The sequence below is a fragment of the Occultella glacieicola genome (assembly GCF_004353825.1).
Classification (GTDB): domain Bacteria; phylum Actinomycetota; class Actinomycetes; order Actinomycetales; family Beutenbergiaceae; genus Occultella; species Occultella glacieicola.
Map to the genome: position 1 here is coordinate 114,259 of NZ_SMNA01000009.1, position 91,393 is coordinate 205,651.

Below are 91,393 nucleotides of genomic sequence, written 5' to 3' on the forward strand. Positions count from 1 at the left end.
CACCAAGCCGAACCCGTTGGTCCTCGTCTACGACATCCTGCACACCCGGGCGTGGGGCGAGGAGGTGCCCCCGGCGGCCGGCATGCCGGTGGTGAGTCGCAGCGAGACCGGTGAGCCCACCGTGACGATCCCGGACACCGCCCCGCCCGCGGATCTGAGCGTCGTCCAGCTCATCCGGGGCGACGGCGCCCAGGTGCGTTCCGGCCTCGCCGTCACCGTGCGGTACACCACGATCGCGTGGAGCACCGGTGAGGTCGTCGAGTCGACCTGGGGCGAGGGGCAGGCACCCACCACCGTGGCCTTCACCGGCCTCATCCAGGGCTGGCAGGAGGGCCTCGTCGACGAGACCGTCGGCTCCCAGGTGATGCTGATCGTGCCGCCCGAGCAGGCGTTCGGTGACGATACCCTCGTCTACGTGATCGACGTGCTGGCCGTGTCCGCCCTGAACGGCACCGACGGGGCGGGCGAATGAGCCTGGCGTTGCGGGTGATCCCGTGCCTGGACGTGAACGCGGGTCGCGTCGTCAAGGGAGTGAACTTCGAGAACCTGCGCGACGCCGGTGACCCGGTCGAACTGGCCCACCGCTACGACGCCGAGGGTGCCGACGAGGTCACGTTCCTGGACGTCAGCGCCTCCACCGAGGGGCGGGCGACCACGCTGGAGATCGTCGCCCGGACCGCCGAGGAGGTGTTCGTCCCGCTCACCGTCGGCGGCGGGGTGCGAAGCACCGACGACGTGGATGCGCTGCTGCGCGCGGGCGCGGACAAGGTGGGGATCAACACCGCCGCGATCGCACGTCCCGAGCTCATCGCCGAGGTCGCGCACCGGTTCGGTTCCCAGGTGCTGGTGCTGTCCGTGGACGCCCGGCGCACGCCCGACGGCGTCAGCACGCCCTCGGGGTACGAGGTCACCACTCACGGGGGTCGCCGGGGCACCGGCATCGACGCCCTCGACTGGGTGAGCCGGGCCCAGGACGCCGGGGTGGGGGAGATCCTGCTGAACTCGATCGACGCCGACGGCACCACCGCCGGGTTCGACCTCGAGATGCTCACCGACGTGCGCGCGCGGGTGCGGGTGCCGCTGATCGCCAGCGGAGGTGCCGGCACCGCCGAGCACTTCGTCGAGGCCGCCCGCACGGGGGCCGACGCCCTGCTCGCCGCGAGCGTGTTCCACTACGGCACGCTCACCATCGGCGACGTCAAGGACCACCTGCGCGAGGCCGGCTTCGAGGTCCGCTGAGCACCGGACGGGCTCAGAGGCCCGTGCTCGCTCCGGCTACCCGGCGGCCCACGCCTCGAACTCCGCGACCGCGTCCGGCGCGCCGGTGATCCGCACCCGAGCGGCGTCGCGGCGGCCCATCGCGAACAGCGTCTGTTCCAGCGGAGCACCGGTGAGGGCCACGGACACGGCCCCGGCGCGCACCCGCCGTCGCGGGCCCTCGGGGACCACCTGCACCACGCCGACCGGCGCGGACCGGTACGCGAACTTCGAGAACTGCCCGGCGCGCCGCCAAACGTCGCCGGTCAGCTCCACCGGCAGTTCCCGCGGCGGCAGCGGATCCGGTCCGGCGCGGCGGACGTCCTCGTGGTGGACCAGGTACTCGAGCAGGTTCATCGCCTCGTCGGCACGCCCGCCCACCAGCCGCATCGGGTTGGCCCCGACCGGCCCGGCCGCGAACGCCGCCACCGCCGCGGCGTAGGCGGTGGGCTCACGCAGACCTTCGGAGACGTCGTCGATCAGCCGGTCCGCGGAGTCCGGTGCCCACGGCCGCGGCACCAGCCGCCACGGCTCGTTCCCGCGCAACATCAGGTGCGCGGCCAGGTGCCGCGTCTGCCAGCCCTCGCACAGGGTGGGCGCGTCCGGCCCGGCGTTCGTGAGGGACTCGACCAGGGCGGACTTCTCGCGCGCGGACCACATGGGCTCCACGTTCTCACACCCGCGCCCCGTCACCACCGGCTCACGACCCACCTCGGCCCACCCGCCACCCGGCCCGGGGGGCGGGGGGTGGGGGGTGTGGCGACGGGTAGGCTAGGGCCAGTGCCCGCAGAACCCGCCGGAGACGGCGATCCCGCCATGCCCGCCCCCCACGATCCGCCCCCTCACGCGCTGCCCGGCGGCGCGGTCCGGCGGTCCCTGCTGCTGATCGGACGGGGCATCGCCGCGCAGCCGCGGACGTTCACGATCGCGATCGCGGCGAGCGTCGTGTACGGCGTCGGCCTGGTCGCCTCGGGCTGGCTCCTCGGCCGCATCACCGACGGCGTGGTGCTGCCCGCGATCGAAGGGTCCGGGGTGGCGGGCGCCACCATCTGGTGGGCCGGGCTCGGGTTGCTGCTGGTCGGGGTGGTGACCGCCGTCGGGGTGGCCCTGCGCAGGATCTACGCCGGCATCGGGGCTCTCGACGTGCAGGCGGGGCACCGGCGCCGGGTCACCCGGCAGTACCTCCGGCTGCCGATGACGTGGCACCGCAGGCACCCGGCCGGCCAGTTGCTCTCCAACGCGAACGCCGACGCCGAGGCCGCCGGCGGGGTGTTCATGCCGCTGCCGTTCGCGCTCGGCGTGCTCGCGATGATCATCGTGGCCGGGGTCGCCATGATCGCCGCGGACCCGGTGCTCGGCGTGATCGGGGTGAGCGTGCTCCCACTCGTCCTCGTCGTGAACGCCGTCTACCGGAAGTACATGAGCCCGGCGATCACCCACGTGCAGCATCAGCGGGCGGTCGTCGCCGACGTCGCGCACGAGAGCTTCGAGGCCGCCGCCGTGGTGAAGGCGCTCGGCACCGAGGAGATCGAGGAGCGGCGCTTCGCCTCGGCCAGCGCCACCCTGCGTGACGCGAACATCGCGGTCGGGCGGATCCGGTCGGTGTTCGACCCGGTGATCGACCTGCTCCCGGGGCTGGCCACGCTCGGCGTGCTGGCCGTGGGGGCGACCAGGGTCGCGGCCGGTGTGGTGGACACCGGCGCGGTCGTCAGCACCGCCTACCTGCTCACCGTGATGACCTTCCCGGTGCGCGCGATCGGGTTCGTCCTGGGTGACCTGCCGCGCTCGCTGGTCGGTCACGACCGGGTCTCCCGGGTCATCGACGCCCGCGGGTACCTCGGCCAGGGTTCCCGACGTCTGGGCGGCGCGGGTTCCGCCGGCGTGGGTCTGCGGCTGGACCTCGACGGTGTCGGCGTGCGGGTGCCCAGCCACGACGCCGACGGCGCGCCCACCGAGGTGGACCTGCTCTCCGACGTCTCGTTCACCGTGCCGCCGGGCCGCACCGTGGCGATCGTCGGCTCCACCGGCGCCGGCAAGTCGACCCTGGTCGACGTCATCGCCCGGCTGCGGGATCCCTCGGCCGGAGTGGTCCGCTACGACGGCGTCGACGCCCGCGAGATCGCCGATGCCGACCGGACGGGCTCGATCGCCCTGGTGGCACAGTCGGCGTTCGTGTTCGAGGACACCGTCCGGGGCAACGTCACCCTCGCCGACCGGCCCGGACCCGACGACGACGGCGCCGGTCCGGTCCACACCGACGCCCAGGTCTGGGAGGCGCTCCGGATCGCGCAGGCGGACGGGTTCGTCGCGTCACTGCCGGACGGCCTGGACACCGTGATCGGCGAGCGCGGCGCGTCCCTGTCCGGTGGGCAGCGGCAACGGCTGGCGATCGCGCGCGCCCTGATCCGGCGTCCGAGGCTCCTGGTCCTCGACGACGCGACCTCCGCCGTCGACCCGCTCGTGGAGCAGGCCATCCTGGCCGGGCTGCGCCGCTCCTCCGGCGACGTGACCGTGGTCCTGGTCGCCTACCGCACCGCGACGATCCTGCTCGCCGACTCGGTGGTGCACCTCGAGCGGGGCCGGGTGGTCGACACCGGCGCACACGAGGAGGTGCTCGGACGGGACCCGGGCTACCGGCGCCTGGTGACCGCCTACCAGCGTGGCCGCGAGCAACGGGACGAACGGCGGGTGGCCCGATGACCGCGACCACCCCCGGCGCCAGCGCCCGGATCGAGAGCACCTCCGACCTCGGCGTGCTCGGTACCCTCCGGGCCGGCGTGGCCCTCTCGCCGGCCATGCGCACGGGCATCGGCGTCACGCTGGCCCTCGCCGTGCTCGCCACTGCCGGGCGGCTGATCGTCCCGGTCGTGGTGCAGCAGACCACCGACGCCGGCATCCTCGCCCCCGGTGGGGTGGATGTCGGCCTCGTGCTGCGGCTGTGCGCCGTCGCCGCCGTCGGTCTGCTCGCCGCCGCCGCGTGCACCACGTGGGTGAACGTGCGCCTGTTCCGCGCGGCCGAGGCCGGCCTGCTGCAGCTGCGGGTGCGGGCGTTCCGGCACGTGCACGACCTGTCCGTGCTGACCCAGAACACCGAGCGGCGCGGTTCGCTGGTGTCAAGGGTCACCTCCGACGTGGACACCATCTCCCTGTTCGTGCAGTGGGGCGGGATGCAGCTGGTGCTGTCCACGCTGCAGATCGTCGGCGCGACCGTCGCGATGCTGTTCTACTCCTGGCAGCTGACCCTCGTGGTCTGGCTGGCGTTCGCCCCGATGATCGTGCTCGCGCCGCGTGCGCAGCGGATCCTGAACGTCGCCTACGGCACCGTCCGGCTGCGGGTCGGAGCGCTGCTCGGGCGGATCTCGGAGTCGGTCGTCGGCGCCCAGACGATCCGCTCCTACGGCGCCGGGGCCCGCACCCAGCGCCGCCTCGACGAGGCGATCCGCGAACACCGTGACGCCGCCGTCCGGGCGCAGACCTGGGCGTCGCTCGCGTTCTCCTCCGGGGTGCTGCTGTCCGGTCTGGCGCTGGGGGCCGTCGTGGTCGTCGGCACCCTGCTGGGGATCGGCGGCGACCTCACCGTGGGCGGGCTGCTCGCCTTCCTGTTCCTGGTGCAGATCTTCACCGGCCCGGTGCAGTCCGCCACCGAGGTCCTGAACGAGCTCCAGAACGCCGTCGCCGGCTGGCGCCGGGTGATCTCCGTGGTGCACACCCCCCTGGACATCACCGAGCCCGACGCCGCCGTCCCGGCCGGCCCGCGTGGCCCGGCGACTCTCGATTTCGTCGGCGTCACCTACACCTACCCGGGGTCGCCCGCACCCGTGCTGCACGGCATCGACCTGGCGATCCCGGCCGGTGCCCGCGTCGCCGTCGTGGGGGAGACCGGCTCCGGCAAGACCACCCTGGCCAAGCTGCTCACCCGGATGATGGATCCGGAGACCGGCGCGGTGCGCCTGAACGGTGTCGACCTGCGCGACCTCGCGCTGGCGGACCTGCGCTCGCGGGTGGTGATCGTGCCGCAGGAGGGGTTCCTGTTCGACGACACGATCGCCGGCAACGTCGCCTACGGGCGGCCCGGAGTGGAGGCCGACGGCGTCGCCTCCGCGCTCGAGCGGCTCGGCCTGGGCGGGTGGCTGGGTACGCTCCCGCTCGGCGTGCACACCGCCGTCGGGCAGCGCGGCGAGGCACTCAGCGCCGGCGAACGGCAGCTCGTCGCGATCGCGCGCGCCTACCTCGCCGATGCGGACGTGCTCGTCCTCGACGAGGCGACCTCCGCCGTCGACCCCGCGACCGAGCACCGGATCAACACCGCGCTCGCGGAACTGACCGCCGGGCGCACCTCGGTGGCGATCGCGCACCGGCTGTCCACGGCCGAGGCCGCGGACCTCGTGGTCGTGGTGGACGCCGGCCGGATCGTGGAGTTCGGCCCGCACGCGGAGCTGGTGTCCGCGGGTGGGGTCTACGCGCGGATGCACGCGACGTGGATCTCGGCCAGTGAGTGAGCAGCCCGGTAGTCCGTGACCCGTCGCCGCCGTGGGAGGATCGAGGGCGTGTCGAACCCCACCACCCTGGATCCCTCGATCGCAGCCCGGCTGAAGCGGGACGCCAACGGCCTCGTCTGCGCCGTCGTGCAGGACGACGCCTCCGGTGACGTCCTCATGGTCGGCTGGATGGACGACGAGGCGCTGCACCGCACCCTGACCACCGGCCGGGCCTGGTACTGGTCCCGGTCCCGGGGCGAGTACTGGCGCAAGGGCGACACGTCGGGGCACACCCAGCACGTGCGCTCGGTGGCGCTGGACTGCGACGGCGACGCCCTGCTGGTCCGGGTGCATCAGGTCGGCCCGGCCTGCCACACCGGCACCCGCACCTGCTTCGAGGCCGGTGGCGACCTCGGCGCCGTGGTCGCCGGCCGGGCCCCGGGGGCCACCCGATGAGCGGCGCGCCCTCGGGCCCACCGGACGGTTCCGCCGGGCCGGCCATCGCCTGGGGCGAGACCTGGCCCTCCGCGGCCGGGTTCCGTGATCTGGCCGCCGACCGGCGGGTGATCCCGGTGGTGCGCCGGATCCTCGCCGACGACGTCACGCCCGTGGGGCTGTACCGCCGGTTGTCCTCGGGCCGGGCCGGCACGTTCATCCTGGAGTCGGCGGCCTCGGACGGCGTGTGGTCGCGCTGGTCCTTCGTGGGGGTGTCCTCCCGGGCGATCCTCACCGAGGTCGACGGGCGGGCCCACTGGTACGGCGACGTCCCGGTCGCGGTGCCCCGCACCGGTGACGTGCTCGAGGTTCTGCGCGAGACGCTGCGGGTGCTGCACACCCCGGCGCTGCCCGGCCTGCCGCCGCTGACCGGCGGGCTGGTCGGCGCACTCGGCTGGGACGTGATCCATCACTGGGAGCCCACCCTGCCGAGGCTGGCCCGCGAGGAACTGGACGTGCCCGAGGTGGCCCTGTGCCTCGTCGGGGACATGGCGGCGGTGGACCACAACACCGGCGACGTCTGGCTGATCGCGAACGCGATCAACTTCGACGACACCGACGAGCGGGTCGACGAGGCGCACGCCGACGCCGTCGCCCGGCTCGACGCGATGGCGGCCGCGCTCGTGGCGCCGGCGCCGTCCCGGGCGATGGTCACCCTCGAGGGTGCGGCCGCGCAGGAGCCCGAGCTGCGGTTCCGCACCGAGCGGGCCGACTTCGAGGCAGGGGTGCTCGCGGCCAAGCAGGCGATCACCGACGGCGAGGTGTTCCAGGTGGTGCTGTCCCAGCGCCTGGAACTGGACTGCGCCGCGGACCCCTTGGACGTGTACCGGGTGCTGCGGACGATCAACCCGAGTCCGTACATGTACTTCCTGCACCTCGGCGATCCCGGGGCGGACGGGCTCGGCGACTTCCATGTGGTCGGCTCGAGCCCGGAGACCCTCGTCAAGGTGACCGGCCGGGACGTGATCACGTTCCCGATCGCCGGCTCGCGCCCGCGGGGCGACACCCCGGCGCAGGACCGCGAGCACGCCGACGAGCTGCTCGTGGACCCGAAGGAGCGTGCCGAGCACCTGATGCTCGTGGACCTGGCCCGCAACGACCTCGGCCGGGTCTGCGAGCCCGGCAGCGTGGCCGTCGTGGAGTTCATGGAGATCAAGCGGTACAGCCACATCATGCACATGTCGTCCACGGTCACCGGGCGGCTGCGCCCGGAGTCGACCGCGGTGGACGTGTTCACGGCGACGTTCCCGGCGGGCACGCTCTCGGGGGCACCGAAGCCGCGGGCGATCGCCCTCATCGACGAGCTGGAACCGGCACGCCGCGGCATCTACGGCGGCACGGTCGGCTACTTCGACCTGGCCGGTGACCTGGACATGGCGATCGCGATCCGGACCGCGCTGATCTCCGACGGCGTGGCCAGCGTGCAGGCCGGCGGGGGACTGGTCGCCGACTCGGTCCCGGAGGCCGAGTACTGGGAGAGCCGGAACAAGGCCGCCGCCGCGGTACGGGCGGTGCAGATCGCCGCCGGGATCGGGGCGATCGCACCGTGACGCCCGCGAGCCGGCGCCGTCGGTTGGGCCGGGGTCCGGCGGTCCTGATCCTGCTCGTCGCGGGGGCGGCGCTCCTGGTCACCACCCTCGGCACCTGGGTCACCGCACCGGTCGCGGCGACCCTCGGGACCGAGACCGTCAGCGTGGCCGGCACCGCCGCGGTCCCGCCGGCAGGCTCGGTCGCGCTCGTGGTCCTGGCCGCTGCGCTCGCCCTCGGCCTGTCCGGGCCGGTGGTGCGGATGATCGCGGCCGTGCTGGTGGCCCTTGCCGGGGCGGTGGCCCTGGTGTCCGTGCTGGCGTTCCTGCGGGACCCGGCCACGCCGGCACAGGCGGCCGCGGGCGAACTGGTCGGCGTCCGTGAGATCAGCGGGGAGCCGAGCGTCACCGTCCTGCCCTACCTGGCTGCGTGCGTCGCCGCCGGGATCCTCCTGATCGGCATCGCGCTGCCGTTCCTGGTCGGGCGGTGGGGCCGGGTCGGACGACGCTACGAGCGCGACGGCTCGGGTGGGGCCGGTCCGGCTGCCGCGCCGACCACCCCGGAACGGGCCGGGACGGACGTCGACCGGCCCACCGGATCGGCGCGCACCGCCCGGATGGACGACTGGGACGCGCTGAGCCGGGGCGAGGACCCGAGCGAGGGGCCGGACCGGTAGTCTGGTCGCGCCGAGCACGACCATCGCGAAGGGCCAGAGCACCATGACGAATGAAGCCATCACCGAATCCACGCGGCACTCTGCGGATTCGGTGGCCGGCGGGCACTACGCCGCCGAGAACCTGCCGGCCGCCCCGCCGTCCAACCACGGCCGCACCGTCGCCGGCTGGACCCTGTTCTGGGCCGGGGTGGTCGGTTCCCTCGTGGTCGGCGTCGCCTTCATCCTGCAGAACGTGACGCTCGGCGTGATCGGCGGCGTCGTCATCGTCGCCGGGTGCGTGGCCAGCGCGATCCTGCGCGCCGTGGGCTACGGCCAGATCGAGCGGAACTCCGGGCGGAACGCGTAGCGGCGCGATGTCCTACCCGCCCGTGCCGCCGTCCAGCGGCGGTGTGAACCCCTACGACCCGCAGGAGCCGTACGAGAGCTCCGGTTCCGGACGGAACCAGGGCCCCACGGACGCGGACCGGTCGTTCGTCGAAGGGCCGCAGCCCTGGGACACGCCGGCACCCGGCGCCTACGGTCAGCACCAGTACGGCCAGAACCAGTACGGACAACCCCAGTACGGCCAGGCCCAGTACGGACAACAGGGCTCGCCCTACACCGCCGGGCCGCACGGGTACTACGGACTGTCCGCGTCGAGCCGGAACGGCACCGCCACCACCGGCCTGGTCCTGGGGATCGTCGGTTTCTTCCTCGCGTGCATCCCGCTCGTCGGGCTCGGCCTGGGCATCGCCGCGATCGTCAACGGCACGAAGGGGCGCGCACTGGCCGCGGCCGGCCAGGCGACGAACGGCGGCTCGGCCACGGCCGCCATCGTGCTCGGGGTGATCGCCGTCGTCGGCGGCATCTTCTGGATCCTCCTCTCGCTCTCCCAGGGCTACTACGGGTGAGCGTGGAGGCCACGGCGCCCACCCGGGACCGGCGACCGCCGGTGCTGATCGGCGCGGGCGTGGCCGCCGCCACGGTGCTGCTCGCCCTGGTGGACCCGCACGACGGCGGTTACGGGTTCTGCCCGATGCTGCGGCTGACCGGGTGGTTCTGCCCGTTCTGCGGGGGCCTGCGGACCACACACGCACTGGCCACCGGCGACCTCGCCGGGGCCTGGGCCGCGAACCCGGTGCTCGCGATCGTGTTGCCGCTCGCCGCCCTGGGCTGGCTCTGGTGGCTCGTCCGGGTCTGGCGCTCGGCCCCGGCCCGTCCGCTACCGGGGTGGGTGGCTCCCGTGGTGGGCGCCGGCCTGCTGGGCTTCACGCTGCTGCGCAACCTGCCGGCGTTCGCGCCCTATCTCTCCCCGCTCTGAAGCCCCACCCCGGCCACGTGAGACGCGTCCAGGGCCCGTCAGGTTTCGGCATACGATGGTGGCCGACCAAGGGAGAGGCGGATGGTGACCGTTCTTGAGGAGATCGTGGCCGGGGTCCGGGAGGACCTCGCGGTGCGCGAGGCCGCGACACCGCTCGAGCAGGTGAAGGAACGCGCAGCGGCTCGCCCCTCGGCCAAGAACGCCCTGGACGCGCTCGCGACGGACGATGCGGTCACGGTGATCGCCGAGGTGAAACGGTCCAGCCCGTCCAAGGGTGCCCTTGCGGATATCGCCGATCCGGCCGGTCTGGCCGCCGACTACGAGTCCGGCGGGGCCTCCGCGATCAGTGTGCTCACCGAGGGCCGCCGGTTCGGTGGCTCACTGGCCGACCTCGACGGCGTCCGAGCCGCGGTGGACGTGCCCGTGCTGCGCAAGGACTTCATCGTCACGCCCTACCAGGTCTGGGAGGCCAGGGCCCACGGCGCGGACATCGTGCTACTGATCGTCGCGGCCCTCGAGCAGACCGTGCTCACCTCCCTGACCGAACGGGTGCACTCGCTCGGCATGACCGCCCTCGTCGAGGCCCACACCGCCGAGGAGGTGGACCGGGCGGTGGATGCCGGCGCTCGTCTGCTCGGGGTGAACACCAGGAACCTGCACAACCTCGAGGTGCGTCGGGAGGTGTTCGCCGAACTGGCCCCGCGGATCCCGGACGGGATCGTCAGGGTGGCCGAGTCGGGGGTCCGGGGACCGCACGACCTCATGGACTACGCCCGCTGGGGCGCCGACGCGGTGCTCGTCGGGGAGGCCCTGGTGACCCAGGGCGACCCACGTGCGGCCGTCAAGGACATGGTCGCCGCCGGGACCCATCCGTCGCTTCGGGCGGTGCGTAGCCGGTGAGCGAGCAGACGCCCAGGTCCGCCGCCGAGACCGCGCTGCGGGACGCCGTCGGCCCGTACTTCGGGGACTTCGGCGGCCGGTTCGTTCCCGAGGCCCTGATCGCCGCGCTCGACGACCTCTCGACGGCGTGGGACAAACTCTCCGTGGACCCGAGGTTCGTCGAGCGGCTGGCCGCGCTGCACCGCGACTACACCGGTCGGCCGAGCCCGATCACCGAGGTTCCGCGGTTCGCCGAGCACGCCGGCGGGGTCCGGGTGTTCCTCAAGCGGGAGGACCTGAACCACACCGGCTCACACAAGATCAACAACGTCCTCGGGCAGGCCCTGCTCACCGAGCAGGTCGGCAAGACACGCGTGATCGCCGAGACCGGCGCGGGCCAGCACGGCGTGGCCACCGCGACCGCCGCCGCACTGTTCGGCCTCGAGTGCACGATCTACATGGGCGAGGAGGACACCCGCCGGCAGGCGCTCAACGTCGCCCGGATGCGGCTGCTCGGCGCCGAGGTGGTCTCGGTGACCACCGGCTCGCGGACCCTCAAGGACGCGATCAACGAGGCGTTCCGGGACTGGGTCGCGAACGTCGAGACGACCAACTACGTGTTCGGAACCGCCGCCGGACCGCACCCGTTCCCGGCCCTGGTCCGGGACCTGCAGAAGATCATCGGCGAGGAGGCCCGCGAGCAGCTCACCACGCGGATCGGGCGGCTCCCGGACGCCGTCGTCGCCTGCGTGGGCGGCGGATCGAACGCGATCGGCATCTTCAACGCGTTCCTGGACGATCCGGACGTGCGGCTGGTCGGCTGTGAGGCGGCCGGCGACGGTGTCGAGACCGGACGCCACGCGGCCACCATCAGCGCCGGCACCCCCGGGGTGCTGCACGGCGCGAAGACCTATCTGCTCCAGGACGAGGACGGGCAGACCATCGAGTCCCACTCGATCTCGGCCGGCCTGGACTACCCGGGCGTCGGGCCCGAGCACTCCTGGCTCGCGAGCATCGGCCGGGCCGAGTACCGGCCGGTCACGGACGCGGAGGCGATGGAGGCGTTCCGGCTGCTGACCCGTACGGAGGGCATCATGCCCGCCATCGAGAGTGCGCACGCCCTCGCCGGGGCGATCACGCTCGGGCGTGAGCTCGTGGCCGGCGGAGCCGACCCGGCGCAGACCGTGCTGCTGGTCAGCCTGTCCGGTCGGGGTGACAAGGACGTGGAGACGGCGGCCGAGTGGTTCGGGCTCGTGGACTCCGACGCCCCGACGGGCGAGCACGAGGACGGGAGCACGAGCGCATGACCCGAACCCAGACCGCGGGGTCCGCGACCGCCGCAGCGATCGACGACGCCCGGGCGCAGGGCCGCGCCGCGCTCGTGGTGTACCTGCCGGTCGGCTACCCGGATGTGGACGGCTCGATCGCCGCGGCCCGGGCCGCCGTCGAGTCCGGCGCCGACATCGTCGAGCTCGGACTGCCCTACTCCGACCCCGGCCTGGACGGCGTGGTCAACCAGGAGGCCATGCAGGCCGCCCTCGAGGGCGGCACCCGGACCACCGACGTGCTCCGGGCCGTCCGCGAGGTCGCCTCGACCGGGGCGCCGACGCTCGTGATGACGTACTACAACCCGGTGCTGCGCTACGGGGTGGACCGCTTCGCCGCGGACCTCGCCGCCGCCGGGGGAGCCGGCCTGATCACCCCCGACCTGATCCCGGACGAGGCCGGGGAGTGGCTCGAAGCCGCCGAGGCCCACGACCTCGACAAGGTGTTCCTGGTGGCGCCCAGCTCCACCACCGAACGGCTGTACCTGACCGTCGCCGCAAGCCGGGGCTTCGTCTACGCGGCCTCCACGATGGGGGTCACCGGAGCCCGCGCGAGTGTGGGCCCCAAGGCCGAGGCGCTGGTGGCCGCGACCCGGGCGGCCGGTGCCGAACGGGTCTGTGTGGGCCTCGGGGTCTCGACCGGTGACCAGGCCGCCGAGGTGGCCGCCTACGCCGACGGCGTGATCGTCGGCTCGGCGATCGTGCGCACCCTGATCCGTCCGGACCGGGACCGCGACGCGGCCCTGGAAGACCTGCGCCGGCTCGTCGGCGAACTCGCCGAGGGCGTGCGATCGGCCCGCCCGCTGACGTCCGGTGGTCCGCGGCGATGAACATCCTGATGCGGGTGAGTGCCGAGTCCGCAGGTTCGAGCGGCGGATTCGGCGGCATCCCCAGCCCCACACAAGGGGTCTGGTACCTCGGACCGATCCCGATCCGGGCCTACGCCCTGGCGATCCTGGCCGGCATCGTGGTGGCGGGCTTCATCGCGATCCGTCGGTACCGGGCCCGCGGCGGACCCGAGGGCGCCGTCCTCGACGCGATCTTCTGGGCGGTGCCGTTCGGCATCATCGGGGCGCGGATCTACCACGTGTTCTCGTCCCCGGACGCGTATTTCGGACCGAACGGTGACCCCTGGCTCGCCCTCCAGATCTGGAACGGCGGTCTCGGCATCTGGGGCGCGATCCCGGCCGGCGCGCTCGGTGCCTGGATCAGCCTGCGCCGCGCCGGCCTGCGGCTCGCCCCGTTCGCGGACTCGCTCGCTCCCGCGCTCGCGGTGGCACAGGCGATCGGCCGGCTCGGGAACTACTTCAACGAGGAGCTGTTCGGGTCGCCGACCACGCTGCCCTGGGGCCTGCAGATCTCCGAGGGGACCCTACGTGCCCAGGGCATGGACTTCCCGGCCGGCACCCTGTTCCACCCGACGTTCCTGTACGAACTGCTCTGGAACCTCGCTCTCGCCGGCGTGCTGGTCTGGCTCGACCGCCGGTTCCGGCTGGGGCACGGCCGGGTGTTCTGGCTCTACGTGTTCGGGTACACCCTGGGCCGCGTCTGGATCGAGTACCTGCGCATCGACGAGGCCGAGGAGGTGCTGGGGCTCCGGCTGAACGTCTGGACCTCGATCATCGTCGGTCTGGTCGCCCTGATAATCTTCATCGTGATCTCCCGCCGCCACCCCGGGCGGGAGGAATCGATGTGGCTGCCCGGTCGCGAACCGGACGAGGCCGACACGGATGACGACACCGAGACCGGCGCTGCGGCCGACGACGACCAGGCCGGCGCATCCGACGCCTCCGGCCCAGCCGGGACCGGCGGCACCGCCGACGCAGGAGAGGCCCCCGAGACCTCCGAGAGCGATCAGGTCGCCGACGCCGAGGAGCACGACATGAGCGACGAGACTCCCGCGGAGACCGTCGAGCGCCCCGGCGACCTCGAGCAGACCCGGACCCGGGCCAGTGCGAAGGACCCGCTCCCCGAGGACGACCCCGGTCGGTGAGCCAGGTGGGCGCACCATCGGTTCGACCCGTATTTCGCCCAATTCACATGGCCGTAACACATCGGAAACACGGGGCGTGCATCCTCTGATGGTCAGCGGAGAGTAAAGTCTCCGCCGCAGGTGGGTCGACGGCGTCCCAACAAGCAGTGCAACCGATGCCGCGGAGCCCCCGATCCCCGCGGTGGTGAGGATGATCGGATGAACAGGTCCCCGCAGTCCCGACGTGCGAACAGCCCTGCCGGTGTTCCGAGGGTGGGCGAGGTGCCCAGCGCCTTCCGAACCTTCAGCGCGGTGCCCGAGAAGCAGGGCCTCTACGACCCCGCCCAGGAGCATGACGCCTGTGGTGTGGCGTTCGTGGCCACCCTCCGGGGTACCCCCGGACGCGACATCGTCGACGCCGGGCTGACCGCGCTCGCCAACCTCGACCACCGCGGTGCGGTCGGCGCCGAGGAGAACTCCGGGGACGGGGCGGGCATCCTCACCCAGATCCCGGACGCGTTCGTGCGGGACGTCGTCGCCGCCGAACTGCCGAAGCCGGGTCACTACGCGATCGGCATCGCGTTCCTGCCCGCCGACGCCACCGAGGCCGCCGCCGCACAGGCCGGCATCGAGGAGATCGCCGCCCAGGAGGGCCTGGACGTGCTCGCCTGGCGCGACGTCCCGGTCGCGGCCGACCTGGTCGGTCCGACCGCCCGCGCCTGCATGCCCACGTTCCGCCAGCTCGTGGTCGCCGACCCGGCCCGGGAGCTCTCCGGGATCGACCTGGACCGGCGCACCTACCGGCTGCGCAAGCGCGCCGAGCACACCTGCGGGGTCTACTTCGCGTCCCTGTCCGCGCGGACGATCGTGTACAAGGGCATGCTCACCACGACGCAGCTCGAGCCGTTCTTCCCGGACCTGTCCGACCCGCGCTTCGCCTCCGAGATCGCGCTGGTTCACTCGCGCTTCTCCACCAACACGTTCCCGTCCTGGCCGCTGGCGCACCCGTTCCGGATGGTCGCCCACAACGGCGAGATCAACACCGTTCGCGGGAACCGGAACTGGATGGCCGCGCGGCAGGGGACCCTCTCCTCGGACCTGCTCGGGGACGTCCGGGACCTGTTGCCGATCTGCAGCGAGGCCGAGAGCGACTCCGCCAGCTTCGACGAGGTGCTCGAACTGCTGCACCTGGGCGGCCGGTCGCTGCCGCACGCGGTCCTGATGATGATCCCCGAGGCCTGGGAGAACCACGCCTCGATGAGCGCGGCCCGGCGCGCGTTCTACCGGTACAACTCCACGATCATCGAGCCCTGGGACGGCCCGGCCGCGATGTGCTTCACGGACGGCCGGTACATCGGCGCGGTGCTGGACCGCAACGGGCTGCGGCCCGGACGGTTCTGGATCACCGACGACGGGCTCGTGGTCCTGGCCAGCGAGGCGGGCGTCCTCGACATCGACCCGGCCCGTGTGGCCCGCAAGGGACGGCTCGCGCCCGGGAAGATGTTCCTGGTGGACACCGGCTCCGGCCGGGTCATCGAGGACCAGGCCATCAAGAGCGAGCTCGCCGACGGACACCCGTACCCGCAATGGCTCGAGGAGAACCTGGTCACGCTCGAGGACCTGCCGGACCGTGAGCACGTGGCGCACTCCCGCTCGTCCGTGCTGCGCCGCCAGCAGACCTTCGGGTACACGGAGGAGGAGCTTCGGATCCTGCTCCGGCCGATGGCGGCCAGCGGCGCCGAGGCGCTCGGCTCCATGGGCACCGACACCCCGATCGCCGTGCTGTCCTCGCGACCACGGCTGCTGTTCGACTACTTCAGCCAGCTGTTCGCGCAGGTCACCAATCCGCCCTTGGACGCGATCCGCGAGGAGCTCGTCACCTCCCTCGGCGGGGCGATCGGCCCCGAGCCGAACCTCCTGGAGGACGCGCCCGCGCACGCACGCAAGCTGATCGTGCCGTTCCCGACGATCGACAACGACCAGCTCGCCAAGATCAAGCACGTGCAACGCACCCCCGGCCCGGGGCGCGGGTTCGAGGCGGTCACGATCTCGGGCCTGTACCGGGTCGGCGGCGGCGCCGCGGCCCTCGAGACCCGGCTCGAGGAGATCTTCGCGGAGGTGGACGCGGCCGTGGAACGGGGCGTCTCCTTCATCGTGCTCTCCGACCGGGAGTCGGACGCCGAGCTCGCACCGATCCCCTCCCTGCTGCTCACCTCCGCCGTGCACCACCACACCCTGCGCCGGCAGACCAGGACCCGGATCAGCCTGCTGGTCGAGGCCGGCGACGTCCGCGAGGTCCACCACGTGGCCCTGCTCATCGGCTACGGGGCGGCCGCGGTGAACCCCTACCTCGCGATGGAGAGCGTCGAGGAACTCGTGCACTCCGGCGTGGTCGAGGGGGTCACCCCCGAGCAGGCGGTCAAGAACCTGATCAAGGGTCTCGGCAAGGGCGTGCTCAAGGTGATGAGCAAGATGGGCATCTCCACCGTGCACTCCTACCGCGGTGCCCAGGTGTTCCAGGCCCTCGGTCTCTCCTCCGAGCTCGTCGAGAAGTACTTCACTGCGACGCCGTCCCCGCTCGGGGGCGTCGGCCTGGACGTCATCGCCGCCGAGGTTGCCGCCCGGCATGCGATCGCCTACCCGAAGAGCGGCATCACCGCGGCGCACCGGCGCCTGCAGGTGGGCGGCGAGTACCAGTGGCGCCGGGAGGGCGACCCGCACCTGTTCGACCCGGAGACGGTGTTCCGGCTCCAGCACTCCACCCGGACCCGACGCTACGACGTGTTCCGCGACTACACGCGGCGCGTCGACGACCAGGCCCGCCGGCTGATGACCCTGCGAGGACTGTTCCAGTTCCGCGAGGGCGTGCGGGCTCCGGTGCCGATCGAGGAGGTCGAACCGGTCTCGGAGATCGTCAAGCGGTTCTCCACCGGCGCGATGAGCTACGGCTCCATCTCCATGGAGGCGCACGAGACGCTCGCGATCGCGATGAACGAACTCGGCGGCAAGTCCAACACGGGTGAGGGCGGTGAGGACGCCGAACGGCTTCACGACCCCCGACGGCGGAGCGCCATCAAGCAGGTCGCTTCCGGTCGGTTCGGGGTCACCTCGGACTACCTCGTGAACGCCGACGACATCCAGATCAAGATGGCGCAGGGCGCCAAGCCGGGCGAGGGCGGCCAGCTGCCCGGGGCCAAGGTCTACCCGTGGGTGGCCCGGACCCGGCACGCGACTCCCGGCGTGGGGCTCATCTCGCCGCCGCCGCACCACGACATCTACTCGATCGAGGACATCGCCCAGCTGATCCACGACCTGAAGAACGCGAACCCGCAGGCGCGGGTGCACGTGAAGCTTGTCTCGGAGGTCGGCGTCGGGACGGTCGCCACCGGGGCGTCCAAGGCGCACGCCGACGTGGTGCTCATCTCCGGCCACGACGGCGGCACCGGGGCCAGCCCGCTGACCTCGCTCAAGCACGCCGGCGCGCCCTGGGAGATCGGTCTTGCCGAGACCCAGCAGACCCTGGTCATGAACAACCTGCGGGACCGGATCGTGGTGCAGGCCGACGGCCAGCTGAAGACGGGTCGGGACGTGGTCGTGGCCGCGCTCCTTGGCGCCGAGGAGTTCGGTTTCGCGACCGCGCCGCTGGTCGTCTCGGGGTGCGTCATGATGCGGGTCTGCCATCTGGACACCTGCCCGGTGGGCGTGGCCACCCAGAACCCGGAACTGCGCGCCCGGTTCTCCGGCAAGCCCGAGTTCGTGGTCACCTTCTTCGAGTACATCGCCGAGGAGGTCCGGGAGTACCTGGCCGCCCTCGGGTTCCGCAGCATCGAGGAGGCCATCGGCGCGATCGACGCGCTGGACACCCGCGCCGCGGTGACCCACTGGAAGGCGTCCGGGCTCGATCTGAGCCCGATCCTGGCGCGGCCGGAACTGCCGGAGGGCTCGGCGCCGCGTGCCGTCCGCGGCCAGGAGCACGGCCTCGAGAAGGCGCTAGACAACGAACTGATCGCCGCCGCCCGGCCCGCCCTGGACGGTGGCGAGCCGGTGCGGTACACGACCCGGGTGCGGAACGTGAACCGCACGGTCGGGACCATGCTCGGGCACGAGATCACGAAGCGTCACGGCGCGGCGGGGCTCGCGGACGGACTCATCGACATCACCCTGCACGGCTCGGCCGGGCAGTCGTTCGGTGCGTTCCTCACCCCGGGCGTGAGCCTTCGGCTGTTCGGCGACGCCAACGACTACGTCGGCAAGGGGCTCTCCGGCGGCCGGATCGTGGTCCGGCCCGACCGGGACGCGTCCTTCGCCCCCGGTGAGAACGTCATCGCCGGCAACGTGATCGCCTACGGCGCCACGTCCGGGGAGATCTTCCTGCGCGGGCTCGCCGGCGAGCGGTTCGCGGTCCGCAACTCCGGGGCGACCGCCGTCGTGGAGGGGGTGGGCGACCACGGCTGCGAGTACATGACCGGCGGCACGGTGCTGATCCTCGGCCCGACCGGACGCAACTTCGGGGCGGGCATGTCCGGCGGCACCGCCTACGTCCTCGACCTGGACCGGGACCTCGTGAACGGTCCCGCGCTCGCCGCCGGCGACCTGTCCCTCGACGAGCCCGACGAGGAGGACCTGAACCTGGTGATGGACCTCCTCGCCCGACACGCCGAGCACACCGGCTCGCGGATCGCAGCCGAGCTGGGCGACGACCGGGAGGAGGTGCGGCGCCGGGTCACCCGGGTGCTGCCACCGGCCTACGCCCGCGTCAACGCCGTCCTCGCCGATGCCCGTGCCGACGGCGTGGACGTCAGCGAACCCCACGTCTGGACCCGAGTGCTGGAGGCGACCCATGGCTGACCCCAAGGGATTCCTGAAGATCCGCGAGCGGGAGCTCCCCGTCCGCCGGCCGGTCCCGGTCCGGCTGATGGACTGGAAGGAGGTCTACGCCAAGCGTGCGGAGGACGCCGACGCCCTGACCCGCCAGGCCGGCCGGTGCATGGACTGCGGCATCCCGTTCTGCCACAACGGCTGCCCGCTCGGGAACCTGATCCCGGAGTGGAACGACCTCACCCGGACCGGCCGCTTCGACGAGGCGATCGAGCGGCTGCACGCCACGAACAACTTCCCGGACTTCACCGGGCGGCTGTGCCCGGCGCCCTGCGAGACCGCGTGCGTGCTGGGCATCAACCAGCCCGCCGTCACGATCAAGAACATCGAGCAGTCGATCATCGACAAGGCGTTCGACGACGGTCTCGTCACCCCGCAGATCCCGGACCGGCTCACCGGTTCCACGGTGGCCGTGATCGGCTCCGGCCCGGCCGGGCTGGCCGCCGCCCAGCAGCTGACCCGGGTGGGGCACACGGTGGCCGTCTACGAGCGCGACGACCGCATCGGCGGCCTGCTTCGCTACGGCATCCCCGAGTTCAAGATGGAGAAGCGTCACGTCGACCGGCGCCTCGAGCAGATGGCCGCCGAGGGCACCCGGTTCCGGCCGGGCGTCGAGATCGGCGCGAACGGTGCCCTGACCGGGACCGAACTGCTCGAGCGGTACGACGCCGTCGTGCTCGCCATGGGCGCGACTGTGCGCCGGGACCTACCGGTGCCCGGCCGGGAGCTCGCCGGCATCCACCAGGCCATGGAGTACCTGCCGCAGTCGAACCGGGCCACGGCGGGGGACCTGGTCCCGGACCAGATCACCGCGGCCGGCAAGGACGTGGTGGTCATCGGTGGTGGGGACACCGGCGCGGACTGCCTCGGCACCGCCCTGCGCCAGGGCGCGACGAACGTGGTCCAGCTCGAGATCATGCCGCGTCCCACCGAGGACCGGCCGGACGGGCAGCCCTGGCCCACCTACCCGATGATCTACCGGGTCTCCAGCGCCCACCAGGAGGGTGGCGAGCGGGTCTACGCCACCTCCACCGTGGAGTTCGTCGGTGACGCCGACGGCAACGTCAAGGAGCTGCGGGTCGTCGAGGTCGACATGACCTCGGGTCGACCGGTCCCGGTCGAGGGCACCGAGCACGTCATCCCGGCCCAGCTTGTGCTGCTCGCGATGGGCTTCACCGGCGTGCCGACCACGGGTGTCGTGGAGCAGCTCGGACTCGAGGTGGACCAACGGGGCCGGATCACCCGGGACTCGGAGTTCGCGACCTCGGTGCCCGGGGTGTACGTGGCCGGTGACGCCGGGCGCGGCCAGTCGCTCATCGTCTGGGCGATCGCCGAGGGACGGTCGGCGGCCGCCGCCGTGGACACCTACCTGCGTGGGCACACGGAGCTGCCCGCACCGATCGAGCCCACCACGGTCTCGATCACGGTCTGAGTCCGACGATCCGGGTGGCCACCCCCCGAACGGGTGGCGAGGAGCCGGCGAACGCGCGGTGACGGCGAGCGAGCGAGGCCGCGTGCCGCCGAGGGCATGCGGTGGAAGGGCATAAGGTTTGATCATGCGTAGAGCCAAGATTGTGTGCACCCTGGGACCGGCCACCGAGTCCCCCGAGATGGTCCAGGCGCTGGTGGACGCCGGCATGGACGTGGCCCGGATCAACCGCAGCCACGGGGACGTGGAGGCCCACGAGGCCGTCTATCGCCACGTGCGGGCCGCCGCGGAGGCGTCCGGCCGTGCCGTCGCCGTCCTGGTGGACCTGCAGGGCCCGAAGATCCGCCTGGGCCGGTTCGAGGAGGGCAAGCACTACCTCGCCGAGGGCGACGTGTTCACGATCACCACCGACGACGTGCCCGGGACCAAGGAACTGGTCTCGACGACGTTCAAGGGCCTGCCCCAGGACGTCAAGGCGGGTGACCTGATCCTGATCGACGACGGCCGGGTCACCGTGCGGGTCACCGACGTCACCGCCACCCACGTGACCACCCGGGTCGAGGTTCCGGGCCCGGTCTCGAACAACAAGGGTCTGAACCTGCCCGGTGTGGCCGTCAACGTGCCGGCGCTCTCCGAGAAGGACGCCGAGGACCTGCGCTGGGCGTTGCGGCTGGGTGCCGACTTCATCGCACTGTCCTTCGTGCGGTCCGCGAAGGACTATGAGGACGTCGCGGCGATCATGAACGAGGAGGGTCGCACGGTCCCGGTCATCGCGAAGGTCGAGAAGCCGCAGGCCGTCGACAACCTCGCCGAGATCGTCGACGCGTTCGACGGCATCATGGTCGCCCGTGGTGACCTCGGTGTGGAGCTGCCCCTGGAGCAGGTGCCGCTCGTCCAGAAGCGCGCCACCGAGATGGGCCTGCGCAACGCGAAGCCCGTCATCGTGGCGACCCAGGTGCTGGAGTCCATGATCAGCTCGCCGCGGCCCACCCGCGCCGAGGCCTCCGACTGTGCGAACGCCGTGCTCGACGGGGCCGACGCGGTGATGCTCTCCGGCGAGACCTCGGTGGGGGAGTACCCGATCGAATGCGTGCGGACCATGGCGCGGATCATCGAGAACACCGAGGAGCACGGCCTGGAACGGATCGCGAAGCTGCGCGCCACCCCGCACACCCGCGGCGGCGTGCTGACCAAGGCTGCCGCCCAGATCGGGGAGACCCTCGGCGTCAAGTACCTGGCCTGCTTCACCCAGTCCGGTGACTCCGCCCGCCGGATGTCCCGGCTCCGTTCCGCGACACCGCTGCTGGCGTTCACGCCGGTGGAGGCGACCCGGAACCAGCTGGCTCTGACCTGGGGCACGCAGACGTTCATCGTGCCGAAGGTCCAGCACACGGACGACATGATCGACCAGGTGGACGTGGTGCTGCGCAACTCCGGCCAGGCCGAGGACGGGGACACCGTCGTGGTGGTCGCCGGGATGCCCCCGGGCCAGTCGGGTACCACCAACTCGATCCGGGTCCACACCGTCGGCGACGACCAGGGCTGAGCCGGGACCGAGCACAGCTGAGCACCGCGTCGACGGCGTGGGGCGGGTCGCCTGCCCCACGCCGTCCTCGCCGGTGCGGTCCCGGCAGTGCTCCCGCGTGCTCCCGCGTGCTCCCGCGTGCACGTGCGACGATGAGCCCCATGCACCCGGCCCGCGCCCGCACCCTCCGGCGGTGCCGCCTCCTCGCACTCGCCGGGCTGCTTGCCCTCACGGGCTGCGGACCCGCGGGTCCGGGACCCGACCTGGATCCGGACGGGCCCGCCCCGACGGCCTCCGGGAGCGGCGCGAGCGCACCGGCGACCGTGCCGCCGGGCCTGCTCGAGTGCGACGATTCCAGCAAGGACGCCGGAGCAGAGTCCGCGCCGCAGGACCTGCATTCGTTCGGGTACGGCATGCCCTCCGGCTTCACCGAGAGCGGCGGCTACACGCAGATCACGTCCCCGGAGGGCGACTACACCGCCGACTACCTGGTGCCGACCGCGGCCGGGGTCGACGCCCTCAACGTCCTCGCCGTGGTCTACTACGCGGACCTGGCGCTCGGCCCGGTCACCGGCGGCTGCGGTCAGCTGGACCGCAAGCAGGTGCTCGCCCGCCTCGACCTCGTCAACGCCGAGTCCGGGGCCGAGGTCATCGGCGACTACGCCTGGGTGGAGGTCGGTGGGCACCCCGCCGTGCGGTACGACGCGTGGTACCCGAGCCACGGGTTCACGGTCCGCTCCTACGCCGTGTACGGCGCGACCGAACTCGTCACCTTCGGCTGCCAGTGGGTGGAGGCCGAGGCCGTCATCACCGCGGGCTGCGACGAGCTGACCGCCTCGGTCACGTTCTGAACGACCCTGCCGGACCCCGCCGCCGGCACCTGGGCAGCCCTGCCCGTGCCGAGCCCCGAACGCTCCCACCTGCATGTGCTAGACAAGCCCATGTGATGGGCAGAGGATGGCGCGCGACGCTCGCGGCCACGGTGGCCACGGTCGCCCTGGCGGCCTGTGCTCCCGGTGACTCAGGGACGGACCCCGCCGCGACGGACCCGGCGACCCCCGGGGCAAGCGCCGGCGAGGCGACCGAGGTACCGACGGCACCGGGTGGACTCCTCGAGTGTGGCGACCCGGACGCCGACAAGGTCATCGAGATCGCCGATGCCGACCTCACCACCGCCACCTGGTCCACGCCGAGCGGGTTCGAGGAGACGTTCGCCTACCACGAGGAGAACCCGGTCGAGGAGGTCTTCTCGTCGTGGACGGCGCAGCCCACGGCGGACGTCGCCCTCCTCAATGTCGTGACCGTGGTCATCTACGACGGGCTCGACTGGGGCGAGATGGTCGACCAGTGTGGCGCCATCCCGGTCGAGCGGATCATGGAGATCCAGGCCGGCTACACCGCGGAGATCGGCGCCGAGACCCTCACGGAGCCCGAGGTGACCACCGTCGCCGGGCACCCCGCCGTCGAGCAGTACATCAGCCTGCCGGAGTACGACTACCACGGATACTGGCTGTTCTCGCGGACCCAGGTCCTGCACGCCTACTGCCAGTGGACCAACGAGGAGGATCTCCTCGAAGCCGCCTGCGCCGAGCTGATCCCGTCGATCCAGGTGAGCCCGTGAGGCTCGTGGGCGGCTCCAGCGGCCGGCCGCGACACCGGACGATCGCCCTCGGCCTGAGCATCGCCGTGCTGATCTGCGGGCTGGCTGCGTGCACGGCATCGGACGGGCCGGACGGGCCGGACGGCACGACGGCGTCACCGGAGGCGACCACCACCGGCGGCGACGACGGGGGAACGACCGGTGCGACGCCGTCGGGCACCGGTGGCCTGCTCGAATGCGGGCAGGAGGTCAAGGACTCCCTCGGTGACGTGGACCTGGAGGGGGTCACCTGGACCACCCCCGCCGACTTCTACGAGAGCGACGACTTCGTCTCCGTCAACGACTACGAGGAACAGAACGTGGAGCTCTGGGTGGCGTCCTACGAGGGGCCCGAGGCGACGACCGCGTCCGCGATCGCGGTGACCTTCTACCCGGCGGTCGCATGGGGTGACCTCGTGGTGGGCGGCTGCGCCCAGATCCCGATCGAGGCCGCGCTCGCCCGCGTCGCGGAGTACTGGGAGGTCCCGGGCACCACGGACGTGCCAGTCGGCGAGCCGACGATCGTCCGGATCGGTGGCCAGCCGGCGATCGCGCACGACTTCACGTTCGAGGGCACCCAGGCGCACGGCTGGTGGCTGTACTCGAACACCCAGTTGCTGCACCTGCAGTGCCAGTGGGTGTCCGAGGCGGAACGCCCCGGCCTCGAGGCCGGCTGCGACGCGTTCCTCGAGTCGGTGGCGATCCCGTGACGGCCCGGACCCTGCGGCGGCTGGGTGTGCTGCTGGCCGGTGCCGCCCTGCTGGCTGGGTGCGCGACGGCGACCGGTGACCAGAGCGACCCGGGTGGCGACGGTCCGGCCGGCGCGGGTCGTGGCTCCGGGTCGGGGGGCATGGAGGGCGGGCCGACCGCGCCGCCGAGCGTGCCGCCGGGCTTCCTCGAATGTCCCGACCAGCCCGGCGACGAGGAACTGCAACTGGCCGACGTGGACCTGACCACGGCCGTCTGGGCCACCCCGACCGGGTGGGCCGACGCCAGCGGCTACAGCGAGGACAACCCGATCGAGGAGATCCTCGAGAACTGGGTCGGCGAACCGGTCGACGAGCCACTGCCCCGGCTGAACGTCGGGGCCGTGGTGATCTACGGCGGGCTGGACTGGACCGACCTCGCGGACCAGTGCGGACGGGTCCCGATCACCGCGATCGAGGAGCAGCTCGGCCGCTACCGCGACCAGATCGGCGCCGAGCCGCTCAGCGAGGTCGAACGGCTCACCATCGCCGGGCTGCCCGCCCTGCACCAGGACATCCGGCTCACCAGCTACGACTACACGGGCTACTGGGTGTTCTCCGAGAACCAGCTGCTGCACGCCTACTGCCAGTGGACCGACGAGGCGTACCGGGCCCCCATCGAGGACGGCTGCCTGCAGATCGTCGAGTCACTGACGGTCGGGTGATGGGCGCCCCGGCCCGGCGAACGGTCCCGGCGGTCGCCGCCATGGCCCTGGCGATCATCCTGTTGGCCGGGTGCGACCAGGTGGGCCCGACCCCCGGACCCGAGGGCCCGACCGGGGCGGGGGAGGGCTCCGGAGCGGCCCCGACCGCACCACCGACCGTGCCCCCCGGGCTCCTCGAGTGCCGCGAGGATCCCGACCCGAAGCAGTTGCAACTGGCCGACGTGGACCTGGCCACGGCCACCTGGTCCACGCCCTCGGACTTCGAGGTGGTCACGAACTACCACGAGGACAACCCGGTCGAGACGATCGAGACCACCTGGTACGCGGAGCCGACCGACCCGCGCCTGCCCACCCTGAACGTGCTGAACGTGGTGCTCTACTCCGGTCTGGACTGGGGCGACGTGGCCGACGACTGTGGCCGGGTGCCCCTGTCCGCGATCGAGACCCGGCTCGCCTCCTACCGGGATCAGATCGACGCCGTCCCGCTCACGGACGCCGCCATGACGACGGTCGCCGGTCTGCCCGCACTCGAGCAGGACATCGGGCTGGCGTCCTACGACTACCACGGCTACTGGGTGTTCTCCGAGACGCAGCTGCTGCACGTCTACTGCCAGTGGACCGAGGGCAACCGGGACGTGATCGACGCCGGCTGTGGCCCGTTGGTGGACAGCGTCCGGGTGGGTTGAACCCCGCACGGACCGAGCGAGGACTAGCATGCGGTGCGAGCGGACCAGGCGCCGGCATCCGGCCGGTCCGAGCGGCCGCAGAGAGTAGGTCCGCGGAATGATCCGCCTCCTGATCCGACTCGTCTTCTTCCTCGGCGCCGCCGCGGTCGGGCTCGCCGTGGCGGCCCTGGTGATCGACGGCCTGAACATCGACCCGATCTCGTTCATCGCCGTCGTCGTGGTGTTCGCGGTGATCCAGTCCGTGCTCTCGCCGTTCATCGCGAAGGTCGCGAACAACAACGCGCCCGCACTGATCGGCGCCGCCGGCCTGGTCAGCACGTTCGTCGGCCTGTTCGTCAGCTCGCTGGTCTTCGGCGACGGTTTCCAGATCACCGGAGGGGTGGGCACCTGGATCATCGCGTCCGTGGTCGTCTGGCTGGTCACGATGGTCGCGACCGTCCTGTTGCCGGTGATCTTCGTCAAGCGCAAGGTCGCCGAGGCCCGCTCCGGGGACGGCCGGGCCGACCGGGGTGAGAAGGCGAAGTGACTCACACGGCGCCGCGCCGCCGCAGCCATCCCAGCGCGGGGGCGCCGTAGGCGGGCGGGAGGTAGAACGTCGCGATCCGGAACACCAGCGCGGTGGACAGCGCCGTCGCCTCCTCGATGCCGGCGCCGACCAGCGCGGCGGTGAGGGCCGCCTCGGCCACCCCGATGCCACCCGGCACCGGCATGACCCCGGCGAAGAGGGCGACCATGCACTGGATCAGGAGGAGTTCGGTCAGTGGGAGTTCCTGCCCGAACGCCCGCAGGGACAGCCACAGGACCACGGCCAGGAGCGTCTGGGCGATGACGTTGCCGAAGAACATCAGGGCCAGATTCTTCGGCGACCGCAGCACCTGCAGGCTGCTGCGTGCCTCGCCGAGGCGCGCCTGGAGGTAGTGCCGCACGCGTGGGATCGCCCACGCGATGGCGAGCGCCGCGACCAGCCCGAGAGCGATCAGCCCCAGGGGCAGGTCGATCTCGAGGCCGCCGCCCGGCAAGGTCAGCGAGACCAGCCCGGTCGCGGCGAGCAGGACCAGCATGATCGCCTGGGTCACAAGCCCGCTCGCGCCGTCGATCGCCCCCACGGTCACCGCGCTCGCCGCCGGCAGCCCGGCGCGCTGGAAGAACCGCACGATGAGGGCGACGCGGGCGGCGACGCTCGGCACCACGAGCCCCATGAACTGGATCGCGTACTGCAGCGCGAGCACGGGCATGAACGGCAGCGGCCGGGGCGACGCCCCGATGCTCGACATGGCCGAGCCCACCTGCACCAGGGGGGTCACCAGGATGGCGGCGATCACCCACCCCGGTGCGGCGGCACGGAGCTCGGCGATGAGGGTGTCCAGGCCGATGCCGCTGATCGCGCTGACGATGACGTAGGCGAGCAGGACCACGACGGCGAGCGTCAGCACCTTCTTGAGGCTGAGGCGGCGTAGTTCGGCGAGCTTCGGTGGCTCCACGCCGGTGGCCGCCGCGGCGTCGGTGCGCAACGAGTCCAGATCCAATGAGCGCTCGCGCACCAGCTGCCGCGTGGTCCGGTCCAGCAGCGCGGGCTGCACCAGCGGCAGGGCCGCGCCGACGTGTTCGGCGTCGAGCGCCGCCGTCGCTGCGGCGATGGCCCGGTCCGGCCCGAGCACGAGGGCCGTGGCGACCAGGAGACCGGCGTGGTCGGCCGACCGGTGGAACTCGGACGGGTTGCTCCGGGCCCGGCCGAGGTCGGTCAGCGCGGCGGTGCCGTCGGAACGCACCACCAGGGCGGCCGGGTTGAGTGAGCCGTGCGCGAGGCCGATCCCGTGCAGGCGCTCGAGCGCGGCCCAGTACTCCGCGGCCAGGACGTCCGGGTCGTGTGGTCCGTCCGGGCCGGCCGGGTCGTGGGCATCGGGTGTCTGCGCGAAGGGACGGGCATCCGCCGCCAGCACCAGCAGGGCGTCCCGCTCGTCGACCAGGCCGGCCGCCACGATCGGCAGCACCGGCACGCCCGAGCGTTCGGCGAGCAGGGTCGCGAACGCCTCGTGCTCGACCTGTTCGAGCCGCGACGAGGGCGCCAGCGCGGACCGGCCGCGGTACCAGATCGAGGAGCCCACCGCCGTCACCACCTGGCTGTCCCAGGCATCCCGACCGTGGAGCCGCACCAGCAACGGCTCGCCGGCGGCGGAGGTGGCCGTGACGAGGAGTTGCCCGCGCTCGGTCATCGCCAGGTAGCGCAGGTCGTGCGCGACGACGCCGAGCTGCCCGAGGGCCCGACGGACCTCGGTGAGGGTGAGCCGACCACCGGGGGAGCCGGCGACCAGGTGGATCACGGCGGCGGCGATCCAGCCGAGGGCCACCCCGGTGAGGCTGCCCCACGGCCCGCTGGTGCCCGTTGCCACGGCGGCGATCGCGCCGGCGATCGCGATCCCCCGGCCGACGCGGCGCACCGGTGCGGTCAGGTGCGGTCCGGTGACCCCGACGACCGCGACGGTGGTGGCCAGCACCAGGGACGGGTACCTGGGACCGTCGGCGGTCCAGGGCACGACGGCGTCGGCCAGGTCGGGCACGGAGCCGGCGGTCAGGCGCACGGCGATCGCGCCCGCGCCGGCGAGTAGGGCCGCGCCGGCCTGGTCCCGGACCAGGTGCCAGCGCCCGCTCGCGATCGCCACCGTGATCAGGAGGACCCCCCACGCCATCAGCAGCGTGATCAGGGCCCGCCAGATCCACCACTCGAGCCAGGGGATCTCGGCGAGGGCGGCCAGGACCCGGGCGTCCGTGCCGGCCGGGCGAGCGAACACGAGCGCGGCCACCAGGATCAGCGCCGATCCGGCCAGGAGCACGGCGTCGGTCGGCCGACGGTCCCGCGGCGCCCCGGCCTGCGCGGCGAACCACCCGCGCAACCGCTCGGCTGCGGAACGGTGCGCGACCGCGCCGACGGCCGGGGCGGAGCCCTGCGCGGCCGCTGCGTCCTGATCCGTTGCCATCGTGTGCCCGTCTCTGGCTGGGGTGTGCGGACATCGTGGCAACCCGCGCCACCGGTGCCATCATGCCGTCGGGGTGATCCGGTCGTCACCCCCGACGTCGGCGATTGCCCGGCAGGCGGGGTAACGTGCGCTGGTGAGCGCTGCGCAGGTGGTCGGGGTGATCGCCGACGTCTTCACCTGGACGACGCTGCCGCTCGGGTTGCTCTGCCTGCTGATCGCGGCCGTCCTCAATGCGTGGTGGCGTGGGGACCCCGAGCGCTCCGAGGTCGGCACCCTGCGCCTCGTCGGTGGGCTACTCGTGGGTGTCGGCCTGCTCTCGGTCGTCCTCTCGATCGGCCTGACCTTCGCGGGGGGCTGACCGCGTCCGTGCCGCCGCCTGACATAGTGGGACCCGTGAGGACGAGGCCACTGCTCGACCTGGTCGAGGTGCCGGCCGGCACGGTGACCCTCCACGACCGGCGCACCTCGACGAGATGGCGGGCCGACGTCGCCGGGCACCTGCTGGCCCGGACACCCGTCACCCAGGCCCAGTACCGCGCCGTGCTCGGCGCCTCGCCGAGCGCAGCGACCGGCGAGGACCTCCCGGTCGAGACCGTCTCCTGGCTCGACGCCGTCCGGTTCTGCAACGCGCTCTCGGTGCGTGAGCACCTCGAACCCGCCTACACGATCGACGACGAGGTGACCTGCGCCGTCGGGAGCACCGGCTACCGGCTCCCCACCGAGGCGGAGTGGGAGCACGCCTGCCGGGCCGGCAGCACCGGCCCGCGTTACGGCGACCTCGACGAGATCGCGTGGTACGCCACGAACTCGGGTGACCGACCGCACCCGGTCGGCACCAGGGAACCGAACGCGTGGGGTCTGTACGACACGCTCGGAAACGTCTGGGAGTGGTGCTTCGAGCGCTACGACCCGGAGGTCTATGGGGACTACCGGGTGCTGCGCGGCGGTGGCTGGAGCGATCCGGAGTGGAGCGTGCGGGCCGGCGTGCGGCGGCGCAGCCATCCGACGTTCGCCATCGAGGACGTCGGGTTCCGCCCGGCCCGGTCCACGTCGCACCGGACCGGCCGGGAGTGAGGTTCGAGTACGCACCCGACGAGTCGTACCAGGACGTCGGGGGAGGGCAGGTGCTCCACTCCGCCCCCGGCTTCCCGGGATTCCCGGCGCGGCTCGCCCTTGAACTGTTCGAGCGTGCCCGCGTGCTCGCCGGGACCGGCCGGGTCGGACTGTGGGACCCGATGTGCGGGGCCGGTGGGATCGTCGCGACCCTCGCGCTGCTCCGCCGGGACGCCCTGACCCGGGTGCTGGCGAGCGATGTGAGCGACCGGGCCCTCGAACTCGCCGTCAAGAACCTGCGGCTCACGACGCCCGAGGGGTTGGCGCAGCGGCGCGGGCAGCTCCGGGCGCAGTCGGCGGTGACCGGGCGGCTGGAGTCGGTGGACCGGCTGCTCGAGAAGGTCCGCCGGGGCCCGCCGGTGCCGGCGGACCTCGCCCGGGCGGACGCGACGGACCCCGCCGACGTGGCCCGCCTCGACCTCGCGGGTATCGGGGTGGTGATCGCGGACCTCCCGTACGGCACCCAGGCGGACTGGAGCTCCGAGGCGCCGACGCCGGCGGCGCGGACGCTGCGAACGCTGGCCGGTGCCCTGGGTGCGGGGGCGGTCATCGTGCTCAGCACGGTGAACCGGGAGGACCTGCGTGGCTGCCCGCCCGCGCTGCGTTCGTTCAAGCACGGCCGTCGCCACCTCCGGATGTATCGCGTCGAGGAGCCGACGGCGCGCTGACGCCGTCGGCGGACGCGAACGCCCGGAACCACCTCTCGGCGGTTCCGGGCGCGGCGGGCGGGACCCGGCGGGTCACTGCCAGATGATCGGCTGCTCCAGGTAGAGGTTGCCCGGGGTCGCGACGAAGGAGTAGTAGCCCTCGCCGTTGTACTCGACACCGTTCACCGGCTGCCCCGAGTTGGACAGACCCACGAAGCAGCTCACCGCGGTGCCCGTCGACTCGTCGAACGGCGGAAGTTCCAGGCCGCACTCGTCACCGGGGCTGTTGAACGAGAACTGGCTGGTCAGGTACTCGGCGTCGGCCCCGTCCGCGAGCAGGGGGAACAGGTCGGCGGACGGCGGGGTCTCGTCCTCCGGCACGTCACCGACCCACTGCTGCTGGGTCACGATCAGGTACGGGACGTAATCGGCGAACTCGTCCGCGTTGGAGTACTGGTCGAACAGGGACGGGTCCGACTCGGTGATCTGAAGGACGCTGATGCCCTGCGTGCCGGTCACCTCCGTCTCGCCGAAGGTCACCGTCCGCTCCACCCAGGCGACCTGACCGAGCGTCAGTGGCGTGCCGGGAGCGGTCACCGCAGCCGGGTCACCGAAGTCGATCGCGTCGACGTCGTAGGTGCTCTCGGGCTCCTCGGTGGTCTCCTCCTGCGCCGGTTCCTCGGGTTCCTCGGCCGCGGCGTCCGCGACGGTCGGGTCGGTGCCGGTCTCCGGCTCCTCGGTGCCGCCGCCGCAGCCCGCCAGCAGCAGCACCCCGGCGACGGCCGCAGCCGACACCGTCACAATCCGCTTGGGGTTCATCCCGGTCTCACTTTCGTCTGTTCGGATCCCGTGACCTGATGGCACGGGCACGATGCGGGTGGGCGCACCGGTGCACGGGTCTCATCCAGGGCACGGTGGGCCGTGCGGAAAGAGCCCCGGGACGCCCGCCGCGGTGACCGCGGGGACTGGGGCCAACCCCCTCTTGAGGTCGACCCTAGCGGGACCGGCCGGCCCGTCAGGACCACGGGGATGGGGAGAGGTCACCACCGCGGCCGACCGGATCGGCCATGGTTCGCTCAGGCCAGGGTGCCGACCAGGATCGCGACGACGATGGCCACGATCACCGTGTTGAACGCGAACGCCAGCAGCCCGTGCCCGGTCACGACCCGACGCATCCGCGCGGTCTCGACCGTGACGTCCGAGGTGCCGAAGGTGGTCGAGACGGCGGCGGCGAAGTAGAGGAAGTCGGCCAGCCCGTCCGGCTCCTCGCCCGGGAACCGCAGGCCGCCAGCCCGGACCTGTGCCCGGGCGTAGTGCAGCGCGTAGGAGACCAGCACCGTGAACCACGAGGTGACCACGGTGCCGATGCCGACGAGCAGGAGTGCCGGGTCGGACCGGACCTGGGCGTTGACGCTGAGCAGGAGGGCAGCCGCGAGAGCCACGACGGACACCTGGGCGGACCAGCTCGGGCCCTCGCCACCGGTCAGCATGACCCGGGCTCCCGGCACCCGGAGCACCCGGCGGACGGCGCGGGGCTCCGTCGACTCGGCCTCCACGAGGGACCGTCGGAACAACTCGCCACGCAGGCCCCGGAACGCCCAAAGGGTCAGCACGCAGTAGCCGGCCGCGAAGAAGCTCCAGCCGAGCATGCCCGCGCCGACCGGGCCGACCACGCTGTCCATGACCGACTCCGTGAAGATGACCGGGCTGAGCACCAGGACCAGGATCAAACCCGGGATCAGGCAGACCACGCTCCGGCGGACGTCCGAGGTGAGCCTCGGGATGGCGACTGGATCACGGGGCACCGGATGAGGCTAACGTAGACGTCGTGAGCACCCAGAGCACCCAGAGCGCCCGGACTCCTACCGAGTGGACCCGGTTGGACGAGAAGACCCGCCGCCGGATCCTGGCGCACACACCGGACCTGATGGTCGTGGAGGTCGAGTTCGCACCCGGTGGGGTCGGAGCCCCGCACACCCACCCGCACGTGCAGGCCACCTACGTGCGCGAGGGCACATTCGACTTCGTGGTCTCAGGTGAGCCGATCACGATCACCGACGGCGACAGCATCGTGGTGCCCTCCAACGAACTTCACGGCTGCGAGTCCGCCACCGGGGGGACCCTGATCGACGTGTTCACGCCCGCCCGTGAGGACTTCCTGCCGCGCGGCTGACGGGGCACTCAGGAGCGGCTCTTCACGAGTTCCGTCAGCTCCGCGACCTGGTCCCGGAGGCCACGGATCTCGCTCTCGAGGTCCGGCCCGCCTCCGGACGCCGCGGCGCCGACGGGACCGTCCTCGGACCGGATGTGCTGCATGGCGTCGACGATCACGGCGATGAACAGGTTCAGCACCGTGAAGGCGCTCAGCAGCACGAACGGGATGAAGAACGCGACGGCCCACGGGTGCACCTCGAGGACGGCTCTGCTGACGATGCTCCAGTTGTCGAGGGTCATGATCTGGAACAGCGTGAACAGGGACCGCGAGAGGTTGCCGAACTCGGTCGGGAACGAGTCGCCGAACAGCATCGTCGCCATCACCGCGCTGACGTAGAACAGCAGGATCAGGAGGGCCCCGATCGAGAGGATCCCGGGCACCGCCTTCACGAGCGCCTCGACGACCCGGCGCAACTGCGGGACCATCGAGACCAGGCGCAGCACCCGCAGGACCCGCAGCGAGCGCAGGACGCCGAAGGCTCCCGACCCCGGGACCAGCGCCACGCCGACCACCAGCAGGTCGAAGACGTTCCAGCTCGACCGGAAGAACGATCCGCGGAACGCGTACAGCTTCAGGCCGAGTTCGACGACGAAGAACGCCAGGCAGATCCGGTCGACCGCGTGCAGGAGATCGGCGTATCCGGCCATCATCGTGTCCGACGTCTCGAGTCCGAGCGTGGCCGCGTTGATCAGGATCAGGACGATCACCACGTGCTGGACCCGGTCGGACTCGACCCACGCACCCAGCGCGACGCGGGAGTACCAGCGCTCCGGTGGCCGTGGTCCGGTGCTGACGGGAGGACGTCCCAGGAGGGTCTCGGTCGTGGCCATGCTCCCGCTCTCAGTCTCGACAAAGGCTGGCGCAGGAGAGCGTGGCGGACGTCGGGCCCGCCGAGCAAGGTGCGCGGGTGGTGACCGCTGCCCACCCACGGCTGCGCCTAGGCGGGCGTAGGACGCAGCCCCACCCGCCTGGCGACGGACGCACCCCACTCGGTGGCGCGCTCGAGCTCCCCGTACACCACCGGCCCGTCCGTGCCGTTGACGCGGAAGGTCATCGGCTCGGCCACCAGCGTGCAGCCGCGCCGCGTCAGGAACCTGGCCATGGACCTGGCCGCGGAACCCGGGACCGGCGGGTGGACGTGGGTGTCGAACGTCGCCACCGAGAGCGACAGCACCGATCGCGAGTCGATCCAGTCGCGCATCGAGCGGGCGTCCGAGACCACGTGGCCCGCGCGATCGGCGGCCTGTTTCCTGGTCTGTGGGCGGCTCAGGCCGAACGCGTGCGTCGGTGCCCCAACGATCAGCAGGTCGGTGTCGAGGTCGCGGATCATCGGGGCATCGCCGACCTCGACGACTTCGACGGGGAGGCGGCCGGCAACACCCGCGGCCACCGCCTCGGCGACCTCGGCCGTGTTCCCGAACATGCTCTCGTACACGATGTAGGCAGTCATGGCACTCACCATTCCTCTCCTCCTCAGGGTGGAGCCCTCGATGGGGCCAGGCCAGGGACTTTGGTCACGTGCTGGTAACGGCGGGGGAGACGAAGGTCACGATTGGCTAACGAACATGCATGCTGTCGACCGCGCCGAAACGCCGCGGACCTGCGGATCTGAGCGGTTTCCGTTGATCCGGGTCCGTGCCGGGAGGGCCGATGTCCGGAAGATTGCGCAGGTACCGCCGGTGGTCGGCTGGTAGCGTGAAATCCGCTCGGGTGGGCACTTCCGGCCCGCCGAGCGACCCCAGCCAGGCCGCGACCGTCGTTCCTGACGACGTGCGTATGGCACCCGAGGTGCACTCTTGAGACGGCACTGGCCGTCCGCCCGGGGGCCCGGACCGTAACCCAAGACCTTGCCGCTCCGCGCCGAGGCACAGGACGCGTGACCGAGACAACTGCCATTTCCAGCACGGGCGACCTGAGCGCCCCATCCGACGTCGTGCTCCGGGTCGAGAACCTCTACAAGGTGTTCGGCCGTGGTGCACGGCACGCTGTCGAGCAGCTGCAGAGCGGACTCGACCGCTCGCAGCTGCCGAAGGACACCACCGCCGCGGTGATCGACGCGAACTTCGAGGTCCGGGCCGGTGAGATCTTCGTGGTCATGGGCCTGTCCGGCTCCGGGAAGTCGACGCTGATCCGGATGCTCAACGGGCTCTGGGAGCCGACCGCCGGGTCGGTCCTGATCGGCGAGGACCATATCGACGGTGCTTCACCGAAGCAGTTGCGGGCGCTCCGTCGCGACCGCGTCTCGATGGTCTTCCAGCATTTCGCGCTGCTGCCGCACCGCACGGTCGGCGAGAACGCCGCCTATGCGCTGAAGGTGCGTGGCGTGAACCGGTCCGAGCGCGAGGAGCGTGCCGAACGGGCACTCGGCATGGTCGGCCTCGAGGGCTGGGGCGGGCACCTGCCGGCCGAGCTCTCCGGGGGCATGCGTCAGCGCGTCGGGCTGGCCCGCGCCCTCGCCGCCGGCACCGACATCATGCTGATGGACGAGGCGTTCAGCGCCCTTGATCCCTTGATCCGCAAGGAGATGCAGGATCAGTTGCTCGAGCTCCAGTCCGAGCTCGGAAAGACGATCGTGTTCATCACGCACGACCTCAACGAGGCGATGCGACTCGGCGACCGGATCGCGATGATGCGCGATGGCCGGATCGTGCAGGTCGGCACGCCGGACGACATCCTCACGGACCCCGCGAACGACTACGTCGCCCAGTTCGTGGCGGAGGTCGACCGGAGCCGGGTGCTCACCGCAGGATCCGTCATGGAGCGGCCAGTGGCCGTCGTCGGCGCCGATTCCGGCCCGCGCGCCGCCCACAAACTCATGCGTGAGCACCAGACGTCCTCGCTCCTGGTGGTCAGCCGTGATCGCCGCGTCAAGGGCCTGGTCTGGGAGGACGACGTCGCCGAGGCGGTGCGGCAGGGGAGCAGCACCCTGCCCGGACTCTCCCAGGCCGTGACGACCGTGGGCCCGGAGACCCCGCTCGTCGAGCTCTTCGCGGACTCGGCTGCGGCCCGTGCCCCGTTGGCCGTGGTCGACGAACGCGGTGTGCTCCTGGGTGTGATCCCGCGGGTCACCCTGCTCAGCGCACTGGCCACACCGAACGGTTCGGACGTGTCGCCCGACGGCGATCCGGACCCTGTGACCTCCCAGGGAGCCGCTCTGTGAACATCCCGCACATCCCACTCGGTGACGCGGCCGACGCGGCCGTCGACTGGATCAAGGCCCGCCTGCCCGAGGTGCTCGACGGCATCAGCGACGCGTTCAACACGCTCGCCGGCGGCCTCACCGACGCGTTCCTGACCCTTCCGTGGCCCGTGGTGGTCGTGCTGTTCGCGCTGCTCGCCGCCTGGGTACGCTCCGTTCGGTTCGCCATCTTCGTGCTCGTCGGCATGACACTCACCGTGAGTGTCGAACTCTGGGAGCCGGCCATGGAGACGCTCTCGATGGTGATCATCGCGACGGTATTCGCCGTCGTGGTCGCCATTCCCGTCGGCATCCTGGCCGCCCGAAGCTCGATCGTCAGCGCGATCGTCCGGCCGATCCTCGACTTCATGCAGACGATGCCGGCACTCGTGTACCTGGTGCCCGTGGTGATCTTCTTCAGCATCGGGTACGCGCCCGGTGTGGTCGCGACGATCATCTTCTCGATGGCCCCGGGTGTCCGGCTCACCGAGCTCGGCATCCGCCAGGTGGATCGCGAGACGGTCGAGGCCGGACACGCCTTCGGCGGCACGCCCGGGCAGATCCTGCTCGGGATCCAGCTCCCGCTTGCCGTCCCAACGATCATGGCGGGCGTCAACCAGGTCATCATGCTCGGGCTGTCCATGGTCGTGATGGCCGGATTCGTCGGCGCTCCGGGACTCGGGAAGGACGTGACCGAGTCCCTTGCCCGGGTGGACGTGGCCCACGGGTTCGAGGCGGGCCTGGCGATCGTGATCCTCGCGATCTTCCTGGACCGGCTCACCGCGGCCATCGGTCAGCCGACGGACAACTCGCTGTCCGCGATGATGCGCGTGCGGCGGACCGCGGCGCTCCAGCGGGCCCAGGAGCGCTCCGCCGGCCAGCCGTCCACCGCACCCGTGCCGGACCGGGACACCACCGCCGCGGCCCCCGCAGCCACCCCCTGACCATCGAACCAGCATTCACTGGAGAGAAGGAGTTCACATGAACACCCTGATGACCAAGCGCCGTCGCGCTGCGGCGTTGTTCGCCGCGGCCGCCGTCGGTGTGACCCTCGCCGCGTGCGGCGGCGGCGAGTCCGGCGACGACGCGACGACCGATGGGGACGACGCAGGCGGCGACGCCGGCGACATGACCATCACACTCGGCTACATCCCGTCCTGGACGGACGGGCTGAGCACCGCGTTCCTGCTGGAGAACGTCCTCGAGGAGGCGGGCTACACCGTCGAGCACGAGGAACTGACCGAGGCGGGGATCCTCTACACCGCGCTCTCGCAGGGGGACGTCGACATCTACCCGTCCGCGTGGCCCGAGGTCACGCACGCCACCTACATGGAGGAGTACGGGGAGCAGATCGAGGATCTCGGCGCGTACTACGACGGCGCCGTCCTGACCTTCGCGGTGCCCGAGTACAGCGAGATCACCTCGATCGCGGACCTGCCCGACTATGTCGATGAGCTCGAGGGGCGCATCGTCGGCATCGAGCCGGGCGCCGGCCTGACCGAGGCCACGCAGGACAGCGTGATGCCGACCTACGGACTCGACGAGGCCGGCTTCAGCCTCGCGACCTCCTCGACCACGGCGATGCTCGCCGAACTGGACAGCGCGATCCAGGCGCAGGAGGAGATCGTGGTCACGCTGTGGCGCCCGTTCTGGGCCAACGCCGAGTACGGCGTGCGCGACCTGGAGGACCCCGAGGGCGCGTTCGGTGAGCCCGAGGGCCTGCACTTCCTCGCCCGTGACGGCTTCGCCGAGGAGTTCCCGGAGGTCGCCGAGTGGATCGGGACGATCTCCCTCGACGACGAGCAGTACGGCGCGCTGGAGAGCTCGGTCGTGAACGACAACCCGGACGACCCGGCCGCCGGTGTGGCCGCCTGGCTCGAGGAGTACCCGGACGTCCTCACCCCGTTCGAGCCGTGAGTTCGTAACCGGCCCGAACGACGATGGCCCGGACCCCACCTGGTGGGGTTCGGGCCATCGCTGTGACCGCGCCGCTCAGGTGGTCCGTCCAGGCGGACTCCCGATCGGTGTGCCCGCCGACCGCAGCCGGACGAGCGCCACGCCACCGGGCGTCCCGACGGGAATGGTCACGCGCCCCTCGTGATCCACCTGCCACGCCGTGTGGACCGGCATCCGCGACCCGATCGCGGCCAGGTCCTCCGGGGGCGGACCCGAGGACTCGAGGTGCCCGTCGGCGGCGTACACGCGCAGCTCGCCCGCACTGCCGGGGCCCTCGCCTCCGAGGAGGTACACCCGCGAGTCCGCATCGACGCCGACCAGCCGAAGGCCCGCGACCGGCAGGCGGGCCTGCATCCCGTTCCCCTGCACCACGACGTGCTCGCCCGCGCCGTGGCTCGTGAACACGGTCCGGTCGCGGACCGCGATCCCGTCGACGGCGCCGAGCGCGTCGATCTCCCCGGTGACCGGCACCCTCGCGATCCGCCCGTCCCACCACACGAAAAGGCGCGCGCGGCCATCGGCTCCGAACGGATCCACCAGCCACGGGTAGTGGTCCGCGCCGCCCGTGAACTCCGTCGACTCCCCGGTGGCGGGATCGAACACGGCGACGCCGCGACGCTGGCTCGCGTCATCGAACGTGACCGAGACCAGTTTCCCGCCGCCCCCGAACGGCTCACCGCCACGCACCGGCAGGATCGGGCCGGCCGCGCCGGTCGTCGGGTCCACCTCGAGGGTGCCTGGATCCCCGTGGACGTACAGCCGGTCCCCGGTGGCGAGGACCTTGGTGAAGCGCCCGCCCACCGACCAACGTTCGGACCCGTCGCCGGCCAGCGCGCGCAGCCGAGGCTCGTCATCGGCTCCCTCGATCAGTACGACCCCGCCGGCCGGGTCGCACACGTAGTCGAGGATCCGGCCCGCCACCGGCGTGCGGCCCACGGGCGTGCCCGTGCCGTCGAGGTGCAGCACGGATGGGTCGTCGCCGAGCAGGTGGAAGCCACCGTCCCGGTCCAGGCGCAGACGGACCGGACTGCGCGCCCGCCGGGTGTGTTCGGGCACCCGCCAGGAATGGGCCGGGTGGTCGGTGAAACTCGACGTGACCCCGGTGTGCTCGTCGTCCCAGGGCACGACTGCGACGAGTTCGGCCGTGAAGCCCTCGGTCACCACGGCGGGCCCCAGAACTTGGCGACGCGCACCCCGGCCTCCGGCAGCAGGTCCTCGATCGTGGTCGTCTTGACCTTGTGGCTGCCGTCCGGCGGGGGCCAGTGGCTGATCACCTCGACCCTGCCGCCCGTCATCCGGCCCGTCGCGAGCGCGACGTGGCCGGCGAGTTCGTCGAAGATCACGAGATCACCCCTCAGCGGCCGTGCGGAGTCCGGCTTGCGCGGGTCGTACGTCTGGACCGCGCTCGAAGCCAGGCTTCGCTCCAGAGTACGAGGGAAGGCCATGACGTCGCCGGAACTCGTCATCGCATCCCGGGCCGTCGTGTACAGGTCGCGCATCGTCTTCTCGGAGACGGACCCGGCCCGATAGGCGGAGAAGAGCACCATCTCCCAGCAGTTCAGCTTGCCGGTGGCCACGTTCGGCTGGTTGCCGCCGGCGAGCATCCACCTCAGGAAGTCACTGTCGGCCGCCCCGGGCGTACTGACGTCGCCCGGCGTCACCGCCACCCAATTCTGCTTTCCGACCGTGGCCTCCGCGGTGGTGGTGGCAGCGCCCCTGCCGCGAGCGAGATCGAGGAAGTGTTCCAGCTCGGCCGTGCCCACCGTGAACGGACCGGGTGCCTGCCGGAGGTTGCGGAGCAGCAGCCGGCACGCCTGCATCGCCTCCTCCGCGAGCACTGGACGCAGCGGGACCGGCGGGTTCATGGCCAGGTACGCCTTGTACTCGTCGGTGGCCTCGATGGCCGCATCCGTCATCCGCGACGCGTCATGCATCGGGTCGTTGTCGACGTAGTCCTCCAGCTTCGCCCGCTGGAGGGCCACCGCGGCCGGGAGCCGGGTCACCAGAGTGCCGACGACGGCGTTGCCCGCGCTGCGTTGGAGGCGCACCATCATCGCCGGTGAGAGGACCAGCGGCACCGGGCCGCCGTCGTCGGCCGGCCGACGAACCTCGCGCGGCGACGCATCGGGCCTGCTGCGGGCCCGCTCCGGCGCCTCCACGTCCATGCCTGCCGGCATGCTGCCACGGTACCCAGCGGGCCGCTCGGCACCGTGCGCTATCGGGCAGTCTTCGGTGCAGCCGCCGGACCGAGGTTGCGACGGATGGCCGCGAGCGCGGGTGCCCCGAGTGGGATTCGAACCCACACTGGATCGGGTTTGAGCCGAACGCCTCTGCCGGTTGGGCTATCGGGGCCAGTGCGCTGCATCACTGCGGTCGCTGTCGTGCCATTCTGGCACAGGCACTAGGCTAGGCGATCGTGAGCACGGATGAGACCACCGGCGGGAAGCCGGGCAAGAAGTCGTCGAACGACGCGGATCTTCTCGACCTCGACACGGCCCCCGCGGCCGAGCCGGCGCCGAAGCCGAAGGCGGGACGCACGCGACGCGTCGTCGTGGCCGAGGACGAGGCGCTGATCCGCCTCGATGTGGTCGAGACGCTCAACGAGGCCGGCTACGAGGTCGTCGGCGAGGCAGGCGACGGTGAGGCCGCGGTGCGGCTGGCCACCGAGCTCGAGCCGGACATCGTGGTCATGGACGTGAAGATGCCCGTCCTGGACGGGATCTCCGCCGCCGAGCGGATCACGAAGGCCCGGATCGCCCCGGTCGTGCTGCTGACCGCGTTCTCGCAGACCGAGCTCGTGGAGCGGGCCCGGGACGCCGGCGCGATGGCGTACGTCGTGAAGCCGTTCACGCCGAACGACCTGCTGCCCGCCCTCGAGATCGCCCTCTCGCGGCACCAGGAGATCGCGGCGCTGGAGTCCGAGGTGGCCGACCTGACCGACCGGTTCGAGACCCGCAAGCGGGTGGACCGGGCCAAGGGGCTGCTCATGACGAAGATGGGCCTGTCCGAGCCGGAGTCGTTCCGGTGGATCCAGAAGACCTCGATGGACCGACGCCTGACGATGCGCGAGGTGGCCGACGCCGTCATCGCGCAGGTCGGCGCCGGCAAGGACTGACCCCGAGGACACCTCCCCGACGCGCGACCCCGACGACCCCGTGACCGCACCCGCGGCCGGGGTCGTCGCGACGTTGCGGCGTTCGGGTCCGTGCCGGATGTCCATTCGTTCGAATGGAGTCGGGGCTTCTGCCGGTGCACACAACGGGCGTATGGTGGGGGCCGACCTCGCTGAGCGGACATGGAGAACGGTGGTGTCAGGGTTGGTACGGATGGGTGTGAGCGCACGTGTGGCGCGCGCTGAGGACCTCGAGGCAGTGCTGCCCGTCCTGCGTGCCGCGCGAGCCGAGTCCCCCCTGGGCGTGCAACTGATCAACCCCGACTCCGAGGCCGTCAGCGAGTTGTTGCGCGCCTGGTTCGGCATGGAGAACTCCAGCCTGATCATCGCCGAGGTGGACGACGCGATCGTCGGCCTGGCCCTGGTCCAGTTGATCGACGTGAACCTGTTCTCCGACATCGCCTACCTGCACATCGAGGCCCTGTACGTCGACAAGGAACACCGACGGCGTGGGGTCGGCCGGGCGCTGATGCACCAGATCGCGGTGGTCGCCGCCCGTTCGGCCGGTGAACGGGTGGTCACCATGCCGCTGACGGGTGCCCGCAGCGAGCAGCGGTTCCTCTCCGGTCTCGGTTTCGTCCCGGCCGGCTCGCGCCGGATCGCGGAGACCGCCGCGTTGCTGCGCCGCCTGGAGCAGCCGGCCGGCGCCCGCGACAAGCGGGTCCGCGGCATCGACGAACTGATCGCCCGCCGTCGGCGTTCCCGTGGGCTCCCGGAGACCCCGCCGCGAGGGCTGAGCCTGGTCGAGCTCGCGGACCGCGCCGAACGGCAGGACCGCCCGGATCAGGACGCCCACCACGACCCGATCGACCCGGTCGACAGGGACGACAGAGTCGACAGGGACGGTCAGGACGGGGCGTCGAGCAGCATGCAGGTGAGCCGGGACGTGCAGACTCGCCGCCCGGACTCGTCCGCCACCGCGATCTCGTAGCTGGCGGTCGAGCGGCCCAGGTGGAGGGCCGTCGCGGTGCCGGTCACCCAGCCCTCCCGGGCCGAACGGTGGTGGGTCGCGTTCAGCTCCAGCCCGACGGCGTAGCGGCCCGGTCCCGCGTGTGCGATCGCCGCGAACGAGCCGAGGGTCTCGGCGAGGGCCGCGCTCGCGCCGCCGTGCAACAGCCCGGCCGGCTGGGTGTTCCCGGCCACCGGCATCCGGCCGACCGTCCGTTCCGCACCGATCTCGAGCATCTCGATGCCGAGCTTCTCGATCAGCGTGTCCCGGGTGAGATCGGCGATCTCGGCGTTGTCTGCGATGTCGGTCATGACGCATAGGGTGGCACCTGTGAGTGAGAACGTGCGACCCAGGCTCCTGCTCATCGACGGGCACTCGATGGCGTACCGCGCCTTCTTCGCCCTGCCCGTGGAGAACTTCTCCACCTCCACTGGGCAGGCGACGAACGCGGTATACGGGTTCACCTCGATGCTGATCAACCTGCTCCGGGACGAGGACCCGACGCACGTGGCTGTCGCGTTCGACGTGTCGAGCCAGACGTTCCGCAAGGAGACCTACGCCGAGTACAAGGGCACCCGCAGCGAGACCCCGCAGGAGTTCCGCGGGCAGATCCCGCTGATCGAGGAGGTCCTGGCCGCGCTCGCGATCCCGACCCTCGGCAAGGAGGGCTTCGAGGCGGACGACATCCTTGCGACCCTCTCCACCCAGGCCAGCGCCGCCGGGCTGGACGTGCTCATCTGTTCCGGGGACCGGGACACCTTCCAGCTCGTCGGGGACGCGGTCACCGTGCTCTACCCGCGCAAGGGCGTCTCCGACCTGGTCCGGATGACCGCGGAGGCGGTCACCGAGAAGTACGGCGTCACGCCCGCGGAGTACTCCGACCTGGCCGCGCTGGTCGGCGAGTCCAGCGACAACCTGCCCGGGATCCCGGGTGTCGGCCCGAAGACGGCCGCGAAGTGGATCAACACCCACGGCGGTCTCCAGGGCATCATCGCGAACGCCCCGGCGATCAGCGGCAAGGCCGGGGAGAACCTGCGCGCCCACCTGGACCAGGTGATCCTGAACCGGCAGCTCAACCAGTTGCTGCTCGACATGGAACTGCCGCTCGGGGTCGACGACCTGAGCCGGCGTCCGTTCGAACGCGAACAGGTCCATCAGGTCTTCGATGCGCTGGAGTTCCGGGTGCTCCGGGACCGGTTGTTCGAGATGACCCCGCAGGACGCCGAGACGGTGGCGGCGCAGGGGTTCGAGCTGGACATCAGCGCCCTGACGCCCGGTGGGCTGCCGGACTGGCTGGCCGCGCGGGCCGGGGCCGAGGTCGGCCTGGACGTGCGTGGCTCGGCGGCCCAGGGCACCGGCGACGCGTGGGGCCTGGCGCTGGCCGCCGACGGCGGAACCGCCCTCACGATCGACCTCGCCGACATCTCGGTCGAGGACGAGACCGCGCTGGCCGCCTGGCTCGCGGACCCGGCGGCGCCGAAGGTGGTCCACGAGGCCAAGACCGCGTGGCACAGCCTGGACGGTCGCGGACTGGTCCTGGACGGGGTCACGTTCGACACCGCGATCGGCGCCTACCTGTGCCACCCCGACCAGCGCAGCTTCACGCTCGCCGACCTGTCCGTGCGATACCTGCACCGGGAACTGCGCTCCGGCGAGGACGACTCCGGTCAGCAGATGCTCGTCCTGGACGGCCCGGCCGAGGACGAGATCGGCGCCGTCCGGGCCGCCGCGGTCCTCGATCTCGCCGCAGCCCTGCGCTCCGACCTCGCGGACCGGGGTGCCGCGGCGCTGCTCACCGAACTCGAACTGCCCGTGGCCGCGGTCCTCGCCGAGATGGAGAAGGCCGGGATCGCCGCCGACGTGGACTACCTCACCACGCTCGAGCGCCAGTTCGGTGACGCCGTCACCGACGCGGCGACGAAGGCGTACGAGGTCATCGGCCGAGAGGTGAACCTCTCCTCCCCGAAGCAGCTGCAGGAGGTCCTCTTCGACGAGCTCGCGATGCCGAAGACCCGCAAGACGAAGACCGGGTACACCACCGACGCGGACGCGCTCGCGGACCTGTACGTCAAGACCGAGCACCCGTTCCTCGAGCACCTGTTGGCCCACCGGGACCAGATCCGGCTCCGTCAGACCGTCGAGGGCCTGCTCCGGACCGTGGCCCCGGACGGGCGGATCCACACGACGTACTCGCAGACGATCGCGGCCACCGGCCGGCTGTCGTCGGCGGACCCGAACCTGCAGAACATCCCGATCCGCACCGAGGAGGGCACCCGGATCAGGGCCGCGTTCGTGGTCGGCTCCGGCTACGAGACGCTGCTCACCGCCGACTACTCGCAGATCGAGATGCGGATCATGGCGCACCTGTCCGGGGACGCCGGCCTCATCGAGGCGTTCCGGTCGGGGGAGGACCTGCACTCGTTCGTCGGGTCCCGGGTCTTCGAGGTGGAGCCGGAGGATGTCACCGCTGCGATGCGTTCGAAGATCAAGGCGATGTCCTACGGGCTCGCCTACGGACTGTCGGCGTTCGGGCTGTCGAAGCAGCTCAAGATCGAGACCTCCGAGGCGCGCACCCTCATGGACGGCTACTTCGAGCGCTTCGGCGGCGTTCGCGACTACCTCGCGTCGGTGGTCGCCCAGGCCCGGACCACCGGGTACACCGAGACGATCCTCGGCCGGCGGCGCTACCTGCCGGACCTCACCTCGGACAACCGGCAGCGCCGGGAGATGGCCGAGCGGATGGCCCTGAACGCCCCGATCCAGGGCAGCGCGGCGGACATCATCAAGGTCGCGATGATCGGTGTGGACCGGGCCCTGCGGGAGCAGGGGCTGAGGAGCCGGCTGCTGCTGCAGGTGCACGACGAGCTGGTGGTCGAGGTCGCGCCCGGCGAGGACGCCGCCGCCGAGGCGGTGCTGCGCGAGCAGATGGCTGCCGCCGCGGACCTCGAGGTGCCGCTGGACGTGTCCGTCGGGACCGGGGCGAGCTGGCGCGACGCCGGGCACTGAGCCCGGCGCGGCCGAGTTGCGGCCGACAGCAGGGGCTCAGCAGGGGCTCAGCAGGGACGCCCCAGGACTCAGCCGGCCAGCCGGGCCCGCAGGATCACGGTCCCGGGCAGCAGCGCGCCGCGCTCGGGACCCCAGCCGCCCCACACGTTCGGATTGTCCGGGGGCCACTCCGGCTCGATGAGGTCGTCGATCACGAACCCGGCCCCGACGACGTCACGCACGTGGTCGCCGAGGGTCCGGTGGTACTCGGCGTACAGCGGGTTCCCCGCGTCGTCGGTCTCGACGTAGGGCGTCCGGTCGAAGTAGGACCGGACCGCGGTCAGCCCGCCGGCGCTCGGGTCGTCCGGGAACGCCCACCGGAGCGGATGGGTCACCGAGAACACCCACGACCCGCCCGGCCGCAGCACCCGGGCCGCCTCGGCGTGCACCCGGCCGGCGTCCGGCACGAACGGCAGCGCCCCGAACGCGGTGAACACCACGTCGAAGGAGTCGTCGGCGAACGGCAGGTCGCGGGCGTCGGCCAGCACCGTCGGCACCCTGATCCCGGTCGCGGCGTCCAGGTCCGCCGCGGCGGAGAGCATCCCCGCGGCGACATCCGTGGCGACCACGTTCGTCACCCCGCGCGAGCGCAACCAACGCGAGCACTGGGCCGCCCCCGCGCCGACCTCCAGTACCGAGCGGGAGGCGAGTTCCGCCGTCGGGCCCAGCAACCCGGCCCGCTCCTCACGCAAACCCTCCGGGCACCAGCAGAAGTCGGCCGCACCGAGGAACGCACCGTGTTCGTCGAGGTACTCGACCGCGCCCTCGCTCCACCAGGCGGCGTTCGCGCTCGCGGCCCGGCCGCCGTCGACCGGCTCGTACCCGGCCCGCGCCAGCGGGCCTCGGTGATCGGCGCCCATCGGTCCTCCGCTCGCAGGGTCGGCGCCAGCCTAGGGGCGAACCGGGCGGCGACGGGGTGTCGGAGCCGACACCGGGCGTGGTAGCGATGCCTGGCCGGACACGATAGACTCGTACACGGTTTTTCGTGCCCTCCTGCGCCGTCCGGCCGATCGGTACCCGATCACCGCCGGAGCACCCGGTTCGCGGGGGTTACGCGTGCCACCATCCCTGTCCGTACTATTCCTGTCCAATCGGAGTCCAACACTCTATGACTATCACCACCCCCGCCACGACGAAGGCCCCGCAGGTTGCGGTCAACGACATCGGCTCGGAAGAGGACTTCCTCGCAGCCGTCGACGCGACCATCAAGTACTTCAACGACGGAGACATCGTCGAGGGCACTGTCGTCAAGGTCGACCGGGACGAGGTTCTCCTCGACATCGGTTACAAGACCGAAGGCGTCATCCTCTCCCGCGAGCTCTCCATCAAGCACGACGTCGACCCCGACGAGGTCGTCTCCGTGGGCGAGCGCGTCGAGGCCCTCGTCCTCCAGAAGGAGGACAAGGAGGGTCGTCTGCTCCTGTCCAAGAAGCGCGCGCAGTACGAGCGGGCGTGGGGGACCATCGAGAAGATCAAGGAGGAGGACGGCGTCGTCACCGGCACCGTCATCGAGGTCGTCAAGGGCGGCCTCATCCTCGACATCGGCCTGCGCGGCTTCCTGCCCGCCTCCCTCGTGGAGATGCGCCGGGTCCGCGACCTCCAGCCGTACATCGGCCAGGAGATCGAGGCCAAGATCATCGAGCTCGACAAGAACCGCAACAACGTGGTCCTGTCCCGCCGTGCCTGGCTCGAGCAGACCCAGTCCGAGGTCCGGTCCACCTTCCTGCAGACCCTGCAGAAGGGCCAGGTCCGCCCCGGTGTGGTCTCCTCCATCGTCAACTTCGGTGCGTTCGTGGACCTCGGCGGCGTCGACGGTCTGGTGCACGTCTCCGAGCTGTCCTGGAAGCACATCGACCACCCGAACGAGATCGTGGAGGTCGGCCAGGAGGTCACCGTCGAGGTCCTCGACGTCGACTTCGACCGCGAGCGGGTCTCCCTGTCGCTGAAGGCGACCCAGGAGGACCCGTGGCAGGCCTTCGCCCGCACCCACGCCATCGGGCAGGTCGTGCCGGGTAAGGTCACCAAGCTCGTTCCGTTCGGCGCGTTCGTGCGCGTCGAGGACGGCATCGAGGGCCTCGTGCACATCTCCGAGCTGGCCCAGCGCCACGTGGAGCTGCCGGAGCAGGTCGCGAAGGTCGACGACGAGGTGTTCGTCAAGGTCATCGACATCGACCTCGAGCGTCGCCGGATCTCGCTGTCCCTCAAGCAGGCCAACGACGGCGTCGACCCGAACAGCGACGACTTCGACCCGTCGATGTACGGCATGGCCGCGGAGTACGACGAGCAGGGCAACTACAAGTACCCGGAGGGCTTCGACCCGGAGACCAACGAGTGGCTCGAGGGCTTTGACACCCAGCGCGAGGCATGGGAGGCGCAGTACGCGCAGGCCCAGGCTCGCTGGGAGGCCCACAAGCAGCAGGTCGCGGCGGCCATCGAGGCCGACGCCGACCCGGGCACCTCGTCCTCCAGCTCCTCCTCCTCCTCGGACTCGGGCTCCGGCTCGGACTCCTCGTCCTACAGCTCGGCTCCGGTCGAGGCGGCCGGCACGCTGGCCTCCGACGAGGCGCTCGCCGCGCTGCGCGAGAAGCTGACCGGCGGCTGATCCAGCCCCACCGCAGTACCACGACGGCCCGCCGCCCCTCGAGGGGCGGCGGGCCGTCGCCGTATCCTTCTGCGATCCACTGCGTATCCTCTGTTCGTGCCCACCGTGCTCCTGACCGGATTCGAGCCGTTCGACGGCGCCACCGCCAACCCCTCGATCGACGCGGCCCGGATCGTGGCGCGTGACTGGGACCGCCCGGAGCGGCTGGTGGTGGCGGAGCTGCCGGTCGCCTACGCGCGGATGGGCGTCGACCTGGACGACCTCATCACCGAGCACCAGCCGGGCGTCGTGATCGGCGTCGGCCTGGCGCCCGGCCGGAACCGGGTCAGCCTCGAGCGGCTCGCCGTGAACCTGCGCGATGCCAGGATCCCGGACAACGACGGCGCCCAGCCTGCCGAGGGACCGGTCCTGGACGGGCAACCGACCGCCCTGTTCACGTCGCTGCCGGTGAAGGCCACCCGGGCACGGCTCGCGGAGGCGGGCGTCGAGGTGGACCTGTCCATGACGGCGGGCACGTTCGTCTGCAACGCGATGTTCTTCCGGGCCGCGGCGTGGGCCTGCGGCGGCCCCGGCCGGCGGGCCGGTTTCGTGCACGTGCCGATGCCCGACGGCGTCGGCTCGCCCGATCTGGCGACGCTCGCCCGGGCGGTGCGCGTCAGCGTCGACGCCGCCCTCGACGTCGAGGCCGACCTGCGGATCGCCGACGGCGCCACCGACTGAGCGCGGGCGGCCGACCTCATAGGGTGGTGCCGTGCTCCACATCGGCCTCACCGGCGGGATCGCCGCCGGCAAATCCACGATCGCCGCGGCCCTGGTCGACCTGGGCGGTCATCTGATCGACGCGGACGTGATCGCCCGTGAGGTCGTCGAACCGGGTACCCCGGGCCTGCGCGAGGTGGTCGAGGCGTTCGGCGACGACGTGCTCACCCCCGACGGCGCGCTCGACCGGCCGGCGCTCGGCCGGCTGGTGTTCGGCGACGACCACGCCCTGGCCCGCCTGAACGCGATCGTGCACCCCCTCGTCGGCGAGCTGACCAGGGCCCGGGTGGGGGCGCTGCCGCCCGACGCGATCGTGGTCCACGACGTCCCGCTCATCGTGGAGAACGGCCTCGCTGCCGACTACCACCTGGTCCTGGTGGTGGGTGCTTCCGAGCAGGTGCGCCTGGAGCGGCTGGTCACCGATCGCGCCATGACGGCCGGTGACGCCCGGGCGCGCATCGCGGCTCAGGCCGACGACGAGGCCCGGCGCCGGGTCGCCGACGTCTGGATCGACAACGAACGGCGCCCGGACGAGGTGCGCGCCGCCGTCGGGCGGTTGTGGCAGGAGCGGATCGCACCGTACGCCCGCAACGTCGAGGCGAGGGCCGTGGCAGACCGACCCGGGCCGCCACGGCTGCTCGAACCGCCCGGACCGCCGCGGACCTGGCCTGCGCAGGCGGACCGGATCCTCGCCCGGTTGCGCCGCGCCGGCGGGGACCGGATCCGCTCGGCGGAGCACATCGGATCCACAGCCGTGCCGGGGCTGGTCGCCAAGGACGTACTCGACCTCCAACTCGGTGTGGACACCCTTGCGGACGCGGACCGGATCGCCGATGCGCTCGGCCGGGCCGGGTTCCCCGTACGGGCGGGGGAGTGGGTCGACACCCCGAAGCCGAACGATCCCGATCCGCGTCGGTGGGACAAGCGGCTGCACGGCAACGCCGATCCGCACCGGGCGGTGAACCTGCATGTGCGGGTGGTGGGCGGACCTGGCTGGACCTACGCCTTGGCGTTCCGGGACTGGCTCCGAGGCGACGACGACGTACGCGAGGAGTACGCGGCGTTGAAACGGCGCACCGCGAAGGGTGCCGCCGACACCCGGGCCTACGCGGTCGCGAAGGAGCCCTGGTTCACCGAGGTCTGGCCACGCCTGCAGGAGTGGATCGACGCCGAGGGGTGGCAGCCACCGGCCGCGTGAAGGACGGACCGGCGCTCCCGTGCCGACCGGTTGCTCGGCACGGGAACGCCGCGCGCTCAGACCGTCCTGCGGGTGCGGTGGATACCCACCCACAACCCGACGGCGCAGGTGAGCGCGGCCGCCACCCAACCCCACAGCACCTCGGCGGCTCCGAAGGACCCGCCGAGCAGGGCCCGCTCCGCCTCCACGATGTAGGTCAGCGGGTTGAACTGCGCCGCGACCTGCATCCAGCTCGGTGCGCTCTCCAGCGGCAGCATCATGCCGGAGAGGATGAGCAGCGGGAACAGGAGCGCCTGCTGCACACCCCAGAACAGCCACTCCCGGCTCTTCGCGGCCAGCGCCAGCGCCATCGACAGTGCACCCACGCCGATCCCGAACAGGCCGAGCAGGGCCAGGCCGACGAGCAGGTGCAGTGGGTAGAGATGGAAGCCGAATGGCACGCAGAGCAGCACGATGATCAGCCCCTGCACCACGAGCGGGGCGAACTCCTTGAGTGAGCGCCCGATCAGGATCGCGGACCGGTTCAGTGGCGTCGCCAGAACCCGCTCGTAGGACCCGGTCATCAGTTCGTACAGCAGGTTCGAGCCGGTCATGGACGTGCCGAACAGCGAGATCATCACGATCACCCCGGGCACGAACCACTGCAGCGTCTCGGCCGTGGAACCACCGCCACCGCCGAGGCCGCCGACCGCACCGGTCAGCATCGGCGCGAACAGGCCGAGGAAGACCAGCGGCTGCAGCAACGAGAAGATCAGCGTGAACGGGTCGCGGAAGACGAGCAGGATCTCCCGCACGAACACGGCGCCGACGTCGCCGATGAACTTGCGGGCGCCGGTGTGCCGCAGCACCGTGCGGACCTCGCGCTCGGGCTCCTGGGTGAGCGTGGACATCACGCGGCCTCCTCTCGCAGGCTGCGCCCGGTCAGGTTGAGGAAGACGTCATCGAGGCTGGCCCGCTTGAGGTCCGCCGAGGTGACCGTGTGCCCGGCCAGGCGCAACACCTCGATCGCGGCCGGCAACCGGTCCGATCCGTGCGCGGTGGCGATCACGGCGACCAGCACCCCGTCCGGCCCCGACTCGGTGCGCACCTCGCCACCGGCCTCGGCGAGCAGCGCCGTGATCGCCTCGCCGTGGCCCCCGGAGGGGAGGAGGGTCAACGTGATCACATCGTCGGCGTACTCGCGCTTGAGGACCGACGGCGGTGCATCGGCGATGATCGTGCCGTGGTCGATGACCACCACCCGCTCGGCCATGTTGTCCGCCTCGTCCAGGTAGTGCGTGGTGAGCACGATGGTCATCCCGTAGCGCCGCCGCATCGCGCCGATGTGCTCCCACAGGTTCGCCCGGCTGTGCGGGTCCAGCCCGGTGGTCGGTTCGTCGAGGAAGAGCAACGGCGGGTGGTTCATCAGTCCCAACGCCACGTCCAGGCGTCGGCGCTGGCCCCCGGAGAGGCTCTCGACGGTGCGCTTCTCCAGCCCGACGAGCTCGAGTGCTTCGAGCAGGTCGCCGGTGCGACGTCGGTACTCCTCGACGGGCAGCCCGTAGAACCGGCCCTGGTTGTGCATCTCGTCGAGCACCCGGTAGGAGTAGCCGCCACCATTGCCCTGTCCGATGTAGCCGATCCGGGCACGCACCTGCGCCGGGTCGACGGTGACGTTCCAGCCGGCCACCTCTGCGGTGCCGGACGTGGGTGCGAGCAGGCTGGTGAGCATGCGCAGCGTGGTGGACTTTCCCGCCCCGTTCGGGCCGAGGAACGCCACGAGCTCGCCCTCGTGGACGTCGACGTCGATGCTCTTGACCGCTTCGACGGTCTCCTTCTTGCGTTGGAAGGTCTTGGTCAGTCCTCGTGCACGGATCACCCGGAAAACTTCCTTTCGTACGGTGTACTGAAATTGGGTCACGAACGATACCATACGCTGTACGGGAAAGAGTGGGCCAGTGGATGTGGTCAGATTGCCTCGCACACGAAACGGGAGAGGTGAGTGCCGGTGACGACCGAGGACCGCGGCACGGACGGCCGTGACGACGTGAAGCAGCGCGCCGCGCAGAAGGCGCACGCCGACGGGTACCCGTTCGTGACCCGCACGCCTGAGGTGACCCGCCGGCTCGCGCTGCTCTGGTCGCCCCCGGAGCCGTCGACGAAGGGCCGTCCGGCCAGGACCACCCTGGTGGAGGTGGTCTCGGCGGGGCTGGCGGTGGTGCGGAGCGAGGGCCTCGAGGCCCTGTCCATGCGCAAGGTGGCGAGGGAACTCGGCGTCGGTGCGATGTCGCTGTACACCTATGTGCCCGGCCGCACCGAGCTCATCGACCTGATGATCGACAGCGTCCACGGGGGACTCGCGCTGCCCGAGGCAGGGGAACCCTGGCGGAACGCACTGGGACAGTACTGCCGGGAGTTCTGGGCGCTCTACGACCGGGAGCCGTGGCTGCTTCAGACGAACATGTGGCGTGCCCCGCTGTCGCCGCACGTGCTCGATGCCCAGGAGGCGGGTCTGCGCACGCTGATCGGGACCTCGCTCACCCCGCTGCAGGTGGTGCAGACGGTCGGTCTCGTGGACACGGTCCTCCAGGGCCTCGCGCGCAGCTCGATCGCCGAGTCCGTCGACCGGGACGCCAGCGGCGTCGGGCAGGACGGCTACTGGGAGTCGATGAGCAGTTTCTGGGAGGACTGGTTCGACGTCGACCGGTACCCGGTGATGACCGAGATCTATCTCGCCGGCGCCTTCGACGACGAGGCGAGCACGTTCGAAGCGACCCTGGAACGGCTCCTGGACGTGGTCGAGATGTCCATCGACGCAGCCGCGGGGGACGGCTGAGCGGCCCCCGCGGCGCGGGCAGGATCAGGCGAGCGACGCCGTCAGCGTGATCTCGGTCCCGGCGAGGGCCTTCGAGACCGGGCAGCCCTCCTTCGCCGCGACTGCGAGCTTCTGGAAGTCCTCCTCCGAGAGGTTCTCGACCGTCGCCGAGACGGTCAGATGGATCCCGGTGATGGCGGCGCCACCCTCGGCGCCCGGGTCGAACGTGACCTTCGCATCGGTCTTGATCCGGGTCGGCGGGGTTCCGTTGGAGTCGAGGACGTTCGAGAACGCCATCGAGTAGCACGCGGCGTGCGCGGCGCCGATGAGCTCCTCGGGGTTCGTGGTGCCGCCGTTCTCCTCGGTGCGGGCCTTCCAGTTGATGTCGAACGTCGCGAGCTTGGAGCTGTCCAGGCTCGCTGAGCCCGACCCCTGGAACAGGTTCCCGGACCAGGATGCGCTTGCACGGCTGACGAGTGCCATCTTCTCGATCTCCTCCTTCGCCCGCCCGGACGGTCCGCGCGCGGCGTCGTGATCCAGTCTGCCTCGCCGGCCGCCTTCGCGACAGCCTGGACCACGCTGCGGCGAGGGTGTCGAAGTGGCGGCCACTTCAACACTCTCGCGGCGGGAACTCAGCGGGTGTGTTGGCGGAGGAACACGGAGACGTCCTCGAGTTCGTCGGCGGAGAGGCCGTGGCCCACGCCGGGGTACCGGCGCTCGGTGAGGTCGACGTGAGAGGTGAGGAACGCCGTCGTGCGGGTCACGGCCTCGGCCGTGATGACCGGATCGGCCTCATCACGGCCCCAGAACACCGGCGGCCGGATCTGCGAGAGGGCCTCGTCACCGGCCACGAGGCCGGGCGCGGTGAAGCCGGACAGGACCACCCCGCAGGCAAAGTCCTCGGGGTTGTGACGCAGCAGGTGGGTCACCATCGCGCCGCCCTGGGAGAAGCCGACCAGGGCGACCGGCCCCGGTGTGCGGACCCGGGCGTGGGTGTGCTCGAGCCAGCGCCGGATGCCCCGAACCCCGGCGTCGAGATACGCCGGGTCGGGTCGGCCCGGCTGGGTGATGGGGAACCAGGCATGGCCGCGGCGGGTCCCGAGGTCGACCGGGAGCGGCGCGCGCAGGCTCGCCATCACGAACTCCGCCGGCAGGTGCGGCATCAGGGCGGCGAGGTCCGCCTCGTTGGAGCCGAACCCGTGCAGCAGGACCAGCAGCGGCCGCTCCTCGAGCGCGGCGGCGACCCGGCCGGACGGGACGGACCAGACCGTCGCCGCGGCGTCCAGCGGCAGGGTCTCGGGGCGCAGTCTCGACATGGCGGCAGTCTCCCACGGTGATGTTCGCCCCACGGCGTAGGACCTCGATCGATGAATGTCACCGGTGCGACGTACCGTTGTGCCATGCGCCCTGTCACCGACCTGCAGCGGACCGTCGCCCCGTTCGAGGTGATCTCCGAGTACACCCCGTCCGGGGACCAGCCGACTGCCATCGCCGACCTCACCGAGCGGCTCAAGGCGGGGGAGAAGGACGTCGTGCTCCTCGGCGCCACCGGGACCGGGAAGTCGGCGACCACGGCCTGGCTGATCGAGCAGGTGCAGCGGCCCACCCTGGTGATGGCGCCGAACAAGACGCTCGCTGCCCAGCTGGCCACCGAGTTCCGCGAGTTGCTCCCGAACAACGCGGTCGAGTACTTCGTCTCCTACTACGACTACTACCAACCCGAGGCCTACGTCCCGCAGTCGGACACCTACATCGAGAAGGACTCCTCGATCAACGACGAGGTCGAGCGGCTCCGCCACTCGGCCACGAACAATCTGCTCACCCGGCGCGACGTCATCGTGGTCGCGTCGGTGTCCTGCATCTACGGGCTGGGCACCCCGCAGGAGTATGTGGACCGGATGGTGCCGCTGCGCGTGGGGGACCAGATCGACCGCGACGACCTGCTCCGCCAGTTCGTGACCATGCAGTACACCCGCAACGACATGGCGTTCACCCGGGGGACGTTCCGGGTCCGTGGGGACACGATCGAGATCATCCCGGTCTACGAGGAACTCGCGATCCGGATCGAGATGTTCGGCGACGAGATCGAGTCCATCCAGACGTTGAACCCGTTGACCGGTGACGTGGTGCGTTCCGAGACCGAGACGCACCTGTTCCCGGCCACCCACTACGTGGCCGGACCGGACCGGATGGAACGCGCCATCGGGACGATCGAGACCGAGCTCGCTGAGCGCCTGGCCGAGTTCGAGACGCAGGGCAAGCTCCTCGAGGCACAGCGGCTGCGGATGCGCACCACCTACGACATCGAGATGATGCGCCAGATCGGCTCGTGCTCCGGGATCGAGAACTACTCACGGCACATCGATGGGCGCGAAGCAGGGTCCGCACCGCACACCCTGCTGGACTACTTCCCCGAGGACTTCCTGCTCGTCATCGACGAGTCCCACGTGACGGTGCCGCAGATCGGGGCGATGTTCGAGGGAGACATGTCCCGCAAGCGCACGCTGGTGGAGCACGGGTTCCGGCTGCCGAGCGCCATGGACAACCGGCCGTTGCGCTGGGAGGAGTTCCTGGACCGGATCGGGCAGACCGTGTACCTGTCCGCCACCCCGGGCTCCTACGAACTGTCCCAGTCGGACGGCGTGGTCGAGCAGATCATCCGGCCCACCGGGCTGGTGGACCCCAAGGTGGTCGTCAAGCCGACCCACGGCCAGATCGACGACCTGCTCGCCGAGATCCGGGACCGCACGGCCCGCGACGAACGCGTCCTGGTCACCACGCTCACCAAGAAGATGGCCGAGGACCTCACCGACTACTTCCTGGAACGAGACGTGCGGGTGCGGTACCTGCACTCCGAGGTGGACACGCTGCGCCGGGTGGAACTGCTCCGCGAACTGCGCTCCGGGGTCTTCGACGTGCTCGTCGGGATCAACCTGCTGCGGGAGGGTCTGGACCTGCCCGAGGTGTCCCTGGTCAGCATCCTGGACGCGGACAAGGAGGGCTTCCTGCGCTCGTCGACGTCCCTGATCCAGACCATCGGACGGGCCGCGCGGAACGTGTCCGGCGAGGTGCACATGTATGCCGACTCGATCACCCCGTCGATGAAGCTGGCGCTGGAGGAGACCGAGCGCCGCCGCGAGAAGCAGGTCGCGTTCAACACCGCGAACGGCATCGACCCGACCCCGCTGCGCAAGCGGATCGGGGACATCACCGAGATGCTCGCCCGCGAGGAGATCGACACCAAGGAACTCCTCGCCGGCGGATACCGCCAGCAGGGCAAGGGCCGCGGTGGCAAGGCACCCACGCCCACGTCCTCCCGGCAGAAGCTGGCCGGGGCGGCGGCGTCGGAGCTCGCGGACCTCATCCAGGAGCTGAACGACCAGATGCACGCGGCCGCCGAGGAACTGCAGTTCGAGCTGGCGGCCCGGCTGCGCGACGAGATCGCCGACCTGAAGAAGGAGCTGCGGCAGATGACGCAGGCCACGGCCTGACGCCGGCCCGCGCCCCCGCTCACGTGGCCAGGGTGGTGACCACCCACTCCGCCGTGGTCCAGTCCTGCGCGGACACGGCGGCGGCGTCCGCGTCGAGGGCGGCCGGGTCCAGGGTCAGCCCGCGGCTGCGCTCGGGGCTCAGCTCGGCCTGCTGCATCTGCTGCGCGTCGAACTCGACGGTACTCACGAACAGCTTCAGCACGTCCACGGCCCGGTCGCGTCCCTCGGCCACCGTCATCCGCACGCTCGGGTCACCGGCGGCGTCGAGGACCCACGCCTCCTCGCCGCGCGCGAGCCAGGCGCCACCGCCGGGCAGCAACGGCACCACGCCGTGGTTCTCGGTGAGTGCGAACAACGCGCAGAACAGGCGCGGACCGAGCCGGTTCGTGACCCGGATCCGCACCGGTGCCCACCGCTGCCCGCGTGGGCAGGGCACCTCGACGGTACCGGCGACCGGCAGCGGCGTGCCGTCCGGGTGGGAGATCACCACCTCCACGGCCCCGACCGGGATCGCGGTGCCCGGGTTGCGCCGGTCGAGCAGGTCGTGCCAGCGCGCGATGTGGGCCTCCCGGCCCGGGTGGCCGGCGTCCGTGGCATCGTCCCCGGCTCCGGTCGCCGGGCCGCCGGGCGCGTGGCCCGCGCGACCCACGCTCGCGCGATAGGTGCGCGCCTGATCGAGCGAGCCCGCGCCGTCGGTGATCTCGACCTCGCTCTCGCCGACCCGCACCTCGGTGAGGACGCCCCGGGCGAGTGGGGCGGCGGAGCCCTCGGGCGCGGGCCCGGATCGATCCGCACCGATCGGGAACAGCGCCACCTCCGTGCGGCCCTCGGCGACGTCCGGGAGCCCATGTACCGCGCCGCCGTCGAGAAGCCACCGACCGCCGCGGATGCTCGCGGTGAAGGGGTGCGCCGCCAGCACCGCGGCGCCGCCGAGGAAGGGCCGGTCGAGGTCGGCGGGGTCGGCCACCTCGAGCTGCGGGGTCTGGTCCCGGACGAGATCCAGGGTGGCCGCGCTGCACATCCGGTGGATGTCCCGGTAGGAGAGTGGCCCGATCGCGCCGGTCAGGGCACGCTCGAGACCGGCGGAGAGCACACCGCGCGTGAGGCCACGCACCGGGCGTTCCTTGGCCTTCTGATCGGAGCGGCAGGCCGAGAGCGCCACCCAGTGCACGGCCGGGCCGTCGCCGGGACCGGTGCCGACCGGTTCGCCGAGGCCGCGGGTGCCCGGGATGGAGCCCTCGATGCCCGGCGGCCGGATCCGGTCATCGGCAGGGGCAGCGCGGATGCCGACCTCCGAGGCATCGCGGTCGACGCCGCGGGTGCCGCTGCCCGAGTGACAGCAGTCGAGGACGGCCAGCACGTGACCGCCTCGGGCCGCGGCCAGGCCCAGCAGTTGGGCGAGTTCCTTGTCCGCCAGATCGAACACGCCGGGGGTGCGGGAGTCGTGCGGCACCAAGGTCTCGACCAGCCGGTCGGGCTCGGCATACCAGGTCGATTCGGGGGCCTGTTCCTGGGAGCCGTGGCCGCTGAACCAGAACACCGCGACGTCGTCGGCCCCGGTCCGTCCCAGATGCTCGACGAACGCGGCGATCAGGGCCTCCCGGGTCGCCTCGGCATCGCGCAGCGTGCGCACCTCGAGCGCCGCACCCGAGGAGTCCGCGCGCACCCGCAGCAGCTGCTCCGCGGCGGCGACGTCGTGGCCGCAGCCGGCGAGCCCGGTGATCGCCACGTAGTCGTCGATGCCCACGAGCAGCGCGCGGACGGTGCCGGCCATGGCTCCTCCCTGATCGCTCCCTGGAACCAGTCTGACCCGATCTGCCGGTGGGCGCGGGTGATTCCGGAGCCGGCCACGGGTGAATCGGTCGCCGTCCCAGGATCACACGCCGATTCCTTGTCCGGCCGCACGCACCGGTCGGACAATGGACGCCAAGGCTCCGCCCTCGGCGTTCACCGACGAACGCGAACCGCGGAGTGGAGGTGACGGAAGTGCGTGCCTATCTCGATCTCGATCTGGCCCTGGTCGCCGAGCCGGGCGGGTCGGTGCGCGCCCGCGTCCTGGGTTCGCCCGCGGGTGTGGCGGATGCCCCGTTCGTGCTGCCGTTCACCGCGATGGAGGTCGCCCGCTTCCTGGTCGCGACCGGCCCGGCGCGCACACCTGCCCGGGGCATCTCGCTGACCCCGAATCCCGTCGACGTGGAGGGAGTGGGACGACGGCTCCACGACGCCGTCTTCGTCGACGACGTCCGGCACTGCTTCGATGCCAGCCTGTCCATCGCCGAGCAGGCCGGCAAGGGGCTGCGCATCCGGCTGCACCTGGGCGGCGCCCCGGAACTGGCCGGTGTGCCGTGGGAGTACCTGTACGCGAGCGAGCTGAACCGGTTCCTCACACTGTCCACCGACACGCCGCTGGTGCGGTTCCTCGACACGCCTGTCCGGACCACCCAGGTGCGTCTGGACCCGCCGCTGCGCGTCCTCGTTCTCGTGTCCAGTCCGAGGGACGTGGCCCCGCTCGACGTCGAGCGCGAGAAGGACCTGCTGCGCACCACGACGGCCGACCTGGTCGCCTCCGGCTCACTCGAACTGGAGTTCGTCGAGTCCGCGACGCACAGCGAGTTGCAACGCGCGATCTACGACGACTTCCACGTGTTCCACTTCATCGGGCACGGCGCGTTCGACGACGCCGCCGGCACGGGCGTCCTGCTCCTGGAGCGCGACGACGCGGTCCCCGGCGGGCACGGCACCTCCCATCTCATCCCCGCCGTGAAGCTGGGCACGCTCCTGCACGACGCGAAGGCACTCCAGCTGGCCGTGCTGAACGCCTGTCAGGGTGCGCAGTCCTCGGGCCAGGACGTGTTCTCCGGCGTCGGGCAGACCCTGGTCCGGCAGGGACTGCCGGCCGTCGTGGCGATGCAGTCGGAGATCTCCGATCGTGCCGCCATCGCGTTCTCGCACGAGTTCTACTACGCGCTGGCGAGTGGCCGGTCGGTCGAGGAGGCGATGGTCGAGGCCCGGAAAGCCATCTACCTCTCCGACGAGAGCTCGGAATGGGGCACACCGGTGTTGTTGCGATCGGCGGCTGAGCACCCGTTCCTGCTCTCCGGGCCGGTCGCCATGCCCAGCCGGGACCGGCACTGGGACGCCATGCGGTCCGCCGCCCATGAGGCGGCCGCCGCCGGCACTCCGGGCGTGGCGGTGCCGCTCCTGCAGCAACTGGTCGCGGAGAACCCCGACGACGCCCCGGCGGCGTCGATGCTCGCGTGGATGCAGACCGGTGCCGGTGCCGCGGTTACCGCCGAGCAGCTCCAAACCGAGCGGCTCCAAACCGAGCAGTTCGGTACCGAGCAGGTCCACCCCGCACAGGTCAACGCCGAGCCGCACGCTCTGCACGCGCCGCTACCGCCGCACCGTCATACCCCGGCCGCGTCGCGGCGCCGGCTGACGATCGCCGCCGTGCTCGCCCTGGTCCTCGCCGTCGTCGGGGTGGGCGGCTACGTGGCCCTGCAGTGGCTCGCGCCGGGCACCCGGTCCGGGGGCGGGGACGACGACGTGATCGTCGCCTGCGGCTCCGAGGCGGCCGTGCCGGCCGCACGGGCGGACCTCGTGAGCGTCCCGTGCGCGCTCCGGGCACCGGTGATCGACGGGGACATGTCGGAGTGGGCACTGGTGCCGACCGTGCGGGTGGCCTCGATCGTCGCGCCGGCGGAGCTCGCGGGTGCGACCGACCCTTCGTTCTCCAGCACCTGGCGGCTCGTCTGGACCCGCGAGTTCCTGTACGTGCAGGTGGATGTCGTGGACCCGGCGCGCACCGCGGTCGATCCGCGATCGCCGTCCCAGTACTGGAACGGCGACGGTGTCTCGTTCGAGTTCGGATCCGATCCCGCGGGCCTCGGCGACGCCGACCCGCTGCGTCCCGACGACCTGCACGTGCTGTTCGGAGTCACGACGGATCGGGTGCTCACCGCCGCGAACGCCCCTGGCCGGAGCAACGGGACGACGTTCGAGCCCTCGATCGGCGACCTCGGCGTCGCCGCCGAGCTGCGGAACGTCGAGCGCGGCTACGCCGTCGAGGCGGCCATCCCCTGGAGCGTCCTCAACGTGACCTCACCCCCGACGCGCGGGGAGGTGTTCGGGATGAACCTGAACGTCAGTGACGCCCGGGTGGACGGCGGGTCCGCACCGACCCGGCTGTCCCGGATGATCAGTTCGAACCCGATCCGCAGCGCCCAGGTCCAGAACACGCCGGGGCGCTGGCACACCGTGGTCCTGGTGGACCCGAACGACTGACCGGCGGTTCCGCCGGGTCGTTATCAAATCGGGACCTCGATCGGCGCCGATCCACTTGACGCACGCCGCACCCGAGAATACCTTTCAGCGATACCCACGACGTCGTGAGAGGAATTTTCAGTGGCACAGGATCCGGTCGAGACCGCGGACGGCACGCTCCGCATGGTCGAGCGCATCCAGGCCCACCTCCCGCAGATGTCCGCGACCATGTCGAAGATCGGTGAGTTGCTGCTCTCCGAACCGTCGGCGCCGCTCGAGCTCTCCATCACCGAGCTCGCCGACCGGGCGGGCACGTCGGCGGCCACGGTGACCCGGTTCTGCCGTCAGCTCGGATACCCCGGCTACGTGCAGTTCAAGGTGGCGGTCGCGGCGGACAGCGGCCGGGGCGAGCCCGACGACCAGTGGCGCACCGAGATCGGCCGGACGCTCTCGCCGACCGATCCGCCCCAGGCCGTGCTGCGGACCCTCCTGAACGCCCACATCCGGTCCCTGCGGGCCACGGCCGGCACGATCGACCTCCATGAGTGTGCGGTGGTGGCCAAGCGCATCGCGACCTCCCGGCACCTGGACATCTACGGCACCGGGGGTAGCGCCGCGATGGCGGACGAGCTCGAGAACCGGCTCTACCGGATCGGGATCAACGCGCACTCCTGGGGTGACGTGCACGCCGGTTTGGCGAGCGCGTCGATCCAGGACGAGGGCACCATCGCGATCGGGATCTCGAACAGCGGCCGCACCAAGGAGACGATCGAGATGCTCGGCCGGGCCCGGACGTCCGGGGCGTTCACGGTGGCGATCACGAACCGGAACTCGTCGCCGCTCGGGCAGCTCGCCGACGTCTGCCTGACCGCGTCGGTGCCGGAGCAGTACCTGCACCCGGCTGACCTGTCCGCGAAGCACTCGCAGCTGTTCGTCCTGGACCTGATCTACCTCCTCGTGATCCAGCAGGACTTCACCGACAGCGTGAACAAGATCGCGGCGTCCGCCCGGGCCGTCTCCGGGCACCGCCGGTTCGCCTCCGCCGACCGCGAAGGGACGGCCTCATGATCGCCGCCGCACCCGACCTCCTCGCCGAGTCCACCGACCGGCTCGAACGGCTCGCCGCGGCCGCGGAAGCCGGCGCCTACGACCCGGCCATCGACCTCATGGTCACGGCCCTCGACGCCGGCGGCGTGATCCAGGCGTTCGGGACCGGCCACTCGCAGGCGTTCGCCATGGAGATGGCCGGGCGCGCCGGCGGCCTGATCCCCACCAACGGGATCGCGTTGCGGGACGTGGTGCTGTTCGGTGGCCGTGAGCCCGCCGCCCTGTACGGCAGCGAGCTCGAACGGGACGAGACGGTGGTCGCCGAACTGCTGCGCGTGACCCGGATCGGTGAGCCGGACGTGTTCGTGATCGCCTCGAACTCCGGGGTGAACTCCTCCGTCGTCGGGCTCGCGCAGGCCGTCAAGGGGCGCGGCCACAAGGTCATAGCGGTGACCAGTCTCGAGCACACGAACAGCGTCGAGCCGCAGCACCCGAGCGGACTGCGGCTGGCCGAGATCGCCGATGTCGTCATCGACAACCTGGCCCCCCGTGGGGACACCACCCTGACCGTCGCCGACGGCGTCGGTGTGGGCGCCGTCTCCTCGATCACCGGGGCGTTCATCGCCCAACTGTTGACCATCGGTGTGGCCCAGCGCCTCGCCGACGCGGGTGGGATGCCACCCGTCTACCTCTCCGCCAACGTCCCCGGCGGTGATGAGCACAACCAGGCACTGCAGCACCTGTATCGCGGCAGGATCCGCTGGAGTGTCTGACCCTCAGGCGTCCCGGTAACCCGCCGCCGCCTCCCCCGAAGAAAGGCAACGACAATGACCGTCCAACACGTACCGATGAACCGGCGCTCCGTCCTGCAGGGCGCACTCGCGGCTGCGATCGGTATCCCCGCGGCGGGTGCCCTCGCCTCCTGCGCCACCGGCGGTGGCAGCGACGACCCGACCGACGGCGGCAACACCGGCGAGGCGTCGGACACCAACCCGTTCGGTATGGCGGAGAACACCGTGGTCGACGCCGTCATCTTCGACGGTGGCTACGGCATCGACTACGTCGAGTTCGCCGCCGACATCCTGGCCCAGACGCACGACGGCTCCAGCGTCGAGGTGCAGTCCTCCACCCAGATCGCCACCGAGCTGCAGCCCCGGTTCGTCGGCGGTAACCCGCCCGACCTGATCGACAACTCGGGCGCGCAGTCGATGGGCTTCAACACGATTCTGGACCAGCTCGAGGACCTCACCGACGTCATCGACGCACCGAACCTCGAGGGCACCACGATCCGGGACACCCTCTACGGCGGGGTGCTCGCACCGGGCACGTTCGACGGCAAGCTCGCCGCGATCAACTACGTCCTCACCGTGTACGCGCTCTGGTACTCCGCGAGCCTGTTCGAGGAGAACGGCTGGACCCCGCCCACGACCTGGGCCGAGGCCAAGGAGCTCGGAGCCGCAGCGGCGGAGCAGGGCAAGTACCTGTTCCTCTTCGGTACCGAGGCGGCCACCTACTACCAGACGCTGTGCATCGACTCCGCGATCATCGAGGGCGGGGACGAGGTTCGTCTGGCCCTGGAGAACCTGGAGGAGGGTTGCTGGTCGCACCCGGCCATCCAGTCCGTGTTCACGGCGTTCAAGGAGATCATCGACCTCGGCTACATGAAGCCCGGTGGCTCCGGCACCCAGTTCACCGCGGCGCAGGCACAGTGGAGCAACAACCAGGAGGCGCTGCTGTACCCGTCCGGCTCCTGGATCGAGAACGAGATGAAGGACCAGACGGCGGACGGGTTCGAGATGACGGGCACGAACACGTTCCCGGTCACCGCGGACTCGACGTTCCCGGCCACCGCACTGCACTCCACGGCCGGCGAGCCGTTCATCGTGCCGACCGACGCCGCCAGCGTCGCGGGCGGCAAGGAACTGCTGCGCACCATGCTCTCGAAGGAGTCGGCGGAGAACTTCAGCAGGACGAAGCTCGCCCCGACGGTGATCAAGGACCTGGTGCCCGAGGACGGCTTCGGTTCCACCGCCCTGGTCTCGCAGACGGACATGCTCTCGGCGGCCGGCGACGACATCTTCACCTACAACTTCGTCGCCACCTACGGCATGAACCAGGAGCAGCTCGTGTTCTGGAACTCGTTCCTGGACGGGCAGAGCACGGTGGAGAAGCTCACCGCCGACCTGCAGGGCCTCACGGACCGGATCCGGGAGGATGACTCGATCACGAAGATCGAGGTCCAATGACCGCGACCGATGCCTCGGATGCGGTCGCCGCAGCCGTGGGCCCCCGGAGGCGGCGGCTGCCGTCCCGGGGGTCCCGGCGGCGCCGGCTGTCGTTCGACTACGTCAGCTTCATGCTGGTGTTCCTCGGGCTGCCGCTGGCGATCTTCCTGATCTTCGTGATCTGGCCGTTCATCCAGGCGGTGTTCTACTCGATGACGGACTGGACCGGCTTCACGGCGGAGTTCAACGTGATCGGCCTCGGCAACTTCGAGAAGCTGATCAACGATCCGATCTTCATGCGGGCTATGGGCAACAGCATCAAGATCGCCATCGTGGTGCCGCTGGTGACGATCGTGATCGCCTTGACGTTCGCGACCCTGATCACCGTGGGTGGCTCCAGCCGGGGCCAGATCCGAGGCATCCGCAACTCCAGCTTCTACCGGGTGGTCTCGTTCTTCCCGTACGTGATCCCCGCCATCGTGATCGCCCTGATCTGGCGACAGATGTTCGACCCCTCCGCCGGGCTGCTGAACGGCATCCTGACCGGCCTCGGTTTCGATCAGTTCGAGTCCTATGCCTGGCTGGGCAAGGTGAGCACGGCACTTCCGGTGACCATGTTCGTGATCATCTGGGGTGCCGTGGGCTTCTACATGCTGCTGTTCATCGCCGCGATCAAGGGCGTGCCGGCGGAGACGTTGGAGGCCGCCCGGATCGACGGCGCCGGACGGTTCCGCTCTGCGGTCTCCATCGTGATCCCGCTGATCCGGGACAACGTGCAGACGGCGTTCATCTACCTCGGCATCATGGCGCTCGACGCGTTCGTGTTCGTGCAGGCGCTGAACCCGAGCGGCGGGCCGGACAACTCCACCCTGGTGATGTCCCAGCAGCTGTTCCGGACCGCGTTCACGCAGGGTCAGTTCGGGTATGCGAGTGCGATGGGTGTGGTGCTGGCCATCATCACCCTGCTGTTCGCCGCCCTCGTGTTCATCATCAACTGGGCGACCGGCGGCCGCGACGAAGGAGGACGAGCATGACCACGGTCACGAGCACCGGCACCCCGGCCCCGCCGGTGGCAGCCCCGGGGCGCAACGGCGAGACGGCGGGCGGGGATCGCGCGGTGGCCACGGTGTCCCACACCGTGCTGATCCTCTGGTCGATCATCGTCATCCTGCCGTTGCTGTGGACCCTGCTGTCCTCGTTCAAGACCTCCTCGGAGATCTTCGCGTCGCCGTTCGCTTTGCCGGCGGAGTGGAGCTTCGACAACTACGTCTCGGCGTGGTCGGAGGCCGGCATCGGCGGGATGTTCCTGAACACGGTGATCGTGGTCGGGTTCGCGCTCGTGCTCGTGATGCTGCTCGGCGGCATGTGCGCGTACGTGCTGGCCCGGTTCGCGTTCCCCGGCCGGCGGGCGATCTACTACCTGATGCTGGCCGGGCTCACGTTCCCGGTGTTCCTGGCGATCGTGCCGCTGTTCTTCGTGCTGCGGAACATCGGCATGCTGAACACGCTGCCCGGCCTGATCCTCACGTACGTCGCGTTCGCGCTGCCGTTCACGGTGTTCTTCCTGTACTCGTTCTTCCGCGGGCTCCCGGAGGAGATCTCCGAGGCGGCCGCCGTCGACGGGGCAGGCGAGTGGCGCACGTTCTTCCAGGTGATGCTGCCCATGGCCCGGCCGGGCATGGCGTCGGTGGCGATCTTCAACTTCCTCGGGCTCTGGAACCAGTTCCTGCTCCCGGTGGCGTTGAACACCGACCAGGACAACTACGTGCTGTCCCAGGGTATGGCGGGCTTCGCGTCGTCGGCCGGATACGCCGTCGACTTCGGTTCGCTGTTCGCCGCCGTGGTGATCACCGTGGTCCCGGTGCTCATCGTCTACGTCATCTTCCAGCGCCAGCTGCAGGGCTCGGTGTCCCAGGGCACGATGAAGTGACGACGCGATAGGCGTTCCGGCGAACGTCGGTGGGCGAGGTCGGGCCGGGTCGCGTGGATCGAGGTTCACGCGACCCGGCCCGTCTGCGTGGCGGCCGCGCGGGTTCGGCGGTCAGCCCAACGCCCTCGCGTTCAGCGCCGCCTGGAGCGCCTTGATGGTCGCGCGGTCGCGCGTTCCGGGGGTGCCTCCGGCCAGGAACCCGGACGCCCGCAGCCAGCCCTGCTCGGCTTTCACCGAGACGGCGCGGAAGCCACCATCGATCGCGCCCACCGGCTGGCCCTTGGCCTGCAGGAACTGCTGGTAGGCCGTGAACAGTTTCGGTCCGGGAAAGGCGTGCGCGCCGCCGTCGGCCTCGATGGCACCCCGGTACCGGCCGGTTCTCGCGAGGGCCCGCTGCAGCTCGGTGATCGTGCGGTGGCCGAAGTTGCCGTCGGAGCGCAACGGCAGGAACTGTCCGCGGGCCGCGGACGGCGCCCCCGAGCCCGGTGCGACGCCGAACTTGGTGAATGCCGCGCGCGGGTTGCGCGGGCGGCCACCCGCGTCCCAGGTCTCGAAGTGCAGGTGGGTGCCGGTCTGCTGACCGCTGGTGTCGAGGTAGCCGATGAACTGGCCCTCCTTGACGGCATCGCCCTCGAACACGACCGGCATCGTGTGGTTGTACACCTGCTGCTCGGCGTCCGGATTGCGGACGCGAGCACCGTTTCCGGTGCGCTGCGGAGCCCGGCCGGACGTGGTGCTACCCGGCACCTGGGCGGTCGCGGTCTTGATCACCTGCCCCGCGAACGCTGCGAACACGGGTTGACCCTCGGGACCCTTGAGGTCGATCCCGGCGTGCGGGCCGGCCGGCCGCGGCGTGCCGAACTCGCTGCTGACGCGGCCGACGGATGGGTTCTGCATGGCGCGCTCCTCGGGGCTGGGCGTCACGCCGGTCGTCGTCGGCCGGTGGCGGGCGCGATGGGTCAAGTGTGCGCCGTGACGGCAGGTGAGGACAATGGCCCGTCCGGGCCCGCCCGGCCCGGCGCTCGGGGCTATCGGGACCGGGCCAGCACCCCGCCGATGTATCCGAGCAGGGCCCCCAACCAGACCGCGAAGATCCCCGGCGCCAGCCCGGACAGCCCGCCGAGCGCGTCCACCTGTCCGGTCGCCAGGGTGATCACGTACCCGACCGAGAGCAGCAGGATCAGCAGGGCCGTCCGGCGAATGGTGCCGCCGGATCGGCCGTTCAGGCCGAACGCCATGACCAGCGCGAGCAGGGCGAGCAGGACCCGCAGCCCGGCCTCGACGACGAGGATCAGGGGCAGCGCCTGATCGAGGTTGCGCACCACGAGGTTGATCTGGTCCAGCCCGGAGAGGCTGGGGTCCAGGTTCAACGTGCCCCAGGGCAGCAGCGCTCCCACGATGACGAACGCGGTGCCCAGCAGCACGAGCAGGTTCTTGACCAGGGGTCGCCGGTCGGAGGACACCTGCGTGAACGCGGCCTCCACGCCGATGCTGCCGGCACCGTCGCTCGCGCTGATCTGCAGCTCCCGGGTGACCGTCTCGCCCATCGGCGGCCGTGGACTGTCCACGCGCAGCCGCACGGTCCCGACCGCGTGCGGCGGCACGGAGATCGCCGGTGGGTCGAACACGAATCCGGTCATGCCGTGGGCGTCCGACCCGGCCAGGCGCACCTGCAGGTGTTCCTGGCCGCGGGTGTTGTCGACCTCGAGGACGAACGTGCCCTGCCGGTCGTCCGCCCGGGTCAGGTTCCGGGGCCGGATCCGCAGAGCAGCGCTGGTCAGCGGCGCGGGGCTGGCGCTGACCTCGAGCACACCCGGGGCCTCGATATCGCGGACGCCGTCGGAGGCGACGATCGTGAACGGCCGGGAGACGGCCTCCCCGCGCCCGATCGGTCCGGTCTGGACCCGTCCCGTCACGGTGGTCACCTGACCGGGCAGCGCGTTGACCCGCTGGGGCACCAGCGAGAACGCGAGCTGGTTCGCGGGGTCTCGCCCACCGAGGACGAGGCCGACGGCGCGGTGGCCACCACGGTTGTCGATCCGTACGGCGAACTCGGCGGTGGTCGCGTTCACGATGGTGAGCCGGCTCGGCTCCAGCCGCATCGTGATCGGCGCGTCGACCGGCGCCGGCGTGGTCACCTGGGTCAGTCCGACAACCGCGGTGATCGGCCCGCTGTCATTCGTGGCGGTGATCGTGAGCTGCCGGTTCAGTTCGCGCCCGGGCTCGGGCGCCGGAGCCCGGAACTGCGCCTCGGCCTCCACCAGCTGGCCGGGTGGGACCTGCACGAGCTCCGGGCTGAAGGCGAAGCGCACGACCGACTCCGGGTCCGATCCGGACAGGCGGAACGTCTGTGGGTAGTTCGCCCTGCGGTTGTCCAGCTGCAGCATGAAGGCGCCCCGGGTGGCGTCCTTCAGCCGGACCAGCGTCGGCCTGGTGGCGAGCGTCGCGGGTGGGCCGGCGGGCGGCACCGTCAGGGCGAGGTCCACCGGCGTGGTCCGGGTCGGATCCGCGCGGGACCGGACGGCCAGCCGCAGGTGCAGGCGCTGCGCGAACACGAGGACGCCGGGCCGGGTGGTCAGCCTCAGGACGAGTTCGCCGGACTGCTGGGGGAGCAGGTTCACCTCGTCGTGGCCGAGGGTGAGCCACGGCGGCGTGGACTCGGCCTCCACCAGGTACCCGTCCACCACCGTGGAGGTGTTGAACACGGTCAGTGTGGCCGTCGCCTCCGGCCCCACGATCGTGACCGCGAGGGATTCCGGTCGCACGGTCGCCGGCTCGATCACCGGGTCCGGCACGTGGACGGCGCCGTCGGTGCGTGCACCGGCGCTCGGGGGCCGGGCGGAGCCGCCGGAGTGAGCCGTGCTCCCCGGTGCGGTGCCGACGCCCGGAGGCACCGCCGTCGGGTGTGGATCGCCGAGGGGCGGCAGCGAGACCTGGGTGACGACCGTGTCGACGGCGTGACCGGTCGTGCCGGCGAGCGGTTCGCCACCGAGGGTGCCGGTCCCGCGGTCCCAGCCGAGATAGTCGTCGCACGAGTGGCAGAACTGCGCAGTCGGCGCGTTCCGGGCGCCGCAGTTCTCGCAGACATGCTCCGACACGGGATCTCCCCAAGCTGTGCGGGCGTCGGCTCGACGATGGGCCGGCACGCCACCACATGGTAGTCCCGGAGTGCCCGACCGAGCCGGTCGCTGCGCGAAAGGGCACCGGAGTCTGCACGTCGGCGATACCGACGGCCGGTCGTGAGGCAACACGCCGCAACCGGTAGGCCGGTCCGGATCGATGCCGTAGGGTGGTGACCTGTTGGAGGGGAGTACCTCACAAGCGGTGGTGTCGTCATCACAGTCGATCTCGATCGACTCGGTGCCATCGGCCCGGTTCTCGGGTGAGGGAGACCTCCGGTGTCAATGTTTCGCTCACCGGAGGTTTTCGAATAGTGGATGTCCACCCCTGGGCCTGGGGAGTCACCCTCGGCCTGATCGCCATCATGCTCACGGTCGACTTCGTCGGCCATGTCCGCAAGCCGCATGCCCCCTCCCTCAAGGAGGCCGGCCTCTGGTCGGCCGGCTACGTCGCGATCGCGCTGCTGTTCGGCGTGTACGTCTGGCTGGTCTGGGGCGGCGACTTCGGGAATCAGTACTTCGCCGGCTACATCACCGAGAAGTCGCTCTCGGTCGACAACCTGTTCGTGTTCGTCCTGATCATGGCCAGCTTCCGGGTTCCCCGGGAGTACCAGCAGAAGGTGCTGCTGATCGGCATCGTGATCGCGCTCGCGCTGCGCACCGTCTTCATCTTCCTCGGCGCCGCGATCGTGAACGAGTTCGCCTGGGTGTTCTACATCTTCGGCGCGTTCCTGCTCTACACCGCCTACACCCAGATCAAGGGCAGCAACGACGACGACGAGGAGTTCAAGGAGAACGCGATGGTGCGGCTGACCCGCCGGGTCTTCCCCACCACCGAGGGCTTCGTGGGCGACAAGATGTTCGTGGTCCAGGACGGCCGCCGGCACATCACCCCGATGCTGATCGTGATGCTCGCGATCGGCAGCGCCGACATCCTGTTCGCGGTCGACTCCATCCCCGCGATCTTCGGGCTGACCCAGGAGACCTACCTGATCTTCGCTGCGAACGCGTTCTCGCTGCTCGGTCTGCGGCAGTTGTTCTTCCTCATCGACGGGCTCCTCGACAGGCTGGTCTACCTGAACTACGGGCTGGCCGCGATCCTCGCCTTCATCGGCGCCAAGCTGGTCATCCACGCCATGCACGAGAACGAGGTGCCGTTCATCAACGGCGGCGAGCCGATCCACGCGATCCCCGAGATCAGCACGAACATCTCGCTCGTGGTCATCGTCGGCATCCTCGCGATCACCACGATCTCCTCGCTGACCATCGGCAAGCGGCGCGCCGCCGCGGCCGAGAGCGAGGAGTCCGAGCGCGAGCTCGAGCCGCGCTGACCCGGACCGACCTTCGATGCGCGAATGCCGGCGGGCTCGTCCCGCCGGCATTCGCCATGTCGGCTCGGTCCGGTTCAGTCCTTGCGCGCGGTGAACGGGCCCAGCACCGGGTTCCAGGCCCGCACCTGCCGGTGCGTGATGATCTTCGCCCGTTGGAACGGGTCCTCGTCGAGGATCCGGCGGACCGCGTCGGCGTCGTCGGCCCGGACGAGCAGCAGCGCGCCCGGCGTGGCACTGTCGAGCCAGGGGCCGGAGGCCAGCAGGGTGCCCTGCTCCAGGAGGTCGCCCAGGAAGGCACGGTGGACCGGGCGGATCTCCTCCATCTCGGCGGTCCTGGTGATGTCGTAGGTGTACTCGACGGCGAAGGTAGTCAACATGTCAGCGACAGTACTTTGCCGGGCGTGACCGACGGGTCACCAGCCCCGCTCGCGCCACTGGGCGAGTTGTCCCCGCTCAGCACCGAGCGTCGTGTTGTCGCCGTGCCCGGGGTGGACCACGGCGTCGTCGTCGTACACGTCGAACAAGCGCTGCTCGACGTCGTCGAGGAGTGAGGCGAAGTCCTCCGGCGAGCCGGTCCGGCCCACTCCGCCCGGGAACAGCGAGTCGCCCGTGAACAGATGGACCCGGCCTGCGCCGTCGCCCCGGGGCTCGCGGAAGGCGAGCGCCACCGAACCGGGTGTGTGCCCACGCAGCCCGACCACGGCGAGGTCCACCGCACCGAGGGCGACGGTGTCGCCGTTGGCGAGTTCGCCGTCGACGCCGACCGGCAGGCCGTCTGCGTCGGCGGAGCCGGCCAGCACCCGTGCACCCGTGGCCTCGGCCACCTCGGCCAGGGCCCGGTGGTGGTCGGCGTGCCGGTGGGTCGTGACGATGGCGGACACCGGCCCACCACCCGCCTCGGTGACGAGGGCCAGGACCCGAGCCGCGTCGTCGGCGGCGTCGATGATCAGGTGCGTTCCGCCGTCGGGCTCGGTCAGCAGGTAGCAGTTGTTGTCCTCTGCGGACACGCTTGCCTTGCGGATCTGCAGACCGGGCACGGTCCAGTGGGCGGCCGGCCCTCCGGTCTCGACATGTCCGGGAACGAATGGTGCGTTGTTCACGAGAGTGCCTCCAGGGTGTAGGCGGCGCGCACCAGTGCCAGGTGGGACAGCGCCTGCGGGAAGTTGCCCGCGAACCGGGTGTTGACGGGGTCGTACTCCTCGGCGAGCAGGCCGAGGTCGTTCACGGTCGCGACGAGGGCCGTCATGCGTGCCGCGGCCTCGTCAGCCCTGCCGATCCGGGCCAGCGCATCGACCAGCCAGAACGAACAGGCGTAGAAGTGGTGCTCGCCCGCGGGCAGCCCGTCCACGCCGGTCGCGGTGTGGTAGCGCATGACGTGCGGCCCGTCGGCGAGATCGGCGTCGATCCGCGTGACGGTGCCGACGATGCGCGGATCGTCGGCGGGCAGGAACCCCACCTGGAGCAGCTGCAGCAGGGAGGCGTCGACCTCGGTGGACCCGTAGTGCTGGGTGAACGTGTTGGCGTCCGGGTCGTAGCCGTGGGCCAGGACGTCGGCACGGATCTCGTCCCGGGCGGCGCGCCACTGCTCGATCGGGCCGGGCAGGCCGTGGACCTCGACGCCCCGGATGGCCCGGTCGACGGCCGCCCAGCACATCACCTTCGACTGCGTGAAGTGCTGCTTCTCGCCGCGGATCTCCCAGATCCCGTGGTCGGGCCCGCGCCACCGATCGAGCATGTCCTGGACCAGGTGCACCTGCAACGACCACGAGTCCTCGGTCTCGACGAGCCCGGCCTCGCGGGCCTGGTCGAGGGCGACCATCACCTCGCCAAGCACATCGTTCTGGACCTGCCCGACGGCGCCGTTGCCGATCCGCACGGGGGTGGAGGCCGCGTAGCCGGGAAGGTGGGGCAGTTCCCGCTCGGGCAGGTCCCGGCCGCCGTCGATGCGGTACATGATCTGCAGGTCCTCATAGTCGCCGGCGACGGCGCGCAGCAGCCAGGAGCGCCAGCCGTCGGCCTCCTCGCGGTAGCCGAAGTCGAGGAGCGCCTCGAGGGTGAGCGCGGCGTCCCGCAGCCAGCAGTAGCGGTAGTCCCAGTTCCGGACGCCGCCGAACTCCTCCGGAAGGGAGGTGGTGGCCGCCGCGGCGATCCCGCCGGTCTCGTCGTTGGTGAGCAGCCGGAGCACCAGCAGGGACCGCTTCACGACGTCCGCGTGCGGCCCGCGGTACTCGCACGCCGACGCCCAGGCATCCCAGATCCCGGTGGTCGCCCCGAGGTAGTCGTCGGCCGGCAGCGCCTCGGGGCCGTCGGCCCACGACGGGGTCCAGGTCAGGCTGAACTGCAGCCGTTCGCCGCCCCTCACCTCGAAGTCGTCCTCGTGGTGCGTGCCGGTGGCCCGGGGGAGCCGGTCGCCGTGCAGGGTGAGCGCGTCCGGTCCGGCGACGGCCCGGATGACCGCCACGCCGCCCGGATCCTCGGTGCGGCGGACCCAGGGCACGACGGTGCCGTAGCCGAACCGGATGGCCAGCTCGTGGTGGAAGGCCACGGTGCCCTCGAGGCCCTCGATGCGGCGGAGCACGTCGGCGCGCTCGTCCTCCATCGGCATCCACTCGGTCACCCGGGCCCGCCCGGTCGCCGTGGTGTACTCCGTGGTCAGCACGAACGAGCCGCCGTCGTAGGCACGTGTGACGTCGGTGGCGTCCGGTGCGGTGAGCAGCCATCGTCCGTGCTCGGGCGTGCCGAGCAGGTTCGCGAAGCAGGACGGCGAGTCCAGCGCCGGCAGGCAGAGCCAGTCGATCGAGCCGGTCCTGCTGACCAGGGCGGCGGTCCGAGAGTCGCCCAGGACGGCGTAGTCCTCGATCGGGGTGGGCGGCGCGGCTGGGGGTGGTGGGCTGCTCATCCCAGCCATTGTGGCCGGTCCCGGACGGCTGCGCAGGTGGGCGGGGGTCCGGGCGGCCGTGGGTGAGCCGTGGGTGGGCCGTGGGTGGGCCGCGGGTGGGCAAGGGACGGTCGGCGGCGTGACCGACGACACGTGGTCGAACGGTTGTACGATGTCGGTGGTTCGACTTACCATGGAGGACGTGAGTGACACCCTTCTCGTCCGCGGCGCACGCGAGCACAACCTCAAGAACGTCAGCATCGACCTTCCCCGGGATCAGTTGATCGTGTTCACCGGACTCTCCGGTTCGGGGAAGTCCTCGCTCGCCTTCGACACGATCTTCGCCGAGGGCCAGCGCCGGTACGTGGAGTCGCTGTCCTCGTACGCCCGGCAGTTCCTCGGTCAGATGGACAAGCCGGACGTCGACTTCATCGAGGGTCTCTCGCCCGCCGTCTCGATCGACCAGAAGTCGACCAACCGGAACCCGCGTTCGACGGTCGGCACGATCACCGAGGTCTATGACTACCTGCGGCTGCTGTACGCACGCGCCGGCACGCAGTTCTGCCCCATCTGTGGCGAACGGGTGACCGCGCAGACGCCGCAGCAGATCGTGGACCAGTTGCGCGAACTGCCCGACGGCACCCGGTTCCAGGTGCTGGCCCCGGTGATCCGGGGCCGCAAGGGCGAGTACGCGGACCTGTTCCGGGACCTGCAGACGCGCGGCTTCAGCCGCGCCCGGGTGGACGGCGAGGTCATCCAGCTGAGCGAGCCGCCGGTGCTGGAGAAGAAGCTCAAGCACACCATCGAGGTGATCGTCGACCGGCTCGTGGTGCGGGAGAACATGCGCCAGCGCCTGACCGACTCGATCGAGACCGCGCTCGGCCTGGCCGAGGGGCTCGTGATCGCGGACTTCGTGGACCTCGACGCCGAGGACGCGGGCCGGGAGCGCAGGTTCTCGGAGAAGCGCGCCTGCCCGAACGAGCACCAACTCTCACTCGAGGAGATCGAACCCCGGACGTTCTCGTTCAACGCGCCCTACGGTGCGTGCCCGGAGTGCACCGGGATCGGCACCCGCCTCGAGGTGGACCCCGACCTCGTGGTGTCCGACGACGAACTCAGTCTCGCCGGGGGCGCGATCGCCCCGTGGTCGCAGACCTCGTCGCAGTACTTCGACCGGGTCCTCGCCGCGCTCGCGGACGACCTCGGGTTCTCCATCGACACCCCGTGGCGAGCGCTGCCGCAGCGTGCCAAGGAAGCGGTCCTGTACGGCAAGGACCACAAGGTCCACGTGAAGTACAAGAACCGCTGGGGCCGGGAACGCTCCTACTCCACCGGGTTCGAGGGGGTCATCGCCTTCCTCGAGCGGCGGCACTCCGAGACCGACTCGGAGTGGTCGCGGGAGAAGTACGAGGAGTACATGCGGGAGGTGCCCTGCCCAGTCTGCGACGGCACCAGGCTCAAGCCCGAGGTACTCGCCGTCAAGGTCGGCGGCAAGTCGATCGCGGAGGTCTGTGCGCTCCCGATCGACGAGGCGAAGAAGTTCCTGGACGCCCTGCAGCTCGGGGAGCGGGAGGCCGCGATCGCGGGGCAGGTGCTCAAGGAGATCCATGCCCGGATGGGCTTCCTGCTCGACGTCGGGCTCGACTACCTGTCGATGTCCCGGCCGGCGGCCACCCTCTCCGGTGGCGAGGCGCAGCGGATCCGGCTCGCCACCCAGATCGGCTCCGGGCTGGTCGGGGTCCTGTACGTGCTCGACGAGCCGAGCATCGGCCTGCACCAGCGGGACAACCGTCGCCTGATCGAGACCCTCACCCGGCTGCGTGATCTCGGCAACACGCTGATCGTCGTCGAGCACGACGAGGACACGATCCACGCCGCCGACTGGGTCGTGGACATCGGCCCCGGAGCCGGCGAGCTCGGCGGCCACATCGTGCACTCCGGCGACTATCCCGGGCTGCTCGCCAACTCCGACTCGCTGACCGGCGCGTACCTGTCCGGTCGCCGGTCCATCCCGATCCCGAGCCACCGCCGCAAGCCGGAGCGGGGGCGGTTCATGACGGTCGAGGGGGCACGGGAGAACAACCTCAAGAGCGTGGACGTCTCGTTCCCGCTCGGGTGCTTCGTGTCCGTGACCGGCGTATCCGGGTCGGGGAAGTCGACCCTGGTCAACACGATCCTGTACAACGTGCTCGCGAACGAACTGAACGGCGCCCGGCACGTGCCCGGCCGGCACAAGCGGGTCACCGGGCTCGAACGCCTGGACAAGGTCGTGCACGTCGACCAGAGCCCGATCGGTCGCACCCCGCGGTCGAACCCGGCCACGTACACCGGGGTCTGGGACCACGTCCGCAGGCTGTTCGCGGAGACCACGGAGGCCAAGGTCCGTGGGTACACCCCGGGCCGGTTCTCCTTCAACGTCAAGGGCGGCCGGTGCGAGGCCTGCTCCGGTGACGGGACGCTGAAGATCGAGATGAACTTCCTGCCGGACGTGTACGTCCCCTGCGAGGTGTGCCACGGCGCCCGGTACAACCGGGAGACCCTCGAGGTGCACTTCAAGGGCAAGACGGTTGCCGAGGTGCTGGACCTGCCGATCTCGGAGGCGGCCGGCTTCTTCGCCGCGGTACCTGCGATCGCACGTCACCTGGACACGCTCGTCGACGTGGGACTGGGCTATGTGCGGCTCGGGCAGCCCGCACCGACGCTCTCCGGCGGGGAGGCCCAGCGGGTCAAGCTCGCCTCGGAGCTGCAGAAGCGCTCGAGCGGGCGCACCGTGTATGTGCTCGACGAGCCCACCACGGGTCTGCACTTCGAGGACATCCGCAAGCTCATGGATGTGCTCCAGGGCCTCGTGGACAAGGGCAACACCGTGATCGTGATCGAGCACAACCTCGATGTGATCAAGAACGCCGACTGGATCATCGACATGGGGCCCGAGGGCGGCAACGGCGGCGGGACCGTCGTGGCGGAGGGCACCCCGGAGCAGGTCGCGGCCGTGCCCGAGTCGCACACCGGCAGGTTCCTCGCCGAGATCCTCGGCACGGATGCCGTGGCCAAGTTGAAGCCGATCACGAAGGTGGCCGACCTCGCCAAGCCGAAGGCCCGGTCGGTGCGGCGGGCGCAGAAGGCGAAGACGGCCTGAGGTCCCGGGCCGCCGAGGGTGCCTGCAGGTCGGTATCCCGGTCCGGAGGGCGAAGGTGTGAATCCGCGGCGTTATGCGCTGCGTGAGCCGCAGGACGACACCCACGCGTGGCGTGGGCGCGCGAGGGTGCGATCCTGCGGGCGATCCTGTGTTTTGAACCGCAGGATGACACTCTCGCGGCCCGGGGGTCCAGCCGGGCCGGCCTGGCCGGCCGCCGGGGCCGGCCCGCCGCGGCCTCACACGCCTTGGGCCGCGCGCACCTCGGTCGCCAACGGTGCGTGCCGCACCGGGAAGTTGACGGACCGGGCGATGAAGCAGTGGTCGTGCGCCTGCTGGTGCAGCGCGGCGATCTGGGCCTCGCTGACCGGCTCGGCCACGGTCACCCCCGGGTGCAGCACCACCTCGGTGAACTGCCCGGCCCCGGCGGTCTCGACCCGCATGGTTCCGGTGGCCCGGTCCGTGTAGGCGACCACGACCACGCCCGCCATCGCGGCTCGGTGCAGGAACCAGAGCATGTGGCACTGGCTCAGTGAGGCGACGAACAGCTCCTCCGGCGAGTACCGCGAGGCATCCCCGCGGAACGCGGCGTCCGCGGATCCGGGCAGCGGCGGCTTCCCACCGATCCGCACCAGGTGGTCCCGGGCGTAGGAGGTGTAGGTCTCGGTGCCGTGCTCGCCGGCCCCGGTCCAGTCGACGTTGACCGTGTACGTGTGCAGCGGGCCCATCGACCCACGCTAGCGCGAACTACTCTGGAGGGCATGGCCGACCCCTCCTCGTACCGACCCAAGCCGGGCGAGATCCCCGATTCACCCGGCGTGTACCGGTTCCGGGACCCGCACGGCCGGGTCATCTACGTCGGCAAGGCGGTCAACCTCCGCTCCCGGCTGAGCAGCTACTTCCAGAACATCGTCGCGCTGCACCCCCGCACCCAGCAGATGGTCACCACCGCGAGCTCGGTGGAGTGGACCGTGGTGGCCAACGAGGTCGAGTCGCTCGCCCTGGAGTACTCCTGGATCAAGGAGTACGACCCCCGGTTCAACGTCAAGTACCGCGACGACAAGTCCTACCCCTATCTCGCCGTCACGATGGGGGAGGAGGTCCCGCGGGTGCAGGTCATGCGCGGCGCCAAGCGCAAGGGCACGCGCTACTTCGGCCCCTACTCCCACGCCTGGGCGATCCGGGAGACCGTCGACCTGCTGTTGCGGGTCTTTCCGATCCGGAGCTGCTCGGCCGGCGTCTACAAGCGCGCGGCGCAGTCCGGGCGGCCCTGCCTGCTCGGCTACATCGACAAGTGCTCGGCCCCGTGCGTCGGCCGGATCTCGACCGAGGACCACCGCGACCTCGCCGACGACTTCTGCGACTTCATGGCCGGCAACACCGGGTCCGCCGTGAACCGGCTCGAGGGGGAGATGAAGGCCGCCGCCGCCGAGCTCGACTTCGAGCGCGCGGCCCGGCTGCGCGACGACCTCGGGGCGCTGCGCAAGGTCGTCGAGAAGAACGCCGTGGTGCTGCCGGACGGCACCGACGTGGACGTGTTCGCGATGGCGCACGACGAGCTCGAGGCCTCCGTGCAGGTGTTCCACGTGCGTGGCGGCCGGGTCCGCGGGCAACGCGGCTGGGTCACCGAGCGGGTCGAGGACCTGGCCCCGGGGGAGCTCGTCGAGCGCCTCCTCGAACAGGTCTACGGTGACCTCGCAGCGAACCCCGGTGAGGCTACCGACCGGGCCGTGCCCCGGGAGATCATCGTGCCGACGGCGCCGGAGAACGTCGCCCAGGTCGAGACCTGGCTGGGCGAGCTGCGCGGGGCGAAGGTCCGGGTCAGGGTGGCCCAGCGGGGGGACAAGCGGGCCCTCGCCGAGACCGTCGAGAGGAACGCGAAGGCAGCCCTTGCCCTGCACAAGACCCGCCGGGCCGGTGACCTGACTGCCCGGTCGCACGCCCTCGCCGACCTCCAGGAGCTCCTCGGCCTGGCCGAGTCGCCGCTGCGCATCGAGTGCTACGACATCTCCCACACCCAGGGCACCGAACAGGTCGGCTCGATGGTCGTGTTCGAGGACGGGCTGCCGCGCAAGAGCGAGTACCGGCACTTCGTGGTGCGTGGACCCGACGGTACCGGCGCCCGCGACGACACCGAGGCCATGAACGAGGTGCTCACCCGCCGGTTCCGCCGCTATCTCGCCGACCCCGTGGGGTCGCCGTCGCTGGAGGAGGTCGACGGCGGTGGCTCGCTGACGCCGTCGGGTCCGGTCGCCCTGTCGCCGGGAGAGTTCGACGCGACCGCGCCGAAGAAGCGGTTCGCGTATCCGCCGAACCTCGTGGTGGTCGACGGCGGAGCGCCCCAGGTGGCGGCCGCCCAGGCCGCGCTCGACGAGCTGGGGATCGTGGACGTGGCGCTGGTCGGGCTGGCCAAGCGGCTCGAGGAGGTCTGGGTGCCGGGGGAGGAGTTCCCGCTGGTGCTGCCCCGGACCAGCGACGGGCTGTTCCTGCTGCAACGGTTGCGTGACGAGGCCCACAGATTCGCGATCACGCACCACCGCAAGCGGCGGGGCAAGGGAATGACCCGGTCCGCGCTCGACTCGGTGCCCGGTCTGGGGCCCACCCGCCAGGCCGCGCTGCTCAAGGAGTTCGGGTCCGTCCGGGCCATCCGGGGAGCCACCGAGGAGGAGATCGCGCAGGTGCCCGGGATCGGCCCGAAGATGGCCGCCACCGTCGCCGAGGCGCTCGCCCCGGTGCCGGACCGGCCTGCCGACGTTGCCAGATCGTGACATTCTGAGACCCATGACCGAGGCGACCGATCCCGAGCTGCCCCCGACCGTCCCGGAAGGTATTCCACTGCTCGAGCGGGAGACCCCGCCGGCCGACGACGCCCGGCCCGAGGTGCTCATCATCACCGGGATGTCGGGCGCCGGCCGGACCCGCGCGGCGGCCGTGCTGGAGGATCTCGACTGGTACGTGGTGGACAACCTCCCGCCGAAGATGCTGCTCGCGCTGTCCGGGATGATGACCCAGGCCGACGGCGGCGTCCGTCGCCTGGCCGCGGTGGTCGACGTGCGCAGCCGGGAGTTCTTCTCCGACCTGGTCCAGGTGCTCGCGGACCTGCGTACCCGGCAGGTCGACTACCGGATCGTGTTCCTGGACGCCGCCGACGAGGTCCTGGTCCGCCGGTTCGAGCAGGTGCGTCGCCCGCACCCGCTGCAGGGCGACGGCCGGATGCTCGACGGGATCGCCGAGGAGCGACGGCTGCTGGACCACCTGCGCTCGCGCGCGGACGTCGTGATCGACACCAGCGACCTCTCCGTGCACGATCTGGCCCGCCAGGTCCGGGACGTCGTCGCGGGGGAGTCCGGGGACCGCAAGATCCGGATCACCACGGTCTCGTTCGGGTTCAAGTACGGGCTGCCCCTGGACGCCGACCACGTCGTGGACGTGCGCTTCCTGTCGAACCCGTACTGGGTGACCGAGCTGCGGCACCTCAACGGCCGGGACGACCCGGTCCGCGACTACGTCCTCGGCCTGCCCGGGGCTGAGGAGTTCGTGGACCGCTACGTCGCCGCGATCGAGCCGGTGCTCGCCGGCTACCTCACCGAGCAGAAGCCCTACGTGACGATCGCGGTCGGTTGCACCGGGGGCAAGCACCGCTCGGTCGCCATCAGCGAGGCGATCGCCGGCCGGCTGCGCGCCGCCGGGCAGAGCGTCCGCACCGTGCACCGTGATCTGGGCCGCGAATGAGAGCCACCGCACCCGCCTGGTTGGGTGCCGCCCGGCCCGATGCGCTGCGCGTGGTCGCCCTCGGGGGTGGCCACGGGCTGGCCGCGACCCTCGGCGCCCTGCGCCACGTCACCCGGGACGTCACCGCCGTGGTGACCGTCGCCGACGACGGCGGCTCGTCCGGGCGGCTGCGTCAGGAGCTCGGGGTGCTCCCGCCGGGCGACCTGCGGATGGCGCTCGCCGCACTGTGCGACGAGTCCGACTGGGGGCATACCTGGGCCGACGTCCTGCAGCACCGGTTCAGCTCCGACGGCCCGCTCGACGGCCACTCGGTGGGGAACCTGCTGATCGTCGCCCTCTGGGAGCTCCTCGGTGACCCCGTGGCCGGCCTCGACCTGATCGGGCAGCTGCTCGGCTCCCGCGGCCGGGTGGTTCCGATGGCGGCGGTGCCGCTCGGGATCGAGGCGGAGGTGCAACTGCCGAACGGGCCCACCGACCAGCCCACCGTGGTCCGCGGTCAGAGCCGGGTGGCGGTGACCTCGGGCCGGGTCACGAAGGTGCGGCTGACCCCCGAGGAGCCGCCCGCCTGCGAGGAGGCCGTGACCTCGATCATGGGCGCCGACTGGGTGATCCTCGGGCCCGGCTCCTGGTACACGTCGGTGATGCCGCACCTGCTCGTTCCCGGCATCGCCCGGGCCCTGCACGAGACCTCGGCGCGGATCGCGCTGACCCTCAACCTCTCCACGCAGGCCGGGGAGACGGACGGGTTCAGTGCCGCGGACCACCTGCGGTCGCTGCGTGAGTACGCCCCCGACCTGCGCGTGGACGTGGTGATCGCCGACCCGGGCGCCGTCGAGGACCTCGACGACCTCAGCGCGGCGGTCTCGACGGTGGGGGGGGCCATGCTGCTACGCCAGGTCAGCGCCGGTGACGGCACACCTCGCCATGACACCCTGCGGCTCGCTGCCGCCTACCGTGATGCGTTCGACCGCTTCCTCTCCGACGTCGGAGAGCGGTCACGATGAGTGGGAGGATGACCCTCATGTCCCTGACGGCCGAGGTGAAGGATGAGCTGGCCCGGCTCCGCGTCGACAAGATGTCCGCGCGCAAGGCCGAGGTCGCGGCGACCCTCCGGTTCGCGGGCGGTCTGCACATCATCTCCGGCCGGATCGTCATCGAGGCCGAGCTCGACACCGGGATCGCCGCACGGCGCCTGCGCCAGGCCGTCCACGAGGTGTTCGGGCACACCAGCGAGGTGATCGTGGTCTCCGGCGGTGCGCTGCGGCGCGGCAACCGTTACGTGGTCCGGGTGGTCAAGGACGGCGAGGCGCTCGCACGGCAGACCGGCCTGCTGGACTCCCGGGGACGCCCGGTCCGGGGGCTGCCGCCACACGTGGTGAACGCCAGCCTCGGCGACGCCGTCGCGGCCTGGCGTGGTGCGTTCCTCGCCCACGGCTCGCTGACCGAGCCCGGGCGCTCCTCTGCCCTCGAGGTGACCTGCCCCGGCCCGGAGGCGGCGCTCGCACTCGTCGGTGCCGCGCGGCGGCTCGGGATCGGTGCGAAGGCCCGGGAGGTCCGCGGCGTGGACCGCGTGGTCATCCGGGACGGGGACGCGATCGGCGCCATGCTCACCCGGATGGGCGCCCACGACGCGGTCATGGCCTGGGAGGAACGGCGGATGCGCCGGGAGGTGCGGGGCACCGCGAACCGGCTCGCGAACTTCGACGACGCGAACCTCCGCCGGTCCGCTCAGGCCGCGGTGGCCGCGGGCGCCCGGGTGGAGCGGGCCTTCGAGATCCTCGGCGAGGACGTGCCCGACCACCTGCTCAGCGCCGGCCGGCTGCGGCTGGAGCACAAGGAGGCGAGCCTGGAGGAACTCGGGCAGCTCTCCGACCCGGCCCTCACGAAGGACGCGGTCGCCGGACGGATCCGCCGCCTCCTCGCGATGGCCGACAAGAAGGCCGCGGAAGCGGGCATCCCGGATACCGAGAGCAACCTGACCCAGGACATGCTCGACATGTGACACCCCACACCCGGCGGGACCTTCGCCCGGGAGCAGGGGCCGCCCACGGGTGTACCTTTGGAGGTGGTGAATGGCCCACCATGAGGCAACAATCGAAGGGTCATCACACTCCCACAGACTCGCGCGTGAGCGCGAAGACCGACAGACGCTATGCGCGCAGTGAGCGCGCGAGGAGGAAAACGTGACCATCCGCGTCGGAATCAACGGCTTCGGCCGCATCGGACGGAACTTCTACCGGGCCGCCCTGGCCAGCGGGGCTGACATCGAGGTCGTCGGTGTCAACGACCTGACCAGCAACGAGACCCTGGCGAACCTGCTGAAGTTCGACTCGATCCTCGGCAAGCTGGACCGCCCCGTGTCCTTCGGCGAGGACACCATCACCGTCGGTGACCACACGTTCAAGGCGCTCGCCGAGCGCGACCCGGCCGCCCTGCCCTGGGGTGAGCTCGGAGCGGACATCGTCATCGAGTCCACGGGCATCTTCACGGACGCCTCGAAGGCCCAGGCGCACATCGACGCGGGCGCCAAGAAGGTCATCATCTCCGCCCCGGCGAAGAACGAGGACGCCACGTTCGTGGTGGGTGTCAACCACACCGACTACGACCCGGCGACCCACAACATCATCTCGAACGCCTCCTGCACCACGAACTGCCTCGCGCCCCTGGCCAAGGTCATGGACGAGAAGTTCGGCATCGTGCGTGGCCTGATGACCACGGTGCACGCCTACACCGCCGACCAGAACCTGCAGGACGGCCCGCACAAGGACCCGCGTCGGGCCCGCGCCGCCGCCCTGAACATCGTCCCCACCTCCACCGGTGCCGCGAAGGCGGTCTCCCTGGTGCTCCCGCAGCTCAAGGGCAAGCTGGACGGTTACGCGCTGCGCGTCCCGGTCCCGACCGGTTCGGCCACGGACCTCACCTTCACCGCCTCCCGTGAGGTGACCGTCGAGGAGGTCAACGCCGCCGTCAAGGAGGCCGCCGAGAGCTCCGAGCTCAAGGGCCTGCTGGTGTACTCGGAGGACCCGCTGGTCTCCACCGACATCGTCACCGACCCGGCCTCGAGCATCTTCGACTCCGGTCTGACCAAGGTGATCGGCGACCAGGTCAAGGTCGTCGCCTGGTACGACAACGAGTGGGGTTACTCCAACCGGCTCGTGGACCTCACGGTCTACGTCGGCGAGAAGCTCTGACCAACGCTTCGCACATGAGGGCGCCCGCGTACCGGTTGTACGCGGGCGTCGTCATGTCCCGATCCGAACCATCTCCTTGGAGGCAGCAGCCATGAAGACCATCTCCGACCTCGGCGACCTGCGCGGGAAGCGCGTCCTGGTCCGCTCCGACTTCAACGTGCCGCTGGACGGCACCACGATCACCGACGACGGCCGAATCCGCGCGGCCCTGCCGACCATCAAGACGCTGGTCGACGGCGGAGCGAAGGTCATCGTGACCGCTCACCTCGGTCGTCCCAAGGGGGCGCCGGAGGACAAGTACTCCCTTGCGCCGGTCGCGGCGCGGCTCGGCGAGCTGCTCGGGCAGGACGTCGTCCTCGCGCCCGACACGGTCGGCCCGGGCGCGCAGGCGGCCGTGTCCGCTGCCGCTGACGGCGACGTGGTCCTGCTCGAGAACATCCGGTTCGACCCCCGGGAGACGTCCAAGGACGACGCCGAACGCGGCGCGCTCGCGGACGACCTGGCGGCCCTCGCAGACGCCTACGTCTCCGACGGCTTCGGCGTCGTGCACCGCAAGCAGGCCAGTGTCTACGACGTCGCGACCAAGCTGCCGGCCGCCGTCGGCGGTCTCGTGCAGAGGGAGGTTGAGGCCCTGCGGAAGGCGACCGAGGACCCGGAGCGGCCCTACGTCGTCGTCCTCGGCGGCTCCAAGGTCTCCGACAAGCTCGGCGTGATCGCCAACCTCCTCACCAAGGCTGATCGCCTGCTCATCGGAGGCGGCATGGTGTTCACCTTCCTCGCCGCCCAGGGGCACAGCGTCGGCAAGTCGCTGCTCGAGGAGGACCAGATCGACACCGTCAAGGGGTACCTCGCCACGGCCGCCGAGAAGGGCGTGGACATCGTGCTCCCGACGGATATCGTCGTCGCGCCCGAGTTCAAGGCAGACTCCCCGGCCACCGTGGTCGCGGCGAGCGAGATCCCCGACGACCAGATCGGCCTGGACATCGGCCCGGAGTCCGGCGCCGTGTTCGCCGAGGCGATCGCGTCCGCGCGGACCGTCGTCTGGAACGGCCCGATGGGCGTGTTCGAGTTCCCGGCGTTCGCGGGCGGCACGAAGGCGGTGGCGCAGGGTCTCGTGGACGCCACCGCGGCCGGCGCGTTCACCATCGTCGGCGGCGGCGACTCCGCGGCCGCGGTGCGCCAGCTGGACTTCGACGAAGCCGGCTTCAGCCACATCTCCACCGGTGGCGGCGCCTCCCTCGAGTTCCTCGAGGGCAAGGTCCTGCCCGGCCTCGACGTCCTGAACTGACCCGTCCCACGAACCGAAGGAAGGCACCACAGATGGCGACCAGCCGCACCCCGCTGATGGCGGGCAACTGGAAGATGAACCTCGACCACCACGAGGCCACGCACACCGCGCAGAAGCTGGCCTGGACCCTCAAGGACGCGAAGCACGACTTCACGTCCGTCGAGGTGGTGGTCTGCCCGCCGTTCACCGACCTGCGTTCGGTGCAGACCCTGGTCGACTCCGACAAGCTCGAGATCGGCTACGGCGCGCAGGACCTCTCCGCGCACGCCAAGGGCGCCTACACCGGCGAGATCTCCGCCGCGATGCTGGCCAAGCTCGGCGTCGGCTACGCCGTGGTCGGTCACTCGGAGCGACGCCAGTACCACGGCGAGGACGACGCCCTCGTGAACGCGAAGTCCAAGGCCGCGCTGGCCGCGGACATCATCCCGATCGTGTGCGTGGGCGAGGGCCTGGAGATCCGGCAGGCCGGCGACCAGGTGTCCTACACCCTGGCCCAGGTGGACGGCGCCTTCGCCGGGATCTCCGAGGCCGACGCCGCCCGCTCGGTCGTCGCCTACGAGCCCGTCTGGGCCATCGGTACCGGTGAGGTCGCCACCCCGGAGGACGCCCAGGAGGTCTGCGGCGCGATCCGTCGGCGGCTCGCCGAGCTGTACTCGGCCGAGGTCGCCGACTCCGTGCGCGTCCTCTACGGGGGCTCGGTGAAGTCCGGGAACGTGGCCTCGATCATGGCCCAGCCCGACGTCGACGGTGCCCTGGTCGGCGGGGCCAGCCTGGACCCGACCGAGTTCGCCGCGATCGTGCGCTACCAGTCGCACGACGTCGGCCTCTAGGACGAGCGGTGGGCGACGGCGCGGGGACGATGCGTGAAGTCCCCGCGCCGATCGCGTAAACTCACCAGGGGTTCCACGGGTGCGCGCCGTTCGCGCACGCCCACTACACGTGAGGAAGTACTGACGACGTGACGGTAATGACCATCGTCCTGCAGGTCCTGCTGGTGCTCACCAGCGGCGTGCTGATCATGACGATCCTCATGCACAAGGGCAAGGGCGGCGGCCTCTCCGACATGTTCGGCGGCGGCATGTCCTCCAGCCTCGGCTCGTCCGGTGTGGCCGAGCGCAACCTCAACCGCATCACGATCGGATCCGCCGTGATCTGGGGGGTTGTGGTTGTGCTGTTGGGTCTCATCCAGAAGTTCACGATCTGAGCAGGGAGTCTTCACGTGGCTGGTGGTAGTGCAATTCGGGGTTCGCGCGTCGGCGCCGGACCGATGGGCGAGGCCGAGCGGGGCGACGCCGCGCCGCGGGTGTGGATCTCCTACTGGTGCGCGTCGGGCCACGAGACCCGCCCGAGCTTCGCCCAGGAGCCCGGCATGGTGGTCCCGGAGACGTGGGACTGCCCGCGCTGCGGCCTGCCCGCCGGTCAGGACCAGGCGAACCCGCCGTCGGCCCCCAAGAACGAGCCGTACAAGACCCACCTCGCGTACGTGAAGGAGCGCCGTACCGACTCCGACGGCGCCGCCCTCCTCGACGAGGCGCTCGCGGCCCTGCGGGCCCGGCGCGGCGGCTGACGCGCGGTCCGAACTGCCCGCTGGGCCCGGCCCCACCGAACTGCCTGATGTGGTGTGGTTCCGACGTACCGGTACGTCGGAATCACGCTGCTCCCGCGACTACCCTCGAGTCCCGGCACTCTCCGTGTCGGCACCCATCGGTTCAGCCGACACCAGGAACGGGCGCAGCAGCCCCGGCACGGCCTCATCGGCGAGGTCGAGGCCGGCTCCCTCACCCACGTCGACGACGGAGTACCTGCCCCGGCTCGCGGCCGTGGTGGCCGTCACCGTGAGCACGCCGACCCGTCGTTGGAACACCGACTGCCGGATCCGCCAGCCGATGATCCCCGGCCGGGACAGGGCCACGGTGCTGCGCCGGATGCTGCCGCGGCGGGCCACCAGGTGGTCCGGGGTGAGGGCGTTGCCGAGGCTGCGGGCGCCGTCCACGGCGACCGCGACCGCGACCACCGAACCGATGATCGCGGCGACGATCATGACCGAGGTCCAGAACGCCGTCGGGCGGGTAAGGCCCACCAGCACGCCGACCGCGGCGACCAGCCCGACGACCACCAGCCCGGCCCGGAACAGCCGCCGGTTCCGGGCCGCCCGCGGGTGCGGACTGAGCCCCGGTAGGGCCTCGCCGAGGAGTCGTTCGGCGACGGCGACCGGGACGGCCCGGGGTGAGGCCGGCACCAGGGTGGCCGACTCCTGCTTCTCGGCGTCGGCGCTCAGGCCGGTGGCCAGGACGTCCAGTCGCGCCGCCCGGGCGAGGCGGATCCCGAGCGGCTCCACCAGGTCGACGCCGCGCACCCGGGCCTCGTCGAAGCTGATCGACCGGGACGTGAGCAGCCCTCGACGCACCCGCAGGGTGCCGTGCGCACGTTCCAGCCGGTAGCCCCACCAGGCCTCGAGGCCCAGGGCGGTCAGGCCGATCGCGCCGAGCACCACGAACACCACGACGGCGCCCAGCAGCGCCGGCCAGGCCCCGAACCGGTCGGCCAGGGTCTGTGCCCACTCCACCGGCAGCCCGGGCACGCCGAACCACTCCGCCACCTGGAACACGGCCCCCGCCGCGCCGGCGGCGATCAGCAGGGTGAAGATCGACAGGGGCACGTACCGGACCCACTGCGGCGACCAGGACGCCAGAGCCGGGGCGGAGTCGGCATCGGCCCCGGTGCCCGTGTCGGTCCGGGCCCGGTGGAGCAGGTCGGTGCGCAACCGCTCACCCCCGGCCCTGGTGATCGGGTCCAGCACGATCGTCTGACCGTCGCCCTCGCTGACCTTCTCCCCGGTGCCGATGGACAACCGGACCAGCCCGAACGCCCGCAGCAGCACGTTCGCGGTCAGGTCCACGTTCCGGATCCGTTCCCGGGCCAGGGACCGGCGGCGCTTGAACAGGATGCCGCTGTGCATCTCGAGGCGGCTCTCGGTGAGCCGGTACCGGGTGGTGCGCCAGCGCAGGTGGTCGGCGATCGCGGAGCCGATCGTGACCGCGAGCGTGCCGCCCACGCACCAGGCGAGCGCCGCGGGCCCGGCCTCGCTCTGCGCCCAGATCGGGACGACGATGAGGACCGAACTGCCCGCGAAGACCGCGAACAGCGTGATCGCGGTGACGAGCACGGTCCTGCGGTCGAGGATGAGCCAGTCGGTCTCCACCTCCGGTTCGCCGGGCGGCGTCGCCGCCGAGGTCGCGAGGTCCTCGGCGCCGTTCACGTCGCGTCCCCGGGGGTGGCGTTGGTGACGATCGTCAGCTCGTGCGCGAGCTCGGTGGCCTGGGCGTCGTCGAGCCCGGCGATCGACACCGGTCCCGCCGCCGACGCCGTGGTGACCACCACGGTGGCGAGCCCGAACGCCCGCTGCAGCGGCCCACGGGTGGTGTCCACGGTCTGGATCCTGCTCATCGGCGCCACCCGCCAGGTCTGCCAGAAGTACCCGGTCCGGGTGTACACGGCGTGCTCGGTGACCTCCCACCGGTGCTTGGCGTACCACCACAGCGGCAGCGCCACGGCCAGCCCACCGCCGACCACGATCACGACGGCGGCGGGGCCGAGCAGCCAGACCCGGGCCGGCGCGATGATGATGCCGAGCACCACCAGCGGCAGCGCGATCACGGCGGTCCAGATGATCGCGCTCCAGCGCCACCAGGCGACCACCCGGCGGTCGTACCGGTGCCGCGGCGGGCGCAGCTGCATCCCGGTCGTACGCGGCGCCGGCATCAGCGCACGTACGCCAGGACGATGCCGTCGTAGCCCTTGCTCCCGACGGTCTGCAGCGCCGTGGCGTCGACGCGCTGCTCCGCGACCAACGTGGCGAGCGCGTCGACCATCGCGCGGGTGCCCCGGACGTCGGGACGGTCGCTCTGCGGATCGGTGACCGCGCCACCGCGCACCACGTTGTCCACGACGATCAACCCGCCGGGCCGGGTCAGGCGCAGTGCCCAGTCGAGGTAACCCGGGTTGTTCTGCTTGTCGGCGTCGATGAAGACGAGGTCGAACGGTGCGTCGATGTCCGCCGCGACGCCCGGGAGGGTCTCCAGCGCGGACCCGACCCGAACCTCGACGAGGTCCTGCAGGCCGGCCCGCTCGATGTTCTCCCGGGCGATCCGGGCGTGTTCGGGGGAGTACTCCAGGGTGATCAGGGCGCCGTCGACGGGCAGCGCCCGGGCCAGATGGATCGTGGAGTACCCGAACAACGTGCCGACCTCCAGGACCCGCCGCGCCGAGACGGTGCGGGCCAGCACGCCGAGCAGTCCGCCGAGGAGGTCCGAGACCTGGATCTGGGGCAGGTCGGAGCCGGCCTCGACCGACTCGGTCAGGACCCGGTCGCGGGGGCGGAGACGGTCGGCGAAATAACGGTCGACTTCGGTCCATCGTGCGGTGTCCATACCCCGATCCTGACAAACCCGGAGGGTCCTGACCAGGGGTGCACCGATCCGCTACGGTGACACGCGAGGGGGTCGATGGGGCCATCTGCCCACACATCGCCGCAGAATCCGGCGGCATTCGGTGTGTGGAATCGATAGCGTGCTCCCTGTTGCCGACCTCGCGTTGCGCGAACACATTCGACGCCAGTACCGAAGGGAGAACGGATGAGCGGCGATGCACCACTCCCGCAGTCCGCATCACCGAGGACCGAGCCGGGTGACCTCACGCCGGAGCTCGTCGAGACCGATATCTGGACCGACGACATGGTCGCGCGCGCGGGCATCCCCGTGGTCCCCGTGCCGTTCGTGACGGTGGGTGGCGGCATCGGTTCCTTCGTGACCGTGGACTACCTGCGGATCTACGGCGTGCCGGCGCAGCAGATCGTGGTCCTGACCGGCCTCGACGTGCCCTGGCAGAGCTACGAGTACCTCACCCGGGTCTCGCAGATCCCACGCACGGAGCGGCTCCGCTCGGACTCCCAGTCCCGACCGGACAACATCTGGGGCTTCCCGTCCTACGCGGTCTCCGAGGCGTTCGCGGCGAAGAACCTCAAGGATTTCCTGTGGCCGCTGTGGAACGTGTTCACCGAGCCGATCCTGACGAACTACTACACCCCGAGGGCGGGGCAGGCCTTCTCCGGCATGGAGAAGGAGATGAACCGGATCGGCTATCTGCAGTCCGTGCGCAAGGGGCAGGTCCGGATGGTCCGCCGGCGTGCCGGGGGCGGCTACTACACGATCCTGACCCCGCCCGCGGGGGCCGCGCCGACGAAGCGGATCGCCTACCAGAGCCAGTACGTGCACATCGCGATCGGTTACCCGGGCCTTCGGCTGCTGAAGGACCTGCAGGACTACCGGCTCACGTACCGCGATCCCACCAAGGTGGTGAACGCGTACGAGCCGCACGAGCACGTCTACGACCAGTTGCGGATCCGTCCGGGCAAGGTGGTCGTGCGCGGTGGCGGCATCGTCGCGTCCCGGGTGCTGCAACGGCTCATCGACGACCGGGACAAGTACCACCTTCAGACGGAGATCCTCCAGGTGTTCCGGACGTTCTACACCGGGCCGCACGGGAAGGACATCTTCAACCGGCGTCCCGGCGGGCACGGATGGGCCTACCAGGGCTTCAACTACCCGAAGTCGGTGTGGGGCGGCCAGCTGAAGGAGAAGATGGCCAAGCTCGAGGGCGAGGCCCGCGCGCAGGCCTACGAGGAGATGGGCGGCACGAACACCCCGTTCCGCCGGAACTGGCTGGAGCAGCTCAAGCGGGGCCGGTCGCAGGGCTGGTACCGGGAGATGCAGGGCACGTTCGACAACATCCGCCCGGGGCCGAACGGCGCCGGCGTGGTGGTCGCGATGGACACCCAGCACGGCCGGCTCGAGGAATACGCCGACTTCGTGATCGACTGCACCGGCCTCGAGGCGGACATCCGGGAGAGCCGCGTGCTCGCGGATCTGCTCGACCACAGCGGCGCCGGCCGTAATCCCAAGGGGCGCCTCGACGTCAACGCGCAGTTCGAGGTGATCGGCACCCGCAGCCGCCCGGGCCGTCTGTACGCCTCCGGGAGCTCGACGCTCGGCGGCCCGTTCCCGGGCGTCGACACGTTCCTGGGGCTGCAGATCTCCGCCCAGGAGATCGCCGACGACCTCGCCCGAGTGGGCTTCGTGAAGAGAATGGGTCCGGGACGGTCCATCGCGCAATGGTGGCGCTGGGCCCGGAACCGGCCGATCTAGGAAGGCAACCGTGCTACCCACCCTGAACGGCCGACTTCAGTCACGGATCCTCGTCACCGCCATCCTCGGCGGGATCTGGACGCTCCTCATCACCCCCGTGCTGCCGACGGGTGCACCGCTGGGCGAGAGTTACCGGACGACCTTCATCATCCTGCTCACGGTCATCGTGCTCGGCGTCCTCTGGGAGTTCCTCTACCACTTCCTCCAGCAGTTCCGGTGGGAGAAGGACTGGCCCTCGAGCTGGGGCCTGTTCACCGGGATCAACGAGGGCCTGCTGATCTGGCTGCTGATCAACGTCGGCGGGGTCCCCGGCGTCGCGCACGTGCCCGGCTGGGCCTACCTGATCCAGTTCGTCACCACCTGGTTCCTCATCTGGGCGGCCCAGAACGGACCGTTGCGGGTTCCGTTCATCCGCTGGCGTTTCAATGGAGGTCGTTTCCTGTGAAGGTGAACTTCGACGATGTTCCGGCACGCGTCCACCCGGGCCGCCACCACCTGGTGCGGCTGCCGGGGGTGGTCGCGATCATCCGGACCGACCCGGGCACCGACCCGGACGCGGCGAACGACCTGCTGGAGCGCATCCAGACGTCCTCCCGGACCGCGCCGACGGCACCCGGGCGCGACCTCGCCCGGCAGCTGTCCATCTGGCTGAGCCGGTTCGAGGAGACCAACGGGGTGGCACCCGGCTTCGGGGCCATCTCGGCCAGTGAGGACGGCGTCGCGATCTTCCTGTACGGGGACGTGAGCGTCACCGAGCGCACCGGTGCGGCCGACCTGCCCGCAGAGGACCGGGTCGCCCTCTTCGGCAAGGACGCGGCGTTCACCGTGGACCGGCTGCTGCCGTGGCCCGCGGGAGCGCTGCAGCTGATCGCCGATGACGACGCCGACGGCGAACTGGACATCCCCGAAAACGCCGCGGATGCCCTCGCGGCCGCCGAGGGCCCGATGCCCGACTGGGCCGGGTTCCACCGGGGCGTCACGCCCGGCGGCGGTGTGCTCCTCGGCCCGATCACCGCGCACATGGGCGACCCCGTCGCACCAGTCCCGGCGCCGTCGTCCGCCAGCCACCTGGCCGACGTCCCGGTGCCGTCCGGGCCCGCGCCGCACGCACCGGTGCCGGGCGCGTCGGCCACGCTGGTCGGCTCCGTCTACGACGCCGAAGCGATGTCCGACGGCGCCGCGATGGCCGGCGAGGACGTGGCCGGCGGTGCGACGGCCGACGACGAACTGGCCGACGCGATGGCCCACGGCGGCCCGCACGGTGAAGCCATGAGCGACGCCGAGGCGAATTCGGACGGGGAGTCCATGGCCGGCGCCGACGGGCCGATGGCCCAGGCGGCGGCCGAGCCCGCCAGCCCGGCGTCCCCCTCGGCCGGGACGCCGGTGGTCCCGCCGCCGCCGTCCGCGGGGACCCCGGTGGTGCCCCCGGCCCCGTCGGCCGGCACGCCCGTGACGCCCGAGCCGCCGGCGGGTGCAAAG

Annotated in this window: 81 protein-coding genes, 1 tRNA gene and 1 pseudogene (1 of these 83 cut by a window edge); 58 read left to right on the plus strand and 25 right to left on the minus strand. The window is 71.2% G+C overall.

Translation table 11 applies throughout. The features are described 5' to 3' along the window. On the plus strand, positions 1-472 hold the 3' portion of the coding sequence (locus tag EXU48_RS18090) for an FKBP-type peptidyl-prolyl cis-trans isomerase (protein ID WP_133109085.1). It extends 437 nt beyond the left edge of the window; the window shows 472 of its 909 coding nt (coding positions 438-909); the start codon falls outside the window, past its left edge; its stop codon occupies positions 470-472. Then, the gene (gene hisF, locus EXU48_RS18095) at positions 469-1,239 is read left to right on the plus strand and encodes an imidazole glycerol phosphate synthase subunit HisF (protein ID WP_133109086.1); all 771 of its coding nucleotides are present in this window, start codon (positions 469-471) and stop codon (positions 1,237-1,239) included. The genes EXU48_RS18090 and hisF overlap by 4 nt, the downstream gene beginning before the upstream one ends. 36 nt (positions 1,240-1,275) lie before the next feature. Here the strand turns inward: hisF and EXU48_RS18100 are convergent, their stop codons facing one another. Further along, the gene (locus EXU48_RS18100) at positions 1,276-1,917 is read right to left on the minus strand and encodes a TIGR03085 family metal-binding protein (protein ID WP_133109087.1); all 642 of its coding nucleotides are present in this window, start codon (positions 1,915-1,917) and stop codon (positions 1,276-1,278) included. Positions 1,918-2,037: 120 nt separating this feature from the next. Between EXU48_RS18100 and EXU48_RS18105 the strand changes: the two genes are divergently transcribed. The 21 genes from EXU48_RS18105 (at position 2,038) to EXU48_RS18205 (ending at position 26,003) form a co-directional block, all read left to right on the plus strand. Further along, positions 2,038-3,957, plus strand: coding sequence for an ABC transporter ATP-binding protein (locus tag EXU48_RS18105; protein WP_328591658.1), 1,920 nt, complete (start codon positions 2,038-2,040; stop codon positions 3,955-3,957). Further along, complete coding sequence (locus tag EXU48_RS18110; RefSeq protein ID WP_133109088.1) at positions 3,954-5,756, plus strand: ABC transporter ATP-binding protein; 1,803 nt, start codon at positions 3,954-3,956, stop codon at positions 5,754-5,756. Before EXU48_RS18105 ends, EXU48_RS18110 begins: the two co-directional genes overlap by 4 nt. 39 nt (positions 5,757-5,795) lie before the next feature. Further along, on the plus strand, positions 5,796-6,191 hold the full coding sequence (gene hisI / locus EXU48_RS18115) for a phosphoribosyl-AMP cyclohydrolase (protein WP_207947818.1): 396 nt from the start codon (positions 5,796-5,798) through the stop codon (positions 6,189-6,191). Then, complete coding sequence (locus EXU48_RS18120) at positions 6,188-7,780, plus strand: anthranilate synthase component I (protein ID WP_133109090.1); 1,593 nt, start codon at positions 6,188-6,190, stop codon at positions 7,778-7,780. The genes hisI and EXU48_RS18120 overlap by 4 nt, the downstream gene beginning before the upstream one ends. Continuing rightward, entirely contained in the window at positions 7,777-8,433 is a 657-nt protein-coding gene (locus tag EXU48_RS18125; protein ID WP_165962885.1) for a Trp biosynthesis-associated membrane protein, read from the plus strand. Before EXU48_RS18120 ends, EXU48_RS18125 begins: the two co-directional genes overlap by 4 nt. 43 nt (positions 8,434-8,476) lie before the next feature. Further along, positions 8,477-8,779: an HGxxPAAW family protein gene (locus EXU48_RS18130; RefSeq protein WP_235857117.1), complete on the plus strand. Its 303-nt coding sequence runs from the start codon at positions 8,477-8,479 to the stop codon at positions 8,777-8,779. A 7-nt stretch (positions 8,780-8,786) separates the two neighbouring features. Then, on the plus strand, positions 8,787-9,323 hold the full coding sequence (locus EXU48_RS18135) for a DUF4190 domain-containing protein (RefSeq protein ID WP_165962877.1): 537 nt from the start codon (positions 8,787-8,789) through the stop codon (positions 9,321-9,323). Then, positions 9,320-9,733: a DUF2752 domain-containing protein gene (locus EXU48_RS18140; protein ID WP_133109092.1), complete on the plus strand. Its 414-nt coding sequence runs from the start codon at positions 9,320-9,322 to the stop codon at positions 9,731-9,733. Before EXU48_RS18135 ends, EXU48_RS18140 begins: the two co-directional genes overlap by 4 nt. Positions 9,734-9,817: 84 nt before the next feature. After that, positions 9,818-10,633, plus strand: coding sequence for an indole-3-glycerol phosphate synthase TrpC (gene trpC / locus EXU48_RS18145; protein WP_133109167.1), 816 nt, complete (start codon positions 9,818-9,820; stop codon positions 10,631-10,633). Further along, on the plus strand, positions 10,630-11,919 hold the full coding sequence (gene trpB / locus EXU48_RS18150; RefSeq protein ID WP_207947811.1) for a tryptophan synthase subunit beta: 1,290 nt from the start codon (positions 10,630-10,632) through the stop codon (positions 11,917-11,919). Before trpC ends, trpB begins: the two co-directional genes overlap by 4 nt. Further along, positions 11,916-12,767, plus strand: a complete 852-nt coding sequence (trpA, locus tag EXU48_RS18155; RefSeq protein WP_133109093.1) for a tryptophan synthase subunit alpha — start codon at positions 11,916-11,918, stop codon at positions 12,765-12,767. The genes trpB and trpA overlap by 4 nt, the downstream gene beginning before the upstream one ends. Beyond that, entirely contained in the window at positions 12,764-13,930 is a 1,167-nt protein-coding gene (lgt, locus tag EXU48_RS18160) for a prolipoprotein diacylglyceryl transferase (protein ID WP_407938749.1), read from the plus strand. Before trpA ends, lgt begins: the two co-directional genes overlap by 4 nt. Positions 13,931-14,128: 198 nt before the next feature. Next, positions 14,129-18,757 carry a glutamate synthase large subunit gene (gene gltB, locus EXU48_RS18165; protein ID WP_133109094.1) on the plus strand — a complete coding sequence of 1,543 codons (4,629 nt, stop codon included), beginning with the start codon at positions 14,129-14,131 and terminating at the stop codon, positions 18,755-18,757. Beyond that, positions 18,750-20,219: a glutamate synthase subunit beta gene (locus EXU48_RS18170; protein ID WP_133109095.1), complete on the plus strand. Its 1,470-nt coding sequence runs from the start codon at positions 18,750-18,752 to the stop codon at positions 20,217-20,219. Before gltB ends, EXU48_RS18170 begins: the two co-directional genes overlap by 8 nt. Before the next feature lie 124 nt (positions 20,220-20,343). Further along, a complete protein-coding gene (gene pyk / locus EXU48_RS18175) occupies positions 20,344-21,762 on the plus strand; it encodes a pyruvate kinase (protein ID WP_133109096.1) in 1,419 nt (472 codons plus the stop codon). A 131-nt stretch (positions 21,763-21,893) separates the two neighbouring features. Further along, complete coding sequence (locus tag EXU48_RS18180) at positions 21,894-22,592, plus strand: hypothetical protein (RefSeq protein WP_133109097.1); 699 nt, start codon at positions 21,894-21,896, stop codon at positions 22,590-22,592. Between the two features lie 95 nt (positions 22,593-22,687). Continuing rightward, complete coding sequence (locus EXU48_RS18185) at positions 22,688-23,362, plus strand: hypothetical protein (RefSeq protein WP_133109098.1); 675 nt, start codon at positions 22,688-22,690, stop codon at positions 23,360-23,362. After that, positions 23,359-24,090 carry a hypothetical protein gene (locus EXU48_RS18190; protein WP_133109099.1) on the plus strand — a complete coding sequence of 244 codons (732 nt, stop codon included), beginning with the start codon at positions 23,359-23,361 and terminating at the stop codon, positions 24,088-24,090. The genes EXU48_RS18185 and EXU48_RS18190 overlap by 4 nt, the downstream gene beginning before the upstream one ends. Continuing rightward, the gene (locus tag EXU48_RS18195) at positions 24,087-24,791 is read left to right on the plus strand and encodes a hypothetical protein (RefSeq protein ID WP_133109100.1); all 705 of its coding nucleotides are present in this window, start codon (positions 24,087-24,089) and stop codon (positions 24,789-24,791) included. Before EXU48_RS18190 ends, EXU48_RS18195 begins: the two co-directional genes overlap by 4 nt. Further along, positions 24,791-25,477: a hypothetical protein gene (locus tag EXU48_RS18200; protein WP_133109101.1), complete on the plus strand. Its 687-nt coding sequence runs from the start codon at positions 24,791-24,793 to the stop codon at positions 25,475-25,477. Before EXU48_RS18195 ends, EXU48_RS18200 begins: the two co-directional genes overlap by 1 nt. Positions 25,478-25,574: 97 nt before the next feature. Next, on the plus strand, positions 25,575-26,003 hold the full coding sequence (locus EXU48_RS18205) for a hypothetical protein (RefSeq protein WP_133109102.1): 429 nt from the start codon (positions 25,575-25,577) through the stop codon (positions 26,001-26,003). 1 nt (position 26,004) lies between these two features. Here EXU48_RS18205 and EXU48_RS18210 read toward each other — a convergent pair whose 3' ends face one another. Continuing rightward, positions 26,005-28,452, minus strand: coding sequence for a lysylphosphatidylglycerol synthase transmembrane domain-containing protein (locus EXU48_RS18210; RefSeq protein ID WP_133109103.1), 2,448 nt, complete (start codon positions 28,450-28,452; stop codon positions 26,005-26,007). 133 nt (positions 28,453-28,585) lie between these two features. Here EXU48_RS18210 and EXU48_RS18215 point away from each other — a divergent pair, with 133 nt between their 5' ends. The 3 genes from EXU48_RS18215 to EXU48_RS18225 are packed head-to-tail and all read left to right on the plus strand — an operon-like array spanning position 28,586 to position 30,233. Next, entirely contained in the window at positions 28,586-28,810 is a 225-nt protein-coding gene (locus EXU48_RS18215) for a hypothetical protein (RefSeq protein ID WP_133109104.1), read from the plus strand. A gap of 35 nt (positions 28,811-28,845) precedes the next feature. Further along, on the plus strand, positions 28,846-29,526 hold the full coding sequence (locus tag EXU48_RS18220) for a formylglycine-generating enzyme family protein (RefSeq protein ID WP_235857118.1): 681 nt from the start codon (positions 28,846-28,848) through the stop codon (positions 29,524-29,526). After that, positions 29,523-30,233 (plus strand): rRNA methyltransferase, encoded by a 711-nt coding sequence (locus EXU48_RS18225; RefSeq protein ID WP_165962886.1) that lies wholly within the window; start codon positions 29,523-29,525, stop codon positions 30,231-30,233. The genes EXU48_RS18220 and EXU48_RS18225 overlap by 4 nt, the downstream gene beginning before the upstream one ends. Before the next feature lie 72 nt (positions 30,234-30,305). On the opposite strand, the gene EXU48_RS18230 is transcribed toward EXU48_RS18225, so the two are convergent. Together EXU48_RS18230 and EXU48_RS18235 are read right to left on the minus strand one after the other, a co-directional pair. After that, positions 30,306-31,007 carry a hypothetical protein gene (locus tag EXU48_RS18230; RefSeq protein WP_133109106.1) on the minus strand — a complete coding sequence of 234 codons (702 nt, stop codon included), beginning with the start codon at positions 31,005-31,007 and terminating at the stop codon, positions 30,306-30,308. A 281-nt stretch (positions 31,008-31,288) separates the two neighbouring features. After that, positions 31,289-32,017 carry a DUF1345 domain-containing protein gene (locus EXU48_RS18235; protein WP_133109107.1) on the minus strand — a complete coding sequence of 243 codons (729 nt, stop codon included), beginning with the start codon at positions 32,015-32,017 and terminating at the stop codon, positions 31,289-31,291. Between the two features lie 23 nt (positions 32,018-32,040). On the opposite strand from EXU48_RS18235, the gene EXU48_RS18240 reads away from it, so the two are divergent. Beyond that, a complete protein-coding gene (locus EXU48_RS18240; protein WP_207947812.1) occupies positions 32,041-32,385 on the plus strand; it encodes a cupin domain-containing protein in 345 nt (114 codons plus the stop codon). Between the two features lie 8 nt (positions 32,386-32,393). Here EXU48_RS18240 and EXU48_RS18245 read toward each other — a convergent pair whose 3' ends face one another. Both EXU48_RS18245 and EXU48_RS18250 read right to left on the minus strand, forming a co-directional pair. After that, entirely contained in the window at positions 32,394-33,257 is an 864-nt protein-coding gene (locus EXU48_RS18245) for an ion transporter (RefSeq protein WP_133109108.1), read from the minus strand. A 107-nt stretch (positions 33,258-33,364) separates the two neighbouring features. Then, the gene (locus tag EXU48_RS18250) at positions 33,365-33,877 is read right to left on the minus strand and encodes a flavodoxin family protein (RefSeq protein ID WP_133109109.1); all 513 of its coding nucleotides are present in this window, start codon (positions 33,875-33,877) and stop codon (positions 33,365-33,367) included. 426 nt (positions 33,878-34,303) lie between these two features. Between EXU48_RS18250 and EXU48_RS18255 the strand changes: the two genes are divergently transcribed. Genes EXU48_RS18255 through EXU48_RS18265 form a run of 3 tightly spaced genes read left to right on the plus strand, consistent with a single transcriptional unit; the run spans position 34,304 to position 37,522 of the window. Continuing rightward, a complete protein-coding gene (locus EXU48_RS18255) occupies positions 34,304-35,587 on the plus strand; it encodes a quaternary amine ABC transporter ATP-binding protein (RefSeq protein ID WP_235857119.1) in 1,284 nt (427 codons plus the stop codon). Beyond that, positions 35,584-36,549: an ABC transporter permease gene (locus tag EXU48_RS18260; protein ID WP_133109110.1), complete on the plus strand. Its 966-nt coding sequence runs from the start codon at positions 35,584-35,586 to the stop codon at positions 36,547-36,549. The genes EXU48_RS18255 and EXU48_RS18260 overlap by 4 nt, the downstream gene beginning before the upstream one ends. Before the next feature lie 37 nt (positions 36,550-36,586). Then, positions 36,587-37,522, plus strand: coding sequence for a glycine betaine ABC transporter substrate-binding protein (locus EXU48_RS18265; protein WP_235857120.1), 936 nt, complete (start codon positions 36,587-36,589; stop codon positions 37,520-37,522). A gap of 75 nt (positions 37,523-37,597) precedes the next feature. Here EXU48_RS18265 and EXU48_RS18270 read toward each other — a convergent pair whose 3' ends face one another. The 3 genes from EXU48_RS18270 to EXU48_RS18280 form a co-directional block, all read right to left on the minus strand. Further along, positions 37,598-38,725 carry a hypothetical protein gene (locus EXU48_RS18270; protein WP_133109111.1) on the minus strand — a complete coding sequence of 376 codons (1,128 nt, stop codon included), beginning with the start codon at positions 38,723-38,725 and terminating at the stop codon, positions 37,598-37,600. Further along, positions 38,719-39,738: a hypothetical protein gene (locus tag EXU48_RS18275; RefSeq protein WP_133109112.1), complete on the minus strand. Its 1,020-nt coding sequence runs from the start codon at positions 39,736-39,738 to the stop codon at positions 38,719-38,721. The genes EXU48_RS18270 and EXU48_RS18275 overlap by 7 nt, the downstream gene beginning before the upstream one ends. Positions 39,739-39,839: 101 nt before the next feature. Then, a tRNA-Leu gene (locus tag EXU48_RS18280) sits at positions 39,840-39,913 on the minus strand. A 64-nt stretch (positions 39,914-39,977) separates the two neighbouring features. Here EXU48_RS18280 and EXU48_RS18285 point away from each other — a divergent pair. Together EXU48_RS18285 and EXU48_RS18290 are read left to right on the plus strand one after the other, a co-directional pair. After that, a complete protein-coding gene (locus EXU48_RS18285; RefSeq protein ID WP_133109113.1) occupies positions 39,978-40,676 on the plus strand; it encodes an ANTAR domain-containing response regulator in 699 nt (232 codons plus the stop codon). 217 nt (positions 40,677-40,893) lie between these two features. Further along, positions 40,894-41,664 carry a GNAT family N-acetyltransferase gene (locus EXU48_RS18290; protein WP_165962887.1) on the plus strand — a complete coding sequence of 257 codons (771 nt, stop codon included), beginning with the start codon at positions 40,894-40,896 and terminating at the stop codon, positions 41,662-41,664. Here EXU48_RS18290 and EXU48_RS18295 read toward each other — a convergent pair. Continuing rightward, complete coding sequence (locus EXU48_RS18295; protein ID WP_133109115.1) at positions 41,580-41,993, minus strand: hotdog fold thioesterase; 414 nt, start codon at positions 41,991-41,993, stop codon at positions 41,580-41,582. The two genes, EXU48_RS18290 and EXU48_RS18295, sit on opposite strands and share 85 nt — an antisense overlap. Between EXU48_RS18295 and polA the strand changes: the two genes are divergently transcribed. Next, positions 41,992-44,688: a DNA polymerase I gene (gene polA / locus EXU48_RS18300; RefSeq protein ID WP_133109116.1), complete on the plus strand. Its 2,697-nt coding sequence runs from the start codon at positions 41,992-41,994 to the stop codon at positions 44,686-44,688. The two genes, EXU48_RS18295 and polA, sit on opposite strands and share 2 nt — an antisense overlap. 68 nt (positions 44,689-44,756) lie before the next feature. Here polA and EXU48_RS18305 read toward each other — a convergent pair whose 3' ends face one another. Then, complete coding sequence (locus EXU48_RS18305) at positions 44,757-45,587, minus strand: class I SAM-dependent methyltransferase (protein ID WP_133109117.1); 831 nt, start codon at positions 45,585-45,587, stop codon at positions 44,757-44,759. Between the two features lie 248 nt (positions 45,588-45,835). Between EXU48_RS18305 and rpsA the strand changes: the two genes are divergently transcribed. The 3 genes from rpsA (at position 45,836) to coaE (ending at position 49,286) form a co-directional block, all read left to right on the plus strand. Continuing rightward, positions 45,836-47,329, plus strand: coding sequence for a 30S ribosomal protein S1 (gene rpsA, locus EXU48_RS18310; protein ID WP_133109118.1), 1,494 nt, complete (start codon positions 45,836-45,838; stop codon positions 47,327-47,329). 96 nt (positions 47,330-47,425) lie between these two features. Next, a complete protein-coding gene (locus EXU48_RS18315; RefSeq protein WP_133109119.1) occupies positions 47,426-48,049 on the plus strand; it encodes a pyroglutamyl-peptidase I family protein in 624 nt (207 codons plus the stop codon). A 31-nt stretch (positions 48,050-48,080) separates the two neighbouring features. Further along, positions 48,081-49,286: a dephospho-CoA kinase gene (gene coaE, locus EXU48_RS18320; protein WP_133109120.1), complete on the plus strand. Its 1,206-nt coding sequence runs from the start codon at positions 48,081-48,083 to the stop codon at positions 49,284-49,286. 56 nt (positions 49,287-49,342) lie between these two features. Here the strand turns inward: coaE and EXU48_RS18325 are convergent, their stop codons facing one another. Both EXU48_RS18325 and EXU48_RS18330 read right to left on the minus strand, forming a co-directional pair. Beyond that, a complete protein-coding gene (locus EXU48_RS18325) occupies positions 49,343-50,176 on the minus strand; it encodes an ABC transporter permease (protein ID WP_133109121.1) in 834 nt (277 codons plus the stop codon). After that, a complete protein-coding gene (locus tag EXU48_RS18330; RefSeq protein WP_133109122.1) occupies positions 50,176-51,144 on the minus strand; it encodes an ABC transporter ATP-binding protein in 969 nt (322 codons plus the stop codon). The genes EXU48_RS18325 and EXU48_RS18330 overlap by 1 nt, the downstream gene beginning before the upstream one ends. Positions 51,145-51,273: 129 nt before the next feature. On the opposite strand from EXU48_RS18330, the gene EXU48_RS18335 reads away from it, so the two are divergent. Next, positions 51,274-52,101 carry a TetR/AcrR family transcriptional regulator gene (locus EXU48_RS18335; protein ID WP_165962888.1) on the plus strand — a complete coding sequence of 276 codons (828 nt, stop codon included), beginning with the start codon at positions 51,274-51,276 and terminating at the stop codon, positions 52,099-52,101. Positions 52,102-52,125: 24 nt separating this feature from the next. Here the strand turns inward: EXU48_RS18335 and EXU48_RS18340 are convergent, their stop codons facing one another. Together EXU48_RS18340 and EXU48_RS18345 are read right to left on the minus strand one after the other, a co-directional pair. Beyond that, positions 52,126-52,563 (minus strand): OsmC family peroxiredoxin, encoded by a 438-nt coding sequence (locus EXU48_RS18340; protein WP_133109124.1) that lies wholly within the window; start codon positions 52,561-52,563, stop codon positions 52,126-52,128. A 149-nt stretch (positions 52,564-52,712) separates the two neighbouring features. Next, positions 52,713-53,396 carry an alpha/beta hydrolase gene (locus EXU48_RS18345; RefSeq protein WP_133109125.1) on the minus strand — a complete coding sequence of 228 codons (684 nt, stop codon included), beginning with the start codon at positions 53,394-53,396 and terminating at the stop codon, positions 52,713-52,715. Between the two features lie 84 nt (positions 53,397-53,480). On the opposite strand from EXU48_RS18345, the gene uvrB reads away from it, so the two are divergent. Further along, positions 53,481-55,571 (plus strand): excinuclease ABC subunit UvrB, encoded by a 2,091-nt coding sequence (uvrB, locus tag EXU48_RS18350; protein ID WP_133109126.1) that lies wholly within the window; start codon positions 53,481-53,483, stop codon positions 55,569-55,571. 19 nt (positions 55,572-55,590) lie between these two features. Here the strand turns inward: uvrB and EXU48_RS18355 are convergent, their stop codons facing one another. Then, a complete protein-coding gene (locus tag EXU48_RS18355) occupies positions 55,591-57,345 on the minus strand; it encodes a caspase family protein (RefSeq protein WP_133109127.1) in 1,755 nt (584 codons plus the stop codon). 203 nt (positions 57,346-57,548) lie between these two features. Between EXU48_RS18355 and EXU48_RS18360 the strand changes: the two genes are divergently transcribed. From EXU48_RS18360 to EXU48_RS18385, 6 genes are all read left to right on the plus strand, one after another. Further along, positions 57,549-59,855: a CHAT domain-containing protein gene (locus EXU48_RS18360; protein ID WP_133109128.1), complete on the plus strand. Its 2,307-nt coding sequence runs from the start codon at positions 57,549-57,551 to the stop codon at positions 59,853-59,855. Between the two features lie 120 nt (positions 59,856-59,975). Continuing rightward, complete coding sequence (locus tag EXU48_RS18365) at positions 59,976-60,902, plus strand: MurR/RpiR family transcriptional regulator (protein WP_235857121.1); 927 nt, start codon at positions 59,976-59,978, stop codon at positions 60,900-60,902. Further along, positions 60,899-61,654, plus strand: a complete 756-nt coding sequence (locus EXU48_RS18370) for a sugar isomerase domain-containing protein (RefSeq protein ID WP_133109129.1) — start codon at positions 60,899-60,901, stop codon at positions 61,652-61,654. The genes EXU48_RS18365 and EXU48_RS18370 overlap by 4 nt, the downstream gene beginning before the upstream one ends. A 54-nt stretch (positions 61,655-61,708) precedes the next feature. Continuing rightward, on the plus strand, positions 61,709-63,127 hold the full coding sequence (gene ngcE / locus EXU48_RS18375) for an N-acetylglucosamine/diacetylchitobiose ABC transporter substrate-binding protein (protein WP_133109130.1): 1,419 nt from the start codon (positions 61,709-61,711) through the stop codon (positions 63,125-63,127). Next, complete coding sequence (locus EXU48_RS18380) at positions 63,124-64,140, plus strand: carbohydrate ABC transporter permease (protein WP_133109131.1); 1,017 nt, start codon at positions 63,124-63,126, stop codon at positions 64,138-64,140. The genes ngcE and EXU48_RS18380 overlap by 4 nt, the downstream gene beginning before the upstream one ends. After that, complete coding sequence (locus EXU48_RS18385; RefSeq protein WP_133109132.1) at positions 64,137-65,036, plus strand: carbohydrate ABC transporter permease; 900 nt, start codon at positions 64,137-64,139, stop codon at positions 65,034-65,036. The genes EXU48_RS18380 and EXU48_RS18385 overlap by 4 nt, the downstream gene beginning before the upstream one ends. Before the next feature lie 111 nt (positions 65,037-65,147). Here EXU48_RS18385 and EXU48_RS18390 read toward each other — a convergent pair whose 3' ends face one another. Both EXU48_RS18390 and EXU48_RS18395 read right to left on the minus strand, forming a co-directional pair. Then, a complete protein-coding gene (locus tag EXU48_RS18390) occupies positions 65,148-65,933 on the minus strand; it encodes a M23 family metallopeptidase (protein WP_133109133.1) in 786 nt (261 codons plus the stop codon). Between the two features lie 131 nt (positions 65,934-66,064). Next, complete coding sequence (locus EXU48_RS18395) at positions 66,065-68,134, minus strand: zinc ribbon domain-containing protein (protein ID WP_133109134.1); 2,070 nt, start codon at positions 68,132-68,134, stop codon at positions 66,065-66,067. A gap of 335 nt (positions 68,135-68,469) precedes the next feature. Between EXU48_RS18395 and EXU48_RS18400 the strand changes: the two genes are divergently transcribed. Continuing rightward, on the plus strand, positions 68,470-69,486 hold the full coding sequence (locus tag EXU48_RS18400; protein WP_133109135.1) for a TerC family protein: 1,017 nt from the start codon (positions 68,470-68,472) through the stop codon (positions 69,484-69,486). Between the two features lie 74 nt (positions 69,487-69,560). On the opposite strand, the gene EXU48_RS18405 is transcribed toward EXU48_RS18400, so the two are convergent. Genes EXU48_RS18405 through EXU48_RS18415 form a run of 3 tightly spaced genes read right to left on the minus strand, consistent with a single transcriptional unit; the run spans position 69,561 to position 72,385 of the window. Beyond that, positions 69,561-69,863, minus strand: coding sequence for a YciI family protein (locus tag EXU48_RS18405; protein ID WP_235857122.1), 303 nt, complete (start codon positions 69,861-69,863; stop codon positions 69,561-69,563). A gap of 36 nt (positions 69,864-69,899) precedes the next feature. Further along, positions 69,900-70,586: an MBL fold metallo-hydrolase gene (locus tag EXU48_RS18410; protein WP_133109136.1), complete on the minus strand. Its 687-nt coding sequence runs from the start codon at positions 70,584-70,586 to the stop codon at positions 69,900-69,902. Continuing rightward, a complete protein-coding gene (locus EXU48_RS18415; protein ID WP_133109137.1) occupies positions 70,583-72,385 on the minus strand; it encodes a glycoside hydrolase family 15 protein in 1,803 nt (600 codons plus the stop codon). The genes EXU48_RS18410 and EXU48_RS18415 overlap by 4 nt, the downstream gene beginning before the upstream one ends. 181 nt (positions 72,386-72,566) lie before the next feature. Here EXU48_RS18415 and uvrA point away from each other — a divergent pair, with 181 nt between their 5' ends. After that, positions 72,567-75,503 carry an excinuclease ABC subunit UvrA gene (gene uvrA / locus EXU48_RS18420; protein ID WP_456238534.1) on the plus strand — a complete coding sequence of 979 codons (2,937 nt, stop codon included), beginning with the start codon at positions 72,567-72,569 and terminating at the stop codon, positions 75,501-75,503. Positions 75,504-75,739: 236 nt separating this feature from the next. Here the strand turns inward: uvrA and EXU48_RS18425 are convergent, their stop codons facing one another. Next, positions 75,740-76,228 carry an OsmC family protein gene (locus EXU48_RS18425; RefSeq protein ID WP_133109139.1) on the minus strand — a complete coding sequence of 163 codons (489 nt, stop codon included), beginning with the start codon at positions 76,226-76,228 and terminating at the stop codon, positions 75,740-75,742. A gap of 33 nt (positions 76,229-76,261) precedes the next feature. On the opposite strand from EXU48_RS18425, the gene uvrC reads away from it, so the two are divergent. The 9 genes from uvrC (at position 76,262) to EXU48_RS18470 (ending at position 85,278) form a co-directional block, all read left to right on the plus strand. After that, positions 76,262-78,268 (plus strand): excinuclease ABC subunit UvrC, encoded by a 2,007-nt coding sequence (gene uvrC / locus EXU48_RS18430; RefSeq protein WP_133109140.1) that lies wholly within the window; start codon positions 76,262-76,264, stop codon positions 78,266-78,268. Positions 78,269-78,281: 13 nt separating this feature from the next. Then, positions 78,282-79,232 carry an RNase adapter RapZ gene (gene rapZ / locus EXU48_RS18435; RefSeq protein ID WP_133109141.1) on the plus strand — a complete coding sequence of 317 codons (951 nt, stop codon included), beginning with the start codon at positions 78,282-78,284 and terminating at the stop codon, positions 79,230-79,232. After that, complete coding sequence (locus tag EXU48_RS18440; RefSeq protein ID WP_133109142.1) at positions 79,229-80,236, plus strand: gluconeogenesis factor YvcK family protein; 1,008 nt, start codon at positions 79,229-79,231, stop codon at positions 80,234-80,236. The genes rapZ and EXU48_RS18440 overlap by 4 nt, the downstream gene beginning before the upstream one ends. Positions 80,237-80,253: 17 nt before the next feature. After that, complete coding sequence (gene whiA / locus EXU48_RS18445; RefSeq protein WP_133109176.1) at positions 80,254-81,234, plus strand: DNA-binding protein WhiA; 981 nt, start codon at positions 80,254-80,256, stop codon at positions 81,232-81,234. 181 nt (positions 81,235-81,415) lie between these two features. Then, entirely contained in the window at positions 81,416-82,423 is a 1,008-nt protein-coding gene (gap, locus tag EXU48_RS18450; protein ID WP_133109143.1) for a type I glyceraldehyde-3-phosphate dehydrogenase, read from the plus strand. Between the two features lie 91 nt (positions 82,424-82,514). Then, positions 82,515-83,711 carry a phosphoglycerate kinase gene (locus tag EXU48_RS18455; protein ID WP_133109144.1) on the plus strand — a complete coding sequence of 399 codons (1,197 nt, stop codon included), beginning with the start codon at positions 82,515-82,517 and terminating at the stop codon, positions 83,709-83,711. A gap of 32 nt (positions 83,712-83,743) precedes the next feature. Then, positions 83,744-84,541, plus strand: a complete 798-nt coding sequence (tpiA, locus tag EXU48_RS18460; RefSeq protein ID WP_133109145.1) for a triose-phosphate isomerase — start codon at positions 83,744-83,746, stop codon at positions 84,539-84,541. Positions 84,542-84,678: 137 nt separating this feature from the next. Beyond that, complete coding sequence (secG, locus tag EXU48_RS18465; RefSeq protein ID WP_407938757.1) at positions 84,679-84,915, plus strand: preprotein translocase subunit SecG; 237 nt, start codon at positions 84,679-84,681, stop codon at positions 84,913-84,915. 15 nt (positions 84,916-84,930) lie between these two features. Beyond that, a complete protein-coding gene (locus EXU48_RS18470; RefSeq protein WP_133109147.1) occupies positions 84,931-85,278 on the plus strand; it encodes an RNA polymerase-binding protein RbpA in 348 nt (115 codons plus the stop codon). Between the two features lie 99 nt (positions 85,279-85,377). On the opposite strand, the gene EXU48_RS18475 is transcribed toward EXU48_RS18470, so the two are convergent. Genes EXU48_RS18475 through EXU48_RS18485 form a run of 3 tightly spaced genes read right to left on the minus strand, consistent with a single transcriptional unit; the run spans position 85,378 to position 88,141 of the window. Then, positions 85,378-86,970, minus strand: coding sequence for a PH domain-containing protein (locus tag EXU48_RS18475; RefSeq protein WP_207947814.1), 1,593 nt, complete (start codon positions 86,968-86,970; stop codon positions 85,378-85,380). After that, positions 86,967-87,473, minus strand: coding sequence for a PH domain-containing protein (locus EXU48_RS18480; protein WP_133109148.1), 507 nt, complete (start codon positions 87,471-87,473; stop codon positions 86,967-86,969). Before EXU48_RS18480 ends, EXU48_RS18475 begins: the two co-directional genes overlap by 4 nt. After that, a complete protein-coding gene (locus tag EXU48_RS18485; protein WP_133109149.1) occupies positions 87,473-88,141 on the minus strand; it encodes an O-methyltransferase in 669 nt (222 codons plus the stop codon). Before EXU48_RS18485 ends, EXU48_RS18480 begins: the two co-directional genes overlap by 1 nt. A 204-nt stretch (positions 88,142-88,345) precedes the next feature. On the opposite strand from EXU48_RS18485, the gene EXU48_RS18490 reads away from it, so the two are divergent. The 3 genes and pseudogenes from EXU48_RS18490 to EXU48_RS18500 all read left to right on the plus strand — a co-directional run. Continuing rightward, entirely contained in the window at positions 88,346-89,914 is a 1,569-nt protein-coding gene (locus EXU48_RS18490; protein ID WP_133109150.1) for an FAD/NAD(P)-binding protein, read from the plus strand. A 10-nt stretch (positions 89,915-89,924) separates the two neighbouring features. Further along, the gene (locus EXU48_RS18495) at positions 89,925-90,359 is read left to right on the plus strand and encodes a hypothetical protein (RefSeq protein WP_133109151.1); all 435 of its coding nucleotides are present in this window, start codon (positions 89,925-89,927) and stop codon (positions 90,357-90,359) included. A 2-nt stretch (positions 90,360-90,361) separates the two neighbouring features. Further along, positions 90,362-91,393 (plus strand): annotated as a pseudogene (locus EXU48_RS18500) (hypothetical protein); the annotation flags it as partial.

Coding starts and splice junctions, on each gene's coding strand:
- hisF (WP_133109086.1), top strand. CDS start 469: ATGAGCCTGGCGTTGCGGGTGATCCCGTGCCTGGACGTGAACGCGGGT.
- EXU48_RS18100 (WP_133109087.1), bottom strand. CDS start 1,917: ATGTGGTCCGCGCGCGAGAAGTCCGCCCTGGTCGAGTCCCTCACGAAC.
- EXU48_RS18110 (WP_133109088.1), top strand. CDS start 3,954: ATGACCGCGACCACCCCCGGCGCCAGCGCCCGGATCGAGAGCACCTCC.
- EXU48_RS18120 (WP_133109090.1), top strand. CDS start 6,188: ATGAGCGGCGCGCCCTCGGGCCCACCGGACGGTTCCGCCGGGCCGGCC.
- EXU48_RS18130 (WP_235857117.1), top strand. CDS start 8,477: ATGACGAATGAAGCCATCACCGAATCCACGCGGCACTCTGCGGATTCG.
- EXU48_RS18135 (WP_165962877.1), top strand. CDS start 8,787: ATGTCCTACCCGCCCGTGCCGCCGTCCAGCGGCGGTGTGAACCCCTAC.
- trpA (WP_133109093.1), top strand. CDS start 11,916: ATGACCCGAACCCAGACCGCGGGGTCCGCGACCGCCGCAGCGATCGAC.
- lgt (WP_407938749.1), top strand. CDS start 12,764: ATGAACATCCTGATGCGGGTGAGTGCCGAGTCCGCAGGTTCGAGCGGC.
- gltB (WP_133109094.1), top strand. CDS start 14,129: ATGAACAGGTCCCCGCAGTCCCGACGTGCGAACAGCCCTGCCGGTGTT.
- EXU48_RS18170 (WP_133109095.1), top strand. CDS start 18,750: ATGGCTGACCCCAAGGGATTCCTGAAGATCCGCGAGCGGGAGCTCCCC.
- pyk (WP_133109096.1), top strand. CDS start 20,344: ATGCGTAGAGCCAAGATTGTGTGCACCCTGGGACCGGCCACCGAGTCC.
- EXU48_RS18180 (WP_133109097.1), top strand. CDS start 21,894: ATGAGCCCCATGCACCCGGCCCGCGCCCGCACCCTCCGGCGGTGCCGC.
- EXU48_RS18185 (WP_133109098.1), top strand. CDS start 22,688: ATGGGCAGAGGATGGCGCGCGACGCTCGCGGCCACGGTGGCCACGGTC.
- EXU48_RS18200 (WP_133109101.1), top strand. CDS start 24,791: ATGGGCGCCCCGGCCCGGCGAACGGTCCCGGCGGTCGCCGCCATGGCC.
- EXU48_RS18205 (WP_133109102.1), top strand. CDS start 25,575: ATGATCCGCCTCCTGATCCGACTCGTCTTCTTCCTCGGCGCCGCCGCG.
- EXU48_RS18210 (WP_133109103.1), bottom strand. CDS start 28,452: ATGGCAACGGATCAGGACGCAGCGGCCGCGCAGGGCTCCGCCCCGGCC.
- EXU48_RS18245 (WP_133109108.1), bottom strand. CDS start 33,257: ATGGCCACGACCGAGACCCTCCTGGGACGTCCTCCCGTCAGCACCGGA.
- EXU48_RS18250 (WP_133109109.1), bottom strand. CDS start 33,877: ATGACTGCCTACATCGTGTACGAGAGCATGTTCGGGAACACGGCCGAG.
- EXU48_RS18265 (WP_235857120.1), top strand. CDS start 36,587: ATGAACACCCTGATGACCAAGCGCCGTCGCGCTGCGGCGTTGTTCGCC.
- EXU48_RS18275 (WP_133109112.1), bottom strand. CDS start 39,738: ATGCCGGCAGGCATGGACGTGGAGGCGCCGGAGCGGGCCCGCAGCAGG.
- polA (WP_133109116.1), top strand. CDS start 41,992: ATGACGCATAGGGTGGCACCTGTGAGTGAGAACGTGCGACCCAGGCTC.
- EXU48_RS18295 (WP_133109115.1), bottom strand. CDS start 41,993: ATGACCGACATCGCAGACAACGCCGAGATCGCCGATCTCACCCGGGAC.
- EXU48_RS18305 (WP_133109117.1), bottom strand. CDS start 45,587: ATGGGCGCCGATCACCGAGGCCCGCTGGCGCGGGCCGGGTACGAGCCG.
- rpsA (WP_133109118.1), top strand. CDS start 45,836: ATGACTATCACCACCCCCGCCACGACGAAGGCCCCGCAGGTTGCGGTC.
- EXU48_RS18325 (WP_133109121.1), bottom strand. CDS start 50,176: ATGTCCACGCTCACCCAGGAGCCCGAGCGCGAGGTCCGCACGGTGCTG.
- EXU48_RS18340 (WP_133109124.1), bottom strand. CDS start 52,563: ATGGCACTCGTCAGCCGTGCAAGCGCATCCTGGTCCGGGAACCTGTTC.
- EXU48_RS18345 (WP_133109125.1), bottom strand. CDS start 53,396: ATGTCGAGACTGCGCCCCGAGACCCTGCCGCTGGACGCCGCGGCGACG.
- uvrB (WP_133109126.1), top strand. CDS start 53,481: ATGCGCCCTGTCACCGACCTGCAGCGGACCGTCGCCCCGTTCGAGGTG.
- EXU48_RS18355 (WP_133109127.1), bottom strand. CDS start 57,345: ATGGCCGGCACCGTCCGCGCGCTGCTCGTGGGCATCGACGACTACGTG.
- EXU48_RS18370 (WP_133109129.1), top strand. CDS start 60,899: ATGATCGCCGCCGCACCCGACCTCCTCGCCGAGTCCACCGACCGGCTC.
- ngcE (WP_133109130.1), top strand. CDS start 61,709: ATGACCGTCCAACACGTACCGATGAACCGGCGCTCCGTCCTGCAGGGC.
- EXU48_RS18380 (WP_133109131.1), top strand. CDS start 63,124: ATGACCGCGACCGATGCCTCGGATGCGGTCGCCGCAGCCGTGGGCCCC.
- EXU48_RS18385 (WP_133109132.1), top strand. CDS start 64,137: ATGACCACGGTCACGAGCACCGGCACCCCGGCCCCGCCGGTGGCAGCC.
- EXU48_RS18390 (WP_133109133.1), bottom strand. CDS start 65,933: ATGCAGAACCCATCCGTCGGCCGCGTCAGCAGCGAGTTCGGCACGCCG.
- EXU48_RS18405 (WP_235857122.1), bottom strand. CDS start 69,863: ATGTTGACTACCTTCGCCGTCGAGTACACCTACGACATCACCAGGACC.
- EXU48_RS18415 (WP_133109137.1), bottom strand. CDS start 72,385: ATGAGCAGCCCACCACCCCCAGCCGCGCCGCCCACCCCGATCGAGGAC.
- EXU48_RS18425 (WP_133109139.1), bottom strand. CDS start 76,228: ATGGGCCCGCTGCACACGTACACGGTCAACGTCGACTGGACCGGGGCC.
- uvrC (WP_133109140.1), top strand. CDS start 76,262: ATGGCCGACCCCTCCTCGTACCGACCCAAGCCGGGCGAGATCCCCGAT.
- rapZ (WP_133109141.1), top strand. CDS start 78,282: ATGACCGAGGCGACCGATCCCGAGCTGCCCCCGACCGTCCCGGAAGGT.
- EXU48_RS18440 (WP_133109142.1), top strand. CDS start 79,229: ATGAGAGCCACCGCACCCGCCTGGTTGGGTGCCGCCCGGCCCGATGCG.
- whiA (WP_133109176.1), top strand. CDS start 80,254: ATGTCCCTGACGGCCGAGGTGAAGGATGAGCTGGCCCGGCTCCGCGTC.
- EXU48_RS18455 (WP_133109144.1), top strand. CDS start 82,515: ATGAAGACCATCTCCGACCTCGGCGACCTGCGCGGGAAGCGCGTCCTG.
- tpiA (WP_133109145.1), top strand. CDS start 83,744: ATGGCGACCAGCCGCACCCCGCTGATGGCGGGCAACTGGAAGATGAAC.
- secG (WP_407938757.1), top strand. CDS start 84,679: ATGACCATCGTCCTGCAGGTCCTGCTGGTGCTCACCAGCGGCGTGCTG.
- EXU48_RS18480 (WP_133109148.1), bottom strand. CDS start 87,473: ATGCCGGCGCCGCGTACGACCGGGATGCAGCTGCGCCCGCCGCGGCAC.
- EXU48_RS18485 (WP_133109149.1), bottom strand. CDS start 88,141: ATGGACACCGCACGATGGACCGAAGTCGACCGTTATTTCGCCGACCGT.
- EXU48_RS18490 (WP_133109150.1), top strand. CDS start 88,346: ATGAGCGGCGATGCACCACTCCCGCAGTCCGCATCACCGAGGACCGAG.